Raw genomic sequence first — 115,343 nt, 5'->3', positions numbered from 1 at the left:
ACACGGTCCGCATCGGCTTCCGGCTTATCGATCTTGTTCACTGCTACCACGACAGGGACGTTAGCCGCTTTGGCGTGCTGGATAGCTTCGATAGTCTGAGGCATCACACCATCGTCTGCAGCAACGACCAGGATAACGATGTCAGTCGCCTGCGCACCACGTGCACGCATCGCGGTAAACGCGGCGTGGCCCGGGGTATCCAGGAAGGTGATCATCCCGTTACCGGTCTCAACGTGGTAAGCACCGATATGCTGGGTAATACCACCCGCTTCACCGGAGGCAATTTTCGCAGAACGAATATAATCCAGCAGAGAGGTTTTACCGTGGTCAACGTGACCCATGATGGTCACTACCGGCGCGCGTGATTCCGCTTCGGTGTTCCCGCCCAGATCACGGTCGCTCATTACCGCTTCTTCCAGCTCGTTCTCACGACGCAGGATAACTTTATGACCCATCTCTTCAGCAACCAGCTGCGCAGTTTCCTGATCAATCACCTGGTTAATGGTTGCCATCGCACCCATTTTCATCATCGCTTTGATGACCTGAGAGCCTTTAACGGCCATTTTGTTCGCCAGTTCCGCAACGGTTACCGTTTCACCGATAACCACATCGCGGTTAACGACCTGTGCCGGCTTGTTAAAGCCCTGCTGCAGTGCGCTGCCTTTACGATGCTTACCGCCTTTGCCGCCACGGATGGCTGCACGGGCTTCTTCACGGTCGGTTTTCGCTTCGGAGTGCTTGTTGCCTTTTTTGGCACGCGGGCTCTTCGTCGCGGTACGGGTACGGCCACGGCCACCTTCAACCTGACGGTCGTTCTCGTCTTCTGCCTGCCGGGCATGGGTCGAGGTCGTCACGTGGTAATCAGAAGAATCTTCAGTTTCCACCGGCTTCTGCCACTCTTCGCCTTTCTCTTCGGCCAGACGACGGGCTTCTTCCGCGATACGTTTCGCGTCTTCTTCCAGTTTACGGCGGGCTTCTTCTTCGGTCTTACGCTTGAGTTCAGCGGCTTCCGCTTCGCGGCGAGCTTTGTCTGACAGCGCTGCCTTGGTCATATCGTTGTTTTGTTGATTTGTCACTTTTGTCTTTTCCGCAGCTTCACGTCTGGCTTTTTCGTCTGCCTCACGCTTAGCTTTTTCTTCGGCTTCACGCTTCGCTTTTTCTTCGGCCTCGCGTTTGGCTGCTTCTTCAGCCTCACGGCGTGCCGCCTCTTCCGCTTCACGCTGTGCCTGCGCTTCTGCTTCTGCCTGGCGTTCTGCCTCGGCATCATCTTTCACATAGGTACGCTTTTTGCGGACTTCAATTTGCACCGATTTACTTTTACCGCCGGTGCCCGGAATATTCAAGGTGCTACGCGTTTTGCGTTGCAGAGTCAGTTTACCTGAATCGGCATTACCATGCTCACGATTCAGATGTGACAGGAGCTGTTGCTTTTCCTGCTCAGTCACAGAGTCGTTTTCAGACTTGGAAATCCCTGCATCAGCCAGTTGCTGTACAAGACGATCGACAGGGGTCTGTATTTCTGCAGCTAACGATTTTACAGTTACATCAGTCATGCTGTTCCTTCCTGTTTGTTATGCGTCGCCGCCAAACCAGCAGATATTACGTGCAGCCATAATTAGCTCACCGGCTTTCTCTGAGGAGAGCCCTTCAATATCTGCGAGGTCGTCGATACCCTGTTCAGCTAAATCTTCCAGAGTGCAGACGCCTTTAGCGGCCAGACGATAGGCCAGGTCTTTATCCATATCCTGCAGTGCCAGTAAGTCATCCGCAGGTTTCTGGTTGCCTAAACTCTCTTCTTTCGCTAACGCCAGGGTGGTCAACGCATTTTTAGCTCGTTCACGCAGAGCCTCTACCATCTCTTCATCGAGCCCATCGATTTCCAGCAGCTCATCGACCGGCACATAGGCCAGTTCTTCCAGAGTAGAGAACCCTTCTTCTACCAGTGCAGTGGCAAATTCCTCGTCGATATCGAGGTGTTTTGTGAACATATCGATGGCTGCATGTGCTTCTGCCTGATGCTTCGCCTGCAGGTCATCAACTGTCATCACGTTCAGTTCCCAGCCACTCAGCTGTGAGGCTAAACGTACGTTTTGGCCATTACGACCGATCGCCTGGGCCAGATTACCGGCTTCAACAGCGATATCCATGGTGTGATTATCTTCGTCCACAACAATGGAGGCGACATCAGCAGGGGCCATGGCATTGATAACAAACTGTGCCGGATTATCATCCCACAGCACGATATCGATACGCTCACCGCCCAGTTCACTGGAAACGGCCTGCACACGAGCTCCGCGCATACCTACACAGGCACCCACCGGATCGATACGTTTGTCATTCGTTTTTACTGCGATTTTCGCACGGGACCCCGGATCACGGGCCGCACCTTTAATCTCGATCACTTCTTCGCCGATTTCCGGCACCTCAATGCGGAACAGTTCTTTCAGCATTTCAGGTTTAGAGCGGCTGACGAACAGTTGCGCTCCGCGGGCTTCCGGACGGACGGCATAGAGAATACCGCGGATACGGTCACCCGGACGGAAGTTTTCACGTGGCAGCATATCTTCACGGATGATGACCGCTTCCGCGCTGGTATTAGAACCATCGGTCGGGCGGACTTCCAGTGAGATATTGTCACGGTTAACTTTTTTCACCACACCGGTGATGATTTCACCTTCCTGCTCACGGAACTGGTCGACGACCATCGCACGTTCAGCTTCACGTACTTTCTGGACAATGACCTGTTTCGCTGTCTGGGTGGTGATACGGTCAAAAGTGACTGACTCGATCTGATCTTCAACAAAATCGCCTGGATTGAGGTTTTCGTCTTCGAATTTCGCAGCGTCCAGCGTGATTTCACGGGTAGGCTGCGTCACTTCTTCAACGACAAGCCAACGACGGAAGGTATCAAAGTCACCACTTTTACGATCAATACAAACACGAACATCGATTTCCTGTTCGTATTTTTTCTTTGTGGCCGTTGCAAGCGCACTTTCCAGCGCTTCAAAAATTTTTTCGCGCGGCAGAGATTTCTCGTTAGAAACGGCTTCTACAACAGCTAAGATTTCTTTGTTCATCCTGGTTAGCCTCAATCCGGACGTTTAAAAATGGGGGACCAGATTCGCTTTCTGAATATTGTTCAGCGCGAATACTTCATCATTACCCTCGACGGTCACGGTCACCATCTCACCTTCTACGGCTTTAATGATACCTTGCCATTTACGGCGGTTCTGCACCGCGATGCGCAATACCAGGCTGACTTCATCGCCGATGAAACGCTGGTAGTGTGCGGCAGTGAACAGTGGTCTTTCAAGACCTGGTGAGGAAACTTCAAGGTTATAAGCGACTGTCACCGGATCTTCGACATCCATAACGGCGCTTACCTGGCGGCTGACATCAGCACAATCATCAACATTGATGCCATCCTCACTATCAATGTAGATACGCAGAGTCGAGGTACGACCGCGGACGAACTCAATACCAACCAGTTCGTAGCCGAGCGCTTCTACCGGAGCAGTGATTAATTCTGTTAATTTTTGTTCTAATGTGGACAAGCCCACCCCCAAGACATAAAAAAAGGGCCTGAAGCCCAAAATCACGATTACCTGATAACAAAAAACCCCGAATATTCGGGGCTTTTTATCACTGGACCCTGTGTTTGTCGCCATGCGACAGAAACACATACCAAAAGAGTTTTTTTCAAAATCAGGTGAGAAAGGATACCTGCTGGTCTTTTGAAAAACAACTCTAAGGGAAAGTGGTTGCGGGGGCCGGATTTGAACCGACGACCTTCGGGTTATGAGCCCGACGAGCTACCAGGCTGCTCCACCCCGCGTCCGAAACGTGGCGAATTTTACGCCGAACATGCAATAATTGCAAGTTAAACTGAATTGGTACCGAGGACGGGACTTGAACCCGTAAGCCCAATTGGGCACTACCACCTCAAGGTAGCGTGTCTACCAATTCCACCACCTCGGTACTGCTTAAGACGCCGGAGAAACCAGCCGTCGAAAGTAAGGGTACTGCTGATACTGCTTCGTTTACTGCTTACTGCGGGATATCGCTGCCTGGTGCTGCCGGTTTAGCCGGTTGCTGGGTCTGTTCAGACTTCGCAGGGGCACTCAGGTTTTCCCACTCACTTCCTTTGGCGCTTTTGTTGGTGTTCATGTTGCCAAGGAGCAGACTCATTATAAAGAACAGCGCAGCCAGAATGCCGGTTGTGCGAGTCATGAAGTTACCAGACCCATTCGAACCAAACAGTGTACCTGACGCACCAGCACCAAAAGATGCTCCCATATCAGCGCCTTTACCTTGCTGCAGCATTACCATGCCGATAAGGCCAAGTGCTACCAGAAGGAAAACAACTAAAAGAGCTTCGTACATAATTGACCTGTTTCCTTGTACGCCACCGTACAGTTAAAGCTTCACCTTGCGCCGACAGATAACAGAGTACCTATCAGAAGCGGGTCTGAATACTAACCAATGGCGTGATTCTCTGCAAGAGCAATTTTCTTTGCAGATTCCGACTGCCGATAAAATCACCACTCTGATGTTTTTATCGGCAACCCCCTTTTTCCGGAACGGATTAACCCGCTTTCACCGCATCGGCAATCCGGTTCGCCAGCAAGGTCACCTGCTGTCGATCTTCCCCTTCCACCATGACCCGGATCAGAGGTTCTGTGCCCGATTTGCGCAACAGTACACGGCCCCGGCTACCCAGTTCTTTTTCGACCGCTTCGGTCACCGCTTTTACGGAATCCGAAGTGAGCGGGTCGGAATCCCCGCTAAAGCGTACGTTCACCAGTACCTGCGGTAATAATTTCATACCGCTGCATAAGTCATGCAGACTCATGTGATTACGTACCATCGCCGTTAATACCTGCAGACCGGCCACGATGCCGTCTCCGGTGGTCGTTTTATCCAGTAAAATGACATGGCCCGAGTTTTCTGCCCCCAGTTGCCAGCCCTTTTCCTGCAGTTTTTCCAGCACATAGCGGTCACCCACTTTCGCCCGGGCAAACGGGATCCCTAGCTGTTTCAGTGCCAGCTCCAGGCCGATATTGCTCATCAGCGTCCCGACGACACCGCCACGCAGGTTCCCCTGGCGAAGTTTTTCGCGGGCAATGATATAGAGGATCTGGTCACCGTCGACCTGGTTGCCCTCATGGTCCACCATCATAATGCGATCGCCATCGCCGTCATAAGCGATCCCCACGTGCGCTTTTTCTGCCAGTACCCGTTGCTGAAGTAAACGCAGATCGGTGGCACCACACTCTTTATTGATGTTCATCCCATCCGGCTGTGCCGCAATGGTAATAACTTCCGCCCCCAGCTCCCGGAGGACGTTAGGTGCAATGTGGTAGGTTGCCCCGTTCGCACAGTCGACCACAATTTTCAGACCATTCAGGTTCAGTTCGCTCGGGAACGTCCCCTTACAGAACTCAATATACCGGCCTGCGGCATCCACAATCCGGCTGGCTCTGCCGAGTTCGGCGGAAGGCACACAGGTGATCGTTTTTTCCATTTCCAGTTCGATAGCGGTTTCGACATCATCAGGCAGTTTTGTCCCTTCTGTCGAAAAGAACTTAATACCATTATCATCGAACGGATTATGGGAGGCGGAGATCACAATACCGGCTTCTGCGCGGAAGGTACGGGTCAGGTAAGCAATCGCCGGCGTCGGCATTGGTCCGGTAAAGGCCGCAGAGAGTCCCGCCGCGGCGAGCCCGGCTTCCAGCGCGGATTCCAGCATATAGCCGGAAATCCGCGTGTCTTTACCGATAATAATTGTCTTAGAGCCGTGGCGGGCTAATACCTTTCCGGCCGCCCAGCCTAAGCGGAGTACAAAGTCTGGCGTAATCGGCGCTTCCCCGACCTTGCCGCGAATCCCATCGGTGCCGAAATATTTACGCTCACTCATACTGTTATCCTTTCGCTCTTAATGTGGCTTCCGCAACCCGCAGCGCCTCAACACTTTCTTTAACATCATGGACACGGACGATGTGTGCCCTCTGCATCGCGGCAATCACCGCACATGCCAGGCTCCCGCTCAGACGCTGGTTCGGTCCGACATTCAGCAGCTGTCCAATCATCGATTTACGTGACATTCCCACCAGCAATGGCAGGCCGAAATGGTGGAAATGGTGCAGACTGGCCAGCAACTGATAGTTATGTCCGAGATTTTTACCGAAACCAAAGCCCGGGTCGAGCAGGAGATTCTCTTTTTTTATGCCGCCTTCGAGACAGCGTGCAATATGTTCTGTAAAAAAATGGTCCACTTCCGCAATCACATCGGTATAGCCGGGCGCGTTCTGCATGGTTTCCGGTTGCCCCTGCATATGCATCAGACAGACCGGCAGCCCGGTCTCTGCCGCTGCCGACAGTGCCCCCGGCACCTGTAAGGCACGCACATCATTAATGAGATGCGCTCCCGCCCGGGCCGCTTCGCGGATCACTTCCGGGCGTGACGTATCCACGGAGATCCAGACTTCAAAGCGACGGGCTATTTCGGTGACGACCGGGATCACCCGTTCAAGCTCCTGCTCAACGCTGACTTCGGCTGCGCCTGGCCGGGTAGACTCACCACCGACATCAATGATAGTGGCACCGGCAATAACCATTTCATTGGTATGGGTAATGGCATCAGACAGTGTGGCATGATTTCCCCCGTCTGAAAATGAATCCGGTGTCACATTGAGTATTCCCATCACATGGGGAAATGAGAGGTCGAGTTCGGAATCCCGGGCATACAGCTTCATTGAGCAACTTCTCCCTGCGGCAAAAAAAGGCAATAAAAAACCCCGGACAGGCCGGGGTTTCATTTTAACGCGAAATCATCTTATTTATCGAATGATTCACACATTGTATTACCTGGGTTCTCAGTGCGCGGTTCATCAACCGGACGCGGAGGCTGAGGTGCAGGCGTACCGCTGTTACCGTCGGACGAAGAACCGTTGTTTTTCGGCTCTTCCCAACCGGCTGGCGGACGAACATCACGACGGGCCATCAAATCATCGATCTGAGGGGCATCTATGGTTTCGTACTTCATCAGCGCATCTTTCATGGCATGGAGGATATCCATGTTCTCATTCAGTAGCGTACGTGCACGATCATAGTTGCTGTCGATCAGATGTTTCACTTCCTGGTCGATAATACGTGCTGTCTCATCTGACATGTGTTTCGCTTTGGCGACTGAACGGCCGAGGAAGACTTCACCTTCTTCTTCCGCGTACAGCAGTGGACCCAGTTTTTCTGAGAAGCCCCATTGCGTTACCATGTTACGTGCCAGGTTGGTGGCCACTTTAATATCGTTAGACGCACCGGTCGAAACACGTTCAGCCCCATAGATAATCTCTTCTGCCAGACGACCACCGTACAGCGTGGAAATCTGACTTTCGAGTTTCTGACGGCTGGCACTGATAGCATCGCCTTCCGGCAGGAAGAAGGTCACACCCAGTGCGCGTCCGCGCGGAATAATGGTCACTTTGTGTACCGGATCGTGTTCCGGCACCAGACGACCAATAATCGCATGGCCCGCTTCATGGTAAGCCGTGGACTCTTTCTGAGCTTCGGTCATAACCATTGAGCGACGTTCCGCACCCATCATGATTTTGTCTTTCGCTTTCTCAAACTCAACCATGGAGACGACACGTTTGTTACCACGGGCGGCAAACAGTGCAGCTTCGTTGACCAGGTTCGCCAGGTCTGCCCCGGAGAAGCCCGGAGTTCCGCGGGCGATGATCGCAGCATCGATATCTGTTGCCAGAGGAACGCGACGCATATGGACTTTCAGGATCTGCTCACGGCCACGGACATCCGGTAAACCGACAACCACCTGACGGTCGAATCGTCCCGGACGCAGTAACGCAGGGTCAAGAACATCCGGACGGTTAGTCGCGGCAATAACGATGATACCTTCGTTACCTTCAAAACCATCCATCTCAACCAGCATCTGGTTCAGGGTTTGTTCACGTTCATCGTGTCCGCCACCCAGACCTGCACCGCGCTGACGGCCTACGGCATCGATCTCATCGATAAAGATGATACAAGGTGCGGCTTTCTTCGCCTGTTCGAACATATCACGGACACGGGACGCACCCACACCCACGAACATTTCGACGAAATCTGAACCGGAAATAGTAAAGAAAGGTACTTTGGCTTCACCTGCAATCGCTTTTGCCAGCAGGGTTTTACCGGTCCCCGGAGGGCCTACCATCAGTACGCCTTTAGGGATCTTTCCGCCTAATTTCTGGAAACGGCTGGGTTCACGCAGATACTCAACCAGTTCACTGACTTCTTCTTTTGCCTCATCACACCCGGCAACATCAGCAAACGTCGTTTTGATCTGGTCTTCGGTCAGCATGCGCGCTTTACTTTTACCGAAAGACATTGCGCCTTTACCGCCACCGCCCTGCATCTGGCGCATAAAGAAGATCCACACGCCTATCAGCAACAGCATCGGGAACCAGGAGATAAAGATTGAAGTCAGCAGACTTGGCTCTTCCGGTGGCTCACCGACAACTTTCACATTTTTAGTCAGCAGGTTGTCGAGCAACTTGGGATCGTTGACAGGGATATAAGTCGTATATTTACCACTGTCCTTTTTGATAACGTTAATTTCACGCCCGTTAATACGTGCCTCGCGGACCTGATCCTGGTTCACTTCCGACAGGAAAGTTGAATAATCAACCCGCCGGCCATTCGACTCGCTGGGCCCAAAGCTCTGGAATACCGACATCAGTACGACCGCGATGACTAGCCAGAGAATCAGGTTTTTCGCCATGTCACTCAAGGGATTAACCTCATATTACAACGATGTTAACAGACAGCGTAGGGTACTATAGTTTGCGCCCAGTCGCTACAATGTACACTTCACGTGAACGTGAACGTGAAGCGTCAGGCTTCCGAATTTTCACTTTCGTAAACAGGGAGCGAATTTCCCGCAGGTATTCTTCGAAGCCATCTCCCTGAAACACTTTCACTACAAAACTACCACCCGGCGCCAGAATATCCCGACACATATCTAACGCCAGTTCTACCAGATACATCGAACGTGGAATATCCACCGCCGGGGTACCACTCATATTCGGTGCCATATCAGACATGACGACCTGAACTTTATTATCACCGACCCGTTCAAGCAATGCCGCAAGGACAGCTTCATCACGGAAATCCCCCTGAAGGAAGTCAACGCCTACAATAGGGTCCATCGGTAGCAGGTCGCAAGCAATAATGCGTCCTTTCGATCCGATTTGCTGTACTGCATATTGGGACCAGCCGCCGGGAGCTGCCCCCAGATCGACGATTGTCATGCCGGGTTTAAATAATTTGTCACCCTGCTGAATTTCATCAAGTTTAAACCAGGCGCGCGAGCGCAACCCTTTTTTTTGTGCCTGTTGCACATACTTATCGCTAAAGTGTTCCTGAAGCCAGCGACTTGAACTGGCTGAACGCTTCTTACCGGTCATAATTTTTCCAACTAATTCCACATCCTCGCGATAAAACATCACGTAAATGTCGCGTTGATTTGGCGATAACCCAGAGATGGCGGTAGAATGACCCGTTTTCAATCCCTGAGTAAGTAAATAATACGATGAATCTAAGCACCAAACAAAAACAGCACCTCAAAGGTCTGGCCCATCCCCTGAAACCGGTTGTCATGTTAGGTAACAACGGCCTGACTGAAGGTGTTCTGGCGGAAATCGAAAATGCACTGGAACACCATGAGCTCATCAAGGTGAAAATTGCCGGCGAAGATCGCGAAACCAAAAATTTAATTGTTAGCGCAATCGTCCGTGAGACCAAAGCCTGTGAAGTTCAGGTTATCGGCAAAATACTGGTGCTGTATCGCCGTTCTAAAGAAAACAAAATTTCTCTGCCGCGCTGATTCCGGTGCCAAAGAAATTGCCACGCTCCGGTGTGGGTGAAAAGGCCGCACCGCGGCCTTTTCTGTTCTTTACATTCCTGAAGAACGGCTTATGTTACCACGCCCGGGGTACCGGTGTCGCTTTAACGCTCAGATTTCACGGCAATGACTGCCTGAGATGCCTGAAGGAATCATCGGGAGTTATTTAAGCGTAGCAAGAGATTACAGGTATTCCACCCGCAGGATCTCATATTCCACATCCCCGCCCGGCGTTTTGATAATGGCAACATCATCTGCCTGTTTTGCAATCAAACCACGTGCCATCGGTGAATTTACAGAAATCAGATTTTGCTTAAAATCCGCTTCATCATCACCCACGATACGGTAAGTCGATTCTTCATCGGTCGCGGTGTTATAAACGGTGACTGTGGAACCAAAGATGACCCGTCCTGTGGCCGGCATTTTGGTCACATCGATGATCTGTGCGTTCGATAATTTCGCTTCGATTTCCTGAATGCGTCCTTCACAAAATCCCTGCTCTTCACGGGCGGCATGATATTCGGCATTTTCTTTTAAATCCCCGTGTTCACGGGCTTCCGCGATTGAGGCAATGATCCGCGGACGTTTAACTGTTTTTAGTTCTTCCAGTTCTTTACGCAGTTTCTCAGCCCCACGCAGCGTCATAGGAACCTGACTCATCTTAAACTCCTCATTCTCTTATGTGTAGAAGTGTCATCCTGACTGATGACTGCAGAAAACAACGTTCTGCAACGCGTTAATTTAGGAATAAAACAACCCTGTCCGGGGCAATATCCACCACAGACAAGGATCAGTTTTTCATTTTGATACGTATTTTACCCCGGAGTTCCCTATGGGTCATCGTTTACTTTGCCCTATAAGGGGACGTAGTATTGCGACTTCCTCCGTTACTTAGCCCGAGATTATGCGATTTTTACGACTTATATCAGGATTGACTCTCGCTTTTACTCTGCAGGCCCAGGCGGCTATTCCTGTAGAGCAATATACACAATATTTGCCGACCGGAACCAGTCTGGCATTTCTGGCAGAAAAAGTCGGCTCGCAGGAACCTTTGGTCAACTATCATGGTGAGCAAATGGCTCTGCCAGCCAGTACCATGAAAATTTTTACGGCGCTGAGCGCGTTACTGGAGCTCGGCAAAGATTTCAGATTTCAAACCATGTTTGAAACCTCCGGGAAAATCAGTAACGGAACATTACAAGGGGACCTGGTGGCCCGGTTTGCCGGCGACCCGAGTTTTACCCGCCAGGATCTGCGGGCCATGGTCAGTAGTCTGAAAAAACAGGGCATTACCCATATCGATGGCAACCTGGTGATCGATACTTCGGTGTTTGCCAGCCATGATGCTGCTCCGGGCTGGCCCTGGAATGATCTGACTCAATGCTTCGATGCCCCGCCGGGCGCCGCGATCATCGATAAAAACTGCTTCTCGGTCGCGCTGTACAGCGCCGATACCCCGGGCAAAAATGCGTATATCCGTATCGCGTCTTATTATCCTGCGCATATGTTCAGCGAAGTACGCACGATTGCCCCTGACTCCGGTGAAGGCCAGTATTGCGAGCTGGATGTGGTACCGGGCGAACTGAACCGCTACACCCTGACCGGATGTCTGCGTAAACGGGCTGACCCGCTGCCGTTAGCGTTTGCCGTGCAGAACGGCGCGGCCTGGGCCGGTGAGATCCTGCGTGATGAATTACACCAGGCAGATATCGACTATTCCGGCCATCTGCTGCGCCGCACACAGCCGACACCTCCGGCGACGCTGCTGGCCAGCCATGACTCGGCACCTCTGCACGATCTTCTGCATCATATGCTGAAGGTGTCCGATAACATGTACGCGGATACCATTTTCCGTACCATCGGCCACCACTATTTCAATGTCCCGGGGACGTACCGTGCCGGTTCGGATGCGGTCAGACGCATTCTGAGAGAAAAAGCGGGCATTGATTTAGGTAATACCGTGCAGATGGATGGGTCAGGATTATCACGTCATGACCTGGTGTCTCCGGCGACGATGATGCAGGCGCTGCAATATATCGGCAAGAATGACAGCACTCTGGACTTTATCAGTATGCTTCCCCTGTCCGGCCATGACGGCACACTGCAGTATCGTGGGGGGCTGCATGAAGCCGGTGTCGACGGTAAGCTGTCTGCGAAAACCGGTTCACTGCAGGGGGTTTACAACCTGGCCGGATTCCTGACTACCGCCAGCGGTACCCGGGTCGCCTTTGTGCAGTATCTTTCCGGTTACGCAGTCCCGCCTCAGGACCAGCGAACCCGCCGTGCCCCGCTGGTACGGTTTGAAAGCCGTCTGTATCGCGATTTATATCAGCAATACTGACGGGCAAAGAAAAAGCCGCTTTCAGTGATGAAAGCGGCTTTTTTATGGGTGATGCATTATCAGTACAGGATCAGAAGTGAGTATTCAGACTCATATAGAAGGTTCTGCCTGATTCATTATAGGTATTGGCCCCCGCACCGTAGAGATAACTGCTGACCCCTGCCCCGTTGATCGTTCCGGTAGACTGGGAGTTACCTTCACGGAAGTGACGCTTATCAAACAGGTTATCAATCCCGGCCGTCAGGCTGACATTTTTGGTCGCATCCCAGGTCGCACTGGCCCCGATAATGCTGTACGGACTCACCTCACGGGTATCCGGATAGCTCACGACATTCCCCTGGTAATCCAGACGTTTTGGTTTCTGACGGCCATACCAGGTCAGCGTGGTCTGCAGAGATAAATCATCACGTGCCTGCCAGCTGACGCCGGAGTTCAGCGTAAACTGCGGAATGATCGATAAGCGATCACCGGTCGTTTTGTTCTTACTCTGCAGCATCCAGGTCATGTTGTTATTCCAGCTCACCGTGTCGGTAACCGGGATATTCAACGTGCCTTCCAGTCCTTCGACCACCGCTTTCGGGACATTCTCCCACTGATAAATACGGGTACCCGAACTGTTGGTACTGAGCGGGCTATAGCCGGCTTCGATTTTATTGCGGTAGTCATTACGGAACCAGGTCACACCGGCCTGCAGGCCGGAATCATCTTTATATTCCAGACCAATTTCTTTGTTGATACTGGTCTCAGCTTTCAGGTTATCGTTACCCATCAGGTAACAACCCGACGCAGAGGAGCCATAGCATCCCTGTCCTTTACTGTACAGAATATAGTTTGGATCGGTCTGGTACAGGTTAGGGGCTTTATAGGCCCGTCCGATGCCCATTTTCAGGGTAATATTGTCGGTCAGATTCTGTGACAGGTTGAGCGACGGACTCCAGTTAGTACCGGAAATGGAATGATGATCAAAACGTAATGCCGGCGTCAGGACGGTACTGTCGGTAAGGTCCATGTTGTCTTCGGCAAACAGGGAGAAGATCTGCGCACTGGTATAGGGATTACGTGTGCCGGTATCTGTGCCATCGATGGCGCCCCCGGTATTGGTGCCGGTCAGTGCCTGACTGGTGGACACCCCGTCCTTCATTTTTTGCTGATTCCACTCCGTCCCCAGCGTCAGGTTCTGGTTAACCAGCGCCGTAAACGGGATACTGACTTCGCTGTGTAACAGGACATCGCTTAAATCGATATCCGAGAACCCGGCGTTAGTATTAAAGATACCCTCGGTACCGCCGGCCAGGCCTTCGGTGATCCTGGAGTTACGGGTTCTTTCGTACTGGGCGTAAGTATTGGTGCTGACGCCGTTATCCCAGACCCCGGTCCATGTCAGCGCATAGTTCTGACGGTAAATACGGTTGGTTTCGTCACCGTATTTAGACTTCACGTAGGCCGAGGTATTGGTATTCTGCGTATCACCGGCATACAGGTTCCCCTGCCGGCTGGTGCCTGCTTCAAATTCCAGGTGCTGGTTATGGGCAAACTCCCAGTTCAGCTTACCGTGCAGATCTTTATTGATCACACCTTCCCGGCCGGCCGGGTAGCTGCCGGCATAAGAACCGGTTCGCTCCGCCGCGTGATCTTTATTGATGTCATAAGCATCTGCCTGGGTTTTATCCAGGTTGCCCCAGATACTGAGTGTCAGGCTGTCAGATACCGGCCCCATCAGGCTGAAGTTCGTACGTTTGGTGGAACCTTCCGCTTTATGCTGCGGCGCATTCAGATAGGTGTTCCAGGAACCATGCCACTGACTGGTCGCCTGTTTAGTGATGATATTAACCACCCCGCCCATCGCCCCATTACCGTAACGGACAGCGGCAGGGCCGCGGATCACTTCGATACGCTCGATCATCTCCGGCGGGACCCAGTTAGTATCCCCACGGGTATCACGCTCACCCCGCCAGCCGAAACGGATGGAGTTACGGCTGGACACCGGCTTACCGTCGATCAGGATCAGGGTATTTTCCGGGCCCATCCCGCGGATATCGATCTGCCGGTTATTTCCGCGCTGACCACTGGTGGAATTTCCGGTCAGGTTGACGCCCGGCATAGTACGGATAATTTCGGACACGTCGCGGGCTGGCGGATGTTTACGGATTTCATCCGACGTAATGGTCGACACCCCGGGTGCCTGTAAATTTTGTTGTCTGGCGGTCACAAGAAGTGTGCCGCTCTCTGCCTGCGTCGTACTGTCTTCCGCCTTGCCGCTGGTTTGCTGCTGGCTGGCCGGGGGCGTTGTCACAGAGGGTGTCTCTGCTGCCATCACCTGAAAAGAAATAAAGAAGGCGCTGGCGCCCAGTTCAAGACAAATCGCAGTTGAAAGTCGGGATAATTTTTTCATTATGAGGATCCTGGTCCTCTGCCACAGAGAATGTGATGGCGAGGATCCTGTTATTGAGCCACTGTTTTTACACTGTTTTTTTAGCTGCAGTCTGACGGACAACGGCTTGCGGTCTGTGCGTCTGAAGAAGGTTCAGAGGCAATGAGCAGTTGATCAATACGACAACGGCAGGCGGTGAAACAGACTATTGCAAATGGAAATAATTATCAATAGTATTATCAATACTATTACCCTTTATTGAACTGAACACGGTGTTGATGGTGATCCCTGAATGGTTTGTCTCTCCCGGAACTGATGCCTGGTGGCAACAACAACAGCAACGAGGATTACCCTTTATTGAGCAATTGGAAAATTCGCTCTGCCGGGTCACCTTTCTATGGCGGGACCCGCAGGGCACTGAGGAAACGTCAGCCTTTCAGCATGTCTGGATTAATATCACCGGCATTACCGACCATCATCAGCCGGCACCTCCCCGCTCCTTACAACGGGTCCCCGGCAGTGATGTCTGGTACTGGCAGACCGAACTGCCGGCCGACTGGCGCGGAAGCTATTGCCTGATCCCGGATACGTCTGCCGAATCGCCGGAGAGGTTAACCGACCTTAGTCAGCGCAAGGATTGGTGGCGTGAAAAGTTTGCCATCGCCGGCCATGATCCGCTGAATCCGCTGCGCCCCTGGCAGGGTGGACGGGGAATGTCAGTGTCTCCGCTGCATATGCCGGAAGCTCCGTGCCAGGCCGACTGGGCTCCGCTGGATCAGGGGCACGCCTTACCCCTGAACATCAGCCGCTTACAGTGGCACAGTCAGCGACTGAATAATCAACGCTCTCTCTGGCTCTGCGAGACAGGCCAGACTGAAGCCCCGGACCGCCCGCTGGTCTTACTGCTCGACGGGCAGTTCTGGGCTGAGCAAATGCCGATAGCAGCCCCGCTGCAATCCCTGACCGACAGGCAAAAACTGCCGCCAGCTATCTACGTCATGATAGATACCATCGATCGCCAGCACCGCAGCCATGAACTGCCCTGCAATGAAGATTTCTGGTTAGCGGTGCAGCAGGAGCTTTTACCGCTGATTTCCCGGCAGACCGGCTGGCAGCATGATGCCGCCCGTACCCTGGTTGCCGGAGAGAGTTTCGGTGGTCTTGCCGCGGTCTATGCCACGCTTAACTGGCCGGACGTTTTCGGCAACGCCATCAGCCTGTCCGGGTCATTCTGGTGGCCGCAACGGGGAGGTTCGCGGGGAGTTCTGACTCGCGAGCTGGACGAAGGCCATTTCTCCGCTGACCCGCGAAAAATCTATCTCGAAGCGGGCCGCCGTGAACCGGTGGTTTGTCAGGCGGGTAATGAGCTTTTCCACGCATTACAACGCCGGAATATTGAGGCAACCCTGACAGAGGTTGAGGGCGGACACGATGCGTTGTGCTGGCGCGGAGGGTTGCTGAGCGGATTACAGGCGTTGCTCGGCCCCGGTGTCCTATCCCCCTTTCCTGCGAGCGAATAATAAGGAGCCTGACGTGAATCATCTGCATCCCTTTGATCAACCAGAGGCAACGACCTGCGTTTTAAAAAACCATCAGCAGCAGTACAGCGTGTGGCCCGGCCTGATGGAAATCCCGGCAGGCTGGGAGCTGGTCGCGGGCCCGGACACGCTGGAACAGTGTCTGCTCTGGCTGGACGATAACGGGGACACGCTTCGTCCCGCGCCACTCACTGCCCGGGGAAACTCCCATGACTGATAAACAGAATGCGTTACCGCTGGTGGCGGCTCAGCCAGGGATCTGGCTGGCCGATCAGCTTTCTCCTCACCGCAATGCCTACGCCGTTGCCCACCTGATCGATATTCCCGGCGAAATTTCTCAGCCGGTGCTGAGTGCTGCCATTATCAGCGCTATGGCCGGCGCCGATACGCTCCGGATGCGCTATGAAGAGCAGGACGGTGAAGCCGTACAAATTCCCGGTCCGCTGCCGGTCATCGTCCCGGAATATTATGATTTACGGCAGGAAGCAGACCCCCGGTCAGCCGCTGAAGACTATATACGTCGTGATCTCGACAGCGACTTGCGTATTACCTCCGCAGAGCCCCTGTACCGGCATCTGTTATTGCAGATTGGTGATACTCACTGGCTCTGGTACCAGCGTTATCATCATATTGCCGTGGATGGTTTTAGTTTCGCGGCACTCACCCGACATATCGCCGGAATTTATACCGCAAGGATGCAGCAAACCCCGGCAGCCCCGTCCCCGTTTACACCGTTTTCAGCGGTCGTCGACGAATACCTGCATTACCAGCAGTCCTCCGCGTGGCAGCGTGACAGCCGGTACTGGCAGGAAAAACTGGCCTCACTGCCGTCCCCGGTGACGTTGTCGGAACAGGCGCTCGCCGGGCAGGTCCCGGGGGTCCGGCTGATACGTCAGCAACTGCAACTGCCGGCCGCCGGATTACAGCCCCTGACGGAACAGTTTACCGCCCACGGGTTAACGCTGACCGATGGTGCTATCGCCCTGGTCTCACTGTGGCTGGCCCGGCTGACAGGACAGCAGCCGTTCAGCGCCGGATTTATCTTTATGCGCCGTCTGGGTTCAGCCGCTCTGTGTGCTACCGGCCCGGTCATTAATGTGTTACCGATGACCGTCGATTATGATCCGGATCTGACCCTGCCGGCGCTGGCGTCCCGGCTGGCCGCGGAAATCAAAAAAAATCGCCGGCATCAGCGTTTCAATGCTGAGCAGATTATGCGGGATGCCGGGCTGAATGCCGATCACCATCCCCTGTACGGGCCGGTGCTCAACGTTAAAATGTTTGACTACCGTCTGGATTTCGACGGCGTGATCGCAGAAACAGAGCATCTGGCATCGGGGCCGGTCCGTGATCTTGAAATTGCGCTCTATCCCGGCGAGGACGGGGATCTGACCATCGAACTGCTGGCTAACGCCGAACGTTATACGCCGCAGCAACTGGCAGGCTATCTGCAACGTCTGCCACTGCTGGCGGCCCGTTTCGGGGAAACCCCCGGACTGAAGTGCGGCGATGCCGGGCTGCTGACGGAAGATGAGACCCGGCAGATCAATGAACTCAACCATACACAGGTTCCGTTAGCGCCGGACACGCTATTCAGCCTGCTCAGCCAGCAGGCCCGGCGTACCCCGGAAGCCGTGGCGCTGGCAGATATTCATCACACATTAACCTACCGGGAGATGTACCAGCAGGTACTCGCTCTGGCCCAACAGTTGAAGGATGCCGGAGTCAGGCGCGGGGATATTGTTGCGGTGGCTCTGCCTCGCTCCGTTTTCCTTTCGCTGGCATTGCAGGCGATCGTCTGCGTCGGTGCCGTCTGGCTGCCTCTGGATACCGGGTATCCGGATGAACGTCTGCAATTTATGCTGGAAGATGCCGCTCCGGCCTTACTGATCACCGGCCATGAACTGGCTGAGCGTTTCCGCCAGCTCAGTACCGTCCCGGCCTGTTATTATCAGTCGCTGCTACCGGAACCGGCCCCGGATATCTCGTTTGAGCCGCCCGCCCCGCAGGACGGTGCCTACCTGATCTATACCTCGGGGTCGACCGGTCGCCCGAAAGGGGTGCTGGTCGGGCATCAGGCCATCGTTAACCGCTTACTGTGGATGCAGGACAGTTATCCGCTCACGGCAGAGGATGTGGTGTTACAGAAAACGCCGGCCAGCTTTGATGTTTCTGTCTGGGAGTTTTTCTGGCCACTGATCACCGGGGCCAGCCTGATGATGGCGCCTCCGGAGGCCCACCGTGAACCGGATATTCTGCTGCAGCTGATGCTCAATTACCGCATCACCACCGTGCATTTTGTTCCGTCGATGTTATCGGCCTTTGTCTCAGCCCTCTGCGCTGACAGCGCACGTCGCGTCGGAAAGCAGCTACTACGGGTATTTTGCAGCGGTGAGGCCCTGCCGACGGCACTGGCTCGTCAGTGGGAGTCTGCCTGTGGTGCGCCTCTGCATAATCTCTATGGACCGACAGAAGCGGCCGTGGATGTCAGCAGCTATCCGGCCTTCGGCCCGGCATTAGCCGCCGTCACCGGTAACAGCGTGCCGATCGGTTATCCGGTCTGGAACACCGGGTTACATGTCCTCGATAACCGTTTCCGATCTCTGCCTGCCGGTGTGGCCGGGGAGCTGTGGCTCAGTGGGATACAGCTGGCGAAAGGCTATCTGGGCCGACCGGGGCTGACCGCCTCCCGCTTTGTGGCGTTGCCCGTAGGCGGGGGTGAGCGGATGTACCGGACCGGGGATGTGGTACGTCGTCTGGAAAACGGTGCCATCGAATATCTGGGCCGTAATGATGACCAACTGAAAATCCGCGGTCAGCGTATTGAACTGACAGAAATTGATCATCAGCTGCAACAGTTACCAGGCATCCATCAGGCGGTAACGCTGGCAAGAACCTTAGGCTCGCATAGCGAAGGATGGGAAGACTCTCGTCAGCTGATCGCCTATGTAATCAGCCCGGAGCCGGTAAACAGCGGGCAGCTACTGACAGCCCTGCAAGCCTGCCTGCCGCCGCCGATGGTACCGGTGGCGATTATGCAGGTCGATGCCTTTCCGCTGAGCCCTAACGGCAAGCTGGATCGTAAAGCCCTGCCTCTGCCCTCGGTACATCGGGATACGGTTCAGCGTGCCCCTTCCCCCGGACTGGAAAGCGAGCTGGCGACAGAGTTCGCTGCACTGCTGAATTGCGACAGTGTCTCTGCCGGCGATGATTTCTTTGCGCTGGGCGGCCATTCTCTGCTGGCCATGCGCCTTGCTGCCCGGCTGCGTCAGAGGCTGCAACGTCCGGTCACGGTCGGTCAGATTATGGTGGCCCCGAGTGTGGAGAAACTGGCGGCTCTGCTCAGTGAACCGTCAGAGGATGCAGCCCGCCGTGCCGGTTATGAACCTCTGCTGCCACTGCGTCAGAGCACCGGCCCGACATTGTTCTGCTTCCATCCGGCCTCCGGCTTTGCCTGGCAGTTCAGTGTGCTGCGACGTTATCTGGACCCGCGCTGGTCAGTCACCGGGATCCAGTCACCTTCTGCCGACGGGATCCTCAACCGCAGCCGCGACATTAATGAACTCTGTGATGACCATCTGCAGCGACTGCGTGAGCATCAGCCCCACGGCCCCTACTACCTCACCGGCTACTCCCTCGGGGGAACACTGGCGCAAGGGATCGCGGCACGCCTGGAGACTGCCGGTGAAGAGGTGGCATTCCTCGGGTTACTCGATACCTGGCCACCGGAAACACAACGCTGGGATCAGCGGCAGGGTGAAAATCTGCCGGACCCGGCCGTGCTGGCCGAAGTGGACCGGGAGCGGGAAGCCTTTATGGCCAGCCAGCGGAACCAGGCCGGCGAAGATATGTCGGTGATGTTTGATACCATCAGCGCTAACTATGCCAGTGCGGTCAGGCTGCTGGGGACGGCCACCAGCGCCCGTTTCGGCGGGAAAGCCACGCTGTTTGTCGCGGAAAAAACCCGACAGCCGGGGATGGAAGCCGGCCCATGCTGGGCGCCCTACATCGCCCGGACGGAAATTATCCCCATCCAGTGTGCACACGCAGAAATATTTGCGGAAGAGGTATTTGCACAGATAGGGCCGGAACTCGACAGACTATTGTCAGCGGCCCTGCGCTAGCGGTTCTGTGACGTCGGCGGGGATCTGTAAAGACCGCCGGCGTCACGTTCACTCTCTTCCGAGGGGGATCACCATCGGGGTTCCTGCGACCGGGTCGCTGATAATCATCGCGTTCAGACCATAGACCTGTTCGATCAGTGCCGGGGTCACAATCTCCGACGGTTTACCCTGCGCCACTATCTGCCCGTCACGCATCGCTATCAGATGAGTCGCATAACGGCAGGCATGATTAAGCTCATGCAAGACCACCACCAGCGTTCTGCCATGCTGGCGGTTCAGGTCGCGCATCAGTTCCATCAGCTCGATCTGATGGGTGATATCCAGCCAGGTCGTCGGTTCATCCAGAAGTAACAACGGTGTTTCCTGAGCCAGCACCATCGCAATCCATACCCGCTGACGCTGTCCGCCGGAAAGGGTATCGACCGCCTGGCAGGCCAGATGATCGACACGGGTCGCCTGCATCGCACGCGTTACGGCCTCCTGGTCCTGCGCATCTGGCCGGTTAAACAATGTCTGGTACGGATAACGTCCGCGGAAAACCAGCTCGCGAACCGTGATGCCGGCGGGCGCCGTCGGTGACTGAGGCAGTAATCCTAAGTGGCGGGCCGTCTCTTTGGTCGGATACATTTTGATATCTTTACCGTTCAGCAACACCTTCCCTGCCACCGGTGTGATCAGCCGGCTCAGTGTTTTCAGCAGCGTCGACTTTCCGCAGGCATTCGGCCCGATGATCACCGTAATTTCTCCGGCCGGTATCGCGACCGACAGATCACGGATAATTATTTTTTTGTCATATCCCACCGTCAGGTGTTCGCCTGCCAGCGGGGAAGTGAGTTTATTCATCGATAGCGCGTCTCCCGGATCAGTAAACTCATTAAGTAGATGCCCCCCAGGCAGACAGTGACGACCCCCACCGGTAACTGATAAACACCAAACAGATGAGTCGCCAGATAATCCGCGGTCAGCATCAGGGCGGCACCACACAGCATACTGAGGGCCAGCGAGTCGCGACGTCCGGAGGTAAAGCGGGCCGCAATCTGCGGTGCCACCAGCGCAATAAAGGACACCGGCCCGATTAAGGCAGTACACACCGCCGTCAGGATAACGCCCAGTATCAGTAAAATCATCCGGCTGCGTTCGGCGGGAACGCCCAGCGCGACAGCCATCTCATCGCCCATCTCCAGCAGACGCATCCTGCGTGCCATCAGCCCTGCAATCACGGCAACCGGGATCAGCACCCCCGCTACCGGCAGCAACCCCTGCCAGCTGACGCCATTCAGGGATCCGGCACTCCATAGCCCGGCCGATAACGCCGTATCCAGCGAGGTGGTAGTGACTATCCAGCTATTCAGCGACATCAGTAACGCGCGGATCCCGATACCCACCAGGATAAGCCGGAAGGTATTAATGCCGTTACGCCAGGCAAACAACCAGACCATCAGCGCGGTGAGTAACCCTCCGGCCAGTGCTGCCAGCGCCAGTAATGCGGGCTCCCCCGGCAGGAAAACCATCATCAGTAACACCGCAGAAAACGCGCCGGTATTAAAGCCAAGCACATCCGGACTCCCCAGCGGGTTACGCAGGAGTGACTGAAAGATAGCGCCGCTCAGCGCCAGCGCCGCACCGGTCACCATGGCGGCACACACCCGCGGTAAACGCCAGTCCAGTACCACCATCGTCATAGCCTTCGGCGCTTTCCCCAACAGGACTTGCCCGAATTGCCCGGCACTGAGCGTAAACGCCCCCTGCGTCAGGGCAAGAAAACTGACCGTCACCAGCACTGCGATTAACAACAGCCCGCCCGTGAGTTGCCGGTTCATAATATCGCTCCCTGAGACTGTCTCCGGACCAGAAAAATCAGTACCGGTGCGCCAATAAAGCCGGTAACAATAGAAACCCGCAGTTCACCGGCCGCCAGGAAGCGCCCGGCAATATCGGCCATCAGTAACAGGCAGGGAGTCAGCAGCAGCGTCACCGGGAGCATTCGCCGGTGATCGGCCCCCGCCAGGAAGCGGCTCAGATGAGGGGCCATCAGCCCGATAAAGGCGATAGGCCCGGTGAGTGCCGTGGCTGCCCCGGCCAGTAATGCCACCGAGATCAGCCCGAGGATCCGCGTCCGTACCACCCGGGTCCCGAGTGTTACCGCAACCTCCCCGCCCATGCTGATATTATTCAGAGAGCGGGCCAGCAGAAGAGCCAGCACTCCCCCCGTGATCATCGCCGGGCTGAGAATAAGTAACGAGGTAAACTGGCGAATATCCAGCGAACCACTGAGCCAGAAGCGAAGGTGATCATAGATATCCGGGTTCATCAGCGACAGACCGTTCGTCATGCCTTCCAGTACCGCGGCCAGCGCCACCCCTGCCAGGGTGAGACGTAACGGATTAATGTTTCCCCCGGCGGCGGCACCGGCCAGAGAGATGATCAGCAATGCAATCAATGCGCCCGCAAAGGCAAACCCGAGCCAGGCCAGTGGCGTATCTGCACCGGCAAAAGCCATCCCCAGGACAATCGCAAATGATGCCCCTGAATTTATGCCCAGGATCCCGGTATCGGCCAGAGGATTTCGCGTCAGTGTCTGCAGTAATGCGCCGGCCAGCCCCAGAGAAGCCCCCGCCGCAATACCGGCAAGGGTTCGCGGTAACCGGGCATAACGGATAAGGGTACAGTTCTGCGACAGACAGGACTCAGGAGAAAAAAGGGCCTGCCAGCTCTCGCGGACAGGCACCGGCCGGGCCCCGGCACTCAGGCTGAGCATGACCAGTAACAGCAGGACCCCCACCAGAAGGATCAGTAAGCAGGATTGACGCATAACATTCCGGACCTTACACGGCGGGAACCCCCGCCATTACCCCGGGCACCGGCAGGAAAGCGGTGGCCCGGATAACTCAGTGAGTGAATAACGTCTGCAACGTATCCAGCAGATGGCTGGCACTGTAATAATCCAGACGGAAATTATCATTGCCCAGCGCATAAACCTGTTTGTCCCGTACCGCCGCTGACTGTGACAGGAAACGATCGCTCAGGACATCCGGTACGGTGTTCCCGCCTGCGGCGAAGAGCAACCAGCTTTTCCCGTTCAGCCCGCTGGCGACATTTTCTCCTGACAGCTGAATAATGTCTTTACGGTGGCCCATACTGGTATTGCCTTTCACCTCAGCCGGGGGTGTCGCCAGCGTAAATCCAAGGGTCTGCAACAGCTCCCCCTGCGCGGAAGCCGCTGTCCAGAGATTTACTTCGCGACCACCACCGTTCCAGATCATTGCGGAGACCGGTTGTGGCGGTAACTTCAGCTGCGGTTTCAAACGGGCTACCCGCTGATCGAACTCCGCCACCCGCTTCGCCGCCAGCGCGTCATGTCCGGTAGCCTGCCCGAGCAGTGTCATCACCTGTTGCCAGCTTTTATCGTCATAATTGACCACCAGCACCGGTGCGATCGCCTGCAACTGACTCACCAGACGAAGAGCACTGTCATTGCCTGTCGCACTGACCACAATGAGGTCCGGTGCCATGCCGGCAATACTTTCGGCGTCAGGCTCCCCGATATAGAGGCGTTTCACCTGCCGCTGCCGGGCGATATCTCCCCACTGACGCAAAAAGCCTTCCGCATCCGTAAAGCGCCCTCCCGGGGCTGCGGCACCACTGGCGATCACCGGCGCATCGATCGCCAGCAAGGCGCCGGTCAGGGTCACACTGGTAGAGACTATCCGTTGCGGAGGCTGCTGAAGCGTCACAGTCCCGGTTTCACTGTGGACCTGCCGTGGCCACCCGTCGCCGGCAACGGCATGAAAGCCGGTCAACAGTATGAGTAACGCCCCCCACAACAGGAAACCCGGAGTTATTGATTTTAATGTGATTTTTCTGGTCCTGCCGGAAATTAACTGTCGCATAGCTCGCGAATTTTCCTCTGCAAATGACGATCCCATTGACACAATCCGGGGATCCGGTTAGCTTACACGAATAATACAAATGATAATCATTATTAATTATCTTATCATTCCAGGATTAGATTATGGTAGAAATGGAACAGTTTGAAAATCCCTCTGTGTATGATTTTCCTTCCCTGTCAGACCGTTTCCTGTTTACCTCCCGCTGGAAAAGCCTGTTAACCGATGGCTGTTTCAGACGTCTGACATCCCCTGTTATCGGCAATGACCTGTCGGGCGCACAGTTTTCCGCGCAGGCAGAGACGGCTTTTCGCGAAGCCCGTCTTGCCGGTATCCGGCATCCTGTCATTGCCGGTGCAATCCCTTTTGATCCCGGTCAGCCTTCAGAACTCTTTATTCCTGAAAGCTGCCGTTTCATTGACCGCGATCAGCTGGTGAGGGCAGCGAAGACATTCCCGGCCTTCTCCGGCGGAGAGGTTACGGGCTCCCGTCTGATTCCGGATCAGCCGGCGTTTATGACGATGGTGTCCCGGGCCATTGAGGCGATGAAACGCGGTGAGGCAGATAAAGTGGTGTTATCCCGCCTGCAGGAAATTTGCAGTCGTGATGCTATCGATATGACCGGACTGATGACACAGATTGTGCGTCAGAACCCGGATAGCTACCACTTCCACCTGCCGTTGTCCTGCGGAGCCACCCTGCTCGGTGCCAGCCCGGAGTTACTGCTCAGAAAAGAAGGTGAAAACTTTTATTCCTGTCCGTTAGCCGGGTCTGCCGGACGCTCAACGGATCCGGCAGAAGATTCGTTGCGGGGCCGGGAGCTGATGAACTCGGAAAAGGACCGCCGTGAACATCAGCTGGTCACGGATGATATGCGCAGAACACTGCAACCGGTCAGTCAGACCCTCTCGGTACCGGACATCCCGCATCTGCTGACCACATCCACCCTCTGGCATCTGGCGACCGATATCCGGGGAACCCTGCATCATCCTCACACATCAGTCTTGTCGCTGGCGGCTCTGCTGCACCCGACGCCGGCACTGAGTGGCTATCCTCACCGGCAGGCTCTGGATCTGATAAAAACGCTGGAGCCTTTTAACCGGCAACTGTTCGGCGGCATGGTGGGCTGGTGTGACGATCAGGGTAACGGTGAGTGGGTGGTGACCATCCGCTGTGCCACGGTGAAAGAGAAAACGGTCACCCTGTTCGCCGGCGCAGGGATCATTCCTGCCTCCGATCCCTATTCCGAATGGCGGGAAACCGGCATCAAACTGAATACGATGCTGCGCGCCTTCGGCCTTGAAAGAACAGAAAGGTAATTGTATGACGCTCCCTTATACCCGCTGGCCGGACGACCTGGCAGAACGCTATCGTCGTAAAGGCTATTGGATAGATAAGCCTCTCAGTGATATCTGCGGGCGACAGAAAGATAATCCGTCCATCGCTATTATTGACGGAGAAAGAACGCTGACTTATCAGCAACTGGATAACCTCAGTGATCAGCTGGCCGCGCAACTGCAACAACGTGGTCTGCAACCGGGCGATACCGCTCTGGTACAACTGGGGAACGGTGCTGAATTCTATCTGGTGTTCTTCGCCTTACTGAAGCTGGGGGTCGCTCCGGTCAACGCCTTGTTCAGCCATCAGAAAAGTGAATTGCTTTCCTATGCCAGCCAGACAGAGCCAGCCCTGCTTATTGGTGACCGTCAGCACAGCCTGTTTACCGATGACCAGTTTCTGCAGACATTTGCAGCGCAGATCCCGTCACTCCACACCGTCGTCATGCATAACGCGACCCCGGGTGACCTCAGCCTTTCCGGCTTGTACAACACCCCGGTGGCCGGTTTTACACCTGACCCGTCGGCAGCCGATGAGGTCGCTTTTTTCCAGCTCTCCGGCGGAAGTACCGGGACGCCAAAGCTGATCCCCAGAACACATAACGATTATTACTACAGCATTCGCGGCAGCGTGGATATCTGCGGCTTTACCCGCGATACCCGTTACCTTTGTGCGCTGCCTGTTGCTCATAATTACCCGATGAGTTCCCCCGGTTGCCTGGGGGTATTCTATGCCGGGGGGCGGGTGGTCATGGCACGTGACCCGAGCGCAACCCTCTGTTTCCCGCTGATTGCCCGCCACCGGATCACCGTCACCGCGCTGGTCCCGCCGGCGGTCAGTCTGTGGCTGCAGGCGATAAAAGAGAACGGTCATGCCCGCGAGCTCGCTTCCCTGATCCTGCTGCAGGTCGGCGGGGCACGACTGAGCGAGTCGCTGGCCAGACGGGTGCTCTCAGAGATTGGATGTCAGTTACAGCAGGTGTTCGGCATGGCCGAAGGCCTGGTGAACTACACCCGTCCGGATGACCCGATAGACGTGATCACCACTACCCAGGGGCGCCCCATCTCTGAAGATGATGAAATTCGCGTGGTTGATGAGCATAACCGCCCTGTCCCTGCGGGAACCACCGGTCGCCTGATGACCCGCGGTCCTTACACGTTCCGTGGGTATTATCGTAATCCCGGCCATAACGCGACCTGCTTTGATGAAGAAGGGTTCTACGCCTCCGGAGATCTTATCGCCATCACCGCGGAGGGTAACGTTCGGGTGGAGGGCCGCGAGAAAGATCAGATAAACCGTGGCGGAGAAAAAATTGCCGCCGAAGAGATAGAAAACCTGCTGCAACGTCATCCGGACATTATTCATGCGGCACTGGTTTCGATGGAAGATGAGCTGATGGGCGAAAAAAGCTGTGCGTTTATCGTGGTCAGCCAGCCTGTTAAGCCTGCCCATCTTCGCCGTCACTTACGTGAACAAGGCATCGCCGAATTTAAGTTACCTGACCGGGTCATTCAGCAGGATAGCCTGCCGTTAACCCCGGTGGGTAAAGTGGATAAGAAAGCCTTACGTCAATGGCTGACAGAACAACAAAAGTAGTCCGGGTTCAGACCCGGCAAATGGAGTCCTTATGAGTATCCCTCAACCTGAATCTTATCGCCTGCCGACAGCAGATGAACTTCCTGATAATAAGGTGAAATGGGCCTTTGAACCCGGGCGGGCAGCCCTGCTTATTCATGATATGCAAAATTATTTTCTCCGCTTCTGGGAGGAAGACAGTTCGCTGGTCAGGGAAGTGATCGCGAATATCGCCCGTCTGCGGACACAATGCAAAGCACTGGGGATTCCGGTGTTTTATACCGCACAGCCCACAGAGCAGAGTGATAAAGATCGTGCACTACTGAACGATATGTGGGGTCCCGGGCTGAACCGTCATCCGGAACAGCAGCAGGTGGTTGACGGATTGACGCCAGAGGCGGATGACATTGTGCTGACCAAATGGCGGTACAGTGCGTTTCAGCGTTCACCGCTGGAGCAGCAGTTACAGGAAATGGGCCGTGACCAGCTGATCATTACCGGGGTGTACGCCCATATCGGCTGCCTGACCACCGCCACGGATGCCTTTATGCGCGATATTAAGCCCTTTATGGTGGCCGATGCGCTGGCCGATTTCACCCGTGAAGAACATATGATGGCACTGAAATATACTGCCGGCCGCTGCGGTAAAGTTGTCCGCTGTGAAGATCTGCTGATCCTGCCGGAAAGTAAAGCGGCGCTGCGCGCGTTAGTGTTACCGCTGCTGGAAGATGATGACATTCCGGAGGATGATGAGAACCTGATCGACTACGGGCTGGACTCCGTGCGCATGATGGCGCTGGCGGGCCGCTGGCGTCAGGCCCTCCCGGAGATTGATTTTGTGGCCCTCGCCAAAAATGCCTCTATCGATGGCTGGTGGGCACTTCTGTCACAGGGTGAAACACCATGACCGTTCAGCAGGACTTTCACGCTAAACATGTGTGGGTGACCGGCGCAGGCCAGGGGATCGGTTATCACACCGCGTTAGCTTTTCATCAGGCCGGGGCCATTGTCACCGCATTTGATCTTAAGTTTGGTGAGCAGGCCTACCCGTTTCGCTGCCAGAGACTGGATGTCGCTGATCCCGTTCAGGTCAAAGAGGTCTGCCAGGCGTTGCTTTCCCGCCAGCCACAACTGGATGTGCTGGTCAATGCCGCCGGGATCCTGCGTATCGGTGCCACCGATGAACTAAGCTTTGAAGACTGGCAACAGTGCCTGAACGTGAATGCCGGCGGTGCATTTAATCTGTTCAGCCAAACCCTGCCACACTTCCGCCGGCAGCAGCACGGCGCGATTGTCACCGTGGCCTCTAATGCCGCGCATGCCCCGCGTCTGGGAATGTCGGCTTACGGCGCGTCGAAAGCCGCATTGCGTAGCCTGTGCCTGACGGTCGGTCTGGAAATGGCCCCGTACGGGGTTCGCTGTAATATCGTTTCGCCTGGCTCCACCGATACCGAAATGCAACGCAGCCTCTGGAAAACACCACAGGCAGAACAGCAGACGATTGAGGGCTTCCCGGAGCAGTTTAAGCTGGGTATTCCGCTGAAGAAGATCGCAAAGCCGCAGGAGATTGCCGATACTATCCTGTTCCTGGCCTCTGACCGTGCAAGCCACGTGGTCCTGCAGGATATTGTGGTGGATGGCGGCGCAACCCTGGGGAGCTGAAGGATGGCCGAACTCTGGAAGCGGGTCTGTACGCTGGATGAACTGAATGCGCTGGGCCAGGGAAACCTGGTCAGCCATTTGGGCATCGTCTTTACTCTGATAGGCGAACAGCATCTGGAGGCCAGCATGCCGGTCGATGAGCGCACCCTTCAGCCCTTCGGGTTGCTGCATGGCGGGGCATCGGTCGTTCTGGCCGAGTCCATGGGGTCGGTCGCTGGCTACATGGCGACTCAGGCCGGGCAGAGTGTGGTCGGCATCGAAGTGAACGCCAGCCATCACCGGGCGGTCTCTCAGGGGTGGGTACACGCGAAGTGCTTTCCGCTGCATATCGGCGGACAATTACAGGTCTGGCAGACAGAGATCCGTAACGATCGGGAAAAATTATGCTGTACCGCCCGACTCACCGTCTCCGTTCAGGGCTAAATCGCAGACATAAAAAAGCCGGGATAACCCGGCTTTATGATCCTGAGAGAGGCGACGATCGTTGACGATCAACGCTGATAGATGATCTCTACCCCTTCATCATCATCTTCGTCCCAGTCATCCCAGTCTTCATCATCTTCTTCAACTTCCTGCGCGCCGCTTTCCAGCGCTTCACGGTGATAGTCATCCCACATGAATTCCACTTTCTCGGGTTGCTTCTCTTCAAGCTCAGCCTCTTTCGGGTTGGCTTTAATAAAGCTCATGACATCCCAGCACAGGGCGTTCACACCGTCACGGCTGGCAGCAGAGATCAGATAATATTTATCGTCCCAGCCCAGGGCGTCTGCAATCGCTTTAGCGCGGCTTTCAGCCTCTTCTTTATCCAGCAGGTCAGTTTTATTGAACACCAGCCAGCGCGGCTTGCTGTACAGTTTATCGCTGTATTTTTCCAGCTCGCCGAGGATGATACGGGCATTCTCTACCGGATCGGATTCATCGATAGGCGCGATGTCGATCAGGTGCAGCAGCACACGGCAACGCTCCAGGTGCTTCAGGAAGCGGATCCCTAATCCGGCACCATCGGCAGCCCCTTCGATCAGGCCCGGGATATCTGCCACGACAAAGCTCTGCTCGTGATCCATACGTACCACGCCCAGGCTCGGTACCAGGGTGGTGAACGGGTAATCGGCCACTTTCGGCTTCGCCGCAGAGACCGAACGGATGAAGGTCGATTTACCGGCATTCGGCAGGCCCAGCATCCCGACATCGGCCAGCAGCATCAGCTCCAGCTGCAGGTCACGTTTTTCACCCGGTGTCCCCATCGTTTTCTGACGAGGTGTACGGTTAACGGAGGATTTGAAGCGGGTGTTACCCAGGCCATGCCAGCCACCTTTAGCGACCATCAGACGCTGTTCGTGACGGGTCATATCGCCCATGGTTTCCCCGGTATCCTGGTCGATAATACGGGTACCGACCGGGACTTTGATGATGACATCTTTACCACGCTTACCGGTACAGTCACGGCTCTGGCCATTCTGGCCACGCTCAGCGCGGAAGGCTTTTTCAAAGCGATAATCAATCAGGGTGTTAAGGTTCTCATCGGCCAGCAGCCAGACGTCACCGCCGTCTCCGCCATCGCCGCCATCAGGGCCACCTTTAGGAATGTATTTTTCCCGGCGGAAGCTGACGCAACCATTACCGCCGTCACCGGCAACGACCAGGATTGTCGCTTCATCAACAAACTTCATCTTTCTTCTCCGTCACTCTTGCGCCTGTCAGGTCAACAGCCTGCCAGACGGGCCCGCCAGGGTCGACTCAGCTGACCGGCGGCGGATAATACCGGTATTCAAACCAGTGATATCAGTATTCTGTAGGTTTCTGTCAAGTGTACAGCATTCTGCTGAAAAACGCGGGCTTTCTGCGTTCATGACAGCAGAATGTAAAAAGCCCCGCAAAAGCTGCGGGGCTTTAATTCGTTGTGTCAGACGGTCATCAGACTGTCCGGGTCTTGCCATAATTACTCAGCAACGATGCTTACGTATTTACGGTTGTCAGGACCTTTAACTTCGAATTTAATCTGACCGTTTGCAGTAGCAAACAGGGTGTGGTCACGACCACAACCTACGTTAGCGCCTGCGTGGAACTTAGTTCCGCGCTGACGAACGATGATGCTACCAGCCAGTACAGTTTCACCGCCGAAACGTTTTACGCCCAGACGTTTTGCATTGGAATCGCGACCGTTACGTGTGGAGCCGCCAGCCTTTTTATGAGCCATTTGTCAAATCTCCTATTAAGCGCTGATGCCAGTGATCTTCACATCAGTGAACCACTGACGGTGACCCTGCTGCTTACGGTGGTGTTTACGACGACGAAACTTAACAATCTTAATTTTCTCGCCACGACCGTGAGCAACGACTTCAGCTTTGATAACACCACCAGAAACCAGTGGCGCACCAATGGTAACTTCTTCGCCGTTTGCAATCATCAGAACCTGGTCAAACTCGATAGTTTCACCGGTTGCGATGTCAAGCTTTTCCAGGCGAACGGTCTGACCTTCGCTTACTCGGTGTTGTTTACCACCACTTTGGAAAACCGCGTACATATAAACTCCGCTTCTGCGCTAGCCCTTATGATAAAATCAGGCGGCGCTATAAATATTCACAATAGGGCGCGAATTCTACGCAAATATCCGACAGAAGACAAGCCTACTTTGCGCTGTATTGCAGAAAAAAAACACAGGGCACAGCCGGGTGTTTCCTGTAACCGATTTTCAAGTACAATGGGTGTCATCAGTGGTTCACTGGCGCAGTGTTCATCCTGCCTGAGACTGCCACGACTGCCGACAGAGAAATTTATTCAGATACAGACCGATGACGCTATCTGAGCACTCTTGTTTAAAAAGCCCTGTAAGGGCTAAAACCGGGTCAAAACTGAACAGACGTATGAACTTAGAACAAATTACAGAACTTACTTCCGCAGATATGGCGGCCGTCAATCAGACTATTCTTGACCAGCTTGACTCCGATGTCGCGCTTATCAGTCAGTTAGGTCATTACATTGTCAGCGGTGGTGGTAAACGTATTCGTCCGATGATTGCGGTACTGTCTGCGCGGGCACTTGGCTATCAGAATGATCAACATATTCTTAATGCCGCGCTGATCGAATTTATCCATACTGCGACATTGCTTCACGATGATGTGGTCGATGAATCCGATATGCGCCGTGGCAAAGCCACCGCTAATGCAGCCTTCGGTAATGCCGCCAGTGTACTGGTCGGGGATTTTATCTACACCCGCGCCTTTCAGATGATGACCTCGCTGGGATCCCTGAAGATCCTCGCCTTAATGTCTGAAGCGGTGAATGTCATTTCAGAAGGTGAAGTGCTGCAGCTGATGAACTGTAACGATCCGGATATTACTGAAGAGAGCTATATGCGGGTTATCTACAGTAAAACGGCCCGGTTATTTGAAGCGGCTGCACAGACGTCTGCTATCCTCGCGGAGGCTACGGATGCGCAGGAACAGGCACTGCGCGACTACGGGCGCTATATCGGGACCGCATTTCAGCTGATTGATGATCTGCTGGATTACAGCGCGGATAATGCTGCGCTGGGTAAAAATGTCGGTGATGACCTGAGTGAAGGTAAACCCACCCTGCCCCTGCTACATGCGATGAAGCACGGGAATGCCGAACAGTCCGCGATGATCCGTCAGGCAATTGAACAGGGTAATGGCCGTCACCTGTTAGAAGAGGTTCAGGCAACGATGCAGCAGTGCGGTTCGCTGGAATGGACCCGTCAGCGTGCCGAAGCAGAAGCCGATAAAGCGATTGCTGCTTTACAGGTACTGCCACAGACGCCATGGCGTCAGGCCCTTGAGTCACTGGCGCATATGTCTGTTCAGCGTGACTATTGATCCTGAAAAAGGATCCTGACTGAGCCGGTGATCCCTGACGATCCTGATGACTCATTCAACAAAAAAGCCCTGTACGGGCTTTTTTTTCGTCCCTGGACAGTCAGTTACGGTCTTTCTTTCAGAGAAAGTTCCGGAAAGCTCCAGATATTTATCATTATATTTTCTCGATTTTTGCGACTCACACTCCAAATCAGCAGTTTTTATGACTACTTTTATAAAATTATACGACTGTTTTTGATATACCTATTTCCAAAAGAGGTGTAATTTTATCGCGTAAGCAGATGCGATACATATTTCGATAGCATCACTAACATCTGAAAAGGAGAGAGGATGAATACGCAAAAAACGGACTGGCACACTGCAGACATTATTGCCGCATTGAGAAAAAAAGGGACTTCACTGGCGGAAGTCTCACGTAATGCCGGGTTAAGCTCTTCCACCCTGGCCAATGCCTTATCCCGTCCCTGGCCTAAAGGAGAGTGGCTGATCGCCCGCGCCATTGATATCCACCCGGCCGAGATTTGGCCGAGCCGGTATTATCATCCGGTGACCCATGAGCTACTGGATCGGGAAAAACTGATGCGCCGTCTGCCTCATCATGACCGGAACACCACTCCGCCGGCCACCAACAGCACACCATAACGCTTGCAGCCCCGCCAGTGAGCTAACGCGCCAGCAGGGGTAGCCCCGCGAGGCCGCTTGCCCGAAAAGGCCTGCCGTCCTCGCGGAGACGCCATAAAAAAGGCCTGAACAGGAAAGTCAGGCCTTTTTCAGAGATTATCACCCGTTATTCCGCGTGGGGATACTCTTCATCACCATGCACACGTTCAATATTGGCACCTAACGCACGCAGTTTATCTTCAATGCGCTCGTACCCACGGTCGATATGGTAAATACGATCCACCTGCGTTTCACCTTCTGCAATACATCCTGCCAATACAAGACTGGCGGAAGCCCGCAGATCGGTCGCCATGACCTGCGCACCGGAGAGTTTTTCCACACCATGACAAATGGCGGTGTTACTCTCGATCTCGGCATGGGCTCCCATCCTGATCAGCTCCGGAATGTGCATAAAACGGTTTTCGAAGATGGTTTCGGTAATAACACCGGTCCCTTCTGCCACCAGATTAAGCAGTGTGAACTGTGCCTGCATGTCGGTCGGGAACCCGGGATGCGGCGCGGTACGGATATTGACCGCTTTCGGACGACGCCCGTGCATATCCAGGCTTATCCAGTCTGCACCGGTTTCGATATCCGCGCCTGCTTCACGCAGCTTGGCCAGGACGGCATCCAGCGTTTCGGGACGGGTTTTATGGCAGAGCACTTTTCCTCCGGAAATCGCCGCAGCAATCAGGAAGGTTCCGGTCTCGATACGGTCTGGTACCACTTCATAGCTACCGCCGCCCAGACGCTCAACACCTTCGATGACAATCCGGTCCGTTCCGGCACCGGAGATTTTGGCACCGATGGTGTTCAGGAAGCTGGCAGTATCGGCAATTTCCGGCTCACGCGCGGCGTTTTCAATCACCGTCGTCCCTTCAGCCAGGGTCGCGGCACTCATGATGGTAACGGTCGCACCTACACTGACCTTATCCATCACAATATGCGCACCCTTCAGACGCCCATCCACAGATGCTTTGACATAGCCTTCTTCCAGTTTGATCTCCGCACCCAGCTGCTCCAGGCCGCTGATATGCAGGTCTACCGGCCGAGCCCCGATAGCACATCCGCCGGGTAAGGAGACCTGTCCCTGACCAAAACGAGCCACCAGCGGTCCCAGAGCCCAGATAGACGCACGCATGGTTTTTACGAGGTCATAAGGGGCGCAAAAAATGTTAACCCCGCTGGCATCCAGATGGACAGCACCATTGCGTTCTGCTTTTACCCCAAGCTGACTTAGCAACTTCATGGTGGTATCAATGTCACGCAGTTTAGGGACATTTTTTATTTCTACCGGTTCTTCTGCCAGCAATGCGGCAAAAAGAATAGGTAGTGCGGCATTTTTCGCACCGGAAATGGTAACTTCACCACTTAAGCGGGTGGGACCCTGTACTCGAAACTTATCCATTAACACGGCTCTCAATTAACAATCATAATAGGCAAGACCTGCCAGCCTGTAATTACGCAGCCTGAATCAGAAACCATTCAGCTTACGATCACGGGCCCATTCAGCAGGGGTATATGCTTTTATGGATAACGCATGAATACGGTTATCCGCAATATATTCCATCAACGGGGCATACACAGCCTGCTGCTTTTTTACCCGGCTCATCGGTTCAAAAAGTTCACCGACGGCGATCACCTGGAAATGGCTACCGTCACCGCTGACATGGACTTCATCCAGCGACAAGGCCTGCATTAATACTGCCTGAATTTCATTATTTTCCATTGCATTCAGCTTCCGTTAATCATAATCAGCCCATATCTTAGTAGAAAGCAGCTTTATCTTAAATACACAAAAGCCCCTGCCTGAGGCAGGGGCTTTTCATCAGTGCCGCATTCTTTATCGGCTTTCTTCAGCAGAAACAATAATCTGTTGAAGATTATACAGTGTGATCAGTGACTGTAATTTATCAGAGATACCCTGAAATACTACCGGCTGACCGGAACGGGAGGCAATATTTTGCAGGTGAACCAGCAGCGCCAGTCCCGCCGAATCGACCCGTTTTAATCCGGACACATTAATCTCTGACACCCCCTGCACCACCTTCTCTTTCTGCTCCCACAGCGGGAGCAGTGTTTCGTGGTCCAGTTTGCCACTGAGCAGCAACGCGCGGTCCTGTTGCTGCCAATGCAACGTATCACTCATCAGTTTTGCTGATTCAGTGAAATGGGCTGGGCTGCGTACTGTTTCAGTTGTGCAGTCAGCGCATCGATACCCTGGGTGCGCAGTAAGTCTCCCCACTGATTCTGTTTCGTGGTGATCATGCTGATCCCTTCTGCCACCATGTCATAGGCCTGCCATGCCCCGGTGCGGGAATTTTTACGCCACTGGAAATCCAGCCGGACCGGCGGACGGCCATTCGGGTCGATAATGGTGACACGAATAGCGACCAGATTAGCATTGCCCAGCGGTTGCGGAGACTCAATCTGATAAGTCTGTCCGTGATACAGCGCCAGGGCCTGGCCGTAGGCCTGATCCAGGTAATCACCGAAAGCTTTGTAATAAGCGTCGCGTTGTGCCGGGGTCGCCTGGTTGTAGAAACGGCCCAGTACCAGCGCACCGGCATATTTTACCTGGACATAAGGCATCAGTTCCTGCTGGACAATTTCACGCAGGTAATCCGGGTTCTGCTTAATCTTCGCCTGTTCATTCTTCAGACGGGTAAACGTTTTTGCGGCCGCCTGATCCATCAGTGTGTAAGGGTTACTCTGATCAACCTGGGTGCTCGCCGGAGTGGTCTCAGCGGCATTCACCGCTGCTACCGGCAGTGTTACCAGCATCGCTGCCATTAACAGACGTTTGACTAACATATAAACTTTCCTCTTAGTGAGTTGGCGCCGGCGCTGATGGGCCATTGCTGTCAGGCGAAGCACTTTGATCTTTATCACTGCTACCGTTACCGTTTTTGTACAGGAACTGTCCAATCAGATCTTCAAGCACCATTGCCGATTTTGTATCACGCAGCGTGTCGCCATTCTTAAGGATAGCAGAACCCAAATCCGGATCATTGAAGCCGAGGTTAAGCGCCAGGAATTGCTCGCCTAACAGACCCTGTGTACGTACCGCCAGCGAGCTGGTATCCGGAATTTTTCCGGCATACGCATCATCAATCGCCATCGTAACTTTCGGTGACAGCGTGCTGTCATCCAGAGAGATGTTGGTGACTCTGCCGATGACCACACCGCCGATTTTCACCGGAGAGTTGACTTTAAGGCCCCCGATATTGTCAAAGGTCGCATATAATTTCCACGTCGGTTCTGTGCCAAAGGATTTCAGATTAGCGACGCGCAGGCAGAGAAACAGCGCAGCGACCAGTGCCAGCAACAGGAAAATACCTACCCAGATTTCACTTTTTTTACTTTGCATTGCGTTAATTCCCAAACATCAGTGCTGTCAGCACAAAATCTAACCCAAGTATGGCCAGGGATGAGTGTACTACCGTACGGGTGGTGGCACGACTGATCCCCTCAGACGTCGGAACAGCGTCATAGCCGTTAAATAACGCTATCCATGAAACTGCGATGGCGAAGATGATGCTTTTCACCACACAATTAATAATATCCACGCGGAAATCGACGGCACCCTGCATGGCTGACCAGAAGAAACCGGGATCGATCCCTTTCCAGTCCACACCTACCAGAGCCCCCCCGGCGATACCGACCGCGGTGAACATGATGGCCAGTAATGGCATACTGATGACCCCGGCCCAGAAACGGGGAGCCACCACACGCCGGAGAGGATCCACGGCCATCATTTCCATGCTGGATAACTGCTCTGTCGCTTTCATCAGTCCGACTTCAGCGGTTAATGCTGACCCGGCCCGTCCGGCAAACAGTAATGCGGTAACGACCGGTCCCAGTTCACGCAATAACGAGAGCGCAACGACCATACCCAGGCTGGTTTCTGCGCCGTAGGTTTTTAAGACCAGATACCCCTGCAGCCCCAGCACCATGCCGATAAACAGGCCGGAAACCAGAATAATCAGCAAAGAAAGCACACCCACGCTGTAAATCTGCCGGATAACCAGCCGGCCGTGTTTAACAAACGCCGGTTTGCCCACCAGCGCGTGAAATAGCATCAGGCCTGCCCTGCCAAACGATGTGCAGCTCTTAATTCCCCAACGTCCTAATGACGCTACTGCCTTTAACAACATGTCGTTAATGCCTCCCGGAGCTTAGCAAATCGGTGAGATAGTCACCGGCCGGATACCGGAAAGGTACCGGACCATCCGCATGGCCATCGATAAACTGACGGACACGGGGATCAGGCGTTTCCCGTAATGCTTCGGGGCTACCCTGCGCAATTATATGCTGTCCTGCCACAATATAAGCATAGTCAGCAATACTCAGTACTTCAGGCACATCGTGAGAAACCACGATGCAGGTCAGGCCAAGTGCATGATTAAGCTCATCAATCAGTTTCACCAGCACCCCCATCGTGATGGGATCCTGCCCGACGAAAGGTTCATCAAACATAATGAGTTCAGGATCCAGCGCGATCGCGCGCGCCAGGGCAACACGCCGGGCCATACCACCCGATAACTCTGCCGGGGTCAGCTCCTCAGCTCCCCGCAATCCGACGGCCTCCAGCTTCATCATCACCGTGGTATGCAATAATTCCGGGGGTAACCGGGTATGCTCACGCAAAGGCCAGGCCACGTTTTCGTAGACAGTGAGATCGGTAAACAGTGCCCCTGACTGGAATAACATGCTCATCTTTTTACGGACGTCGTATAACTTCCTGCGGGACAATGTCGGAATATTGTCATCACGGAAGAAAATATCTCCGTTATCCGGCGATAATTGCCCGCCGATCAGGCGCAATAATGTCGTTTTACCGATACCCGACGGCCCCATAATGGCGGTAATTTTCCCTTCAGGAACCGTCAGGGTAATGTCATCAAAGATTTTGCGGTTCCCCCGGGAGAAACTCATCCCGCGGATTTCCACTAATCCTTTGTGTTGCTGAACCATAGTGACCCCTTACAGGTGTTCGGGCTTTTTAATTGATTATGATGCCAGCCATGAGGATAGCACCACGCTATTTTTACAGAAAATTACAGGCCAGGTTTGTGTAATTCAGTCATAAAATTTACTTTTCGCCTTCCGGCAGTCAAAATCAGCCCCTGATAATGTTGAACCCTGTTTTTGCCCTGACACCGCGCTCCGGTATCACGGCCACTTTGGCAAAGGAATACCCATGCTTGTCGCGATTGTCCTGCTGGTTCTTGGTTTACTGCTGCTGGCTTATGGCGCCGACCGGCTGGTATTCAGTGCCTCCATTTTATGCCGGTCTCTCGGGATCCCTCCGCTGATTATTGGTATGACAGTCGTCGGTATCGGGACCTCACTGCCAGAGATCATTCTTTCGTTATCTGCGGCACAGCATGGATTACGCGACTTTTCTGTCGGCATCGCCCTGGGTTCCAATATTACCAACATTTTATTAATTCTGGGGGGGGCTGCATTGCTCCATCCTCTGAAAATCAACTCGGCCCTTTTGCGCCGGGAACTGCCCCTGATGCTACTGGTGACGCTGCTTTGCGGGCTATTACTGGCCGATAATTTTCTGACCCGGAGCGAAGGTTTTTGTCTGTTAGCCATGGCTGTCATTTATCTGTGGGGTATTATCCGGCTGGCCAACAAAACCCAGGCAGCCACCGGCGACTCACTGACGCGTGAGCAGTTAGCCGAACTGCCGGGCGAAGATGCCGGTAATACGGTGGCTTGCCTGTGGCTCGGGGTCGCTTTGGTCCTGTTGCCGGTGGCCACGCGGATGATACTGGATAACGCGACAGTGGTGGCAGATTATCTGGGGATCAGTGAACTGCTGATGTCGCTGTTTTTTATCTCCATCGGTACCAGCCTGCCGGAACTGGCCACCGTCATTGCCGGAACTCTGAAAGGAGAAGGTGATATCGCCGTCGGCAACCTGTTGGGTGCTAATATTTACAATACGGCCATTGTTCTGGGGCTTCCGGCACTGGTCAGTCCGGGCAGTATCGACAGTAATGCTTTTTCGCGGGATTATTGGGTCATGCTCGGGGTCAGTACACTTTTTGCGGTCATTTGCCTGAGAAAAGACCGGCGTATCGGTCGTCTCACCGGAGCTTTTCTGTTGTGCGGATTTATTGTCTGGGCCGCCATGCTCTGGGTTTATCCGATGATGAATAATCAATAAAAGGACTCTGGAATGTCTGAACAACCGACAAGCTCTGGTTTTGATTTCAGAAAAGCCGGAAAAAACGTTCTGCGTATCGAACGCGAAGGTCTTGAACAACTGGACCAGTATATTAACGAGGATTTTTCCAGCGCCTGTGACATCCTTTACCATTGTCGAGGTAAAGTCGTGGTGATGGGGATGGGGAAATCCGGCCACATTGCCCGAAAAATGGCCGCGACCTTTGCCAGCACCGGTACACCGGCGTTTTTTGTCCATCCTGCGGAGGCCAGCCACGGCGACCTGGGCATGGTCGGCCCGGAGGATGTGGTACTCGCCATCTCCAACAGCGGGGAGTCTCACGAGATCCTGGCGCTGGTCCCGGTGATCAAACGACTGAAAATTACGTTAATCTGCCTGAGCAGCCGGCCGGAAAGTGCCATGGCGAAAGCCGCCGATTTGCACTTAACCGTCAGGGTTCCTCAGGAAGCCTGCCCGCTGGGCCTGGCCCCCACCAGCAGCACCACGGCGACGCTGGTAATGGGAGATGCGCTGGCCGTTGCCTTACTGGAAGCCCGCGGTTTTACGGCCAATGATTTTGCCCTCTCGCATCCCGGCGGGGCATTAGGCAGAAAGCTTTTGCTGCACGTCAGCGATGTGATGCATGCCGGTACGGAAATGCCCTGCGTTCCGCGCCATGCATCACTGCGTGATGCCCTGCTGGAGATCACCCGTAAGAAAATGGGTATGACGGTGATCGTTGAGGAGGATATGACGATAGCGGGTATCTTTACCGACGGTGATTTACGTCGGGTCATCGATATGGGGATCAACTTCCAGTCAACGCTGATAGATAATGTCATGACCCCGGGGGGGATCCGCGTAACATCTAATATGCTGGCTGTTGATGCGCTAAATGTTATGCAAAGTAAAAATATCACCTCGTTACTGGTTGCGGATAACAATCGTTTGGTGGGTGTGGTACATATGCATGATATGTTGCGTGCCGGTGTCGTCTGAGCAGGATAAGAGAATGAATACTGAATTACCCGTTGAAACCTGTTACGGGCCTGTCCGTCGGGCCGTGATGACCGCTGCCGCCGGAATAAAATTATTGATCTGTGATGTTGACGGTGTGATGTCTGACGGATTGATCTATATGGGGAACAGCGGAGAAGAACTGAAAGCCTTCAATGTCCGTGACGGCTATGGGATCCGCTGTCTGTTAACCAATGAGGTGGAAGTGGCGATCATTACCGGACGTAAGGCCGGATTACTGGAAGATCGCTGCCGTACACTAGGCATCGGCCACCTCTACCAGGGACAATCAGATAAGATTTTGGCCTTTCGCGATCTTCTGGATAAACTGTCGCTCCGTCCGGACCAGGTCGCCTATATTGGCGATGATTTGATCGACTGGCCGGTCATGGCAGAGGTCGGTCTCAGTGTTGCGGTGGCGGATGCCCATCCCTTATTACTCCAGCGTGCAGATTATGTCACACGTATCAACGGTGGCCGTGGCGCGGTAAGGGAAATTTGTGATCTTATTTTGATGGCACAAGACAAATTCGAGGATGCCAAAGGGTTATCGATATGAGTAAAACCAGACGCTGGATCACCCTGCTGCTGGCCATTATTGCAGTGGTCTTGATTGGCTGGAACCTGACAAATCAGGAATCATCTTCACCCGCAGTGGTCGCAGATGATCAAAGCCCGACCTATACCACCGCCAGCACCCATACGGTGGTCTATAACCCGGAGGGCGGGCTCGCCTATACGCTGGATTCAGCAAAAGTGGCTTATTTTGATACGGCCCGCGTCAGCTGGTTTGATAACCCTGTCATGACGACGTTTGACCCGCAAAAAGCGCCGGCATGGTCAGTCAAAGCAGATAAAGCAAAATTAACCCAAAACCGGATGCTGTATCTGTACGGGCACGTGGAAGTGCGGGCCTTAAGCCCGAATGCAAAAATTGAACGGATAACGACGGATAATGCGCAGATTAACCTCGTCACTCAGGATGTGACCTCCGATGACCAGGTCACTCTTTACGGCCAGGATTTCCACTCTACAGGGATGAAGATGCGGGGTAATTTACGCGCAAAAACAGCCGAATTAATTGAAAAGGTCAAAACCTACTATGAAATTCAAAACCAACACTAATAGCATCAGGTTGTTGCTGATCAGTACACTGCTGGCCTGTAGTCTGCCTGCACTGGCCGTGACAGGGGATTCCGATAAACCGGTGAATGTCACCTCGGAAAACCAGTCAATGGATATGCAGGGCAATGTGGCGACCTTTACCGGCAATGTGATCATTACTCAGGGAACGATCAGGATCACTGCGGATAAGGTGGTGGTCACCCGTCCGGGCGGAGATAGTAAAAAAACCCTGGTGGATGCCTACGGTAATCCGGCGACTTTTTATCAGATGCAGGACAACGGTAAACCGGTCAAAGGTCATGCCGCCAAATTACATTATGATCTGGCGAAAGATATGGTTGAACTGACCGGCAATGCGTATATCCAGCAGCTGAACAGCAATATTCAGGGTGACCGCATTACTTATCTGGTGAAACTGCAAAAAATGCAGGCTGACAGCCAGGGGCCACAAAAACGTGTCACCACCACACTGGTGCCCTCTGAATTACAGAACCCTAAAACCACGAAATCCCCTAAACAGAGTCAATAATACTTATGGCGACTTTAATTGCAGAGAACCTGGCAAAAGCATACAAAGGCCGACGTGTGGTTGAGGATGTGAGCCTGCAAGTCAACTCCGGTGAAATTGTCGGTTTGCTGGGCCCTAACGGGGCCGGGAAAACCACCACCTTCTATATGGTTGTCGGTATTGTTCCCCGCGATGCAGGCCGGATTGTTATCGATAGTGATGATATCAGTTTACTGCCACTGCACGCCCGGGCCCGCCGGGGTATCGGATATCTTCCCCAGGAGGCCTCTATTTTTCGTCGCCTGAGTGTTTACGATAACCTGATGGCGGTGCTGCAGATCCGTAAGGATCTGAGCGCAGAGCAGCGGGCAGATCGTGCTAACGAGCTGATGGAAGAGTTCCATATTGAACATCTGCGCGACAGTCTGGGACAGGCCCTTTCCGGCGGGGAACGTCGCCGTGTTGAAATTGCCCGAGCTCTGGCCGCTAACCCCAAATTTATCCTGCTCGATGAGCCTTTTGCCGGCGTTGATCCTATCTCGGTCATTGATATCAAAAAAATTATTGAGCATCTGCGTGACAGCGGTCTGGGCGTACTCATCACTGACCACAATGTCCGTGAAACACTCGCGGTGTGTGAACGCGCTTATATCGTGAGTCAGGGTAAATTAATCGCTCACGGCACTCCGGAAGATATTCTGGCCGACGAGCAGGTTAAACGCGTTTATCTCGGTGAAGAGTTCCGACTCTGATTCTGGTAATGTGTTCTTATTGATATTTTTTCAGGAAATGCACGCCTCACTATGAAGCAAAGTTTGCAATTCAGACTCAGCCAACAACTGGCAATGACCCCCCAGTTGCAGCAGGCGATACGGCTGTTGCAACTGTCGACGCTCGAGTTACAACAAGAATTACAATTAGCTCTGGAAAGTAATCCGTTACTGGAACAAACAGAGATACTCAACGAGGTCGATGCTGAGGAGTCAGGTGAAAGCGCATCCCTGGATACACGGGAAGCCCTGGAACAAAAAGATATGCCGGAAGAGCTTCCTCTGGATGCGACCTGGGATGAAATCTATACTGCAGGGACGCCCTCCGGAACAGGCACAGACTATCAGGATGATGAATTGCCTCTCTATCAGGGCGAAACGACACAATCCCTGCAGGATTACCTGATATGGCAAATGGAACTGACGCCGTTCAGTGATACTGACCGCGCGATAGCGACCTCTATTGTTGATGCGATTGATACCACGGGATATCTGACCGTTCCGCTGGATGACATTCTGGAAAGTATGGGTGATGACGAACTGACCCCTGAAGAGGTCGAAGCAGTCTTAAAGCGTATCCAGCATTTCGACCCTATCGGTGTCGGCGCCAGAGATTTAAAAGAGTGTCTGTTGATTCAGCTTTCTCAGTTTGCTCCTGAAACCCCGATGCTGGAAGAGGCGCGCCTGATTGTCCGCGGGCATCTGGATCTTCTGGCGAACCATGATTTCCGTAGTCTGATGCGCGTGACCCGGCTCAAAGAAGATGTGCTGAAAGAGGCGATGCTGCTGATCCAGTCTCTGGACCCGCGACCGGGCCAGTCTATTAATACCGGTGAGTCAGAGTATGTGATCCCCGATGTCCTGGTGCGTAAGTCAGGCAGCCAGTGGACCGTCGAACTCAATACCGACAGCCTGCCAGGATTACGCATTAATCAGCAGTATGCCGCCATGAGCGGCGGTGCCCGTAACGATAGCGATAATCAATTTATCCGTAATAACTTACAGGAAGCCCGCTGGCTGATTAAGAGCCTCGAAAGCCGTAACGATACACTGCTGAAAGTTTCCCGCTGTATTGTCGAGCAGCAACAGGCTTTTTTCGAGCAGGGTGAAGAATATATGCGGCCAATGGTCCTGGCAGACATTGCCCAGGCCGTAGAAATGCATGAATCCACTATCTCACGCGTGACGACCCAGAAATACCTGCACAGTCCACGGGGCATCTTTGAGCTGAAGTACTTTTTCTCAAGCCATGTGAATACTGAAGGTGGCGGTGAAGCATCCTCCACGGCGATCAGGGCCCTGGTGAAAAAATTAATTTCAACGGAAAACCCCGTAAAGCCCTTGAGTGACAGTAAACTCACCACTATGTTATCTGAACAGGGCATTATGGTGGCAAGGCGAACCGTCGCTAAGTATCGCGAATCATTATCTATCCCACCGTCAAACCAGCGTAAACAGCTGCTTTAACGTGACAGTCTCGCGGGCCGGTGTCACCACCGGTAGCGATCACCGGGAAGAAATAACGGAACCTCCGCATCAGTTTAGCGAAAAAAGGTTTGCTACGCTGTGGCAGGGTTTACCGAAGAATCGCCCGGGGTTAACGCGATCCGCGGTGGTCAGTGTTCACTCAGTCACAGAGAACATCGTGCCTGGGGTGTACAGTACTCCCCGGCGGATGCCCCCCGGATGAGCGGTGGCCGGCATCCGCCGGGAAGCCCCTACGGCAGGTAAGCCGGAATCAAGACATGCTGCAGCCGTACAGGCAGTCCGGCGCAGTGCAGTAAAGGGCAACAGTCCAGACAACTCCGCGGCTGTTTTTGTCCTGACGTTTACAGACAGACCCCGGTCTGTCACTGTGGCGGCATACAGGGCAACCGATAACCACAATAGTGGCCAGATGAATCTGCAAGTGAAATTATATGAATAGTGAACTGACACTTGAACTTAGCCAGGTGCTTACCCCGGAATGTACACGCAACAATGTGCACTGCCAGAGTAAAAAACGGGCACTGGAGATTATCAGCGAGCTGGCTGCAGCACAGCTGAATCTGCCACACCAGACCATTTTTGAAACGATCCTGAATCGTGAAAGGATGGGAAGCACGGGTATCGGCAATGGCATTGCTATCCCCCATGGCAAACTGGAAGAAGACACATTAAGAACCATTGGTGTGTTCATCCACCTTGAGCATCCTATTTCATTCGATGCCGTTGATAATCAGCCGGTTGATTTGTTATTTGCCCTGCTGGTTCCGGCGGACCAATGCAAAACGCACTTGCATACATTATCCCAGGTAGCCAAACGCCTGGCAGAAAAGAATATCTGCAGACGCTTGCGGGCGGCACAAAGCGATCAGGAACTCTATGACATTATTATGGATGAGCAGCAGCGCACGGAAGAATAATTCCGGCCACGTATTACTGTTATCCGGGATCATTACGGGAGAAAGGTCATGGTTCTGATGATCGTCAGTGGGCGTTCCGGGTCGGGAAAATCTGTCGCACTCCGCGCCCTTGAAGATATGGGCTTTTATTGTGTCGATAACCTGCCCGTCGATTTACTGCCTGAGCTGGCCAATTCACTGGCGAAGCAGAATATCTCTGCGGCTGTCAGTATTGATGTCCGCAATATGCCGGAATCTCCGGAAATTTTCGAACACGCATTTAGTCATCTGTCTGACAAATTTACTCCGCAATTACTGTTTCTGGACGCTGACCGCAATACGCTGATCCGCCGTTACAGCGATACCCGGCGGCTGCACCCGCTTTCCAGCAGAAACCTGTCGCTGGAAAATGCCATCGACGAGGAGAGCAATCTGCTTGAGCCTCTGCGCGCCAGAGCCGACCTGATCATCGATACCTCTGAAATGTCGGTCCACGAACTGGCCGAAATGCTGCGGGCGCGCTTGCTGGGTAAACGTGAGCGTGAGCTGACCATAGTGTTCGAATCCTTTGGTTTCAAATACGGTATTCCGATCGATGCCGATTATGTCTTCGACGTCCGCTTTCTGCCGAATCCTCACTGGGATCCGGCGCTGAGACCCCTCACCGGCCTGGACCGTCCGGTGATCGATTTTCTTGACCGCCATACTGAAGTCCATAATTTCATTTATCAGACCCGCAGTTATCTTGAGCTCTGGCTTCCGATGCTGGAAACCAACAACCGAAGTTATCTGACAGTGGCTATCGGTTGTACTGGCGGAAAACACCGTTCCGTCTATATTGCAGAGCAACTGGCGGCCTATTTCCGTTCACGTGGCAAGAATGTTCAGTCACGGCATCGCACCTTGGAAAAGAAAAAAATATGACAGTGAAAGAATCAGTAAAAATCAGAAATAAGCTGGGGATGCATGCCCGGCCGGCAATGAAATTATTCGAACTGGTCCAGAGTTTTGATTGCGAAGTGATCCTGCGTAACGAAGCGGGTACCGAGGCCGATGCCAGCAGTGTTATCGCCCTGCTGATGCTGGATTCGGCACAAGGCGGACAGATTGAAGTTGAAGCCAGCGGACCGGATGAAGCGCGGGCACTGCAGGCGGTGGTCGAACTGTTCAACGCCGGGTTTGATGAAGATTAACCCGGCATCAGGTCAGTACAGATGATATTTTTCCAGAAAACCGGTACCGCCTAACTGTTCCATTTGTCGGGAGATCCACTGCTGCCGTCCACGGACATAGACCGAGGGAGCATCGGCATGGTAGAGAATAGGATTCGGTAAGATAGCAGCCAGTAATGCAGCTTCCTGACGGGTCAGCTGGCTGGCATGTTTATGGAAATAGGTTTCCGAGGCCATTTCCACCCCAAAAATCCCCGGTCCGAACTCAGCAATATTCAGATAGACCGTCAGTATCCTTTTCTTACCCCAGAGGGTTTCCAGCCCGACAGTCAGCCCGGCCTCCAGCCCTTTACGTAACCAACTGCGTCCGTCCCAGAGAAACATATTTTTAGCCGTTTGCTGAGACAGTGTCGAAGCGCCCCGTATTTCTCCCCGCTGACGACTATCCAGCACCGACTGTACTGCCGCAAAATCGAATCCCCAATGCTCCGGAAATTTCTGATCTTCCCCGGCAATCACAGCCAGCGGCATCCAGGGAGAGATCTCCGACATGCTGACCCAACGGGAACGGGCACGGTAATCCGTATCCCCTGAGACGAGTGCACTGACCTGACGCTCCGCCATCACTGCCGAAAAGGGCACCGGGACTACCGAAAAAACCAGGATTGCCACAATCACCGTGGCAATAATCCCGGTGACTGTCAGCAATAAACGTCGTTTAAGTCTGTACCGGAATCCCTTTTTACTTGTCATGAATCGGCTCCTGCAGCAGGTCTGTTCTGATATAACCGCAGTTCATTGATGATCATCCTGCGGGTGGTTTGTATAAACTTTCCAATCCTATTTTCTGAAAAATCTCATTATTCAGTGTGAATAATATCCTGAATATGGCAAAAATTACTAAGGGATAGAATAATTATATCAATAACATCAATCACTTCACGCCACTAAGGAATCGGTTCCAGTCTGTTTAGGCTTCGTTTAAATGTTAAGATAAATTAATGTTTAATCCGGTTTACCGCTGATCACTTACTTAACAATAAATTAAATATAAATTATCATTCAGTGGGAAAAAACAGAGGCTGGCCTGCCCCGGGATGCCTCTGTCCGGGGCCGGGTCACCCTGACATCGATCTACCGGGTTCCGGGTAATCTCCGTGATCACCGTGCGGAAGTGCCTTTCATCGGGTAGCGGACGACCTGCCCGGGGGGAAATGCCGGCCAGTATCAGGTATCTTACTTATTGTTTTTATAAATAAATAACCGTGAAATCCCGTTTCAGATCAATCGCAGATAAAAACACCATCAATTGAAAGGTTTTTTCGGGAGATAAACAGGGTGTTAATCACTTTTCTCCTTTAACAGACAGGCGGCTTCCGCCCGGAGGTTAACTGCCCTTAAAAGGTGCAGCGAAGATAAACCTCCGCAGATAGCCGGTCCGTCTGCCGGATTTCAACATCATAAATCTTAATGAATTGTGGCAAAGTGACCTCAGTTTTTGTTAAGGTAAGTGCAGCAGTCATCCAATACCCGCTGTAGCCCCGGTTCTTACCGGAGAACGACTTTACGTATCCGGCTACAACGTGACCATTTCCCTGGTGTTGGCGCAATCTTCGCGCACCCCGGTTTACCCGGGGTCATTTTTTTCTGCCGGCCACTTACTTTTCTGCTTCTCTGCTTTCTACCCACTTCCTGAGCGTATCCACTTCATGACGCCATTCATGTCGTAGTTCATCGATCCATTCCTGGACGTTGTCCCACCATGCCGGAAGTTCCGGCGTCTGAATTTGCCGCGCAATCTCCTGCAGATATTTTAAGCCGACAGAACCTGCCGCCCCTTTAATTTTGTGGCCCTCTTCTGCAATGCCTTTCTGATCTTTTGCCATCATGTTGGAATCAAGAACATCAAGATAGCCCGGCATCATTTTTTCGAACATGCTCAGACTGTCGTAGATAAGTTTTGGTCCCACCAGCTCGAGATATTGTTCCAGCATGACGATATCGAGGTGCTTCTGCTCAGCAGAAGAGGCCGGTTCAGGGATCGATTCCTCCTCCTCCTGATGCGGATTCCAGTATTTACTGATCACCGAGGTCAGGGCCGGCACCGCCAGGGGTTTGCTTAACACATCATCCATGCCGGCCTCCAGATACTCTTTCTTATCTTTGAGCACATTGGCGGTCAGTGCCACCAGCGGAGGCAGGTCCTGTCCGGCAAAACGCTGATGCAATGTGCGTGCGACATCAAGCCCGGTCATATCCGGAAGCTGAATATCCAGCAGTACCATATCGAATTCCCGGGGATCGAATATCTCCAGCGCCTCTGCACCGGTCATCGCCACATCGGTGGAACATCCCAGTTTATCCAGTACAGAACGGGCAACGACCACATTCAGTTCAATATCTTCAACCAGCAGGATATGCAGTGCCGGCAGAGGCATCGTGTCCGGTTCCTCGGTATCTTCTTCCACAGTGGTCAGGGCTGGCGCATCAATCACCACACTGAAACAAGCGCCTTCTCCCGGATGGCTGCTGACCGTGATATCCCCTCCCATCGCCTGTGCCAGGCGGTAAGAAATCGCCAGGCCGATACCGGTGCCGGTCGCCGGTTTCCCCCCATGCTGGTCCTTCACCTGGTAGTACATGGCAAAAATTTTGTCCTGCTCACTTTTCGGAATGCCGATACCGGAATCTTTGACATCGAAGCGCAGTTTCTGCGTGGCATCATCATAGGTGACGGTGACGATAATCTCGCCTTCACGGGTGAATTTCACGGCATTACCAATCAGGTTCCACAGGATCTGACGTAACCGTGTTCCGTCGGCCACGATCGTTTCGGGTAAGGGTTGCTGCGCGGACATCACGAACTTCAGGCCTTTTGGCTGAACCAGAAGGCCGGAGAGATTTTCGAGATCCGCCAGGAAGCCGGTGAAGTCGATAGGCTGATTATCGAGCCTGACCCGGCGGCGTTCAATTTTATCCATTTCGATCACATCATTAAAAATATTCCCCAGAGTGATCGCCGATACATGGATGGTATTAAGATAATTCAGCTGCTCCTGACTCAGTTCGGTATCCAGCAGGATACGGCTCAGACCGACAATGCCGTTCAGTGGCGTGCGAAGCTCATGACTGATGGTCGAGATAAAGGTGGTTTTTTCGCGGCTGGCATTTTCCAGCGCTTCCTGGTAACGCTTACGTTCGGTGATATCACGACCGAAGCCCATCAGGCCGGCACGCTTGCCGACCCGGTCGTAATAGGGAACTTTACGGATTTCGAAACAGGCTTTTTTACCATCCGGATACTGCAGCCATTGTTCATAGGTCAGCGCAACATTATGACGAAAGACCTTCTCATCCGTTTCCAGTATTTTGGCTGCGGTATCGGCATCATAGATATCCAGCGGAGACAGCCCGACCAGCTGTTTCTCATTTTTCCCCGCCAGTAACTCCACGGCACGGTTACAACCGGAAAACTTGCGATCAATATTGCGATAAAATACCAGATCAGGAGAAGCATCAAGAAACGAACGTAAGAAACTGGACTGCTGTTCCAGTTCTATCTGCGTCTTTTCGCGGCTGGCCATTTCATCCTTGAGCTTATCCATGGCATGTTCACGGGCCTGCTCTGCATTTTTACGATCGTTAATTTCCTGATTGAGTTGCTGAATGTTTTCTTTTAGCTGCTGATTGAGTTGCAGGTCCCGGTGACGCATCTCTTCCAGCTTATCCACCAGCCGGGCTAATCGCTGACGGGAATCCTCCAGCTGATCAACCACCACAGAGAGAAAGTACACGGCCCAGGGCGTGATCAGTAATCCAAAAAATACCGAACGGACGACGTCGATACTCTCCACTCTGCCCTGCAACACCAGTGTGACGGCCATCTGGACAATCATGGCCAGTACCACTAAGGCTGAGGCCAGTAATAAAGAAAACCTGACCAGGCCAAGTTTGACCATCAAATCTACATAGTATTGCGCCAGTAATCTGATCTGTTTCATATACACTCCCTGACTGTGAACTCCCATCATATCCTACCTTTTTAACGCAGAAACAGGCTGACAGGAACCACGGACGTGTTTTACCGAACGACACCGTCATCCTCATCCGCGACTGCGTAACGGTCAGCGATCATCACATAAAGCACAAAATGAATATAAATTCATAAGAAGTGAATCTTAAGGCATCAGGCAAGCCTATTAATATTTTTAATGATCCCTGAGACCGCGCAGAAAATAAGGATTTTGGATAAAACAGAGATATCATGCAGCAATTTTCGCATACGCGGAATTTTGTGCTAAAAATCACTCCGGCACCAGCATGGTGCAGGCATTGAGAAGCCGCACTATAGTGAGACAGTTCACAATTGCCTATGCATCCTGAGTGTGAACAACCGGATAAAAAAACCAGTAAACACTTGATATTCAATAATATATAAAAAAACACCCTCCCCCGTCACAGAAAGAGTCGCTATTTGACCTGACCTCGCTTTCCCGATAAGTTGGAAATCCACTGGAAGCTTTCTGTGCGGATTCATTGTCCGCCATATTTATGCAGTAGCAGAGGTTCCCTGTAACAAGTTCCCGACACTTGTCACATCGATGAAGCCCGCCATGGCAGAAGCAGCGATTAAGACATGTTTGTGCATCTGCGGATGCCTCATTCTTACGCGGCTGCTGCGCATGTCTGACTGCCGGAATAACAAGAGTCTCTAGAGCCCGGGGAGGTTCACTCAATGTTGTATGATAAATCCCTTGAAAAGGATAACTGTGGTTTTGGACTGATCGCCCATATAGAAGGTGAACCGAGCCACAAAGTAGTACGTACGGCCATTCATGGACTCGCCAGAATGCAACATCGCGGTGCAATTCTGGCTGACGGTAAAACCGGTGACGGCTGTGGTCTTCTGTTACAGAAGCCTGACCGCTTCTTCCGTATTGTAGCGGAAGAAAAAGGCTGGCGTCTGGCGAAGAACTACGCTGTCGGTATGCTCTTTCTGAGCACCGACGAAGCAAAGGCCAGTGCTGCCCGGGCTATTGTCGAAGAAGAAATTCTCCGTGAGACACTTTCTGTTGCCGGATGGCGTGAAGTCCCGACCAATCAGGACGTTCTGGGGGAGATTGCCCTGTCGTCAATGCCGGGGATCCAGCAGGTGTTTATTAACGCCCCGGCCGGATGGCGTCCGCGTGATATGGAACGCCGCCTGTACATGGCTCGCCGCCGGATAGAAAAACGCGTCGAAGCCCTGAATGACAGTGATTTCTATATTTGTAGTTTCTCCAATCAGGTGAATATCTACAAAGGGCTCTGCATGCCCACTGACCTGCCCCGGTTTTATCTCGACCTGGCGGATTTACGTTTAGAATCATCTATTTGCTTATTCCACCAGCGCTTTTCAACCAATACTGTGCCTCGCTGGCCACTGGCCCAACCTTTCCGCTACATGGCGCATAATGGTGAAATTAATACCATTGCCGGTAACCGGCAGTGGGCACGTGCCCGTGCATATAAATTCAATACTCCGTTGATCCCTGATCTGCAGACCGTCGCTCCGTTTGTCAACGAGACCGGGTCGGATTCCAGTTCAATGGATAACATGCTGGAGCTGTTCCTTAACGGGGGGATGGACCTGGTCCGTGCGATGCGTTTACTGGTGCCACCGGCATGGCAGAACAATCCGGATATGGATCCTGAGTTACGTGCCTTCTTTGACTTCAACTCCATGCATATGGAGCCGTGGGATGGCCCGGCCGGGATAGTCATGTCTGACGGACGTTACGCGGCCTGTAACCTGGACCGTAATGGTCTGCGACCGGCCCGGTATGTAATTACCAGTGATAAATTAATTACCTGCGCCTCTGAAGTCGGTATCTGGGATTATCAGCCCGATGAAGTGGTGGAGAAAGGTCGTGTCGGTCCCGGTGAGCTGATGGTGATCGATACCCGTGAAGGCCGTATCCTCCACTCCTCAGAAACCGATAACGACCTGAAAAGCCGCCATCCTTATAAAGAGTGGATGGAAAAGAATGTTAAACGCTTAGTGCCTTTTGAAAGGCTGACCGATGACCAGGTAGGTAAACGTCACCTCAGCGATGCTATGCTGGCAACCTACCACAAGCAGTTTGGTTACAGCAGTGAAGAACTGGACAGCATTCTGCGGGTACTGGGCGAAAATGGTCAGGAAGCTGTGGGCTCAATGGGGGATGACACGCCTTTTGCCGTCCTCTCCAGCCGCCCGCGCATTATCTATGACTATTTCCGTCAGCAGTTTGCGCAGGTCACCAACCCGCCGATTGACCCGTTACGTGAAAACCACGTGATGTCACTGGCAACCAGTATCGGTCAGGAGATGAACGTCTTCTGTGAAGCGGAAGGCCAGGCTCACCGTGTGAGTTTTAAATCCCCTATCCTGCTTTACTCTGACTTTACTCAGCTGACGACGCTGGAAGGTAAGTACTATCGTGCCGATACCCTGGACTGTACTTTCGAGCCGGAAAACGAAACGCTGGAACAGGCTATTCATCGTCTGAATGATCAGGCGGAAGAGCTGGTGCGTGAGGGGACCGTTCTGCTGGTTCTGTCTGATCGGGCCATCAGCGCCGGCCGTCTGCCGGTCCCGGCGCCGATGATTGTCGGGGCAGTACAGGCACGGCTGGTTGAAAAAAGTCTGCGCTGCGATGCCAACATCATTGTTGAAACGGCGTCGGCCCGTGATCCGCATCATTTTGCAGTGTTGTTCGGCTTTGGTGCAACAGCGGTCTACCCGTGGCTGGCCTATGAGTCTCTGGCACAGATGTCAGACAGCGGGATTATCGGCAAAGATTACCGCAGCGTGATGCTGAATTACCGTAATGGCATCAATAAAGGCCTGTACAAAATCATGTCCAAAATGGGCATTTCGACCATCGCTTCGTACCGTTGTTCGAAGCTGTTCGAAGCCGTCGGTTTACATCAGGATGTGACCCGTCTCTGTTTCCAGAATGTCACCAGCCGGATCGGCGGTGCCAGCTTCAGTGATTTCCAGCAGGATTTAACGAATCTGGCAAAACGCGCCTGGTTGCAGCGTAAGACACTGGAACAGGGGGGACTCCTGAAATACGTCCATGGTGGTGAATACCACGCCTATAACCCGGATGTGGTTGGTACGTTGCAGCAGGCGGTACAGAGCGGCGATTACGATGACTATAAGAAGTACGCAGAACTGGTCAATAACCGTCCGGTAGCCACGCTGCGTGACCTGTTACAGTTACAGCCCGGCACTGACAGCATCGTGATCGACGATGTTGAACCTGCCAGTGAGCTGTTTAAACGTTTTGACAGTGCGGCAATGTCTATCGGTGCATTGAGCCCGGAAGCTCATGAATCACTGGCGGAAGCCATGAACAGCATCGGCGGCTTCTCTAACTCCGGCGAAGGTGGTGAAGACCCTGCACGTTACGGCACCAATAAAGTCTCGCGGATCAAACAGGTCGCTTCCGGGCGTTTCGGTGTCACACCGGCCTACCTGGTGAATGCGGATGTTATTCAGATCAAGGTCGCCCAGGGGGCGAAACCGGGTGAAGGCGGACAGTTACCCGGCGACAAAGTGACGCCGTATATTGCAAGGCTCCGCTACTCTGTACCGGGTGTCACACTGATATCACCTCCGCCACACCATGATATCTATTCCATTGAAGACCTGGCGCAGCTGATTTTCGATCTCAAGCAGGTTAACCCGCAGGCGATGATTTCGGTCAAACTGGTTTCCGAACCGGGTGTCGGGACCATTGCGACCGGGGTAGCAAAAGCCTATGCCGATCTGATCACTATTGCCGGCTATGATGGCGGCACCGGTGCCAGTCCGTTGTCCTCGGTTAAATATGCCGGATGTCCCTGGGAACTGGGGCTGGTCGAAACTCAGCAGGCACTGGTGGCCAATGGCCTGCGTCATAAAATCCGCTTACAGATCGACGGCGGCCTGAAAACCGGCCTCGATATTGTTAAAGCCGCGATCCTGGGGGCCGAAAGCTTCGGTTTCGGGACCGGCCCGATGGTCGCACTGGGCTGTAAATACCTGCGTATTTGCCACCTGAATAACTGTGCTACCGGGGTAGCGACTCAGGACGATAAGCTGCGTACCAACCATTACCATGGCTTACCGTTCAAGGTGACGAATTACTTTGAATTTATTGCCCGTGAAACCCGTGAAATTATGGCTTCACTGGGGGTAACCCGTCTGACTGACCTGATCGGCCGTACCGATCTGCTGAAGGAACTGGACGGATTTACGGCAAAACAGCAAAAGCTGGATCTGTCTTCACTGCTGAAGACGGCACAGCCAATGCCAGGTAAAGCCATGTACTGCACCGAAAGCAATCCGCCGTTTGATAAAGGCGTGCTTAACAAAGCGTTACTGGATCAGGCGGTCCCGTTCATTGAACAGCGTCAGAGTAAAACGTTCTATTTCGATATCCGGAATACCGATCGTTCCGTCGGCGCCACACTTTCCGGTGCCATCGCCCTGACTCACGGAGACCAGGGGCTGGCGGCAGATCCTATCCGCGTTTACTTTACCGGCACCGCCGGTCAGAGTTTCGGGGTATGGAATGCCGGTGGACTGGAAATGATCCTGACCGGAGATGCTAACGACTATGTCGGTAAAGGCATGGCTGGCGGGTTACTGGCCATCCGTCCGCCGGTAGGTTCTGCCTTCCGCAGCGTGGAAGCGACCATTGCCGGTAATACCTGTCTGTATGGCGCCACCGGCGGTAAACTTTTTGCCGCGGGCCGTGCAGGCGAACGTTTTGCCGTCCGTAACTCCGGTGCCATTACCGTGGTTGAAGGTATTGGTGACAATGGCTGTGAATATATGACCGGCGGCATTGTCTGCGTACTGGGTCGCACCGGCGTTAACTTTGGCGCAGGCATGACCGGCGGATTCGCTTACGTGCTGGATGAAGACGGTGAATTCCGTAAACGTGTGAATGCTGAACTGGTAGAAGTGCTGGATGTTGAGCAATTGCCTATTCACGAAGAGCACTTGCGTGGGCTGATTACTGAACACGTTCAGTACACCCAGTCCGGCCGTGGCGAAGAGATCCTGGCGAACTGGCCGAAATGGTCTGCTAAATTCACCCTGGTTAAACCTAAGTCCAGTGATGTCAAAGCATTACTGGGCCACCGTAGTCGCTCCGCAGCAGAACTGCGGGTTCAGGCGCAGTAAGAGGTCACGATGAGTCAGAATGTTTATCAGTTTATCGACTTGCAGCGTGTTGATCCGCCGAAAAAACCGCTGAAACTTCGGAAAATTGAATTTGTCGAAATTTATGAGCCCTTCTCTGAAGGGCAGGTCAAAGCTCAGGCCGATCGTTGCCTGGACTGCGGTAACCCGTATTGCGAATGGAAATGTCCGGTCCATAACTATATTCCTAACTGGCTGAAGCTGGCCAATGAAGGCAGGATTATGGAAGCGGCAGAGCTGTCGCACCAGACCAACAGTTTGCCGGAAGTCTGTGGCCGCGTTTGTCCTCAGGACCGCCTGTGCGAAGGGTCATGTACGCTGAATGCGGAGTTTGGCGCTGTCACCATCGGTAACATTGAGCGCTATATCAATGATAAAGCGATGGAGATGGGCTGGAAGCCGGATATGTCGCATGTCACCCCGACCGGTAAACGTGTCGCCGTGATTGGTGCCGGCCCGGCCGGGCTGGCCTGTGCCGATGTCCTGACCCGTAATGGTGTGCAGGCAGTGGTCTTTGACCGTCACCCGGAAATCGGTGGCTTGCTGACCTTTGGTATTCCTTCTTTCAAGTTAGAAAAAGAAGTGATGATCAAACGTCGCGAACTGTTCACCGAAATGGGCATTGAATTCCGTCTGAATACGGAAGTGGGACGTGATGTACAGCTCAGCGACCTGATGGATGAATTCGATTCTGTCTTCCTGGGCGTCGGGACTTACCAGTCGATGCGCGGTGGCCTGGAAAACGAAGATGCGCCGGGTGTCTTTGATGCCCTGCCATTCCTGATTGCGAATACGCGTCACACCATGGGCTTTGAGCCACTGGAAGAACAGCCTTACATCACCATGCAGGGGAAACGTGTTGTCGTGCTCGGCGGAGGGGATACGGCGATGGACTGCGTGCGGACTTCCATCCGTCAGGGGGCCAGTCATGTGACTTGCGCTTACCGTCGTGATGAAGAGAATATGCCAGGGTCGCGCCGCGAAGTGAAAAATGCCCGTGAAGAAGGGGTCGAATTCCGGTTTAACCTGCAACCTCTGGGTATTGAGATCGACAGTCAGGGCCGGGTCTGTGGCGTTAAGATGGCTCGTACCGAAATGGGCCCTGAAGATGCTGCCGGCCGCCGCCGTGCAGAGATCGTCGCAGGTTCTGAGCATATTATCCCGGCGGATGCCGTGGTGATGGCATTCGGCTTCCGTCCGCATGGTATGGAGTGGCTGGCGAGCTTTGGTGTCGAACTTGACACTCAGGGACGTATTATTGCGCCTGAGAACAGCGATAATGCTTTCCAGACCAGTAATCCTAAGATATTTGCCGGTGGCGATATTGTCCGTGGTTCTGACCTGGTCGTTACCGCTATCGCTGAGGGTCGTAAAGCGGCAGAAGGTATTATGGATTACCTGGAGGTCTGACCGGCCGTCAGCTTTCCCCGAAAAAAGGCACAATACTGTGCCTTTTTTTTCGCCCGAGCCCGGTGATTTCTGGCGGCCGATGCCCGGGAACGGGCTTTTATGCACAGAATTCAACCAACCCCTTCGGCTATCCTGTCTCTTGCTTACGGAATATCCCGTAGCCAGGAAAAGGAACTGATATGGATTTCTCAGGAAAGGTCGTCATTGTTACCGGCGGAGCCAGCGGTATTGGTCTCGAAACGGTTAAAGCGTTTGCTTCTGCCGGGGCGTCTGTGGTTATTGCCGATATTGCACCCGGCAGCGAAGAGATCACCCGCGAACTTCAGCAACAGGGAATGCCGGTGATCTTCTGCCGGACAAATGTATGTAGTGAGGCGGACCAGCAACAGTTGATCGAAACGACGCTCCGGCACTTTTCGAGGCTGGACATTGTGTTTGCTAATGCCGGTATCGCCCGTGATGGTGCGGCAGAAGATCTCTTATTCACCGACTGGCAGAAAACGATTGATATCAATTTATCCGGGGTCTTTCTCAGTAATAAATATGCTATCCGGCATTGGACCGGACATCATCTCCCCGGGGTTATCGTTAACTGTGGATCTATTCATAGCTTTGTCGGTAAACGTCATGTCACGGCGTATGCCGCCGCTAAAGGCGGAGTGAAACTGTTAACCGAAACACTGGCGGCAGATTATGCCGGTAAAAACATCCGTGTGAATGCTGTTTGTCCGGGGTATATCGACACCCCGCTACTCACCCAGCTATCCACCCCCCAAAAAGAAGAGTTAATTAAACTTCATCCACAGGGCCGCCTGGGTCGTCCGGAGGAAGTGGCCGCTGCCGTGCTTTTTCTTGCCAGTGATCAGGCCGGTTTTATCAATGGTGCATCGTTGCTGGTCGATGGCGGATATACCGCCCAATAGTGTTTCAGGCATAAAAAAACCGGCCTGCGGGCCGGTTTTTCATGAGATGCTGATGGCTTACTTAACGATACGTAGCGCCGGACGTCCGCCGCCGCGCGGAGGATGAGGGGGTTCATCATCGCCATCGGTCTCTGAGTCGGTCGTGCCCTCAGGCAAATCACCCTCAATGACTGACATGATAGTTTCTGACGGCGCAGCCTGCGGCTCAGCATCATCTTCTGATAGCTGGTCATAGGCAGGCTCAGGTTCAAACATGGTTCCGGCACCATTCTCGCGGGCATAGATAGCCATCACCGCATTCATCGGCACCATCACCTGACGAGGAACACCCCCAAAACGGGCATTGAAATGCACGGCGTCATTGGTCATCTCAAGATTACCGACAGCACGCGGAGCAATGTTCAGTACGATCTGTCCATCGCGCGCATATTCCAGCGGAACCATCACGCCCGGCAGATTAATGTCAGCCACCAGATGTGGCGTCAGATCGTTATCCAGCAGCCATTCATAGAATGCCCGCAACAGATAAGGACGACGTGCACTCAGTTCAGTCATTTCCATAATCAGCCCCGAAATTGTAAACGCATTTCGCGTTCAGTTTCGGTCAGAGAGGCCAGGAAAGAATCACGTTCAAAGACGCGGGTCATATAGCCTTTCAGCTCTTTAGAGCCAGTGCCGCTCAGGTCTACGCCCATTGACGGTAAACGCCACAGTAACGGAGCCAGATAGCAATCGACCAGACTGAATTCTTCGCTCATGAAGAAAGGAGTACGGGAAAATAAAGGTGCAATGGCCAGTAACTGTTCACGCAGTTGTTTACGGGCATCATCAGCTTCCTGAGCGGTTCCTTTCTCGATACGGAACAACAGGCTGTACCAGTCCTGCTCAATGCGATGCATCATCAGGCGGCTTTCACCACGGGCAACAGGATACACAGGCATTAATGGCGGATGAGGGAAACGCTCATCCAGGTATTCCATGATAATACGTGATTCATACAACGTCAGTTCACGGTCAACCAGAGTCGGCACGGTACAATACGGATTCAGGTCAATCAGATCCTGCGGAAGGTTATCCATATCGACCTGTTCGATCTCCACACTAACGCCCTTTTCGGCCAGTACAATACGTACCTGATGGCTGAAAATATCACTGAGTCCGGAAAACAGTGTCATTACCGAACGTTTGTTGGCAGCGACAGCCATGAAAACCTCCACTTAGCTCAAAAAGATACTACGAATAGCCAACAACAGCCGACTAGCCAGTATGCATAAAACCTGTCAGTCTGCTCAGATACCCTGCTATGGACCCTCAGGCCCCCGGGGCATCGCTCTTGCTGACAGGTATAAATCAGGCCCACAGTTTACCAGATCTTCACCTGTTTGTGGGGGGTGATTAAAGATTTACCAATAAATAGTCCGGAACTGCAGCCTTCTGAGCGCCGGAAAACAAAAAACCCGCCGAAGCGGGTTTTTGAGGCCAATTGCAATGCTGCATAAGCAGCAAAGAATTAACGTTTGGAGAACTGTGGACGACGACGTGCTTTACGCAGACCGACTTTCTTACGTTCAACTTTACGTGCATCACGGGTAACAAAGCCCGCTTTGCGCAGTTCTGAACGCAGAGATTCGTCATACTCCATCAGAGCGCGTGTGATACCGTGACGGATCGCACCGGCCTGACCAGAGATACCACCACCTTTAACGGTGATGTACAGATCAAACTTACCTACCATATCAAGCAGTTCCAGCGGCTGACGCACGACCATACGTGCAGTCTCGCGACCGAAATACTGTTCTAAAGAACGCTGATTGATAACGATGTTTCCGCTGCCCGGCTTGATAAAGACGCGAGCGGATGAGCTTTTGCGGCGACCTGTGCCGTAGTTTTGAGTTTCAGCCATTGCCTGTAATCCCGATTAAATGTCAAGAACTTGCGGTTGCTGTGCCGCATGGTTGTGCTCGTTACCTGCGTAAACTTTCAGTTTACGGTACATAGCACGACCCAGTGGGCCTTTTGGCAGCATGCCTTTAACCGCGATTTCAATCACACGCTCAGGACGGCGATCAATCATCTCTTCGAAGGTCGCTTGCTTGATACCACCGATGTGGCCAGTGTGATGGTAATAGATCTTATCGCTACGCTTGTTACCAGTAACAGCAACTTTCTCGGCGTTAAGAACGATAATGTAATCACCGGTATCAACGTGCGGAGTGTATTCCGCTTTATGTTTGCCACGCAGACGACGAGCCAGTTCAGTCGCTAAACGACCTAAAGTTTTGCCTGTCGCGTCAACAACATACCAGTCACGCTGTACGGTTTCTGGTTTAGCTGTAAAAGTTTTCATTGAAAAGCTTACCCAAATATAAGTTACACGTTGGTGAAATCCCAAACGCTTAAGTAAACGATTGAGGCTCACACGACTATTTTGCCAGTAAGCCTACCCCTTCGGATAGAGTTACCGGATCACAAAGGTTTTTGGGAAAAAAAACCATTTGCCGTAACGTGGGGTCGCAAGATTATAGAGAAGTCCCCCGCAAAGGTCGACCCTTTTTAAGATAAAATTGCGAACCCTCTTCCCGGCATCTGCACTCAGGGCAAATGCGGGCGGCACAGATACTCTTCACTCTGCATTTCCTGCAGACGTGAAAGGCAGCGTTGATACTCAAAATTCAGTTGATTACCCCGATAAATATCACTCAACGCCGCTTCTGCGCAGACGACCAGTTTAACATGTCGTTCATAAAACTCATCGACTAATGCCAGAAAACGTCTGGCCTGGTCTTCCATCGCCGGAGTCAGTACCGGCACATTAAACAGCAACACGGTGTGATAGCGCCTTGAGAGCTCGATATAATCCAGCTGACTGCGTGCCTCACCACACAGGGTAACAAAGTCCAGGGCGACCACTCCTGCGCAGGATTTTCGCGTGGCCAGCGGACGATGGTTGATTTCCAGTACCGGTGATCCTGCCGCCTGATAGTCACATCCCGCCAGAGCACCAAAGATCCCTGCCATTTCCTGCTCACTGGCATCCCCTGGCGGCGTTTTCCATAAGTGTGCTGACGTCAGAGTCCGCAGCCGGTAGTCGATGCCGGCATCCACGTTCAGAATGTCGCAATGACGTTTTATTTGTTCGATGGCCGGCAGAAAGCGTCCACGTTGCAGCCCGTTACGGTAGAGTTCATCCGGAGGAATATTGGAGGTAGCCACCAGAGTGATCCCGCGTTCAAACAGGGCTTGCATCAGGGTCCCCAATAACATGGCATCGGTAATATCCGACACAAAGAACTCGTCAAAACACAATAAATCCGCTTCCGCTTTGAAGCGATCGGCGATGATCAGTAAGGGGTCACTGTGCCCCTGTAATTCCGCCAGTTCCTGATGCACGCGAAGCATAAACCGGTGAAAATGTAACCGGAGTTTGCGCTGACCCGGAATAGACTGAAAAAACAGATCCATGATCCAGGTTTTCCCCCGCCCGACACCTCCCCACATATACAACCCACGAACAGGACGGACATCCGCGGAAGGGGCCTTACCGAATAAACCAGATAAGCGGGACAGTAACCCCTGTCGGACAGCAGGAGGTTGCTGAACTCGTTCAGTAAGCGACTGATAAATCACATCAAGGCAGGTAATCGCTGATTTTTGTACGTCATCAGGCTGGTAGTCGCCACGGTCAAGCGCTTGCTGGTAAAGGGCCAGAGGTGATGTCATTTGCATTTGTCTCAGCTTTTCAGAAAAGCCCCGTCGGGGATGTTTGACGAAAAAAAACCGTTATACAGTACGCCAGCCAGACTCAGGATTCCACATCCATAAGATTAACGGGTATAGTGACTATCATTGAAGTAGGTTATCTTTTTGTTGTGAACTGATTATCATAAAGAAGAAACCGTTGTACCCTGAATAACAACGGAAATTAGGGGAGTTATTATGACCTGGGAATACGGACTCATTGGATTAGTGGTTGGACTTGTCATCGGCGCGGTCGTGATGCGCTTCGGTAATAAAAAACTGCGTGAGCAGCATACGGTTCAGTATGAACTGGAAAAATCCAAAGCTGAACTGGAAGAATACCGTAAAGAACTGACAAGTCATTTTGCACGCAGTGCAGAGTTACTGGACAATATGGCGCACGATTACCGTCAGCTGTATCAGCACATGGCGAAAGGTTCCAATAACCTGCTGCCGGATTTACCGGGTGACCAGAACCCGTTCACCTGGCAGGCGACAGAAGCAGAAGCCGATAACGATCAGGCCCCGGTACAGATCCCACGGGACTACTCAGAAGGCGCTTCAGGATTACTGAGAAACGGACCGGCGAGTCGTAAGTAACCTTCCCGGGTGCGGTCGCACCCGGATATCTTCATTTACCGGCATCTCCGGGCCAACTCCATCGTTTAATCGCGGGAACACCTTCAGAATGAAAAAACTATCGCCACTTTTGTTAGCTCTCTCACTGAGTGCCGGACTGAATTTATCAGTGTCACCGCTTGCCCATGCCACCCTGCCTGTTAAGGTGGATGGTCAGCCGTTACCTTCTCTGGCCCCGATGCTTTCCCGCGTTTTGCCTGCTGTCGTCAGTGTTCAGGTCAGTGGCGTACAATCTCCGGCCAGTGCTCAGGATACTCCTCAACCTCTGAAGAAGTTCCAGGGCCAGCCTCCGGCACAGTCTGCACAGCCACAGCCCTTTGAAGGCCTGGGATCCGGCGTCATTATTAATGCCGGAAAGGGATATATTCTTACCAATCACCATGTCATCAATGACGCGACAAAAATCACCGTACAGTTGAGTGACGGACGTCAGTTTGAGGCGAAAGTGGTGGGCAGTGATACCCCGACAGATATCGCACTCCTGCAGGTGAAAAACCCGAAAGACCTGACGCAGATTAACGTGGCAGACTCGGATCAGTTGCAGGTCGGGGATTTTGCCGTCGCTATCGGTAATCCGTTCGGTTTAGGGCAAACCGCGACTTCAGGCATTATTTCCGCACTGGGGCGCAGTGGCCTGAATATTGAAGGACTGGAAAACTTTATCCAGACCGATGCTGCCATCAACCGCGGTAATTCCGGCGGGGCTCTGGTCAATCTGCGTGGTGAGCTGATCGGTATCAACACGGCTATCCTGGCATCGAATGGCGGTAACATCGGCATCGGATTTGCCATCCCGGGTAACATGGCAATGAATATTGCCGACCAGCTGATCAAATACGGCCAGGTAAAACACGGGCAACTCGGTATCAAAGGCACGGAACTGACCCCTGAGATGGCGAAAGCCTTCAATGTGAACCTCAGCCGCGGTGCATTCGTGGCCGAAGTACTTCCCGGGTCTGCCGCGGCAAAAGCCGGTCTGAAAGCCGGGGATATCATCACCACTCTCGATGATAAAGCCCTGTCCGGATTTGCAGAACTAAGAGTAAAAGTCAGCACTCACTCACCAGGAGACAAATTACGACTGGGTGTACTGCGTGCGGGCAAACCTCTGAACGTTGTGGTCACGCTTGAACAGAGCGGCACTGCCGTGTCTTCCACTACCCGTCTTGATGAGCCTGCGTTCCAGGGCGCATCTTTAACTGATGGTGAGACGGTCAGTAAAGTGAAAGGGATCCGGGTCGTGGATGTGACCAAACAGAGCCCGGCCGCGCAGGTGGGTATGCATCCCGGGGATGTTATTATTAGTATTAACCGCCAACGGGTGCAGAATCTGGCTGAGCTTAAAAAAGTGCTGGAAACCAGGCCTGAGGTGATTGCACTGAATGTCATTCGCGGTCAGGAAAGTATCTACCTGTTAATGCGATAAAAATCAGATAACGACCGGCACAAGCTGATACCCGTCCCGGTCGTTATCATGTTATCCTTACTGCCCCTTTCCCTGCAAAACGATCGGCATGTTAATCAAATTATTACGTTCGGTGATTATCGGCCTTATTGTGGCTGGAGTGCTGTTACTGGTTATGCCCGGATTCCATACCGGAAGCTGGCTGTCAGGATTATTTAGCCATTCTTCTGACGCCTCTGAGGAACCTATTGTCAGTTTCAGCCAGGGAGTGAGACGTGCTGCGCCCGCAGTGGTTAACGTCTATAACCGTAATACCCAGGCCAATAATAATCAGGGGATCACCACCCTGGGGTCCGGGGTCATTATGAATGCCCGCGGATATATCCTGACCAATAAACATGTCATCAATAACGCCGGACAAATCATCGTTGCCTTACAGGATGGCCGGTTTTATGAGGCGACTCTGGTCGGTTCCGACGCGATGACCGACCTCGCCGTGCTTAAAATTTCTGCCGCCAACCTGCCAGTGATCCCGATTAATACCAAACGCATTGCACATATCGGCGACGTCGTGATGGCCATCGGTAATCCTTATAATCTGGGACAGACCGTGACCCAGGGAATTATCAGTGCCACCGGTCGGGTCGGACTGAGTTCGTCGGGCCGCCAGAATTTCCTGCAGACCGATGCCTCCATCAACCAGGGGAATTCCGGCGGCGCGTTAATTAACTCGCAGGGCGAACTGGTGGGTATCAATACTCTGACCTTTGATAAAAGCAGTGACGGTGAGACGCCTGAAGGCATAGGTTTTGCTATTCCTACCGCGCTGGCGACCAAGATTATGGATAAACTGATCCGTTATGGACGGGTGATCCGTGGCTTTATCGGGATCACTGCGCGCGAAATTCCTGCTTTCCATAGCCAGGGAACCAGCCTGGATAAAATCCAGGGACTGGTGGTGAGTGAAGTCGCCCCTGGCGGGCCGGCCGAGAAGGCAGGTATCCAGCCTAACGACCTGTTGCTTAGTGTGAACGGAAAACCTGCCCTGTCCGCTCAGGAAACGATGGACCAGGTGGCTGAGATCAGGCCAGGGGCTGTCATACAGGTGCAGGTGTTGCGTAATGATAAAAAGCTGACCCTGCCGGTGACGATTCAGGAATTTCCGCACGACAACTAAGCCGCCATCATCAACCGGCGCGGGGAGCGAAGCAGGCCCCCGCAGTCGGGGCTTATTATCCATCCTGAGACACTCTTACTGTTATCTGTTGCCGCGGTGCAACCTTGCCCCCGGCACCGCTCCTCTGCTGATGAATACTCCCTGACTGACGGTCATGCTCTGCCGGCCCCCTATCGGTAAGCCTCTCAGCCCTGCTCATCAGCCCCTGTGCTGAATATCAGGAAAGACGTAAACACCGCGAAAAAGAGATGAATAACATAAATAACCATGTGTACAGAGTTATATAGCGGTTTGGACTAGTTCAGGATTATTTGTTAAAATCCGCGCCCTGCTCACACCAGGGGCCAGGTCACAGGTTATATATTGCATAAAAATTCACCAGCATGCATAATAATGTAACTACTCTACGGAATCACCCTAATATAAAAAATGGTAGCCTATGCGAATCGCTTCTAAACAGGAAGATTTAGTCAGGGCATTCAAAGCCCTGTTGAAAGAAGAAAAGTTTAGTTCTCAGGGCGAGATTGTTGCTGCGCTTCAGGACGAAGGCTTTAACAATATTAACCAGTCTAAAGTGTCGCGAATGCTGACCAAGTTTGGCGCCGTTCGTACCCGCAATGCAAAAATGGAGATGGTCTACTGTCTGCCTGCCGAGCTCGGCGTACCAACGACGACCAGCCCGTTAAAGAATCTGGTTCTGGATATCGATTATAATGACGCACTGGTGGTCATTCATACCAGCCCCGGAGCGGCACAGTTGATCGCCCGCTTGCTGGACTCGTTGGGGAAAGCCGAAGGGATCCTTGGCACTATCGCGGGTGATGACACCATCTTTATTACCCCTTCCCGGGGGTTCACCGTGAAAAAACTCTACGATGCTATCCTGACATTATTCGAACAGGAACTTTAGTCGCGCACCTCTGCCTGCCGTCGTTACCCTGGCGGCAGGGGTTCCGTACCTTTAGCCGCATTCCCGCATTCCCGCATTCCCGCATTCCCGCATTCCCGCATTCCCGCATTCCCGCATTCCCGCATTCCCGCAGCATAAAACATCACACTTATGAAACAAAAAAGACAGTACCCGGGCGATAGCACAAAATGTTAAATTGATGCATCTTATTGTTTATATTGATAAAAAACAAACAAAGGTTAAATATCAGTCAACTGTTAGTTGAATTTGTTATAAAAAATATCAAGTAACCGGTTACACTTGACCGAATTATTATTAGCTACATATTAATTTCTTCCGTTATCAGTACTATAATCCCTTCCGTGATCGACATCACAAAAAATGAATATTAACTGAGGAATGAATCGTGAGTATAAAAGCCGCACTGGCTATGATGGGTGTATTATCTGTTGTTTCATTTACCGCTTCTGCTGCACAATCAATTAATAGCGAGCAGGCACAGGGTATGCATTCCATCGGGGTTATTACCGTCAGTGGCATTAATTCGGCACCATCAGATATTAATGAACAATTAAATAGTAAAGCAGATGCCATGGGTGCCCGGGCGTATGAAATCACTGAAGATTATATGAATGGTAATTATCATGCGACGGCAGTCGTTTATAAATAACGGCACCCTCTTTTTATAAGACAATACCTGCATAATGCGCCTGATAACAGGATAAGCATAACGGAAACAGTAAGGTGAACCTCTGCGGCATCGTAATTTATCCGCAGAGTAAATAAGATAGCCGTCGACCGACTCTGCAACCGTGAAATAAGATTATTATAATGACCGGGCCTGCCCGGAAAGAAGTTCCATCCCCTGAAAAATGTCATTTCAGCCCCCTTCCGGGGGCTTTTCTTATCGCCGGCTGGCGTGACACCCGCGACCGCAGGTTTTAGCTAATAATAACGTCTTCAGTTACAGGTTAATCAGGGTGCTCCGGTAACGGATCAGAATATCTTCCAGACGCCTTACCGGCTCGATCACGGTAACAGGCACCGAGTGTTCATGGAGCTTTTGCTGGTAAATTTCCAGTTCCTGTAATAGCTGATTGTAATAATAGCTCCGCCGCTCATCATTATGGGATGAAATCACCCGATCTCCGGTATGACGCAATCTGCGGTGGAATTCAGACAGATCATCGGTATGCGGGATATCAGCCTTCCGCAAGCGCTGATGACTGATAATCAATGTTAATGCCAATCGGTATTTATTAATATCATCCGGGAACAAATTCAGCAGCAGAAATAGTTGCTGATACAGTGCCGGCAGATGATTTTCCCGTCGTCTTTCAGGGTTCGTCGTCAGTGCAGACACCGCGGCATAAATAAAACGATTAAGAATTTTTCTTCCGGTGCGGGCTTTTGATTTATCCCTGATCAGTAATATCACCATCAGTGCCAGGAAACAGCCAATCACCTGGCCGAGCGCACTATCCAGGAAGGTATTAATACCGAAGTCCATCGGATTACTCAGGACCAGAATATTTAGCGTCCCCACGAAGGCCCCCAGGGTTCCGAGCTGGCGGCGTTGAATAAAAATGCCCGCAACGAAAGCCATCGTTCCCATAATAAGACACAACAGGAAAATACTTTGCTGTGTACCTGGCAGCAGGTACATGTAATACAACGCCCCGAGAGGAACGGCGACGGACATACCGTACAGAAAATCTTTCGCCAGCATCAGCGGATTAGGCAATCGCATGGCTAATGCGGTCACAACCGCCAGCATCACCATACAGGCACTGCCCGCATTCCAGCCGGAATAGAGCCAGAAGAGTGACCCCAGCGCGGTGGCAACAAAGGTACGGATCCCGTTAATCATCGCCGGATGCGTTTCGGCAGAACGCACATGCACAACAATTTCACGTTGCAGAATAGCTTCTTCAATATGGCTGATCCTGGCATTCGTTTTCAGCCCTTTCAGTAACACCAGATATTCACTGGCGGCACCTATCCATGTGCTGATAGTTTCCGGGACCTGGCGGTTCCCCGTTAACGTCACCAGACGCCGTAACGCTTTTAACTGCTGATAGAGTTCAGCAAAGTTACTGACATCACGGTTTATCAGCTCATAGAACGCCGTTGGTATGTACTCTTGCCGGGTCGTCCTGATAAGAAAGGTTTCGGCCGCCTGGGTTATCATGGTCAGAGACAGTATATTGAGCATCTTTACCCGGCGCCCGGAACGATGCCAGTGGGTCGACTCCATTCTTAACTGCTGGCGCATTCCCCCCAGTGCACTGGTACGACGGACTAATGCCCCCCAGGCTTTATCCAGCTCTTCTTTATCTGTCTGTCTGATACAGGTTTGCAGCAGCTGGTACTGAGCGATCAGTAATGATTCCGTTTCGTGATCGATCACTTTTTTAATCGAACGAGGGGAGAAAATAATATCGGCCAGGATCACACAAAAAATCCCGATGCTGATCTCACTGCAACGCTCAACGGCGAAACGGGGGACCAGGGCCAGTGAACCACTGGCCGCTACCGTCACGACGATAATTAAGGCGGTATAACCGGCCAGGCCTAATGCATAAGAATTCTCAGCCCGCATCAGCGAAGAGAGCCAGACACATAGGCCGGCCCACAGACAACACAACATCAGCATGACGACGGGCGCACGGGCGGTGAAGATCATGATAGTCAGTGCGGCGATACACCCAAGGAAGGTACCGATGATCCTTAAGACTCCCCGGTGGCGTAGCGCCCCTGAGTAAGGGTCTCCGCCGGTGGCGAACGCTTGTCCGCCGGCCACAATCGCTGCCGTCATCACCGCCCAGCGCGGAGTTTCTAAATTACAGAAGAACCCCAGCATCAGTGCCAGTAAGACGGCAAACGTCAGTTTGACCGGGAAACGTAAAAACTGAATCACCGACCCCACAATCAACCAAACTCACGTAGTCGTTTCAGTAAATCTGTCGCCGGAGACGGTTTTTCGTCAGGCCGGTCTTTATCCCCGGTGACCACAACGGTGGCCGTCGTCCCCGCCGGGAAACGGTTGCCAGGTTGTACGTCCAGATGGATGCGCACAGGAACACGCTGTGCCAGACGGACCCACTCCAGGTTCGAATCTACCGTCGCCATACCCTTGGAATCCACACTGCTGCTGCTGTTTGTCACCCCGGCGGCAATACTGTCAACCGATCCGCGCAGGACAGTATTACTCCCCAGCGGGGTAATTTCTGCCCGGAAGCCCGGTTTAACACCACTGAGTTTGGTCTCTTCCATGTAAGCGATCACATAGAATGTGCGGGCTTTTACCAGCGCAACGGCCACAGAACCGCGACTGATAAATTCTCCGCCATACACTGTCAGGTTCGTCACCCAGCCATCTGCCGGCGCCCTGACATCCGTACGGGTTAAATCGATCTGTGCTAAATCACGGGCGGCTTTCGCCTGGGCCAGTTGCTGCTCGCTGGTCTGCAGGGTGTTATTCGCCTGCTCTACCGCTTCTTTCGATAAGGCAACGGCACCGAGCTGGTTGCGGCGGGCGGCTTCACGGCGTTTTTCGTCCACAACCGACTGGTAGTAATCGACATTTGCCTGCGCTTCATCCAGTGCTTCCTGGAAACGTGGACGGTCAATTTCGAACAGCGTGTCGCCTTGTTTCACGAACTGGTTATCATGCACTTTGACATCAGTGATAAGTCCGGTCACGTCAGGAGAAATCGCCACGACATCGGCGGCAAATTTAGCATCCCTTGTCCACGGAGATTCGGTGTAGTACACCCAGGCGCGAAAAACGATCACGATGGCAACGACCACCAGGATCAGGGTTATCGCGTAACGTGCGACTTTTTTTATAAGCGTTTTCACTGAAACCTCAGACCATTAAACTGGAAACAAGATAAAAGACACAGCAATAAAGAGCCGTATTAAAGAGTGAAGGATGCCAGACCAGGTCATAAATCCCGGTGGGCGTCAGAATTCTTTTCACCACCCAGAACAGCAGCAGTGACAGAATGAGTTCAACGAAAACGGGCGGAAACGATAGCCCGAAAACGACTAGTACCGGGTGAACACTCATTAAAAATCCTTTAGAATCAAAACCATAAATCAAAAGGCATCCGAAATACCTGATGATCACGGCCTTCAACATCAGGATGAACGCGACCTGATGGCGGGTGAACCACAAGCATATGTCAACAAAAGCGATTTTGTATAATTTTCACTGGTAACTGCAGCACATAAATTATCGATGCGATCGGTCTATAGTAACGTGTCTGATAGTTAGTTTTCTACAAAATGTGACGTAAATCACTTTTAAGCGAGAGTTAATAATGGAAAGGTTAAAAGGAATGTCTGTGTTTGTGAAAGTGGTCGATCTTGGGTCTTTCACTGCAGCAGCACGGCAATTACACCTGAGTGTGTCTTCTGTCAGCCAGACTATCGCAAAGCTGGAAGATGAACTGCAGGTTAAACTTCTTAACCGCAGTACACGCAGCATAGGCCTGACAGAGGCCGGCAGGATCTATTATCAGGGCTGCCGGCGCATGCTGCATGAGGCGAATCAGGTCCATGAACAACTCTATGCATTTAATAATACCCCCATCGGTATGCTGCGCATCGGCAGTACCACCACCATGGCGCAGAATGTTCTGTCGCCGATGACCGCTCAGCTACTGCACGATTATCCCGGCCTGAGCGTCAACCTCATTACCGGTAACCCCGCGCCTGATTTGATAGCCCATGGGCTGGATTTGGTGATCCGCTCGGGTACCCTGGAAAACTCCGCACTCATTTCCCGTCGTCTGGGCAGTATGCCGATGGTGTTATGTGCCTCAAGGCATTTCCCGGGCCTCCATGAGTTACCCGGACGTCCGGAGGAGTTAGAAAGTTTTGCGTGGCTGGAATACAGTGTGTACCCCTACAATGAATTTGAGCTGGTTTCACCGGACGGCCAGACGCTAACGCTGGCACCGAAGGGACGTTTTGCCACCAATGACCCGCTGACCTTGATTGGCTGGCTGAAAGCGGGATCCGGCATCGCTTATGTGCCGTTAATGTGGATACTGGATGAAATTAACCGCGGTGAAATTGAGATCCTTTACCCGCAGTATCATGCGAAACCACGCCCGGTGTACGCACTCTATACCGAGAGGAATAAACTGCCGCTTAAAGTTCAGGTCTGCATCGATTACCTGACGGAATACTTCAGTGAAATGGCAAAAAAATATCAGGAGAACCGGGCAAGGAATTAGTACGCACCCCGGGAGGCTGGCGGTGCGTACTCAGATGTTGAGGAAGATCAGGCAGTACCACCGACCGTCAGTTTATCCAGTTTCAATGTCGGCTGACCGACACCCACAGGCACACTCTGTCCGTCTTTACCACAGACTCCCACACCTTTATCCAGCGCCAGATCATTACCGACCATAGAAATCTGCTGCATGGCTTCAATACCGGAACCGATCAGGGTTGCCCCTTTCACCGGCGACGTGATTTTCCCTTTTTCGATCAGATAAGCTTCGGAGGTTGAGAAGACAAACTTACCGGAGGTGATATCGACCTGGCCTCCCCCGAAATTCGGGGCATATAACCCATATTCAACGCTTTCGATAATTTCCTGTGGCGTTGACTGTCCACCCAGCATATAAGTGTTGGTCATCCGGGGCATGGGCAGATGAGCGTATGATTCACGGCGACCATTTCCGGTCGGCGGAACACCCATCAGACGGGCATTCAGCTTATCCTGCATATAACCTTTCAGCACACCGTTTTCGATCAACACGTTGTACTGGCCCGGCACACCTTCATCATCAATCGCCAGAGAGCCGCGCAGTCCGGAAAGCGTACCATCATCCACCACCGTACAGAGATCAGACGCAACCTTCTGCCCCATCTGTCCACTAAAGACCGAGGTTCCACGACGGTTAAAGTCCCCTTCCAGCCCGTGACCGACGGCTTCATGGAGCAGCACTCCCGGCCAGCCGGCCCCCAGTACAACCGGTAAGGTTCCCGCCGGCGCCGCAACCGCAGACAAATTAACCAGCGCCATACGCACGGCTTCTTTTGCCCAGGCATCTGCACGGACATCACCCTGTTCATCCGCCAGGAAGAACTCATAACCGGTACGCGCACCACCACCGCTGGCACCACGTTCACGTTTGCCGTGGTCCTCCACCAGCACACTGACCGATAAACGAACCAGAGGGCGAATATCCGCGGCGAATGTTCCGTCGGTTGCCGCTACCAGTACCTGCTCATAGATCCCCGTCAGACTGACGCTGACTTCCTGTACCCGGGAGTCCTGTGCGCGTGCCACTTTATCCACACGGTGCAGGAGGGTGATTTTATCTTCACGGCTCAGGCTATCCAGCGGATTAACCGCAGGATACAGGGACTTGTAGTTCACTGCAGACAGCGCTTTCACCTGCCCGTTGCCTTTTTCGCGCACAATGCTGCGGGCCGCGTCAGCACTTTGCTGAAGGGCATTCAGTGTTAACTGGTCAGCATACGCAAACCCTGTTTTCTCGCCACTGATCGCCCTGATACCGACACCCTGGTCGATATTCCAGGAGCCTTCTTTAATAATGCTGTCTTCCAGACCCCATGATTCATGGTAGCTCGACTGGAAATAGAGATCGGCATAATCCAGGCGGCGTTCTGAAAGCTGGCCTAACAGGGAAGAAATATCCTGCCGTGTAATATTATTGGCAGTCAGTAACTGCTCACTTACCAGATCCAGTGTCATGGTTTCTCACTTGTATTATCGCGTTTGACTATAGCCTGCTGGAATTCCGTGATGCCGTCAATTCAGACATCATTTCTCAGCCCGGGGCTTGCGGAGTATCTCGTTAATTTGCGGATCATCCAGGGTTCCGCCGATATGATAGCGCAGCAGGGAAATTTTATTCCACAGCGGTGCCAGGGCCTTACTTGCGGCAAACACCGCCGCCCCGACCACGGGATTAATAACAAATGCCGTCGCGACGCCGACAGATGCTGACAACTCCGGCGCAACACTGGCATTAAAATCGAGCCGGCGGCGGACAAAATCAGCATCGCCCTGCATCGTGATATCAGCTTCAAGCCCGTCGATAAATAAATTATCGGTGCGTAATACGCCATTTTCAATCCAGGCCGTCCCTTTAATCGCGTCAAAATAGAAACCTTTATTGCTGAAGGTATCTCTGAAGTCGAAACGCATCTTGCGCAGTAAGGCATCCACACTGACCAGGCGTAGCAGTTGTCCGGCAGCCCCGGTATTCACACTGGTAATTTCCCCTTTACCGGTTTCCACCTTCAGCAGTCCGCTCAGCGTCGGGAGATCCGGCTGCCAGGGCACTTTCTGCCAGTGAAGGTCATAATCCAGTTTCACCGGCGCACTCTGCAGAGGAGAATTCACCCCGAACCACTGTAATGTCCGGGTAATATTATGACTGGTCACTTCCCCTTTCAGAGAGGTGCGGGAGCGGGATCCTGACTGGTCCCATTCACCGCTGACGTTCAGACGGGTATGTCCGGCATCCAGCAGCCCATTAGTAAGTACTAACTTTCCATCGGACGGGGTTAACCGTGCGGAGAGTTTTCCAAGGTTCTGACCGGTCAACCAGCACTGAGCACAGTCCAGTTGCAGTGCCGGCCACTGGCCGAAGTTGTATTTCTGTGCCGTCGTATCCGTCAGGGAAGGGTTGCTCCCTGACGACCACTGTGGATTGTAGTACAGGTAGTCAAAATTCACCTGCCACGGACGGTGCGGGTTTATTTGTAACTGACCGCGTATCTCTTTACCGTTCGCCGCTATCCGTGTCGCGCCATCCACACTCCGTGACAGTAATACCGTCAGGTCGTTCCAGTTCTGGCCGCCCAGCGACAGTGACGGCGTATGCAGCGTGATGTTCCCCGGCAAATTAAACGGCTCACCGGTGGTTTTCAAGGCATTGTTATCAGACTGATTTCCCCCGAATAACGCCAGCCATTCCTCCCCCTGCAGCGCCGGCAGGTTCAGTATCATGGAGGGTGACTCCGGGAGTGCCGGCAGTTTCGAGGTATGGTCCTGCCACTGCCCGCGATCCAGCCGGAACTGCGGCTCAAGCAACCAGCGACTGATAAATTTCTGATCCTTTCCGGCACTGCCACTGAGCAGGAAACTGTTTAAATCCCCTTTGACATTAATTTCGAACGGGAATGCGCTACCTGAATCTTTTGACAGCGGCGAGGGTAAGTGACTGCTTACCTCTTTGGCATCTCCCTTGATCGCGACCTGATAGTCAGCTCCCCCGTGATACGGCAACCGGATACTGACGTTCCCCTGCCACGGTAATTGCCCGCTCAGTCGTGAACGCAGCGAAGCCGGAAGTAATTTCAGGGCCGCCGGGTGCCATTGGGACTGCAGAGCAATATCCACCGCAAAGTCTTTTTCCTGCTCATGGGTGCTGAACGAGAAGGCGACCGGTTGTCCGTACCATTGGGCATGCAGGGTATCGCTTTCCAGTGCACCATTCTGATACCTGAACTGACCGGTCATCTGCGTCAGACGGGTTTTTAATGGTTTGATATACAGGCTGTTATTATTCAGTCTGACATCCCCGGTCGCTGTCACCTGTTTTCCATCCAGCGGAATGTCCAGGTTGAGATGTCCGGCGACTTTTCCCTGAATCTGTAATTGTGCGAGCGTTGCCGCCAGAGATTTAGCCAGCGGCGTCTGACGGAAATAGTCATGAATATCCTGACCGCTCCCGCTGACATCGCCGTTGATAATTAACTTTTCCTGACGATAGTCGGTGATATCTGCGGTCAGGTTTTCTGCCACCGCGTTGCCCAGCCGGGCATGGGCCGCTTTCATCCATAAGCCGTCATTGACGAAATTCAGGTCAATATCCTGGTGCTGAAGGGCCGGCCAGTCCGGCTGAAAAGCATAGGTGGCATCACGCAGCGGAACATAGACCTGAAACACTCCGTCATGGCGGCGGAACGGGAAGTTATGCGGATCCCCGGCAAAAATCAGCGTCGCATTTTGGGTCTGCCCCCCTTTGATCGCGCCGCTCAGATAATCTGTCAGACCTTTGCCCATCAGGTGGTGAGGAAAATAGCGCCAGGCATCCCCGGCATCGGTCACATTCATGCCGGCCAGGATATCCAGACGCGGCTGGCCTCCTTTTCGCTGCTGATAGCGGAAGTTCCCTGCCGCCTTCAGCGAACGCGCGCTGGCAACCACATTTTCTCCGGACAGTAACAGGTTACCGTCCCGGGTATCCCAGCGGAAGGTTCCGGTGACCCCCTGTATTTCCAGGGGGGCTTTGAAGGTATCCCCGACCGTCAGATTTTGCGGGCCGGCCGACAGGCTGATTTCTCCCTGGTCAAAACGACCCCTGCCTTTGCCGGAAAGGTAACTGACGGCAGGCAGCTGTTTTTCGGCCTGCCAGCTAAGGTTATGCCAGCTGGCGAGAAAACGGCTCTGCTCAGGATGCTGTAAGGAAAAATCAATCGCCAGGCTATCCACATCCCCTGTAGGCTGCAGAGTTCGCCATTGCCCGGTCAGTTCAGGAGCCAGCGGCGCCAGCAGCGGCACCAGCGGTGCGATCCGTTGTAAATCCAGCCGGGTTGCCCGCAGGCGAATTTCTGAGGTCTCTGCGGCCCGCAGCAGATGATCCTCTTCTGGCTGCCAGTATAAAGAGAGTGAACCTTGCGGCCAGGCAACACCATCTGTCGCAAGCCCGGTCCGCGGAACAGATAACGCCCAGCCTTTCCCTGTACGGAACAGGTGGGCGGTAAGATTATCGACAGTGAGCTGATGCGGTTCCTGACCGGCCTGCCAGCGGGCACTGCCTTTGGTCAGTAACAGGTCTCCGGAGTCCGGCACCCCGCCTTTCAGATTGACCCAGGCTTGCAGGCTGAAATCGGCAGTCCGGAGGGTGGTGTTATCTTTCATCCAGCGCCCCAGCCAGGGTTTCGCATCGACACTCTCTGCCTGTAACCAGACCCTGCCGCTATCAATCATCCCGTTAATATCATTCAGGTCCAGCCTGACCTGAACAACACCATGCTGGCCAGTGATACTGCTCAGGCTGACTTCACCTTCCGCACGATGACGCTGGCCTTCATTAAACCAGGTCAGTTGCGGGATAGCTAAGTGTACCTGCTGTCCTGACAGGGACGGGAAACTTATCTGACTGTCGCGCAAGATAAAGTGGTCAAACCGGCGGAGAAAGAGATTTTCGACCTGAGCCAGGCCCAGCGACTGACGGGATGCGGAAGAAGACCGGGGTAAGGTACGGGCCGACAGTTGTAATTGCCAGAAGGTCAGATCACGGAACTGTAACCGGGCGTGCAGCAATGACTGCCAGACATCCAGCGCCAGCCGGACATGTGAAACCCCAAGGGTGGTACCGTCGTTAAGGGTACTGTGCAGGCCACGGACCTCAACCACCGGACCAAAATTTTCCCAGCGACCGGTGAGTTTATCGGCGCTAAGCCGGGTTCCGCTCAGAGAAGAGACTGCCGACAGGATTTCGGTACGGTACTCATTCATATGCGGCATCAGGAGCCGTAATCCACTGATCAGCAGAGCAACGATAACGATAAGCGTAGCGGCTATCAGCGACAAGATCCCGGGCAAACGCCTCACACACTTCTCCTTGATTAATTCAGTAAACCACCCCCCACAGGGTAAGCCGTTGCTAGCGATGAAACTTCTGATGTCTATTATAGCTGAACCCGGAATCATCATCCTGATAATCCCCGGGGACAACGACAGGGATAAGTCCCTTACATCATGACGACATCAAATTGTTCCTGGATATATAGCGGTTCGGCATGGATTTTGACCTGTTTACCGATGAATATTTCCAGTTCGGCCAGGGCGTGGGATTCTTCTCCTTTGAGGGCATCTCCCACGGCCTGCGAGGTGTACACCAGAAAGCTGTCAGTATCATAGGCGTGATGCACACGTACAATCTCACGCATAATCTCATAGCAAACGGTTTCAACCGTTTTTACTGTCCCGCGCCCGCTACAGGTAGGACACCCTCCGCACAGCACATGTTCCAGACTTTCACGGGTCCGCTTACGGGTCATTTCCACCAGCCCTAACGCCGAAAAGCCATGAATGCCGGTTTTTACCCGATCTTTACTCAATACATTTTCCAGAGAGTGTAAGACGCGGCGGCGATGATCCTCATTGGCCATATCAATAAAGTCGATGATGATGATCCCCCCGAGGTTACGTAATCTCAGCTGGCGGGCAATCGCCTGGGTCGCTTCAATATTGGTATTGAAAATCGTCTCATCCAGGTTCCGGTGGCCAACAAAAGCCCCGGTATTGATATCAATGGTGGTCATGGCTTCGGTCTGATCAATGATCAGGTAGCCGCCGGACTTGAGTTCGACCTTACGGTCAAGTGCCCGCTGAATTTCGTTTTCAACATCGAATAAATCAAAAATCGGCTGTTTGCCGCTATAAAGCTCGAGTTTATGCGTCATTTCCGGCATGTATTCCGCCGTAAACCCGAGCAGCAAATCATAGGTCTGACGGGAATCTATCCGGACACGATCGAGTTCTGCTTCCACAAAATCACGCAATACCCGCTGGGCCAGTGCCAGCTCACCATATAACAGTGAACGGGTCTGATGACGCTTTTTACGCTCAGAGACCTTGCCCCAAAGCCGTTTCAGAAAGGCGGCATCCTGTGCCAGTTCGGTTTCACCGACTCCTTCGGCAGCGGTACGGATAATAAAACCGCCGTTTTCATCACAATAATCTGCAACGACTTTTTTCAGCCGGTTCCGCTCTTTCTCACTTTCAATACGCTGGGAGACCCCCACATGCGAGGCTCCGGGCATAAAAACCAGATAGCGGGAAGGCAGTGTAATATCGGTGGTCAGCCTGGCTCCTTTAGTGCCCAAAGGATCTTTCACCACCTGAACCATCAGGTCCTGACCCTGGCGGACCAGTTCGGCGATATCACGGACCTGGAATTTTTTTTGCTCGTCACCGGCCACACATTCGGTGTGGGGGACAATATCTGAGGCGTGAAGGAATGCCGCCTTATCCAGACCAATATCGACAAAAGCAGCCTGCATACCGGGCAGAACCCGGCTGACGCGACCTTTATAAATGTTACCGGCAATACCCCGTCTGGACTCTCTTTCAATATGGATCTCTTGCAGGACCCCGCCATCAATATAGGCGACACGGGTTTCAGAGGGGGTGACATTTACAAGTAATTCAGCTGTCATACTGCTCCTTTTCCGCCGTTAAAACCTGTAACCGGGCGAGCAGCTCTTCTGTTTCCACCAGCGGCAGCCCGACAACGGCATAGAAGCTTCCATTAATATGGCGAACAAAACGGCCGCCTTTCCCCTGGATCCCGTAAGCCCCGGCTTTATCCATGGGTTCACCGCTGGCGATATAATTTTCAATATCAGCAGAACTCAGTTCACGGAAGGTAACCTGTGTAATGATATTTTCGGTCACTGCGCCCTGACGGCTGGCCACCGTCACGGCCGTCATGACCTGATGTGTTTTTCCGGACAGCATTGTCAGCATCTGCCGTGCATGGGCTTCATCGGCAGGTTTTTCGAGGACTTCGCCATCGGCGACCACAATCGTATCGGCCCCAATCACGGGTAAATCCACTGGCGCGAGACGCACACCTGCCAGCGCTTTATCGGATGACAGGCGGCACACATACGCTTCCGGAGACTCTCCGGGATGACGGGATTCTTCAACCGCCGTGATCAGGCGTTCAAAACGGAAACCTGCCTGAGCGAGTAATTCCTGACGGCGGGGTGACCCGGAAGCCAGATATAAATCGAGCATAATTATCCTTACTGGATGGCAAACTGATAACGAATTTTCCGCATCAGCAAATACAGCCATGGCCAGAGAATGCCGTTAACGATCCCCCCCCAGAAAATCTCCGGGCGGAAAGAGACATCGCTGACCATAAATTCTGCCCAGAAGACCACCACATCAACAAACAGTGACAGGACGGTCACCATGCAGGCTTGTTGCCACAGGGCAAGGTTCCGGAACAGCTGAAACTTGTAGGCCACCAGGTAAGCCACCAGACTGAGGGCCAGTGCCCGCACACCCAGTGTAGACCCGACAATCAGATCCATCACCGCCCCAAGGAAAAAGCCGGTGCCGACATTGACCCGATGGGGTAAAGCCAGTACCCAGTAGAGCAGGATCAGTAAGAGCCAGGAAGGCCGGAACATATAAAACTGATCCGGCCAGGGCATGACTTCAAGGATAAGAGCAATCAGAAAGGATAACCAGATAACCCACCGCCCCTGACTCCTGTAATGACTGGTCAAGGACGTTCTCCACGGGCAGAAGGCGCGGAGGCTGCCGCAGGGTCGTTATTCACCACTCCGCGTCCGGCCTCACCCGCTGGCGGTAATACCTGCGGCATCACCTGCATCAGTCGCTCATCGGCGGCCTGATGCACGGCTTCCGGAGCAATATGGCTGCCATCCGTGGTGTTACTGTTCCAGAGTAACAGCAAATAACGCAGTCGTTGTAAGCCCGCAGCAGGCTTCGCCTGAATAATTGTCGCGGCACTGCGGGTGTCCACCGACACTGAAGAGACCACCCCCACCGGATAACCTTCCGGGAAACGTCCCCCCAGTCCGGAACTGACCAGAACATCCCCGACACGAATATCCGGGTTACCGGACATATTCTCCAGCTGCAGATTTTCAGAACATCCGGCACCGGTAGCGATCGCACGGACATCGTCACGCAATACCTGCACCGGCAAGGCATGGGAAGCATCACAAATCAGCATGACCCGACTGGTAAATTTACCGACAGAGACCACCTGACCCACTACGCCTTTTTCGCTGATCACCGGTTGCCCTTCATAGACACCATTGTCACTACCGCGATCGATGATGACCTGATCGCTGTAAGGATCTGCCCCCGCAGAAATTACCTGAGTAATCATTTTACGCTCACCGGGACGTAACGGTGACCCCAGCAATTCACGCAGACGAATATTTTCCTGCTTATACTGACCCAGCAGTAATAACTGACTATCTTTCAGCATCAGTTCACGGCGCAATGCCACATTCTGCTGTTCCAGCATCTGCCGCGAAGCCAATGTTTCAGCAGCACCATCCAGAAAACGTCTGGGGCCATCTGCCAGAAAATAAAACGGGCTTACAGAAGTGTCGAGATAGCTACGGATCTCCCGGAAAGATCCCAGACGGCTATCAGCAATGATAATTGCTATCGCGGCAACGACTGCTAAAACTAAGCGTAACTGCAGAGACGGGCCTCTGCTAAAAATCGGCTTCATAAATCCTGCGTGTTCCTCAACAAATATTAAGGGAGTGCGTTTAGCCTGCACTCCCTTAGGCTGGACACGTCATCATTGGGTGTTCAGACAGCAATCTCTGGCTATTAAGTGTAGCCAGTAAAACGCCCAGGGTCCGGCCGGATGATCACTCTTCGCTAAAGAGATCACCACCGTGCATATCGATCATCTCTAACGCTTTACCGCCACCACGGGCGACGCAGGTTAAAGGATCTTCAGCGACTACCACAGGAATTCCGGTTTCTTCCATCAATAAACGTTCGAGGTTACGCAATAAGGCTCCCCCGCCGGTTAATACCATACCGCGTTCTGAAATATCAGATGCCAGTTCCGGCGGGCACTGTTCCAGGGCCACCATCACGGCACTGACGATACCGGTGAGAGGCTCCTGCAGCGCTTCCAGAATTTCATTGGAGTTCAGCGTAAATCCGCGAGGAACACCTTCGGCCAGGTTTCTGCCACGAACTTCAATTTCCAGCACTTCATCACCCGGATAGGCAGATCCTATCTCGTGTTTGATACGTTCAGCCGTGGCTTCACCAATTAATGAACCGTAGTTACGGCGCACATAATTAATAATAGCTTCATCAAAGCGATCACCGCCAATACGTACCGAAGAGGAGTAGACCACACCGTTCAGAGAGATCACTGCCACTTCGGTCGTACCGCCACCGATATCGACAACCATTGAGCCGGTGGCTTCAGAAACCGGCAGCCCGGCACCGATAGCTGCCGCCATCGGTTCTTCGATAAGGAAAACTTCACGAGCACCCGCACCCAGTGCAGATTCGCGAATGGCGCGACGCTCAACCTGAGTTGCGCCCACCGGGACACAGACCAGTACGCGCGGACTCGGGCGCATAAAGCTGTTACTGTGTACCTGTTTAATAAAGTGCTGTAACATTTTTTCGGTGACGAAGAAGTCAGCGATCACACCGTCTTTCATCGGGCGGATGGCGGCAATGTTACCGGGGGTACGACCCAGCATTTGCTTAGCTTCCTGACCGACGGCAGCAACACTCTTCGGAGAGCCGGCACGATCCTGACGGATAGCGACCACAGAAGGCTCGTTCAGCACGATGCCTTGCCCTTTTACATAAATCAGGGTATTGGCGGTACCCAGGTCAATGGACAAGTCATTGGAAAACATGCCACGAAATTTTTTAAACATATCTAAGGGGTAATCCTGCAAGCTGGGGGCGGAAAATAAAATCCGCTTACTTTACCAACCACACGAAGCCGCCACAAGGCGCAACAACATTCTGCTCCGGTGAAAAAATAAACAATTGTACATTTATGCCAGCATGATTTGTAGCAAGCATCATCACAGTACTGTAAACCCGACATTTTTCCGCCAGCCATTTTTAACGTCAATCGCTAACGGAAACAAAATTTAACATTTAGAGTCTGTTTTTCAAACAGCCAGACTCTGAAAAGACAACAGAATTATCTCTCAGAAAACCCGGTTCGCCCGTGTTTCACTGCATTTCCCGGGGTCTTTTCTTCACAGCGTCATTCCGCATAAATTTAACCGGTAAGGGTGGCGCAATAAAATCGCCTTGTCCACCGCTAACACCTAAATTTATCAGCATCATCCACTCTTCACGGGTTCTGACACCGGTAGCGAACACTAACGTTGATACCGCATGACAACTTTCGACCAGGCTACTCACCAGTAACTGGTTCTCCGGCCGCCGCTCAATATTACGCACCAGTCCGGCATCCAGTTTGATAGCCCCGGCTTTTATCCGGGGTAAATACGCACTGCTGACCAGGGTCTGACCTGCCTGACTGATAACAATCCGGCACCCGAATGCCCGCAGATTATGCAACACGGTAAATAACCGGTCGATGTGTTGACACACATCTGCCTCAGCAAGTTCAAATAAAAATCTTTTTCTTTTAGATCGGGGGATCTGTAATAGCATTTTGTAAAGCCACTTCGCAAAAGGGCGTTGTAACAAGGCGTCTATCGTTAGCGGAAACGACCAGGTCCCCGCTCCGCTTTCTGCCGCCAGCAAAAAGCCGCGGGTCAGAAACTGGCGATCCCAGAGAGCAGCCATACCCATGTCACACACCAGGGGCATATATTCTGCAGGCAGAATAGCGTGATCATTATCGTTAATGCGCCCTTGTAATACCCGATGATGTATCTGGCCCTGCCAGTCAGTGACCGCTTTTTGCAATAGCAACGGCCCGCCCCGCTGATAGGTATTTTCCAGCAAGGTTCGCCAGCGAACACTGCCGCGCCCCTGCTTCAGATGCTGACTCTCTTCAACCGCCCAGTTATTACTGCCCAGCAAGGTCGCCCTGCGCATTGCCAGATCCAGTCGCTCCATGACTTGTGTCATGCTTTGCCCGCGCTGCCAGTCACTGATCGCGATATGCACAAAATCGTCTTTATTATAGTTCCCGAACGGTGCAGAGGCTTCCGCGGCGGTGATCAGCTTTGCCGCGATCCCCTCGGCTTCTTTTAGCGACCGGTGAGGCAATAATACGGTGAAGTCATTCTGAAAATACCGGGCCAGTAAAGCCCCCGGATAGCAACTGACCAGCGCGGACACACTATGAACAAATTCAAACAAACGGTGATTTTGCCGCTCTGCTTCGCTCGTGTCCGGCACCCCGTCTGACGCGGTAAAACGAAGCATGATAATACAGCCATGCTCTGCGGCCTCTTCCTGCGAATCGAGTAAGGTGGCAAAACGACTGTTAAAGAAAAGACGGTTATTAAGCCCGCTTTCACTATCCAGAGACGCAAATTCGCGGATGAGATTATCTATCCGTACGCGCTGAACCCCCGCCTGTTCTATCTCCTCCAGCAGCGTATCAATCGCCTGACTGACTTTCGGAGGCCATTCGGTTGTTTCCCGGGTGACTGTCTGGCTGCGATCGCCTTGCAAAATTCGCTGGCTTCGGGCTTCCAGTCGGCCCATCCCTGAAGACTCCCGGTCTAACCAGAAATGCAGCAGCAGTAGCAGGACCGACATCACCAGCACGACGATCCCCATCACGATAAAGGTGGAGATACCCGCAAATGACGCAAGCCAGGTCTGGACCGGATTCAGGATAGTAATACGTAGCGTCAGAGAGGGATGGTGCATTAATGTGGCGGAAAAATGGTAAAAACGGTTGGGTGTGTCTTCAACCAGAGGGAACTCATGACGGGCAAGTCTGATGACCGCATGTTTCCCGTCATACAATTCAAGTCGTTCAATATTGACGACCGGCATCACCCCTCGCAACCAGCGCGTCATTTCCTGCGGGGTTCGGGTAAAGAGCGCCTGATCGACAGAGGTGGCCAGCGTATTAAACTGATGTTCGATGCGCTGCTTGTTGAGCCAGAGAAAACTGGCTATACAGCCGAATAACATCAATAACATCGCCAGCATACTGACAAAAGTGATGAGTGCGGTAAGCCGTGTCGTTGAACGCATCCCTGTGCTCCCGGTGACTGAATCCGATCCAGAATAAGATAATATCAGCATCCCGCTGACCGTTGAGCGAAAATAGCATAAGCCTTTACTCTCTGCAGTGATAACGGCCGGCAAACACATTTCTTTACGTTCCGGCCTTGCCCGTGCAGAAAAATGGCTGGCTATACTTGGTACTCAGCCGGCAGAACGCTGGCTGCCTTATCACTCGTCGAAACATCCCCCGGAGGAACCTGGCATGAATAAACCTTTGAAAGAATCAGACGTCACTCCGGAGCAGGTGTTCTTCTGTTCACGCCGGAAACTGCTGAAGCTGCTCGGGATCAGCAGTGCTGCCCTGTCACTGCCGATGACCGCGAAGGCCGGTCTGGCAGACTGGTTTAGCGGGGCATCCTCCGAGCCTCCGCTGGCCTCCCCTCCGCATCCCATCGACTTTACCTCTCCGGCCCGGTGGCAGGCAAAGCTGACCCTGACCCCGGAACAAAAAGTCACCGGCTATAACAATTTTTATGAGTTCGGGATGGATAAAGCCGACCCCGCGGCGAATGCCCGTCAGTTTAAAACCTCCCCCTGGAATATCACGATTGATGGTGAAGTTGCTCACCCGATGACGCTGGATATGGACGATATTTTCAAAAAATTCCCGATGGAACAGCGTATCTATCGCATGCGCTGTGTTGAGGCATGGTCAATGGTGGTGCCATGGATAGGATTTAGTCTGGCATCCTTGCTGAAAATGGTGGCTCCCACCAGCAATGCCCGCTATGTCGCTTTTCAGACCCTGTATGATCCGCAACAGATGCCAGGACAGCAGGAGGGGCTGAACAGTGCCGGATTACAGTACCCTTATGTCGAGGGGTTACGCCTTGATGAAGCGATGAACCCTTTGACCCTGCTGACGACCGGTGTCTATGGCAAAACATTACCGCCGCAGAATGGCGCCCCCTTACGCCTGATCGTGCCCTGGAAATATGGGTTTAAAGGCATTAAATCCATCGTGAAAATCAGCCTGACCCGGGAACAGCCCCCCTCAACCTGGAACCTGATGGCGCCGGACGAATATGGCTTTTATGCCAATGTGAACCCGCATGTGGATCATCCTCGCTGGTCACAGGCGACAGAGCGGTTTATCGGCCCCGGCGGGTTATTGGATGTCAGCCGGCAACCCACACTGATGTTTAACGGTTATGGCGGGGAGGTCGCTTCGATGTATAAGGATATGGATTTACGGAGATATTTTTAATGGCGAGCCGCGGAACCCCGGGTACGGTAACAATTATCCTGCTAAAGTGCCTGATGCATCTGGCCGCCTTTGCCCCGTTTATCTATCTGGTTTTTTCTGTTCGTTCGGGCGGGTTCAGTGCCGATCCGGCCAAAGATATACAACATTTTACCGGGCTTATCGGGCTGAAGTTACTGATGGCCACCTTGCTGGTGAGCCCGCTGGCAAAAGGGTTACGCTTTCCTCAGCTTCTGCGCTGCCGCCGGCTGCTGGGGATATGGTGTTTCGCCTGGGCCACCCTGCACCTGCTGAGTTACTATTTTCTGGAGCTGGGGGTGGGTAATCTGTCTTTGCTGGGGCAGGAGATCGTCCGACGGCCCTACCTGACGTTAGGTATGATCAGCTGGGTGCTGCTTTTTCTGCTGGCGATAACCTCTTTCAGGCGCGTGCAGATACGTGCAGGCCAGCGCTGGCAAAAACTGCATAACAGCATCTACCTGCTGGCGATAATGATCCCCGTCCACTATTTATGGTCAGTAAAAGCCTACTCCCTGCAGCCTTTTCTCTGGCTGGCTTTCGCCGTGTTACTGTGCGCACTTCGCCTTAAAAAACTGTGGCGTAAAACCGATTTATAAGTTTATCAGGTTGGCTTATTGCCGTAATTTCTGTTAAAAAGTGCCGCGGACCAAGAATTGATAAACTTCGCGGATAAAACGACTAATATGCGGCGAATTGCCTCGAAAGCGATATAATCGAAAAATTCTTACCCCCTGAGAGCCTCTTTTTTGCCAGAATGGGTGACAAATGCAAACGGGGAGAGTATTTTACGCAATGCCTTTATTTTTGCAGGAGATAGCCACACGATGGCAGATAACTTTCATATTTTGCTTCTCAATGGCCCGAACCTTAACTTGCTGGGAACCCGGGAGCCGGAGACCTATGGTCATACGACCTTGCCGGATATCGTCAGTGAGGTAACGCGTCAGGCCGGGAAACTCAATGTGAAACTGAGTCACCTGCAATCGAATGCGGAACATCAGCTGATTGACCGCATTCATGAGGCAAAAGGCAATGTGGATTACATCATTATTAATCCTGCCGCATTTACGCACACCAGCGTCGCCCTGCGGGATGCCTTGCTGGCGGTCAGCATTCCTTTTATCGAGGTGCACCTGTCTAATGTGCATGCTCGTGAACCTTTCCGCCATCATTCCTATCTCTCCGATATTGCTGCCGGTGTCATCTGCGGATTAGGTACCGACGGCTATCACTGGGCTTTACAAACGGCAGTTAAACGCCTGTCAAATTCAAATTAAACAGAGTACGGAACCACACTCATGGATATTCGTAAAATTAAAAAACTGATCGAACTTGTTGAAGAATCCGGCATCGCTGAACTTGAAATTTCAGAAGGTGAAGAATCCGTTCGCATCAGTCGTTCACCTGCTAACATGGGTTATCCGGTAATGCAGCAGGCGTATGCTGCCCCTGTTGCACCTGCACCGGTCGCTGCCAGCGCACCTGCGCCGGTCGCCGAACCTGCCGCTGCTGCCAGCAAAGAAGTCAGCGGACATATCGTTCGTTCACCGATGGTAGGAACCTTCTACCGCACACCAAGCCCGGATGCCAAACCTTTCGTTGAGGTCGGTCAGAAGGTCACTGCCGGTGAAACTCTGTGCATCGTTGAAGCAATGAAAATGATGAACCAGATTGAAGCTGACAAGTCAGGTGTTGTGAAAGCTATCCTGGTAGAAAACGGCCAACCTGTTGAATTTGACGAGCCATTGGTCGTCATCGAATAACGAGGCAACCATGCTGGAAAAAATTGTTATTGCTAACCGTGGGGAAATTGCGCTGCGTATTTTGCGTGCCTGTAAAGAACTGGGCATCAAAACCGTTGCGGTACATTCCACTGCAGATCGTGACTTAAAACATGTCCTGCTGGCAGACGAAACCGTATGCATCGGACCAGCACCTTCAGTCAAAAGCTATCTGAATATTCCTGCGCTGATTTCAGCGGCAGAGATCACCGGCGCGGATGCTATCCACCCGGGCTATGGCTTTTTGTCTGAGAATGCTGACTTCGCAGAACAGGTTGAACGTTCCGGCTTCATCTTTATCGGTCCGAAAGCCGAAACGATTCGTCTGATGGGCGACAAAGTTTCCGCGATCAACGCGATGAAGAAAGCCGGTGTTCCTTGCGTCCCGGGGTCCGATGGATCGCTCGGTGATGACATGAACAAAAACCGTGAGATCGCTAAACGTATCGGTTATCCGATTATCGTTAAAGCCTCTGGCGGCGGCGGCGGACGCGGTATGCGTGTCGTTCGCGGTGAAAAAGACCTGGAACAGTCCATTAATATGACCCGTGCGGAAGCGAAAGCGGCTTTCAACAACGATATGGTCTATATGGAAAAATATCTGGAAAATCCTCGTCATATCGAGATTCAGGTCTTAGCCGATGGACAGGGTCAGGCCATCTATCTGGCAGAACGTGACTGCTCAATGCAGCGTCGTCACCAGAAAGTGGTCGAAGAAGCCCCGGCGCCGGGAATTACTCCGGAACTGCGTAGCTTTATCGGTACACGTTGTACTCAGGCCTGTATTGATATCGGTTATCGTGGTGCCGGTACGTTTGAGTTCCTGTTCGAAAACGGTGAGTTCTACTTTATTGAGATGAACACCCGTATTCAGGTAGAACATCCGGTCACTGAAATGATCACCGGTGTCGACCTGATCAAAGAACAGTTACGTATCGCGGCCGGTCTGCCATTGTCTATCCGTCAGGAAGACGTGGTTATTCGTGGTCATGCTGTGGAATGCCGTATTAACGCAGAAGATCCGAATACCTTCCTGCCAAGCCCGGGTAAAATTACCCGTTTCCACGCGCCGGGTGGTTTTGGCGTACGTTGGGAATCGCATATCTATTCCGGTTATACCGTACCGCCATACTATGACTCCATGATTGGTAAACTGATCACTTACGGTGAAACCCGCGACGTCGCGATTTCACGTATGACCAATGCCTTAGCTGAGTTGATCGTCGATGGTATTAAAACCAACGTCGAACTGCAGCTGAAGATCATGGCTGACGAGCATTTCCGTGAAGGTGGAACCAATATCCACTATCTGGAGAAAAAACTGGGACTTCAGGAAAAGTAATTTCTTTTTGAGTCACTGCCAAGGCCGGATTTTCCGGCCTTTATTATTTTTGTCTTTCCGTTGAGGTTAACGATGGACTCTCGTTTCAAACAAGCGCATAAGGAAGCCCGCTGGTCATTGCTTCTTGCGGTGAGCTGGCTGATTGTCTGGTCAGTGAGTGCCTGGACGGGCGGAACAACCCCGGGCATTTTTGGCTTCCCCCGCTGGTTCGAATTATCCTGCCTTTTTGCACCGTTATTTTTCCTGTTTCTGTGCGCCTTAATGATCCGTTTTATTTTCCGTGATATCCCGCTGGAGGATCAGGGTGAACAGTAAAATTATATTTCCCCTGCTGGGGTATCTGCTGCTTGTGGCGGCGATCTCTCTGTTTGCGATGTATCAGCAAAAAAGAGCCAGGGGCGCGTTTCTGAATGAATATTTCCTCGGCGGAAGAACGCTGGGAGGATTTCTGTTAGCCATGACCCTGACGACCGCCTATGTCAGTGCCAGTTCTTTTGTCGGAGGCCCCGGAGCTGCCTATAAATATGGCCTGGGGTGGGTATTTCTTGCGATGGTACAGGTCCCTACCGTCTGGCTATCATTAGGGGTGCTCGGGAAAAAATTTGCCATTCTGGCACGCCGGTATAATGCCGTTACCCTGAATGACATTCTCTACGCCCGCTTCAAAAGCTCTCTGGTGGTGTGGATTGCCAGCCTGGCACTGTTACTGGCATTTATAGCCGTGATGGCGGTACAGTTCATCGGCGGTGCCCGGCTGCTCGAAAGCGTTGCAGGGATCCCCTATACCCGTGGCTTGCTGATTTTTGGCGGTATCATTGCGCTCTATACCGCGCTCGGAGGCTTTCGTGCCAGCGTACTGAATGATGCCATGCAGGGACTGGTGATGCTGGCAGGGACTTTCCTGTTACTGTTTGCGGTGCTTCATGCCGCAGGCGGGCCGGCCCATGCCGTGGCCACCCTGAAAGCCATTAACCCGCAACTGATCGCGCCCGAAGGTGCGGGTAATATTATTACCGTGCATCTGTTGATTTCATTCACCGTGCTGGTCTGTTTCGGCGTGTTGGGGCTGCCCAATACGGCGGTGCGCTGTATTTCATACCGCGACAGTAAGGCGGTTCATCGGGGGATACTGCTCGGTACGCTGGTCATGACCCTGCTGATGCTGGGAATGCATCTGGCCGGTGCGCTGGGGCGCGCTATCCTCCCGCAGTTATCGGTCCCTGATCTGGTGATCCCGACGCTGATGATGAAAGTACTGCCACCCTTCGCGGCCGGCATTTTTCTTGCCGCGCCGATGTCAGCAATCATGTCGAATGTGAATGCTCACTTACTTCAGGCGTCCGCCACCCTGATTAAGGACTTATATCTGCGGATGTTCCCGCAACGTGCGGAAAATGAGGCGCATCTTCGCCGCCTCTCTACCTGGCTGACACTGGCTTTAGGGATCCTGCTGATTATTACCGCATGGCACCCGCCGGCGATGATTATCTGGATGAATCTGCTGGCCTTTGGCGCACTGGAAACCGTTTTCCTCTGGCCTCTGGTTCTGGGGTTATACTGGAAATCGGCCAATGCGACCGGCGCAGTATGCAGTATGCTCTGCGGCGCGATCAGTTATACCTTACTGGTGAGTCTGAAAATTTCATGCTGGAACTTCCACCCGATAGTTCCTGCCCTGTTACTGAGTCTGGCCGCGTTTCTGATTGGCAACCGGCTGGGTAAACCAACACCCCGGGAGATATCCCCGGCGGTGAAGCAATAAAGAGATACGCTATGCCTTGGATACAAATCAAAATTAATACCTCAGGTGCCAATGCTGAAGCCATCAGTGATGCGCTGATTGAAAACGGGGCTGTTTCAGTCACGTTTCAGGATACCCATGATAACCCGGTGTATGAGCCCCTGCCTGGCGAAACCCGCTTATGGGGTGATACCGACGTCATTGGCTTGTTCGATGCTGAAACAGAGATGCAGCAGGTTATCCGCGTGCTGGAACAGCATCCTTTGCTGGGGACCGGCTTTCACCACAAAGTTGAACAAATCGAAGACAAAGACTGGGAACGTGAGTGGATGGATAACTTCCATCCGATGTGTTTCGGAAAGCGGTTGTGGATCTGCCCGAGCTGGCGTGACGTGCCGGACCCGGAGGCCGTCAATGTGATGCTGGACCCGGGTCTGGCGTTTGGTACCGGCACGCATCCGACCACCTCCTTATGCCTGAGCTGGCTGGACGGACAGGATCTTAACGGGAAAACAGTGATCGATTTTGGTTGCGGTTCCGGGATCCTGGCGATCGCTGCCCTGAAACTGGGGGCGGCACATGCTATCGGTATCGATATCGATCCTCAGGCCATTCAGGCCAGCCGGGATAACGCAGAACGTAACGGGGTTTCAGATCGTCTTGACCTCTATCTTCCGGAGCAACAGCCTGAAAACCTGAGCGCGGACGTGGTGGTTGCCAATATTCTGGCCGGCCCGTTGCGTGAACTCGCACCGCTTATCAGTGTATTACCCGCCAGCGGCGGTAAACTGGCGCTGTCCGGTATTCTGGCCAGTCAGGCCGATGATGTGTGTGAAGCCTATGCGCAGAAATTCGCGCTGGACCCGGTGGCGGAAAAAGAAGAGTGGTGTCGTATTACGGGTCAGCGTAACTAAGGCGATCCCCCCGCAGGTCAGCGGCCAGACGACTGACAGAATGGCTCACAGAAAGACTTTTACAGCACATTTTATATGGCAGATATGCTGTAAATTCCTCTGTGAGCTGTTTTTTATCCGGTATAAGCGGGGAAAAGAAAGAAAATTTTTCAAAATCCTGACAACAGTTAAAGCATAACTCATTGATATTAATAAATAAGTAAATAATTTCATGGGGTGAATATCTGTTTCCGTGATCAATGGCGGTATATTGTTCAAAGTTTGGCCTTTCATCTTCACAAAAAAATGCGTAATATACGCCGCCTTGCGAACATATAAGGTCATCTCTTTCCCATGCGCATTGGACCATACCAGCTCCGAAACCGATTGATTGCTGCGCCAATGGCAGGTATTACCGACAGACCATTTCGTACGCTTTGTTTCGAAAACGGCGCAGGAATGACAGTTTCTGAGATGATGTCATCAAACCCGGAAGTCTGGGCCAGTGACAAATCCAGATTGCGTATGGTGCACTGTGATGAGCCAGGTATCCGCTCAGTACAGATAGCCGGTGGGGACCCCGATGAAATGGCAGCGGCAGCGCGAATTAATGCGGACTCCGGTGCTCAGGTCATTGATATTAATATGGGTTGTCCCGCAAAGAAAGTGAACCGAAAGATGGCTGGTTCTGCATTGCTTCAGTATCCGTCGCTGGTAGAGTCCATCCTGCGGGCGGTAGTGAATGAAGTGGATGTTCCGGTCACCTTAAAGATCCGTACCGGATGGGATACCGAAAATCGCAATTGTATAGAAATTGCCCAATTGGCTGAGCGTTGTGGTATTCAGGCGTTAACTATTCACGGACGTACTCGTGCATGTCTGTTTAACGGGAACGCAGAATACGACAGCATTCGGACAGTTAAGCAGAACGTGTCCATTCCGGTTATCGCGAATGGAGACATTACTGACCCGCATAAAGCCAGGGCCGTACTGGACTACACCGGAGCTGATGCTCTGATGATTGGCCGGGCGGCTCAGGGAAGACCGTGGATCTTCCGGGAAATCCAGCATTATCTGGACACAGGGGAGCTGCTTGCACCAAAGCCACTCGCAGAGGTGAAGCAAATGCTGATTGGACATATACGGGAGCTGCACGACTTTTATGGTCACGGCAAGGGATACCGTATTGCCCGAAAACACGTTTCCTGGTATTTGCAGGAAAATGCCCCTGATGACCAGTTTCGGCGCACATTCAACGCCATAGAGGATGCCAGTGAACAGCTGGAGGCGTTGGAGGCATACTTCGAAAATCTTGCGTAAACGAAAAAAAGAGCTGAAAGAACTATGTTCGAACAACGCGTAAATTCTGACGTACTGACCGTTTCTACCGTGAATTCACAGGATCAGGTAACTCAAAAACCACTTCGTGACTCGGTTAAACAGGCACTGAAGAACTATTTTGCTCAGTTAAATGGTCAGGATGTTAATGACCTGTATGAGCTGGTACTGGCTGAAGTTGAACAGCCTCTGTTGGACATGGTGATGCAGTACACCCGTGGTAACCAGACCCGCGCAGCACTGATGATGGGTATTAACCGCGGCACCCTGCGTAAGAAACTGAAAAAATACGGTATGAACTAATCCTTCATCCCTGACGGTTTAAAAAGAAAGGCACTTTCCTGACGAGGATAGTGCCTTTTTTATGTCCGTCTGTTGGCGGACAACGCAGCCCCGCCAGTGCGGCGGGGCTGTTCCCTTGCGGGGTTATTTTTTCAGATACAGATCTTTCGTCTGGTAGAAGGCCAGGGCTGACGGAGCAAACCCTCCCACTTTAGTACTGACCATATAATCCTGGGTGAGATAGTAGATAGGGATAGCCGGAGCCTCATTCGCCGCAATATCCATCGCTTTCTGGTAATGTGCTGCGGTTTCTGCCGGGGTCTGTGCCGACTGTGCCGCTGCGATTTCATTATCAAAAGCCTTGTTGCTGAAGTTACCGGTATTATTGGTATCTCCGCTACGGAAGGTATTCAGGAAGGTCGAATACTCATTATAATCCGCACTCCAGGTATAGCGGACCAGCTGATACTGGCCCTGATGCATGGTATCCAGCATCGATTTCCATTCCTGATTCTGCAGCGACGCTTTCACCCCCAGCGCACTTTTCCACATGGAAGCGGCCGCGATGGCGATTCGCTGGTTATCTGCCTCATTGTTGTAGAGCAGCGTAAAACTCAGCGGATGAGACTCAGAATAGCCAGCTTCTTTCAGCAGTGCGCGGGCCTTCGCGATACGCTCAGCCTGTGTCCAGTGCGCCCAGACCGGCGGAGTGATAGTCACGCCACCCATCGACAATGGTGCCACGGTCCAGGCTGGCGTCTCTCCCATCCCTAACACTTTCTGACTGATAATATCTTTATTCAGGGCCAGATTGAGGGCCTGACGGACACGGGCGTCATTGAACGGCGCACGGGTACTGTTGATATCGAAATAGAAGATAGCCAGTTCCGGTGCCACATAGACTTCCTTCGGCCGCTCTTTCTTCATCCGTGCAAATTCGATCGCCGGGATTGTCGAGGTAATATTAATCTCACCGGCCAGGTAACGGTTCAGCTCTGCACTGCCGTCACTGACAGGTAAGAAAGTTACCTGATTAATTACCGTATGGGCATTATCCCAGTAGCGAGGATTACGCTTCAGCGTGATTTTCTCGTTAACAACCCAGTCACTTAACTGATAAGCACTGCTGCTGACCATATGGCCTGGCTGTGTCCAGGAGTCACCGTAGGTGGTGACATCTTTTTGGCTGACCGGGAACAACGAAGGATGCGCAACAAATTGCAGGAAGTAAGATACCGGTTGGTCCAGCACCACTTTCACCGTTGAGCTATCCGCCGCATACACCCCCAGCTTATCGGTCGGCATTTTTCCGTCAATGACCGCCTGGGCATTTAAGATATGTGCATTCGCGGTGAAAGAGGCATAAGGTGAGGCGGTTTTCGGATCCGATAACCGGCGCCAGCTATACACAACGTCCTGAGCCGTGATCGGAGAACCGTCTGACCAGGTGGCTCCGGAACGGATATGGAACGTCCAGGTTTTATGATCCGACGTTTGCCAGGAATCGGCCAGCGCCGGGATAACCTGCCCGTTATTTTCTACCCGAACCAGCCCTTCAAACAGGTCGTTGATAATGGCCATCGAGCTGTTGTCTTCAGCTTTATCCGGATCAAGAGTTGCCGGTTCGGCACCATTTCCGCGGACCAGATTCTGCGTAGCCGCCAGTTGCGTACCGGCAGGGACTACTGCCGAAAAGGCAACGGAAGAAAAACAAAGCCCGGCGAATAAAAGAGAGAGACGGGTACGGCGGGTGTGTAGTGTTTTTCCTTGCATCAATAAATACCTCTGTGTGTTTTTATTTTATCAGTCATCAATACCACAGATTAACCAATCACTTAAAGAGCAGATCAGGATGCTTATCCGTCAGAGGCCGTCATCCGAAGTTTTACTTAGCGCATATAAAACCGATCGCAGAGCCCCGCCGCGCCTGAAAACCGGAAATAACGAAAGTGCCATTGATCCCGAAACACCCTCACTCTGGCTTAGATACTTTTTTCTTATTTTTAAAAAATTATCCGTGCCAGCCCTTTCCGGGAAGACCGGACAGCAGCGCGGTACCGAAGCCCGATGACCGTTCCTGCTCCTGCTGTTCTTCGATTCACGCAGAATGCAACGATAACGGATAATTCAGGGCTTTCTGCCGGACCCTGGCGCAGAATGCCGGGACTTCCTGCTGCGGGTCTCAGGAATAATGACCGATGATATCATTCGCAGATTTCCCCTGTTGATCCGAAGCCCCTGCAGTTATCCATCTTTTACAGGATATTTCCTGCCTGACAGGGACAATGAAAAATATCTCCTTCCGGATATTCGCCTGATAAAAAAATAAATTACTGACAGATATCCCCGAATGAAAAGTAATATTCCTGAATATTCACTGAAAAAAGGCGTATTAACCAGCCGGTCATTCTGAGAAACAGATAATTTCGTCCTACAGAATATTCCACCGGATTATTCGATGTATTTCAGCCTGCCACTTATTCAATCTTCTGTTTTTCATACAGATTTATCCTCAATACTGACTTCAGTGTGGTGGCAGGTTATGTTGATACGGAATGATAATCATAATTAAAGCGGGATATCTCTATGTTAAGGAAAGTTACGCTCTCAACGTTCGTACTCTGCTGCTCGATGGGTTCACACTTTGCCATGGCGGCGTCAGCGCCGGCGGTCGAAGCAAAGCATGGGATGGTCGTCACTTCACAGGACCTGGCAACACAGATCGGGGTGAATATCCTCAGACAGGGCGGAAATGCTATTGATGCCGCCGTTGCTGTCGGTTATGCCGAAGCGGTCGTTAATCCCTGCTGCGGTAATATTGGCGGAGGGGGTTTTATGACTATCCATCTGGCCAACGGCAAGGATACATTCATTAATTTTCGTGAAATGGCACCGGCCGGTGCCAGCGCAAACATGTACCTTGCTGCCGACGGTAACCTGATCTCTGGCGCAAGCCTTTACGGCTGGAAAGCCTCCGGGGTTCCCGGCACAGTGATGGGAATGGAAACCGCACGTAAAGAGTACGGTAAACTCAGCCGGGCGCAGGATATGGCTCCGGCCATCAAACTGGCGCGGGAAGGCTATATTCTGACACGTGCCGATACCGATATTCTGGACACGACCGTTGCCCGCTTCAGACAGGACCCGGCTGTTGCAAAAATCTTCCTGCGCCCGGACGGAACGCCTTTACAGCCAGGCGACAGACTGCGGCAGACGGATCTTGCGAAAACACTGGAAAGGATCTCCCGTGAAGGTCCGTCAGCGTTTTACAAAGGTACCTTCCCTGCCGCCGTGGCAAAGGCTTCGGCGAAAGGAGGTGGTGTGATTGATGCCGCGGACTTCTCTGCCTATCACATCACTGAAATGGCTCCGCTGACCTGTACCTATCGTGGCTATACCTTCGTCTCGGCGCCACCACCGAGTTCCGGCGGGGTCACTCTCTGTGAAACACTCAATATTCTTGAAGGGTTTGACCTGAAATCAATGGGCTTTGGTTCTGCGGCGATGGTCCATACACTGGCAGAAGCTATGCGCTTAAGCTATGCCGATCGTAATACCTATCTGGGTGATCCGGCATTTGTGCATAATCCGGTCGATAAATTACTGGATAAGAAATATGCGGCCACTCTGCGCAGCAAAATTCAGGCAGATAAAGCGACCCCTTCCGATCAGGTGAAACCGGGCATTGTCAGCGGTGAAAAACCGGAAACCACCCACTACTCTATTGTCGACAGTGAAGGGAATGCCGTTTCCACGACCTATACCATTAACGGCCGGTTTGGTGCCGTTGTCATGGCTCCGGGTACTGGCGTACTGATGAATGATGAGATGGATGATTTCACCACCAAAGTCGGGGCTAAGAATCTTTATGGTCTGGTGCAGGGAACCGCAAACAGTATTGCGCCAGGTAAACGTCCATTATCTTCAATGAGCCCGACACTGGTCACCAAAGATGGCAAGATCTTCCTGGTACTGGGATCACCGGGTGGCTCAAGGATCATTACGATCACTCTGGAAACCGCGCTGAATATTATTGACTTCGGTATGGAGCCGCAGGAAGCCGTGAATGCACCCCGTATCCACCAGCAATGGATGCCGGATGTGGTTTATTATGAAAAAGGTGGCTTGTCTCCGGATACCTTAACTATCCTGAAAAATATGGGCTATAAGATGGTTGAGCAGACCCCGTGGGGTGCGGCAGAACTGATTATGGTCGGCCTGCCGGGTGCGGCCGGCGTTACATCGGCTTCCAGTTCCGGTAATGACGGCGCCGTCTCAGGTAAAGTCAGGGAAGGGTATCTGTATGGTGCTAACGACGTACGCCGTCCTGCAGGCTCGGCACGCGGTTACTAATACGGTTATTATCGTTCGTTAAGTTGCCTTTCGGATATCCGTTCCGAAGGCATACTGAAAGGGAAACCCGGAATGCCGGGTTTCCCTTTTTAATGGATATCAGCCTCTGCCCTTTCGGGTCTGCCGCACAGGCCTGCGATAATCACTCAGGGGGTTGGTATTACGTTACCCTGCCAGTGAATAAATAAAAGCGATAAGCGATACTGGCAGTCAGGCAGTCAGGCAGTCAGGCAGTCAGGCAGTCAGGCAGTCAGGCAGTCAGGCAGTCAGGCAGTCAGGCAGTCAGGCAGTCAGGCAGTCAGGCAGCTTAATACCTTCCGGGAACAGGAATAGTGTTTATTTTCTTAATCCCTGTGCGCAATGACGATCAGAAAATGCATTATGACGAAAATACCCGCACGGGATCGGATCTGTATGATCTTCCGGTTATCGTGATATCAGATCTTTCACCTGCTCTGAGATACTTTGACGATCGCTTCAGGTATCACACTTATTAACCGAACGCCCGCTAACACCGGTAACAGAAATAAACACTATCTCCGGCTTTCTGAACCTGTGCCCTGCCGCATCCGCCAGATAACGCAGGATGCTACCGCAGCACACCGGACCGGGAAATCACGGTGCTGATATCTTCCCGTTGTAATGGTATGACCCCACGGATCTATCCCGGTAAGTGGGTATCATAACCCTTTAAATTTATATTCCAGGATAACTTCAGAAGCGAAGCTCTTTGCCCGTATAGGGTGCCCGGCCACCAGTTTCGGTGTTTTTCCGTTCAGGGCCTGATATGACCACCCTGGCCCCACCATAGCTAACAACGACAGTACCTTTGACGATGGCTGGTGCATAACCCAGCGGGTAAAGGCATTAATTTCTCCGGTCACCACCGGTACTGATTGATAGCTGAAGCGGCCAATACTCCCGGTAATTCCTGCGGTTAGTGCCGGCGTTAACTGGTACCCCACCAGACCGGAGAGGACCGCTTCTCTGTCCCTGTTATAATCATTACCTGCTTTCGCCATTCCGTTGAACGTACCCCGTGAATTCTTACTCATATGGAACGGATAGGTCCCTACCCCTGACTTTTTAGCCGCCCGGGTATAACTGGCTGCCCAGCGGGTCTGCCAGAGAGGCGAAGTGGAACGGGCTTCGATCGTAAAATGCTGAGCTCTGCGATCAAAGTCTTTCCGTGTCTCCGGCATTTCACGGTAATGGCTTAATGCCCTGGTGAGGTAGACCTGGCTTTTCAGGGTCAGCATGGGGGTGGGCTTAATACTGGCCTGAAAAATATGCCGGGAGAGATAATCACTACTTTCTCCCAGCGCGTATCTGATCTCTCCCGCTGCTCCGTTCCACCGGAGATCAAGACTGCTTAATGCGCGTATCGTTTTTTTGTCATTAGTTAAAAAGTGCTCACTGTCAGGCGAACTCCGGCTCATTGATTTGGTGACTCTGGCACCCTGAAGTGAAAACTTGCCGAATGCCAGCCGACTGTACCAGCCGAAATAGGTCGTCACTGATAATCTGGAAGAGTCAGAGATTACCCCGATATCCTTCAGGGGCAGCCATCCCCATCGGACTTTCGCACTGCTATCACCTTCGATGTACTGCATCCTGAGGTTGCGCTGACCAAATTTATTAAACCCTGCAGCATTACTTTTCTTACTTTCCGGGCCACTACTATAAAGCACGCCACGGGAATTAAAGTAATCTGTGGCACCCAGTTTAATCACATAATTCCAGGTCGCATCAACACCAAATATCCCCGCAATATCTCCTGAGTGAAAGGCAACCGTGGCCCCCTGTCCCCAGGCGTTGTGGATCCTTTTCTCCCCGCTTTCCTCTTCATTAAGCGCTTTCCAGTAGTTCTTTAATGAAATATCAATCTCTGATTGTTTAAAAAAAGAGCCTATGGGGGATAAATTTCCTCCACCCCCACCTTCAGTCTGTAAAGCAATGTCCGTTGCCTGTGCAACCAGTGGAAAAATAACCACCAGCAGTCCGTATCTGATATCCATATCTCCTCCCCCCTCATTAGGGGCATCCTTTTTTCACCGACGAAATTCCATTTCGCTGGTAACAATCATCGATGATCAGTCTGATAATAGTTTTTTTCCGGCCTCAATATACTTCGATGTTCCTGTATCAAGGACCCGGTATTGCCCGTTCTGATAACTTATTTTTACCACAGCAGCATTGGCGAGAGGCTTTATTGCTAATGGTTTATCAGTCAGTTCATAAACTAAATTCATGATCGTCATACCCGAGGTAACAATAAGAATATTTTTCTCATGCTTCTGCAGAGCTGCCGATACAATGCGCTTGACAGCGTCGTGGGTACGGGCCTTCACCTGCTGATAATTTTCGGCCAGCGCTTCAGGGTCTGCGGCCGCGATGGCATTCTGTAACTGTTTAATCGACAGATTTCCCTTTACCATTTCCTGCATCAATGCCTGACTATCGCGCAGGCCCAGAACCCGTGCGCTTGCATCCCTCATCTCTTCGTTACGTAATCCTTCATAGCTTCCGAAAAACGACTCACGTAATCCTGGTAATTCCGCAGGCGTCAGCCGGGGTTTCCCGGACGCCTGCAGGATAATGTCAAGCGTACTACGCTGACGTCCGCTATCCCCGGAATAGACGCTATCAAAAGGGATCGCTTTAAGACCTGCGCCCAGATAGCGCGCGATAAGCTGCCCTTCCTCCGTCAGAGGCGAGTCCGCCCACCCCTGAACATGGTCTAAGGTATTCAGTAAGGTTTCACCGTGACGGGCAAAATAGAGCGTGATCACGCCGGATGAACTTCCCGAAGAAGCAATGCCGGGCAGCACATTGAACATCAGAACAATCAATAACAGATATCGGCTCATTATAATTCCTTTTAATCAGTTTCTTATCCATGCGAAAATTTTAATCATAAAATCAAAAAACCAATCGTCTTCCATCTGAAAATATAAACAAAAAAAGCCACAGAATAACGATTTATTTATCACTCTGTGAGTAAACTCAAAAAAAATATCGCATCCTTCACAAAGCACAACACGAAAAACACAATAACCGATATATTAAACCGGGTAAGTTACCCGATAATATTAACAACAGACTTTATATAGGTAATAAATATTATTTACAGTCAGCCTATCCTGTAAGTAATGTCAATAATAGAACAATGACTTCCTAAGGCTGCACTTTTGGGTTATTCCGAAGATATTATTCTGCCCCGGATAATAATAATTATTTTAACGGGTAAAAAGTGACAGAAATAACGTCTTTGCGCGTGAACGGAAGACTCCCTTCACAGAAAACGTAAGTTTGGGAATGAAGAGGCTTCATGTGTTGACCTTCTGTATCAGGCCGATAGCCGTTTTACATCCGGAAGAACTCCGGACAGGAATACCTCTTTCCTGCTACCGGGTAAAGGCTCCCGACCAGTGGCCCGGGGTTTTTCCCAACGCTCGCTTAAACATATTGATAAACGCACTGGCTGAATCATATCCCAGCAGGAGGGCAGTTTGCTGGACACTGGCTCCGCCGGACAGAGCTTCTATCGCAAGAATGAATTGCAGTTGTTGTTTCCAACGCCGGAAATTCATTCCGGTTTCACGCAGGATGAGGCGTGAAAGATTTCGTTCACTCATCGCCAATGTTTTCGCCCAGTCATACTGAAGTAGCATATCGGCAGGGTTTTCCCGCATGTAATCAATCATCCGTCGTAATCGTTTATCTTCCGGATAAGGCAGGTAATACTGACTATCGGGCTTCCTGGGCAGCTGATCGAAAAGTACCTGAATTAATCGCTGTCGCACAGGGCTATCATTACCCTGTGGCAGGGTGGCTAAATGGAGTATCAATTCCCGAACCAGTGCAGGCAATGCCAGAGTGCAGCAAAAGTCCGGCATTTCCGCCGCTCCCGGTTCAATAAACAGGAAACACAGACGTGCATTCGGCGTGACATGGTTTGAATGATCCCTGCCGCCGGGAACCCACAAAGCACAGTTTTTCGGTACGATCCATAACGCATCCATCACCTTACAGGTTACACCGCCGTGAATAGCCAGAATTAATTGTCCTTTACGATGGCGATGCCGGGGAGACTCACACTGATTATCCGAACCTGCTATCAGGAAAGCGCTGGCAAGGGCCGTGTCGCTATCCGGGTGATAGCCTTCGAGCAGCAGTTGATGGTCGCTCATGAAAAATGTCCGAATACAGTGATTAAATGTCAATTTAGCCTGATTCTTCCCGGTGCAGCAATCGCTATTATTCCGGTTCATCTTCTCTGAATGAAAGGCTATTTTTTTGAAACTCACGCGTTCGTCCTGCCTGCTGGCGGGTATCTTCCTGATTGCAGGCTGTCTGCGGGTCACTTTTACCGGTGTCTCACCGCTATTACACGATATTGCACAGAACTTTTCTCTCAGTGATGTCAGTATTGGCAGTCTGACGACATTACCCTTGCTGGCCTTTGCCGCAATATCGCCTCTCAGTGCCGGGCTGGCAAAACGTTACGGGGCCGAACGGGTGCTGTTTATGGCCTTGCTGATCCTCTGCGTCGGAATTATCTATCGCTCAGCAGGCAATACTTCAGCACTCTATCAGGGAACCGTGATTATCGGTTGCGGTATTGCACTGGGAAATGTGCTATTGCCCGCGTTGGTCAAACGGCATTTTCCTGAACACGTTGGTGATACCATCGGTAAATACTCTCTGGTCATGGGACTCTGTGCAGCCGCTGGCTCAGCATTGATGGTGCCATTAGCGCAGACCCTGCATAGCTGGCGATGGGCATTACTGGCACTCGGCCTTTTTCCGCTGGTTGCGTTACTGGCCTGGATACCACAGATCCACCAGAGTCCGGATCGATACCTGCCCCCGGGGGAGGCGCAGAGTCATCGCTACCTCTGGCGAAGCCCGCTTGCATGGCATGTCACCCTGTTTCTTGGTACGAACTCGCTGATTTATTATGTCATTGTCAGCTGGTTACCCGCTATCCTGACGTCACAAGGCTATAGCAACGAACAGGCCGGTTCTCTGCATGGACTTATGCAGCTGGCATCTGCACTGCCCGGGCTGCTGGCGGGGTACGTTCTCCGGACCCTGAAAGGGCAGCAAGGACTCACTTTATTCATGGTTCTGCTTTGCACTCTGAGTCTGGTGGGTTTACTGTGCTGGCCTGTATTTTCGGCGCTTTGGGTCTCTCTGTTTGGCTTCAGTTGCGGGGCCATTATTATTCTGGGACTCACATTTATCAGCCTGCGATCGGGGTCAGTGTTACAGGCTTCAGCGCTCTCCGGAATGGCACAATGTGTGGGCTACCTGCTGGCAGCTTGCGGGCCGCCATTACTGGGGCAGTTTCATGATCTTTCCGGCCACTGGAATGGCCCGTTACTGGTGCTTTTGGCGTGCTCTCTGCTGATGGCGGTCTTCGGCTATCATGCCTCACAAACGGCTCAACTGCCAGCCAGTGAGTCATAAATCCGGCAATCTGCAGCCCACAATATCAGGCTGCAGATTGTAAGAACTGTTGCTGATACTCTACGGCAATCTCACGTAATTTTCCGCGAATGATCTGCTTGAAAGCCAGCGTTGCACGAGACTGGGGTATTCCCCTCTGACTGACAAACATTACTTCAAAAGGCAGAGGTTCAGCGACCGGCAATATTTTTACCTGATCGGAGTAGCGCCAGGCAGTGAATAGGTCAACAATGCCGACACCACCACCCGCCAGAACCAGATCAGCAATAACAGAATATGTTTTAATAAATAATGCATTGCGGGGGCAGAGCGCATGACGTAATAAAGCCCGATGCAGAACCTTTCCTAACGGGTCCTCCTTTTGCATCATCAGTAAATTATTCTGTGATAACCACTCCAGACTGATAGTACCCGACCGATGATGATTTTTTGGTAACACAGCCACTAAAGAAGACTGGAAAAGTGGCTCAGCCAATAGCCGGTGATCAACCTGCTGACCAAAAGTTAGTGCAAAATCAATTTTACCTGCCAGTAAATCCTGGCACAGGCCATCGAAATGCCCGGTAGCCAATTCAACTTCTCCCGAGGGATGCTGACTACGATATTCTACTAATGCCGGTGCCATGATGATTTGCCCGAAAGCATGCGCCGCTCCGACACGAACCGTATCACCGGACGTTTTAAGTTGAGCGGCCTTACGAGATAGCAGGGACAATTTATCGTATATCCCGGTAATATCAGGTAGTAATTGCTGGCCTTCCGATGTCAGAAACATTCCCTGATTCCGACGCTCAAATAACGGAAAACCCAGCTGCTGCTCAGCATAATTCAATACCCTGCTGATATTCGGTTGAGAGGCATTCAGCAGCCTGGCCGCTCCGCTAATGGAACCGGCCTGAACAATGGCATGAACTATCTCAATATGGCGTAATTTCATAACGATATTGCTCCCTACGACGTCCTGTTCCGGAAAATCCGGTATCGCTATAAAATGAAGCAATTTATGCGCCATTATTCAATATTCATCCACTGTTCCTATAATATTTCGGGTTGTGCCTGAAAAACGGCAGTATCATGATGTTACAAACACACTAAATGAAAACTCACTGACCCATTATCGACAATGTGATCTATCCTTCCAACGGTATTGCACCATAAAAGGGAACCTTGGGATGATATACAGAATTGACGCTCTTTACGGAGCGTCTGTTATTCAGTGGCACTGCAGAAAATGAGACTTAGCTCTGTGTGGCAGCCAGATAAGAAAACGTACTCAGCAGGCTGATAAGCTGCTTCATCGAAGTCGCCTGGTAGCTGACAGTGACACCATCTTCACGAATGACCCCGGGGATCAGGCTGTAAACATCTGCCAGTACAGGACGGGTAACGTTCAGCTCCAGCCGGTAAGGTGAAGTGATACGCGGTGCTGCAGCCTGCGGACAATGCCTGACGGCTTGCATGGCCGCTGCGGAGATACATTCTCTGGCAGCTGCCGGGCTGAGTGATTCAGCCGCGGTATTCGCTATTGCTCGCTTTACACGCGCATAGACTGCTTGCGGATAATATTCAGAAATCCAGCGTTGCAGGTGGTCATCTCCGCTGACCAGCAGCAACGGTGTATTCATTTTAGCGGCAGCAGCTGCATAAATATCGACCTCTCCCATCACCTGTCCATTAATGATCACTCGCCAGAAGGCTCTGCTATTAATAGTATGAGCAAGTACGCCTTTTTCACCGGCGGCGGTATGAAACCCAATACACATTATTCCATCAAAATGTTGCTGCTCCAGACCTTCAATCATAGAAAATGCCCGGGGCTTTCCCTGGACCAGACGAGCGCGGGGATCCATATTTTCGGCCCGAAGATTCGTCATCTGTGCGTGGCTGTCAGCAACAACAACTTCCGTCGCGCCTCCACTGAAGGCTCCATCAATAGCAGCATTCACTTCCTGCTCCATTAATCCTCTGGCCATTTGATATTCAGCATGCCCCGGAGAACACTGTTCCGGTCTCATTACCCCGGCAACGCCTTCAATATCGGCTGAAATAAAGATTTTCATTGCCTGTATCCTGTCTGTGATTAATTAAACAGAATCTGCTGATGCCAGCAAATCCAGAACATCTGTCAATGCCGCCCGATGATGACCACGAAACCCCGTCACTGCTTGTGCCGATAATAACGCATCGAGTACAGCGTGCTCAGTGGCATCAGCGGCTGCAGCCAGTAAAGGTTCCAGCTGAGCATCCTCCACAGGCAGAGATAATCGCTGAGTGGAAAAAGCCACAGCAATGTCCCCGGAGCCATGTCCCCAGTAACTCCCGGTACGACCTAATCCGGCACCGGCGCGACGGGCAATACGCTTCAACTGGCGGGCATCGACAGGTGCGTCTGTCGCCATAATAATAATGATTGAACCTGCATCCTGCTGAGGTATTAGCCCGGGAAGCAGAGGTGAAATTAGCTCCCCCATCCGGACACCTTGCAAAGTTAATGCCTCAAGTGTTCCATAATTAGCCAATACCAATACGCCCAGAGTTGCATTAAAAGCAGGTATTTCCCGCGAAGCACTACCGATCCCCCCTTTCAGTGAAAAACAACTCATACCGCGACCCGCCCCGATACTTCCACGGCTGAAATTCTCACTGGCAGATGAAAGCGCTTCACAAGCCATATCACCGGTGACCGCTAATGCCTGGATATCATTCAGCCAGCCATCGTTACATTCCAGTACCAGAGGATTTACTGTCGGGAGTTCACGCCCCAATTGTGGGTTACGCCTAATCGTCTCACTAACCAGGCTGGTAAAGAGGGTCCCTACGGCAAAAGTATTACTGAGCAGTATGGGCGTCTGCAGCTCTCCCAGTTCTTCGATCTGAATGAGTCCTGCCGGTTTCGCAAAACCGTTAAGCACGGCCACACCACAAGGCAGAGGTTGCAGGAATAAATTATCTCCGGGCGGTAGGATCGCTGTAACCCCTGTCTGGCGTGCTCCGTCAGCCAGGGTACTGTGGCCAACCCGCACACCGGGCACATCACTCAGTAAATTATGCCGACCGCAGGGAAAACGTGGAGACATAAGGCTACGGGTTTCGCGCCAGTGCTGTAAGAGTAATCGTTGTTGTTGTTGATGGATATCTGCAACCATAATTTACTGTTTCATTTTGGGGTCAAGGGTATCGCGTAATGCATCCCCTAACAGATTAAATGCTAGTACCGTCAGGAAGATAGCAAGACCAGGAAATACGCTGACATGCCAGTAACCCGCCATCATCATATTACGACTCATCGCCAAAATATTGCCCCATTCAGGGACATCCGGCTCCGGGCCTAGACCAATAAAACTAAGCCCGGCCGCTGTCAGAATGCTGGTTCCAATACGCATGGTAAAATAAACAATGACCCCCGGCAGAGTGCCCGGCAAAATATGACGCAACAAAATCACTCTGTCACCGGCCCCGGCACAGCGCACGGCTTCAACATAAGCCGATTGTTTTAATGACAGGACCGAGGCTCGCACGATCCGGGCAAACACCGGAATACTAAACACTGCTACGGCAATAATAACATTGTTCAGCCCGGGCCCCAGGATAGCAACGACAGCGATCGCCAGTAACATTCCGGGAAAGGCAAATAGCACATCCGAGCCCCGCATGATCAACATATCTATCCAGCGACCGTAATATCCGGCCAGAAGTCCCAGGAAAATACCGACGATCATTCCCATAGTGACTGAAACGATACCGATATAGAGGGATATACGCGCTCCGTAGATAATCCGGCTCATCACATCACGTCCAAGATCATCAGTCCCCATCCAGTGCGCTGCCGAAGGGGGAGAAGAGAGTGCCATCCAGTCCGGTGTCATTGGATTATAGGGTGCAATCCAGGGTGCAAATACGGCGATGAGGATTAATAACAGAACCACGCTCCCGGAAACTATTGCCAGGGGATTGCGAATAAAAGTTTGCCAGAAATCCAGTAAAGGAGAACGTAATGTTGTTTCGGCCACAACATTCCGGGCCAGAGATTCACTTGACTGACTCATCACAGACTCCTATCTCAGGCGAATAGCCGGGTTAACGACTGCGTATAACAGGTCTACCAGCAAATTAATGAAAATAAACTCGAAGACAAACAACATAACCAATGCCTGGATAACAGGCTGATCCTGTGTCTTGATAGATTCAATCAGTAACCATCCCAGCCCCGGCCAGTTGAAAACACTTTCAACCACAATTGAGCCACCCAACAGAAATCCAAACTGCAGACCCAGCATGGTAATCACCGGAATTAAGGCATTGCGCATCACATGTTTCCAGACAATCAGAGATTGCCGAAGTCCCTTAGCGCGTGCGGTACGGACATAATCTTCCTGAGCAACTTCTAAAAAAGAGGAACGGGTAAACCTCGCCATAACAGCAGCGACAGAAGAGCCAAGAGTGATCGCCGGTAATACAATGTCAGACAAATGAGTGAATCCGCCTACCGAAAAAATTCCAAAGGGCATCGCGACGAACTGAATCAGTAATAACCCCAGCCAGAAAGGTGGCATAGAAATACCTCCCACCGCGCCGCTCATCAAACACCAGTCCAGCCATTTGCCCCGTTTTAAGGCTGACAGAACACCCACAAATAATCCCAGTAATACAGACCAGGTAAAGCCGGCCAGGGCCAGCCAGAACGTTGGCATGAATCCCTTTTTGATAACATCAAGGACGGGCTGCTGCGTTCGATAAGTGACACCTAAATCACCGTGCAATACGCCGTTAAGCCAGTGAAAATATTGCTGGGGTAGCGGATTATTTAACCCAAGATGAATCCTTGCTGCCTCAATGGCTGTCTGTGTTGCATCCGGTCCGGCATAAATTCTGGCTGGGTCGCCAGGTAAAAGTTTAATGAAACCGAAGACCAGTAATGACACCACCAGCAGAACAGGAATCATTTCCAGAAGGCGTCGGATAATGTAAGTCACCATGGTGCTATCCTGTTGTTCAGGCCTCCGGTATGAATTACCGGAGGCTTAAATGGCTTAATGGAATTGCGCGTGAGTAAACAGCAGATTTCCATCCGGGAGCATAGAAACACCACTGAGATTTTTACGTTTCCCGACCAGATTATCCGGGGTACCGAGGAAAGTTACCGGAGCATCTTTCCATAATATTTTCTGTGCATCGGCATACGCGGCCGCTCGTTTAGCTGGATCTGCTGTTGCCAGCCCTTCATTGATTGCTTTATCCACGGCCGGATTGCTGTAATAGGAAACGTTATAAGATACAGGCACCCAGGATTGGGTCGCATAAAGTGGACGCAGAGCCCAGTCGGCATCTCCCGTCGAGGTAGACCAGCCACCGTAATACAAGTCAAATCCTGCTTTTGCTGGCTGAGTAACACCCCATAATTTTGCATCCCGCATACCGGAGTCCATCGGGGTGATGGTCAGTCTGATACCTGAAGCTGCCAACTGAGCTTTCAGAAACTGAGCAGCCCTGACCGCAGAGGTGGTATTAGTGCACCAGAGTTTAAGATCAAGTCCCCGGGGATAGCCTGCTGCTGCCAGTAAGGCTTTAGCTTTTGCAGGATCATAAGAATATTTCGGATCTGTCTGTTTCTGATAAAACTGAACTCCCACAGGCATCGCAGATGTTGCCGGAGTTCCCATGCCAGCAAAAGCAACCTTTAACCAAATTTCACGGTCTATCGCATAGTTCAACGCCTGACGAACACGGACATCTCCCAGTGGTTTATGCTGGTTATTCACTGCCATGTAATACATGTAAATACTGGGATCACGCTGGATATCGAGCTTACTATCATCTTTTAAGCTGACGGCCAAATCAGAAGGTAATGGATAAATTGCATCAACTTGCCCTGATTTTAATTCAGCAACACGGGTAGCATCTTCCGGACTGGGGGAAAAGTACACATTGTCTACCTTCGGCCACCCTTTATCCCAGTAACCCGCATATTTCTCCAGGTGAACCTCTTTACCTGGTTGCCAGTCAACAAACGTAAAAGGTCCCGTACCCACCGGATGTAAACGCAGTTCGGTTTCTGAAGGATACTTGTTCAGGACAGCCGGGCTCCACATGACAGCTGAAGGATGTGCAAGGGTATTAATAAATGCCCCAAAGGGCCGGTTAAGATCAATCTTCACCTGATCCGGAGCGATCACAGTAACTGAGCTGATCATGTTATAAAGACTGTTACGCTTCAGTCCTTTCTTTTGATCTGCCAGCCGATCGAGGTTAACTTTGACTGCCTGCGCATCAAAGGGAGTACCATCCTGAAAAGTAACGCCTTTGCGTAATGTCAGGACAAATTCTGTTGCATCAGCATTACTGGTATAACCGGTCGCCAGCCAGGGGATGAGCTTCATGGCAGGATCAAACTGAAATAACCGTTCGAATACCCCGCTCTGCACCGAGTAACTTATATTATCTGAAGTGTCCTGCGGATCCATTCCTGTAATATCGGCGTACATCGATATATGTAAATCCTGGGCATAGACAGCCCCGGCCATAAACAGTGATAATCCTAGTGCGAGTGAGCTGCGGCGAAACAGTGTCATAATATCTCCTGCCATTATTGTGTTAGAGGAAAAAGGCTATCTGCTACCCAATGATCCGGACCTGCCTGACGATATTTTGTTTTCGGTATGCTGATACCGGCTTTACGAAGAGGGGAAGGAATTTCACTGTCATCAAAACTGCGCAACGGCCGGTTTGCCGGGTCTGCAACCGGAACCGACGTCAGAAGACGTCGGGTATACGGATGAGATGGCTGATTAAAAACGGCCTGCCGTGGTCCTATTTCAACGATCTGCCCGAGATACATCACCGCAACCCGGTTAGCAATACGCTCAACTACAGCCATATCATGAGAAATAAAAATCCATGACACCCCGGTTTTTTGTTGCAAGTCCATCATCAGATTAATCACTTGTGCCTGGACTGACACATCCAGAGCTGATACCGCTTCATCCGCAATAATCACTTCCGGTTTGAGTGCCATCGCACGGGCTATGGCAATCCGTTGACGCTGACCTCCGGAAAACTCGTGCGGATAACGGCTGGCATACTCAGGCTTCAAACCGACACTTTCCAGTAAGGCATGAACCTGCGGTGTCGCATCTGCCAGTGATTTCGCCAGCCCATGTAAAAGTAAAGGTTCTGCGATAGTGAACCCCACAGTCAGACGGGGATTGAGTGAGGCATAAGGATCCTGGAAGACCATTTGTATTTCGCGACGCATAGGCTGAAAAGCGGAATCCGTTAAGTCAGAGATCTCTTTCCCGCGAAAAAAAATACTTTCCGCCTCACTTTTCAACAGGCGCATCAAGGCCCGTCCCGTCGTTGACTTACCACACCCACTTTCGCCAACGATCGCCAGTGTTTCCCCTGGCCAGAGAGAGAAGTCAATCTGTTCGACAGCATGAACATTATGTGTGATGGCAGAGAGGATACCGCTTCTTACGGGGTAGTAGACTTTCAGTCCCCGGACATCCAGTAATGGCGGAGAATCATAACGTGCAGTGCGCTGCTCAGAAATAGTTGTGGTCATTTCTCCGACTTGCGGAAAGCGTTCCGGCCAGACCTTATCATGCATATCGCCAAGTCGGGGAACAGCCGCCAGGAGTGCACGGGTATAGGGATGTCCGGGCTGGCTGAAAATCTGTTCCACAGTCCCCTGCTCGACAACTTCACCCCGTAGCATGACAATGACACGATCGGCAATTTCTGCCACGACTCCCATATCGTGAGTAATAAACAGCACCGACATATTATTCTCAGACTGAAGCTGCTTAATTATCTGCAATATATGGGCCTGGACCGTGACATCCAGAGCCGTGGTGGGCTCATCAGCGATTAATAACCTGGGGGAGCACATCAGAGCCTGAGCTATCATTACCCGCTGGCGCATTCCGCCAGATAAGGAATGAGGATAACTGTTCATAACGCGATCTACATCTGCAATTCTGACCCGGGTTAGCAGGTCCCGTGCTTTTCCTAGCGCTTCTTTACGACCACACAAATGATGATCCTGAAGAGCCTCTGTCAGCTGATCGCCTATTTTCAGTACGGGATTCAGGGAGGTCATGGGTTCCTGAAAAATCATCGCCATATCCTGGCCACGTAACTGACGCCGTTGCTCAGCAGTCATCTCTGACAGATGGCATTCAGCAGATTGCTGGTTAAGATATATCATATCTCCGCCAGCTATAACGGCAGATTCCGGGAGCAACCCCATTACCGCCAATGAAGTTACCGATTTTCCTGATCCACTTTCACCCACTACCGCAACAATTTCCCCGGCATAAATATCAAATGAGATCCCTTTCAGAGCATGACTGGTGCCACTTCTGCTATTAAACCGGACATCCAGGCCCTTTACGGATAAGACGGGGTCTGCATCGGATTTATTCTTCTCATTATTATCAGAAAGAATATTGGTATCAGTCATGAGAGCTCCTTGTAATATCACAGCCAGATGTGGCCCCGGGAATAAGAGAGAAAAGGCGAACTATCACCTGCCAGCCAGATAGGCCCGTCAAGATCGACAAACTCTGCCGCAGTCGCGACAGGTAAAGCGGCCTCCATCGCCAGAGACGATCCCAGCATGCATCCCACCATAATGCGCATCTGCAGCTCACGTGCCGTACTGACCATATTAAATGCTTCGGTCAGGCCCCCGCATTTATCGAGTTTGATATTAATCATCTGATAACGGTCAGCCAGCCTGGCAATATCTTCTGCCGTATGGCAGCTTTCATCAGCACAAACGGGAAAAGGGGCATGTAAGGTACGCAGAATCTCATCCCGACCTGCAGGTAATGGCTGTTCAACCATGGCGATACGATAACCTGCTAGTGCCGTAAAAAGAGACGATAACTCCTGGTTTTCCCAGCTTTCGTTAGCATCAATCACCAGTGTGCTCTCCGGGGCCGCTGAACGTATACCTGCCACTTTCTGTAAAATATTTTCCTGATCCAGCTTTATCTTCAGCAACACTGCTCCCCGCGAAACAGCATCTTCCGCGGCAGCAACCATATTGGTGGTACTGTCCAGACTCAGCGTCTCTGCCGTCACTATCTTACGGGGGGGAACTTGTTGAAGGGATTGCCACAAGTCCAGCCCTTGCAGTCCAGCCTGTAAACGCCACAGAGCGCAATCCAGAGCATTTCTGGCAGACCCGGCGGGTAAAATATGTTGCAGTTCTTCCCTTTGAAGCCCGTGGCAGACCGCTTCTTTAAGTAATGCCAACTGAGCACATACGCTTTCCACGGTCTCTCCGTAACGTAATGTCGGAGTACATTCACTCAGCCCGATAATACCGGCTTCCTCCAGGGTGACGCGTACAACACTGACGGATGTCCTTGTTCCCCTGGCAATGGCAAAAGGACGGGCGAGGGGTAAATCAACAACCTCAATCTGCATCCGGCGCATCTCAGCCTCGTTCCTTCAGGAGTGCCGCTATCTCAGTGATCCCGAAACGTACCGGATCAGTGGCCGGAACCCCGAAACGCTGACTCAGATCTTGTAAATAAGCTTTAGCTTCCTGTTCACTAAAATTTGAGGTATTCACTGAGAATCCCGCCAGCCTGACATTATCACTTGTGACCTTACCGGCCTGCAGATTAGCCGCCAGACACTCTTCCGGATCGACCATAGGAATGTGAGGCAAATGACGCATATGTGTACGTCCCATTTCATGGCACATCACCAGCCAATGAGGCTGTGCCCCCTGCAGTAATCCCAGGCTGACACCGGCATAAGCGGGGTGAAATAGTGAGCCCTGACCTTCGATAATATCCCAGTGATCATCGGTATTCGCCGGTGACAGTAATTCTGCTGCACCGGCAATAAAATCGGCGATCACCGCATCAATGGCGATCCCGTCTCCGGCAATAAATATCCCCGTTTGACCGGTCGCGCGAAAATCTGCATTCATGCCCTGTGCACGCATAGCCGATTCCAATGCAAGAGAGGTATACATCTTTCCGACAGAGCAATCCGTACCGACAGTGAGAACGCGCTTCCCGGTACGCTTTTTACCCGTTCCGACGGTAAGTTCTGTCTGTGTATGACGGACATCAAATAAACTAACCTGATGTTGGTTTGCCAGTTCAGTCAGGCCAGGAACATCACCTAATCGCTGATGTAACCCGCTGGCGACATTCATTCCGGCTTCAATCGCAGCTCTGATGACCGGAAGCCAGTGCTCAGGCAAAAATCCGCCAGCGTTAGCTGTCCCCAGAACCAGGGTTTTTGCTCCCTGCGAGGCTGCCTGCTCTACTGACATCTCTGCAAGCCCCAGGCTCACGCTGCAACCTGGCAAACGGATTTCAGCAATACATTGCTCAGGCCGCCAGCATTGGATGCCTCTTGCTGTCTTTGCTGCCAGAGGGTCGGTAACATCACCAAGGAAGAGCAGGTAGGGTTGTGGAATTTTCATGGCCTTTTCATCTCACTTAGCGCAATAGAAGTGAGTTAAAAATTCCATGTTACGGTGAACCGGGCAAATGCTTATCTGTAGGAGGGGTATAACCTGAGGTTATGGGGTGATATAACCTATTATAAAATATAGAGTTGCAGGCAACGATTTAGGATACCGGCCGGTCAGCTCATGAAAAATTTCTTTTTGTTCAGCAAGATATCGTATTATTCAGAACGGAAAGGGAATAGCTTCTTTCGCTATCACGGCTATGGTGCGTGCATAAAGACAACTGAGCACTGACGATGACAATTTTCATAACTACATCCCCGGCGAAGGAATAAAGTGGGCCTATGAAAAAATACACCTTTGTTTTAGCGCCGGACTCTTTCAAAGAAAGTCTGACGGCCAAAGAAGTCTGTATCGCGATGGAACGCGGGCTAAAGGTTGTTTTCCCTGATGCCACCTTTATTCATGTTCCGATGGCGGACGGGGGCGAAGGGACCACGCAATCCCTGATTGATGCGACCGGCGGGACACTCCATCCATTGTTCGTCACCGGCCCACAGGGAACACCGGTAGAAGCCTGTTTCGGCATCACCGGCAATGGCCGCACCGCAATCATTGAAATGGCCTCAGCGAGCGGTATTCAGCATACCCGGCGTGAAAACCGGTCTCCGCTGTCGGCCACGACCTACGGCACCGGTGAACTGATTCGTGCCTGCCTGGACAAAGGCGTCAGCGAAATCATACTCGGTATCGGCGGCAGCGCGACAAATGATGGCGGTGCCGGTATGGCAAGAGCATTGGGTGTCTGCTTCTATGATGCTCAGGATACCCTCCTGCCTGAAGGGGGCGGTGCACTCTCCCGCTTAAAGAGGATCGATATTTCAGGCCTGGATCCCCGGCTGGCAGCCGTCAATATTCAGATAGCCTGTGATGTGACTCATCCGCTTTGCGGGGAATCCGGGGCATCTGCCGTTTTTGGTCCGCAGAAAGGGGCTACCCCGGAAATGATCACCCGGCTTGATAAAAGTCTGAAACATTACGCCGATGTTATCTCTCAGCAACTCGGAAAAAATGTTGCTGACATTCCGGGATCCGGAGCGGCTGGCGGCCTGGGAGCAGGACTACTGGCATTTACCGGGTGCACGCTTCGGCCTGGTATCGACATTGTTCGGCAATATTCACGCTTAGATCAGAAACTGATCGGTGCCGATTATTGCTTCACTGGTGAAGGACGAATTGATCATCAGACTGCGTTCGGGAAAACGCCCTTTGGTGTCGCCAAAGCAGCAAAAGCGGCGGGGATCCCGGTGATCGCGATTACCGGGAGTATCGGCGAGGGTACGGAGACGCTTTATCAGCAAGGTATTAGCGCAATATTCAGTATTGTTCCGCAAGCTGACAGTCTGCCCCGTTTGCTCCGCGAGGGTGCGGAAAATATCACTCAAACCTGTAAAAATATTGGCCGGCTAATCAAGCTTGCGGCGCAATAATACGACTCAGCAGAATACCCCGGAGAGTCTCCGGGGTCTTGACCAACAGCCTGTCTGAGCCGGCTGAATTCTCGGCTCTTCCACCGACACGCTATTCTGCAGTCCATCAGAATCGTTATTTCAGACGTGCTGTAATCTCAGCAACACGGACGCCATACTGACGGGCGGTCGCTAAATCACCGGCGGGGATCAGATCGGCTCCGGCATCTGACGGTGATTGTACCAGCGGGCCGGCAGATCCCCCCAGGTTATTCAGATCTTCACGGGTAGCGGCGGTAGTATTCGATGGCAGGATCCCAAGACTCACCCAGATCCCGCCATGCTGTGCGGCCAGTGTCTGGAAAAAGATCAGCGTGTTTTGTTTGTCGCCATTCAGGCTTGCACTGTTGGTAAATCCACCGAAGACTTTATTGTGCCACAGACGAGAGAACCAGACTTTTGAACTGGCATCGGCAAACTTTTTAAACTGCCAGGGAACATTCCCCATGTACGTAGGCGCGCCAAAAATAATGCCTTCGGCACTATTGAGTCGCTCCCAGTCCTGTTCGGTGATTTCACCGTTGTTATCGATAGCGATCAGGCTCGCCTGCGCACCCTCAGCGACATATTCAGCTACCCGCTGAGTATGGCCATATCCTGAAAAATACACTACATAGATACCAGACATATCGACCTCTCTTTCGATGAGCTGCCAGCATTTGCAGGCAGATAATTAATTCCCGGAAGTGCTGCCCGTGTTTTGTTCCATAACTGACACACTGGCAGGAACCAGAAATTCTGTCTGATAATAATAACAGCTAAATTCGGAGAGGTCGGTCGGATAAAGGGGAAATCGTGCTGAGCCGAAGATGGCTTTGCAGGGTAACTTTCGGATAGCCTGTTCATCCACGGAAGAACGCCCTGTCTGCCGGGAAAATTTTACCGTGGCAGGGAGAAACCGCTGCCTGTAGAACCTGAGCCTCGAAAATCATGAGTCGTCATAATCCCTGAGACAAACAGGACATAAAATCGTAAGTGGTTTACTATATTAAGAGATAAATAGGGAGAGGTTATAAAGTGCGTTTATTCGGCCTGCTATTGCTCAGTGTCATGTTACTGACAGCCTGTGCAGCTAAAAAAGAAAAACCTCCGGAAACCAAAGTGGTACATACCGGGGATTGTTCCGCCAGTGGAAAAATCGTGAACTGTCAGTGGCAAAGCGTTCCGGCCGCCAATATGCATTAATCACGGCCCCCTGAAATTCCTGAAGCTTTGTGGAGCCCGGTGTTATCTGCACGGGCGATAAGCCGTAAATAAGTGCCACCGGAACGTAAAAGGCCGCCCGTCAGGGCGGCCTCTGCCTTTTCTCACCGCCGGCACCGGAGGTTTCCCTTCCTGCA

Annotated in this window: 101 protein-coding genes and 2 tRNA genes (1 of these 103 running past the window's edge); 45 read left to right on the top strand and 58 right to left on the bottom strand. The window is 52.3% G+C overall.

Features of this window, described 5'->3' with window-relative positions:
* The 10 genes from infB to rlmE all read right to left on the bottom strand — a co-directional run.
* A protein-coding gene (infB, locus tag ABD035_RS05740) for a translation initiation factor IF-2 (RefSeq protein WP_343868437.1) crosses the window boundary here: on the bottom strand, positions 1-1,553 show its 5' portion. The gene continues 1,144 nt to the left of window position 1, outside the view; the window shows 1,553 of its 2,697 coding nt (coding positions 1-1,553); it begins with the start codon at positions 1,551-1,553; its stop codon lies beyond the left edge, outside the window.
* An 18-nt stretch (positions 1,554-1,571) separates the two neighbouring features.
* Positions 1,572-3,077, bottom strand: coding sequence for a transcription termination factor NusA (nusA, locus tag ABD035_RS05735; protein ID WP_212714662.1), 1,506 nt, complete (start codon positions 3,075-3,077; stop codon positions 1,572-1,574).
* A 24-nt stretch (positions 3,078-3,101) separates the two neighbouring features.
* On the bottom strand, positions 3,102-3,554 hold the full coding sequence (rimP, locus tag ABD035_RS05730; protein ID WP_212714661.1) for a ribosome maturation factor RimP: 453 nt from the start codon (positions 3,552-3,554) through the stop codon (positions 3,102-3,104).
* Between the two features lie 204 nt (positions 3,555-3,758).
* Positions 3,759-3,835, bottom strand: a tRNA-Met gene (locus ABD035_RS05725).
* A gap of 56 nt (positions 3,836-3,891) precedes the next feature.
* Positions 3,892-3,978, bottom strand: a tRNA-Leu gene (locus ABD035_RS05720).
* Between the two features lie 69 nt (positions 3,979-4,047).
* Positions 4,048-4,383, bottom strand: coding sequence for a preprotein translocase subunit SecG (gene secG, locus ABD035_RS05715; protein WP_212714660.1), 336 nt, complete (start codon positions 4,381-4,383; stop codon positions 4,048-4,050).
* 202 nt (positions 4,384-4,585) lie between these two features.
* Positions 4,586-5,920, bottom strand: a complete 1,335-nt coding sequence (gene glmM / locus ABD035_RS05710) for a phosphoglucosamine mutase (RefSeq protein WP_343868434.1) — start codon at positions 5,918-5,920, stop codon at positions 4,586-4,588.
* Positions 5,921-5,924: 4 nt separating this feature from the next.
* The gene (gene folP / locus ABD035_RS05705) at positions 5,925-6,758 is read right to left on the bottom strand and encodes a dihydropteroate synthase (RefSeq protein WP_343868432.1); all 834 of its coding nucleotides are present in this window, start codon (positions 6,756-6,758) and stop codon (positions 5,925-5,927) included.
* An 80-nt stretch (positions 6,759-6,838) separates the two neighbouring features.
* Complete coding sequence (ftsH, locus tag ABD035_RS05700; protein ID WP_212714657.1) at positions 6,839-8,782, bottom strand: ATP-dependent zinc metalloprotease FtsH; 1,944 nt, start codon at positions 8,780-8,782, stop codon at positions 6,839-6,841.
* Between the two features lie 55 nt (positions 8,783-8,837).
* Positions 8,838-9,467 carry a 23S rRNA (uridine(2552)-2'-O)-methyltransferase RlmE gene (rlmE, locus tag ABD035_RS05695; RefSeq protein WP_025903859.1) on the bottom strand — a complete coding sequence of 210 codons (630 nt, stop codon included), beginning with the start codon at positions 9,465-9,467 and terminating at the stop codon, positions 8,838-8,840.
* A gap of 125 nt (positions 9,468-9,592) precedes the next feature.
* On the opposite strand from rlmE, the gene yhbY reads away from it, so the two are divergent.
* Positions 9,593-9,886 carry a ribosome assembly RNA-binding protein YhbY gene (gene yhbY, locus ABD035_RS05690; RefSeq protein WP_212714656.1) on the top strand — a complete coding sequence of 98 codons (294 nt, stop codon included), beginning with the start codon at positions 9,593-9,595 and terminating at the stop codon, positions 9,884-9,886.
* A gap of 201 nt (positions 9,887-10,087) precedes the next feature.
* Here yhbY and greA read toward each other — a convergent pair whose 3' ends face one another.
* Positions 10,088-10,564: a transcription elongation factor GreA gene (gene greA, locus ABD035_RS05685; RefSeq protein WP_212714655.1), complete on the bottom strand. Its 477-nt coding sequence runs from the start codon at positions 10,562-10,564 to the stop codon at positions 10,088-10,090.
* A gap of 244 nt (positions 10,565-10,808) precedes the next feature.
* On the opposite strand from greA, the gene dacB reads away from it, so the two are divergent.
* Positions 10,809-12,245: a serine-type D-Ala-D-Ala carboxypeptidase gene (dacB, locus tag ABD035_RS05680; RefSeq protein ID WP_343868428.1), complete on the top strand. Its 1,437-nt coding sequence runs from the start codon at positions 10,809-10,811 to the stop codon at positions 12,243-12,245.
* Positions 12,246-12,315: 70 nt separating this feature from the next.
* On the opposite strand, the gene ABD035_RS05675 is transcribed toward dacB, so the two are convergent.
* Entirely contained in the window at positions 12,316-14,637 is a 2,322-nt protein-coding gene (locus ABD035_RS05675; protein WP_343868426.1) for a TonB-dependent siderophore receptor, read from the bottom strand.
* 257 nt (positions 14,638-14,894) lie between these two features.
* On the opposite strand from ABD035_RS05675, the gene fes reads away from it, so the two are divergent.
* Genes fes through ABD035_RS05660 form a run of 3 tightly spaced genes read left to right on the top strand, consistent with a single transcriptional unit; the run spans position 14,895 to position 20,278 of the window.
* Positions 14,895-16,136: an enterochelin esterase gene (fes, locus tag ABD035_RS05670; protein ID WP_343868424.1), complete on the top strand. Its 1,242-nt coding sequence runs from the start codon at positions 14,895-14,897 to the stop codon at positions 16,134-16,136.
* A 13-nt stretch (positions 16,137-16,149) separates the two neighbouring features.
* Positions 16,150-16,371: an MbtH family protein gene (locus tag ABD035_RS05665; RefSeq protein WP_343868422.1), complete on the top strand. Its 222-nt coding sequence runs from the start codon at positions 16,150-16,152 to the stop codon at positions 16,369-16,371.
* A complete protein-coding gene (locus tag ABD035_RS05660; RefSeq protein WP_343868420.1) occupies positions 16,364-20,278 on the top strand; it encodes an enterobactin synthase subunit F in 3,915 nt (1,304 codons plus the stop codon). The genes ABD035_RS05665 and ABD035_RS05660 overlap by 8 nt, the downstream gene beginning before the upstream one ends.
* A gap of 48 nt (positions 20,279-20,326) precedes the next feature.
* Here the strand turns inward: ABD035_RS05660 and ABD035_RS05655 are convergent, their stop codons facing one another.
* The 4 genes from ABD035_RS05655 to fepB all read right to left on the bottom strand — a co-directional run bounded on the left by ABD035_RS05655 (position 20,327) and on the right by fepB (position 24,168).
* Entirely contained in the window at positions 20,327-21,121 is a 795-nt protein-coding gene (locus tag ABD035_RS05655; RefSeq protein WP_343868418.1) for an ABC transporter ATP-binding protein, read from the bottom strand.
* The gene (fepG, locus tag ABD035_RS05650; RefSeq protein WP_343868415.1) at positions 21,118-22,098 is read right to left on the bottom strand and encodes an iron-enterobactin ABC transporter permease; all 981 of its coding nucleotides are present in this window, start codon (positions 22,096-22,098) and stop codon (positions 21,118-21,120) included. Before fepG ends, ABD035_RS05655 begins: the two co-directional genes overlap by 4 nt.
* Positions 22,095-23,090 carry an iron chelate uptake ABC transporter family permease subunit gene (locus tag ABD035_RS05645; RefSeq protein ID WP_343868413.1) on the bottom strand — a complete coding sequence of 332 codons (996 nt, stop codon included), beginning with the start codon at positions 23,088-23,090 and terminating at the stop codon, positions 22,095-22,097. The genes fepG and ABD035_RS05645 overlap by 4 nt, the downstream gene beginning before the upstream one ends.
* A 76-nt stretch (positions 23,091-23,166) precedes the next feature.
* Positions 23,167-24,168, bottom strand: a complete 1,002-nt coding sequence (fepB, locus tag ABD035_RS05640) for a Fe2+-enterobactin ABC transporter substrate-binding protein (protein ID WP_343868411.1) — start codon at positions 24,166-24,168, stop codon at positions 23,167-23,169.
* A gap of 122 nt (positions 24,169-24,290) precedes the next feature.
* On the opposite strand from fepB, the gene ABD035_RS05635 reads away from it, so the two are divergent.
* The 5 genes from ABD035_RS05635 to ABD035_RS05615 are packed head-to-tail and all read left to right on the top strand — an operon-like array spanning position 24,291 to position 29,163.
* A complete protein-coding gene (locus ABD035_RS05635; protein WP_343868409.1) occupies positions 24,291-25,484 on the top strand; it encodes an isochorismate synthase in 1,194 nt (397 codons plus the stop codon).
* A 4-nt stretch (positions 25,485-25,488) separates the two neighbouring features.
* Positions 25,489-27,099, top strand: coding sequence for a (2,3-dihydroxybenzoyl)adenylate synthase (locus ABD035_RS05630; RefSeq protein WP_343868407.1), 1,611 nt, complete (start codon positions 25,489-25,491; stop codon positions 27,097-27,099).
* A 31-nt stretch (positions 27,100-27,130) separates the two neighbouring features.
* Positions 27,131-27,985, top strand: a complete 855-nt coding sequence (locus ABD035_RS05625; protein WP_212714643.1) for an isochorismatase family protein — start codon at positions 27,131-27,133, stop codon at positions 27,983-27,985.
* Positions 27,982-28,740: a 2,3-dihydro-2,3-dihydroxybenzoate dehydrogenase gene (dhbA, locus tag ABD035_RS05620; protein ID WP_212714642.1), complete on the top strand. Its 759-nt coding sequence runs from the start codon at positions 27,982-27,984 to the stop codon at positions 28,738-28,740. The genes ABD035_RS05625 and dhbA overlap by 4 nt, the downstream gene beginning before the upstream one ends.
* A gap of 3 nt (positions 28,741-28,743) precedes the next feature.
* Positions 28,744-29,163 (top strand): hotdog fold thioesterase, encoded by a 420-nt coding sequence (locus ABD035_RS05615; protein WP_343868402.1) that lies wholly within the window; start codon positions 28,744-28,746, stop codon positions 29,161-29,163.
* A gap of 68 nt (positions 29,164-29,231) precedes the next feature.
* Here the strand turns inward: ABD035_RS05615 and cgtA are convergent, their stop codons facing one another.
* The 3 genes from cgtA to rplU all read right to left on the bottom strand — a co-directional run bounded on the left by cgtA (position 29,232) and on the right by rplU (position 31,264).
* Positions 29,232-30,410 (bottom strand): Obg family GTPase CgtA, encoded by a 1,179-nt coding sequence (gene cgtA / locus ABD035_RS05610; RefSeq protein WP_025903842.1) that lies wholly within the window; start codon positions 30,408-30,410, stop codon positions 29,232-29,234.
* Between the two features lie 269 nt (positions 30,411-30,679).
* Positions 30,680-30,937: a 50S ribosomal protein L27 gene (gene rpmA, locus ABD035_RS05605; RefSeq protein ID WP_025903840.1), complete on the bottom strand. Its 258-nt coding sequence runs from the start codon at positions 30,935-30,937 to the stop codon at positions 30,680-30,682.
* Positions 30,938-30,952: 15 nt separating this feature from the next.
* The gene (gene rplU / locus ABD035_RS05600) at positions 30,953-31,264 is read right to left on the bottom strand and encodes a 50S ribosomal protein L21 (protein ID WP_025903839.1); all 312 of its coding nucleotides are present in this window, start codon (positions 31,262-31,264) and stop codon (positions 30,953-30,955) included.
* Positions 31,265-31,604: 340 nt separating this feature from the next.
* Here rplU and ispB point away from each other — a divergent pair, with 340 nt between their 5' ends.
* The gene (gene ispB / locus ABD035_RS05595) at positions 31,605-32,576 is read left to right on the top strand and encodes an octaprenyl diphosphate synthase (RefSeq protein ID WP_212714641.1); all 972 of its coding nucleotides are present in this window, start codon (positions 31,605-31,607) and stop codon (positions 32,574-32,576) included.
* Between the two features lie 330 nt (positions 32,577-32,906).
* Complete coding sequence (locus ABD035_RS05590) at positions 32,907-33,218, top strand: helix-turn-helix domain-containing protein (RefSeq protein ID WP_212715187.1); 312 nt, start codon at positions 32,907-32,909, stop codon at positions 33,216-33,218.
* Positions 33,219-33,363: 145 nt separating this feature from the next.
* On the opposite strand, the gene murA is transcribed toward ABD035_RS05590, so the two are convergent.
* The 7 genes from murA to mlaF all read right to left on the bottom strand — a co-directional run bounded on the left by murA (position 33,364) and on the right by mlaF (position 38,213).
* Positions 33,364-34,644, bottom strand: coding sequence for a UDP-N-acetylglucosamine 1-carboxyvinyltransferase (gene murA, locus ABD035_RS05585; protein ID WP_343868394.1), 1,281 nt, complete (start codon positions 34,642-34,644; stop codon positions 33,364-33,366).
* 66 nt (positions 34,645-34,710) lie between these two features.
* A complete protein-coding gene (ibaG, locus tag ABD035_RS05580; protein ID WP_025903835.1) occupies positions 34,711-34,965 on the bottom strand; it encodes a BolA family iron metabolism protein IbaG in 255 nt (84 codons plus the stop codon).
* Between the two features lie 114 nt (positions 34,966-35,079).
* Positions 35,080-35,385, bottom strand: a complete 306-nt coding sequence (gene mlaB / locus ABD035_RS05575; protein WP_212715185.1) for a lipid asymmetry maintenance protein MlaB — start codon at positions 35,383-35,385, stop codon at positions 35,080-35,082.
* Positions 35,385-36,050, bottom strand: a complete 666-nt coding sequence (gene mlaC / locus ABD035_RS05570) for a phospholipid-binding protein MlaC (protein ID WP_343868391.1) — start codon at positions 36,048-36,050, stop codon at positions 35,385-35,387. Before mlaC ends, mlaB begins: the two co-directional genes overlap by 1 nt.
* Positions 36,051-36,063: 13 nt before the next feature.
* Entirely contained in the window at positions 36,064-36,606 is a 543-nt protein-coding gene (mlaD, locus tag ABD035_RS05565; protein ID WP_212715183.1) for an outer membrane lipid asymmetry maintenance protein MlaD, read from the bottom strand.
* Positions 36,607-36,610: 4 nt separating this feature from the next.
* The gene (mlaE, locus tag ABD035_RS05560; protein ID WP_343868389.1) at positions 36,611-37,393 is read right to left on the bottom strand and encodes a lipid asymmetry maintenance ABC transporter permease subunit MlaE; all 783 of its coding nucleotides are present in this window, start codon (positions 37,391-37,393) and stop codon (positions 36,611-36,613) included.
* Positions 37,394-37,397: 4 nt separating this feature from the next.
* Entirely contained in the window at positions 37,398-38,213 is an 816-nt protein-coding gene (gene mlaF / locus ABD035_RS05555; protein ID WP_212715181.1) for a phospholipid ABC transporter ATP-binding protein MlaF, read from the bottom strand.
* A 226-nt stretch (positions 38,214-38,439) separates the two neighbouring features.
* Here mlaF and ABD035_RS05550 point away from each other — a divergent pair, with 226 nt between their 5' ends.
* From ABD035_RS05550 to npr, 10 genes are all read left to right on the top strand, one after another.
* On the top strand, positions 38,440-39,420 hold the full coding sequence (locus ABD035_RS05550; protein ID WP_343868386.1) for a calcium/sodium antiporter: 981 nt from the start codon (positions 38,440-38,442) through the stop codon (positions 39,418-39,420).
* A 12-nt stretch (positions 39,421-39,432) separates the two neighbouring features.
* Positions 39,433-40,419 carry an arabinose-5-phosphate isomerase KdsD gene (gene kdsD / locus ABD035_RS05545; protein WP_343868384.1) on the top strand — a complete coding sequence of 329 codons (987 nt, stop codon included), beginning with the start codon at positions 39,433-39,435 and terminating at the stop codon, positions 40,417-40,419.
* Positions 40,420-40,432: 13 nt separating this feature from the next.
* On the top strand, positions 40,433-40,996 hold the full coding sequence (gene kdsC / locus ABD035_RS05540; protein ID WP_212715178.1) for a 3-deoxy-manno-octulosonate-8-phosphatase KdsC: 564 nt from the start codon (positions 40,433-40,435) through the stop codon (positions 40,994-40,996).
* A complete protein-coding gene (lptC, locus tag ABD035_RS05535; protein WP_343868381.1) occupies positions 40,993-41,562 on the top strand; it encodes an LPS export ABC transporter periplasmic protein LptC in 570 nt (189 codons plus the stop codon). Before kdsC ends, lptC begins: the two co-directional genes overlap by 4 nt.
* Positions 41,540-42,091: a lipopolysaccharide ABC transporter substrate-binding protein LptA gene (lptA, locus tag ABD035_RS05530; RefSeq protein ID WP_212715176.1), complete on the top strand. Its 552-nt coding sequence runs from the start codon at positions 41,540-41,542 to the stop codon at positions 42,089-42,091. Before lptC ends, lptA begins: the two co-directional genes overlap by 23 nt.
* 5 nt (positions 42,092-42,096) lie before the next feature.
* Positions 42,097-42,822 (top strand): LPS export ABC transporter ATP-binding protein, encoded by a 726-nt coding sequence (lptB, locus tag ABD035_RS05525; RefSeq protein ID WP_212715175.1) that lies wholly within the window; start codon positions 42,097-42,099, stop codon positions 42,820-42,822.
* 51 nt (positions 42,823-42,873) lie between these two features.
* Complete coding sequence (gene rpoN / locus ABD035_RS05520; RefSeq protein WP_212715174.1) at positions 42,874-44,307, top strand: RNA polymerase factor sigma-54; 1,434 nt, start codon at positions 42,874-42,876, stop codon at positions 44,305-44,307.
* Positions 44,308-44,759: 452 nt separating this feature from the next.
* Positions 44,760-45,245, top strand: a complete 486-nt coding sequence (gene ptsN, locus ABD035_RS05515) for a PTS IIA-like nitrogen regulatory protein PtsN (protein ID WP_025903822.1) — start codon at positions 44,760-44,762, stop codon at positions 45,243-45,245.
* Positions 45,246-45,293: 48 nt separating this feature from the next.
* Positions 45,294-46,148: an RNase adapter RapZ gene (rapZ, locus tag ABD035_RS05510; RefSeq protein WP_343868378.1), complete on the top strand. Its 855-nt coding sequence runs from the start codon at positions 45,294-45,296 to the stop codon at positions 46,146-46,148.
* On the top strand, positions 46,145-46,417 hold the full coding sequence (npr, locus tag ABD035_RS05505; RefSeq protein WP_212715172.1) for a PTS phosphocarrier protein NPr: 273 nt from the start codon (positions 46,145-46,147) through the stop codon (positions 46,415-46,417). The genes rapZ and npr overlap by 4 nt, the downstream gene beginning before the upstream one ends.
* A 12-nt stretch (positions 46,418-46,429) precedes the next feature.
* On the opposite strand, the gene mtgA is transcribed toward npr, so the two are convergent.
* On the bottom strand, positions 46,430-47,149 hold the full coding sequence (gene mtgA / locus ABD035_RS05500) for a monofunctional biosynthetic peptidoglycan transglycosylase (protein WP_343868375.1): 720 nt from the start codon (positions 47,147-47,149) through the stop codon (positions 46,430-46,432).
* A 905-nt stretch (positions 47,150-48,054) separates the two neighbouring features.
* Positions 48,055-50,397, bottom strand: a complete 2,343-nt coding sequence (gene arcB, locus ABD035_RS05495; RefSeq protein WP_343868373.1) for an aerobic respiration two-component sensor histidine kinase ArcB — start codon at positions 50,395-50,397, stop codon at positions 48,055-48,057.
* A 734-nt stretch (positions 50,398-51,131) separates the two neighbouring features.
* Here arcB and gltB point away from each other — a divergent pair.
* The 3 genes from gltB (at position 51,132) to ABD035_RS05480 (ending at position 57,949) form a co-directional block, all read left to right on the top strand.
* Positions 51,132-55,598 (top strand): glutamate synthase large subunit, encoded by a 4,467-nt coding sequence (gene gltB / locus ABD035_RS05490; RefSeq protein WP_343868371.1) that lies wholly within the window; start codon positions 51,132-51,134, stop codon positions 55,596-55,598.
* Positions 55,599-55,607: 9 nt separating this feature from the next.
* Positions 55,608-57,026 carry a glutamate synthase small subunit gene (locus ABD035_RS05485; RefSeq protein ID WP_343868369.1) on the top strand — a complete coding sequence of 473 codons (1,419 nt, stop codon included), beginning with the start codon at positions 55,608-55,610 and terminating at the stop codon, positions 57,024-57,026.
* A 179-nt stretch (positions 57,027-57,205) separates the two neighbouring features.
* Positions 57,206-57,949: an SDR family NAD(P)-dependent oxidoreductase gene (locus tag ABD035_RS05480; protein WP_343868367.1), complete on the top strand. Its 744-nt coding sequence runs from the start codon at positions 57,206-57,208 to the stop codon at positions 57,947-57,949.
* Positions 57,950-58,006: 57 nt separating this feature from the next.
* Here ABD035_RS05480 and sspB read toward each other — a convergent pair whose 3' ends face one another.
* From sspB to zapE, 5 genes are all read right to left on the bottom strand, one after another.
* Positions 58,007-58,510 carry a ClpXP protease specificity-enhancing factor gene (gene sspB / locus ABD035_RS05475; RefSeq protein WP_212715166.1) on the bottom strand — a complete coding sequence of 168 codons (504 nt, stop codon included), beginning with the start codon at positions 58,508-58,510 and terminating at the stop codon, positions 58,007-58,009.
* Between the two features lie 2 nt (positions 58,511-58,512).
* Entirely contained in the window at positions 58,513-59,154 is a 642-nt protein-coding gene (sspA, locus tag ABD035_RS05470; RefSeq protein ID WP_343868365.1) for a stringent starvation protein SspA, read from the bottom strand.
* A 305-nt stretch (positions 59,155-59,459) separates the two neighbouring features.
* Complete coding sequence (rpsI, locus tag ABD035_RS05465; RefSeq protein WP_025903812.1) at positions 59,460-59,852, bottom strand: 30S ribosomal protein S9; 393 nt, start codon at positions 59,850-59,852, stop codon at positions 59,460-59,462.
* Between the two features lie 15 nt (positions 59,853-59,867).
* Positions 59,868-60,296: a 50S ribosomal protein L13 gene (gene rplM, locus ABD035_RS05460; protein ID WP_025903811.1), complete on the bottom strand. Its 429-nt coding sequence runs from the start codon at positions 60,294-60,296 to the stop codon at positions 59,868-59,870.
* Between the two features lie 245 nt (positions 60,297-60,541).
* Positions 60,542-61,675 carry a cell division protein ZapE gene (zapE, locus tag ABD035_RS05455; RefSeq protein ID WP_212714964.1) on the bottom strand — a complete coding sequence of 378 codons (1,134 nt, stop codon included), beginning with the start codon at positions 61,673-61,675 and terminating at the stop codon, positions 60,542-60,544.
* A gap of 210 nt (positions 61,676-61,885) precedes the next feature.
* Here zapE and zapG point away from each other — a divergent pair, with 210 nt between their 5' ends.
* From zapG to ABD035_RS05430, 5 genes are all read left to right on the top strand, one after another.
* Complete coding sequence (zapG, locus tag ABD035_RS05450) at positions 61,886-62,287, top strand: Z-ring associated protein ZapG (RefSeq protein ID WP_212714965.1); 402 nt, start codon at positions 61,886-61,888, stop codon at positions 62,285-62,287.
* Between the two features lie 88 nt (positions 62,288-62,375).
* Positions 62,376-63,752 carry a Do family serine endopeptidase gene (locus tag ABD035_RS05445; protein ID WP_212714966.1) on the top strand — a complete coding sequence of 459 codons (1,377 nt, stop codon included), beginning with the start codon at positions 62,376-62,378 and terminating at the stop codon, positions 63,750-63,752.
* Between the two features lie 88 nt (positions 63,753-63,840).
* Positions 63,841-64,908: an outer membrane-stress sensor serine endopeptidase DegS gene (gene degS, locus ABD035_RS05440; RefSeq protein WP_343868360.1), complete on the top strand. Its 1,068-nt coding sequence runs from the start codon at positions 63,841-63,843 to the stop codon at positions 64,906-64,908.
* Between the two features lie 439 nt (positions 64,909-65,347).
* Positions 65,348-65,818 (top strand): transcriptional regulator ArgR, encoded by a 471-nt coding sequence (gene argR, locus ABD035_RS05435; protein ID WP_212714968.1) that lies wholly within the window; start codon positions 65,348-65,350, stop codon positions 65,816-65,818.
* Between the two features lie 406 nt (positions 65,819-66,224).
* Complete coding sequence (locus ABD035_RS05430; RefSeq protein ID WP_343868358.1) at positions 66,225-66,488, top strand: YdgH/BhsA/McbA family protein; 264 nt, start codon at positions 66,225-66,227, stop codon at positions 66,486-66,488.
* Positions 66,489-66,782: 294 nt separating this feature from the next.
* Here the strand turns inward: ABD035_RS05430 and aaeB are convergent, their stop codons facing one another.
* From aaeB to aaeX, 3 genes are read right to left on the bottom strand one after another with little or no spacing between them, the layout of a single operon-like run.
* A complete protein-coding gene (gene aaeB / locus ABD035_RS05425; protein ID WP_343868356.1) occupies positions 66,783-68,738 on the bottom strand; it encodes a p-hydroxybenzoic acid efflux pump subunit AaeB in 1,956 nt (651 codons plus the stop codon).
* Positions 68,739-68,749: 11 nt separating this feature from the next.
* Complete coding sequence (gene aaeA, locus ABD035_RS05420; protein ID WP_212714971.1) at positions 68,750-69,682, bottom strand: p-hydroxybenzoic acid efflux pump subunit AaeA; 933 nt, start codon at positions 69,680-69,682, stop codon at positions 68,750-68,752.
* A 7-nt stretch (positions 69,683-69,689) separates the two neighbouring features.
* The gene (gene aaeX, locus ABD035_RS05415; protein WP_025903802.1) at positions 69,690-69,893 is read right to left on the bottom strand and encodes a p-hydroxybenzoic acid efflux pump operon protein AaeX; all 204 of its coding nucleotides are present in this window, start codon (positions 69,891-69,893) and stop codon (positions 69,690-69,692) included.
* 253 nt (positions 69,894-70,146) lie between these two features.
* Here aaeX and aaeR point away from each other — a divergent pair, with 253 nt between their 5' ends.
* Positions 70,147-71,067: an HTH-type transcriptional activator AaeR gene (gene aaeR / locus ABD035_RS05410; protein ID WP_343868351.1), complete on the top strand. Its 921-nt coding sequence runs from the start codon at positions 70,147-70,149 to the stop codon at positions 71,065-71,067.
* 47 nt (positions 71,068-71,114) lie between these two features.
* On the opposite strand, the gene tldD is transcribed toward aaeR, so the two are convergent.
* From tldD to csrD, 8 genes are all read right to left on the bottom strand, one after another.
* The gene (gene tldD, locus ABD035_RS05405; RefSeq protein ID WP_212714973.1) at positions 71,115-72,560 is read right to left on the bottom strand and encodes a metalloprotease TldD; all 1,446 of its coding nucleotides are present in this window, start codon (positions 72,558-72,560) and stop codon (positions 71,115-71,117) included.
* 69 nt (positions 72,561-72,629) lie between these two features.
* Positions 72,630-76,436 (bottom strand): AsmA2 domain-containing protein YhdP, encoded by a 3,807-nt coding sequence (gene yhdP, locus ABD035_RS05400; protein WP_343868348.1) that lies wholly within the window; start codon positions 76,434-76,436, stop codon positions 72,630-72,632.
* A 140-nt stretch (positions 76,437-76,576) separates the two neighbouring features.
* Complete coding sequence (gene rng / locus ABD035_RS05395; protein ID WP_343868346.1) at positions 76,577-78,046, bottom strand: ribonuclease G; 1,470 nt, start codon at positions 78,044-78,046, stop codon at positions 76,577-76,579.
* Positions 78,036-78,629 carry a Maf family protein gene (locus tag ABD035_RS05390; protein ID WP_343868344.1) on the bottom strand — a complete coding sequence of 198 codons (594 nt, stop codon included), beginning with the start codon at positions 78,627-78,629 and terminating at the stop codon, positions 78,036-78,038. The genes rng and ABD035_RS05390 overlap by 11 nt, the downstream gene beginning before the upstream one ends.
* 8 nt (positions 78,630-78,637) lie before the next feature.
* The gene (gene mreD / locus ABD035_RS05385; protein ID WP_212714977.1) at positions 78,638-79,129 is read right to left on the bottom strand and encodes a rod shape-determining protein MreD; all 492 of its coding nucleotides are present in this window, start codon (positions 79,127-79,129) and stop codon (positions 78,638-78,640) included.
* Positions 79,126-80,115 (bottom strand): rod shape-determining protein MreC, encoded by a 990-nt coding sequence (gene mreC, locus ABD035_RS05380; RefSeq protein ID WP_212714978.1) that lies wholly within the window; start codon positions 80,113-80,115, stop codon positions 79,126-79,128. Before mreC ends, mreD begins: the two co-directional genes overlap by 4 nt.
* Positions 80,116-80,260: 145 nt before the next feature.
* On the bottom strand, positions 80,261-81,304 hold the full coding sequence (mreB, locus tag ABD035_RS05375; RefSeq protein ID WP_029686262.1) for a rod shape-determining protein MreB: 1,044 nt from the start codon (positions 81,302-81,304) through the stop codon (positions 80,261-80,263).
* Between the two features lie 307 nt (positions 81,305-81,611).
* Entirely contained in the window at positions 81,612-83,570 is a 1,959-nt protein-coding gene (gene csrD / locus ABD035_RS05370; protein ID WP_343868340.1) for an RNase E specificity factor CsrD, read from the bottom strand.
* 235 nt (positions 83,571-83,805) lie between these two features.
* Between csrD and msrP the strand changes: the two genes are divergently transcribed.
* From msrP to fis, 10 genes are all read left to right on the top strand, one after another.
* Entirely contained in the window at positions 83,806-84,810 is a 1,005-nt protein-coding gene (gene msrP, locus ABD035_RS05365) for a protein-methionine-sulfoxide reductase catalytic subunit MsrP (protein WP_343868338.1), read from the top strand.
* Entirely contained in the window at positions 84,810-85,424 is a 615-nt protein-coding gene (gene msrQ, locus ABD035_RS05360) for a protein-methionine-sulfoxide reductase heme-binding subunit MsrQ (RefSeq protein WP_343868336.1), read from the top strand. Before msrP ends, msrQ begins: the two co-directional genes overlap by 1 nt.
* A gap of 228 nt (positions 85,425-85,652) precedes the next feature.
* Positions 85,653-86,105, top strand: a complete 453-nt coding sequence (gene aroQ / locus ABD035_RS05355; RefSeq protein ID WP_212714982.1) for a type II 3-dehydroquinate dehydratase — start codon at positions 85,653-85,655, stop codon at positions 86,103-86,105.
* 21 nt (positions 86,106-86,126) lie between these two features.
* Positions 86,127-86,591, top strand: coding sequence for an acetyl-CoA carboxylase biotin carboxyl carrier protein (gene accB / locus ABD035_RS05350; protein ID WP_212714983.1), 465 nt, complete (start codon positions 86,127-86,129; stop codon positions 86,589-86,591).
* A gap of 10 nt (positions 86,592-86,601) precedes the next feature.
* Entirely contained in the window at positions 86,602-87,951 is a 1,350-nt protein-coding gene (gene accC / locus ABD035_RS05345) for an acetyl-CoA carboxylase biotin carboxylase subunit (RefSeq protein WP_212714984.1), read from the top strand.
* Positions 87,952-88,023: 72 nt separating this feature from the next.
* Positions 88,024-88,266 (top strand): YhdT family protein, encoded by a 243-nt coding sequence (locus ABD035_RS05340; protein ID WP_212714985.1) that lies wholly within the window; start codon positions 88,024-88,026, stop codon positions 88,264-88,266.
* Complete coding sequence (gene panF, locus ABD035_RS05335; protein WP_343868332.1) at positions 88,256-89,713, top strand: sodium/pantothenate symporter; 1,458 nt, start codon at positions 88,256-88,258, stop codon at positions 89,711-89,713. Before ABD035_RS05340 ends, panF begins: the two co-directional genes overlap by 11 nt.
* An 11-nt stretch (positions 89,714-89,724) precedes the next feature.
* Entirely contained in the window at positions 89,725-90,606 is an 882-nt protein-coding gene (gene prmA, locus ABD035_RS05330) for a 50S ribosomal protein L11 methyltransferase (RefSeq protein WP_212714987.1), read from the top strand.
* 333 nt (positions 90,607-90,939) lie between these two features.
* A complete protein-coding gene (gene dusB / locus ABD035_RS05325; protein WP_038010645.1) occupies positions 90,940-91,905 on the top strand; it encodes a tRNA dihydrouridine synthase DusB in 966 nt (321 codons plus the stop codon).
* A 24-nt stretch (positions 91,906-91,929) separates the two neighbouring features.
* Positions 91,930-92,226, top strand: a complete 297-nt coding sequence (gene fis / locus ABD035_RS05320; protein WP_000462905.1) for a DNA-binding transcriptional regulator Fis — start codon at positions 91,930-91,932, stop codon at positions 92,224-92,226.
* Between the two features lie 123 nt (positions 92,227-92,349).
* Here the strand turns inward: fis and ABD035_RS05315 are convergent, their stop codons facing one another.
* Complete coding sequence (locus tag ABD035_RS05315; RefSeq protein WP_343868311.1) at positions 92,350-93,978, bottom strand: peptide ABC transporter substrate-binding protein; 1,629 nt, start codon at positions 93,976-93,978, stop codon at positions 92,350-92,352.
* 858 nt (positions 93,979-94,836) lie between these two features.
* On the opposite strand from ABD035_RS05315, the gene ggt reads away from it, so the two are divergent.
* Positions 94,837-96,558 (top strand): gamma-glutamyltransferase, encoded by a 1,722-nt coding sequence (gene ggt, locus ABD035_RS05310; RefSeq protein WP_343868750.1) that lies wholly within the window; start codon positions 94,837-94,839, stop codon positions 96,556-96,558.
* Positions 96,559-97,238: 680 nt separating this feature from the next.
* On the opposite strand, the gene ABD035_RS05305 is transcribed toward ggt, so the two are convergent.
* From ABD035_RS05305 to ABD035_RS05295, 3 genes are all read right to left on the bottom strand, one after another.
* Entirely contained in the window at positions 97,239-98,576 is a 1,338-nt protein-coding gene (locus ABD035_RS05305) for an OprD family outer membrane porin (protein WP_343868309.1), read from the bottom strand.
* 75 nt (positions 98,577-98,651) lie between these two features.
* Positions 98,652-99,428, bottom strand: coding sequence for a histidine phosphatase family protein (locus ABD035_RS05300; protein ID WP_343868307.1), 777 nt, complete (start codon positions 99,426-99,428; stop codon positions 98,652-98,654).
* Positions 99,429-99,965: 537 nt separating this feature from the next.
* Positions 99,966-100,751 carry an AraC family transcriptional regulator gene (locus ABD035_RS05295; protein ID WP_343868304.1) on the bottom strand — a complete coding sequence of 262 codons (786 nt, stop codon included), beginning with the start codon at positions 100,749-100,751 and terminating at the stop codon, positions 99,966-99,968.
* 106 nt (positions 100,752-100,857) lie between these two features.
* On the opposite strand from ABD035_RS05295, the gene ABD035_RS05290 reads away from it, so the two are divergent.
* Complete coding sequence (locus tag ABD035_RS05290) at positions 100,858-102,033, top strand: MFS transporter (RefSeq protein WP_343868302.1); 1,176 nt, start codon at positions 100,858-100,860, stop codon at positions 102,031-102,033.
* Between the two features lie 25 nt (positions 102,034-102,058).
* Here the strand turns inward: ABD035_RS05290 and ABD035_RS05285 are convergent, their stop codons facing one another.
* The 9 genes from ABD035_RS05285 to dgcN all read right to left on the bottom strand — a co-directional run bounded on the left by ABD035_RS05285 (position 102,059) and on the right by dgcN (position 112,486).
* Positions 102,059-102,970, bottom strand: a complete 912-nt coding sequence (locus ABD035_RS05285; protein WP_343868300.1) for a LysR family transcriptional regulator — start codon at positions 102,968-102,970, stop codon at positions 102,059-102,061.
* A gap of 301 nt (positions 102,971-103,271) precedes the next feature.
* A complete protein-coding gene (locus ABD035_RS05280; RefSeq protein ID WP_343868298.1) occupies positions 103,272-104,093 on the bottom strand; it encodes a M55 family metallopeptidase in 822 nt (273 codons plus the stop codon).
* Between the two features lie 24 nt (positions 104,094-104,117).
* Positions 104,118-105,179 (bottom strand): DmpA family aminopeptidase, encoded by a 1,062-nt coding sequence (locus ABD035_RS05275; protein WP_343868296.1) that lies wholly within the window; start codon positions 105,177-105,179, stop codon positions 104,118-104,120.
* 3 nt (positions 105,180-105,182) lie between these two features.
* Positions 105,183-106,079, bottom strand: coding sequence for an ABC transporter permease subunit (locus ABD035_RS05270; RefSeq protein WP_343868294.1), 897 nt, complete (start codon positions 106,077-106,079; stop codon positions 105,183-105,185).
* Positions 106,080-106,088: 9 nt separating this feature from the next.
* Complete coding sequence (locus ABD035_RS05265; RefSeq protein ID WP_343868292.1) at positions 106,089-107,009, bottom strand: ABC transporter permease; 921 nt, start codon at positions 107,007-107,009, stop codon at positions 106,089-106,091.
* A gap of 54 nt (positions 107,010-107,063) precedes the next feature.
* Entirely contained in the window at positions 107,064-108,605 is a 1,542-nt protein-coding gene (locus tag ABD035_RS05260) for a glutathione ABC transporter substrate-binding protein (protein WP_343868748.1), read from the bottom strand.
* 11 nt (positions 108,606-108,616) lie between these two features.
* Positions 108,617-110,494 (bottom strand): ABC transporter ATP-binding protein, encoded by a 1,878-nt coding sequence (locus tag ABD035_RS05255; protein WP_343868290.1) that lies wholly within the window; start codon positions 110,492-110,494, stop codon positions 108,617-108,619.
* A 17-nt stretch (positions 110,495-110,511) separates the two neighbouring features.
* The gene (gene dgcA / locus ABD035_RS05250) at positions 110,512-111,477 is read right to left on the bottom strand and encodes an N-acetyl-D-Glu racemase DgcA (protein WP_343868288.1); all 966 of its coding nucleotides are present in this window, start codon (positions 111,475-111,477) and stop codon (positions 110,512-110,514) included.
* A 1-nt stretch (position 111,478) separates the two neighbouring features.
* Positions 111,479-112,486 (bottom strand): N-acetyltransferase DgcN, encoded by a 1,008-nt coding sequence (gene dgcN / locus ABD035_RS05245; RefSeq protein ID WP_343868286.1) that lies wholly within the window; start codon positions 112,484-112,486, stop codon positions 111,479-111,481.
* Positions 112,487-112,818: 332 nt separating this feature from the next.
* Between dgcN and ABD035_RS05240 the strand changes: the two genes are divergently transcribed.
* Positions 112,819-113,964 carry a glycerate kinase gene (locus tag ABD035_RS05240; RefSeq protein ID WP_343868284.1) on the top strand — a complete coding sequence of 382 codons (1,146 nt, stop codon included), beginning with the start codon at positions 112,819-112,821 and terminating at the stop codon, positions 113,962-113,964.
* A 115-nt stretch (positions 113,965-114,079) separates the two neighbouring features.
* Here ABD035_RS05240 and ABD035_RS05235 read toward each other — a convergent pair whose 3' ends face one another.
* On the bottom strand, positions 114,080-114,631 hold the full coding sequence (locus ABD035_RS05235; protein WP_212714994.1) for a flavodoxin family protein: 552 nt from the start codon (positions 114,629-114,631) through the stop codon (positions 114,080-114,082).
* A 389-nt stretch (positions 114,632-115,020) separates the two neighbouring features.
* On the opposite strand from ABD035_RS05235, the gene ABD035_RS05230 reads away from it, so the two are divergent.
* Entirely contained in the window at positions 115,021-115,188 is a 168-nt protein-coding gene (locus ABD035_RS05230; protein ID WP_212714995.1) for a hypothetical protein, read from the top strand.
* Positions 115,189-115,343: the final 155 nt, after the last annotated feature.

This window comes from Tatumella terrea (genome assembly GCF_039523755.1).
GTDB lineage: Bacteria > Pseudomonadota > Gammaproteobacteria > Enterobacterales > Enterobacteriaceae > Tatumella > Tatumella terrea.
This window is presented reverse-complemented; position numbering and strand designations above follow the sequence as displayed.

Coding starts and splice junctions, on each gene's coding strand:
- nusA (WP_212714662.1), bottom strand. CDS start 3,077: ATGAACAAAGAAATCTTAGCTGTTGTAGAAGCCGTTTCTAACGAGAAA.
- secG (WP_212714660.1), bottom strand. CDS start 4,383: ATGTACGAAGCTCTTTTAGTTGTTTTCCTTCTGGTAGCACTTGGCCTT.
- glmM (WP_343868434.1), bottom strand. CDS start 5,920: ATGAGTGAGCGTAAATATTTCGGCACCGATGGGATTCGCGGCAAGGTC.
- folP (WP_343868432.1), bottom strand. CDS start 6,758: ATGAAGCTGTATGCCCGGGATTCCGAACTCGACCTCTCATTTCCCCAT.
- ftsH (WP_212714657.1), bottom strand. CDS start 8,782: ATGGCGAAAAACCTGATTCTCTGGCTAGTCATCGCGGTCGTACTGATG.
- rlmE (WP_025903859.1), bottom strand. CDS start 9,467: ATGACCGGTAAGAAGCGTTCAGCCAGTTCAAGTCGCTGGCTTCAGGAA.
- yhbY (WP_212714656.1), top strand. CDS start 9,593: ATGAATCTAAGCACCAAACAAAAACAGCACCTCAAAGGTCTGGCCCAT.
- greA (WP_212714655.1), bottom strand. CDS start 10,564: ATGAGTCAGGTTCCTATGACGCTGCGTGGGGCTGAGAAACTGCGTAAA.
- dacB (WP_343868428.1), top strand. CDS start 10,809: ATGCGATTTTTACGACTTATATCAGGATTGACTCTCGCTTTTACTCTG.
- ABD035_RS05675 (WP_343868426.1), bottom strand. CDS start 14,637: ATGAAAAAATTATCCCGACTTTCAACTGCGATTTGTCTTGAACTGGGC.
- fes (WP_343868424.1), top strand. CDS start 14,895: ATGGTGATCCCTGAATGGTTTGTCTCTCCCGGAACTGATGCCTGGTGG.
- ABD035_RS05660 (WP_343868420.1), top strand. CDS start 16,364: ATGACTGATAAACAGAATGCGTTACCGCTGGTGGCGGCTCAGCCAGGG.
- ABD035_RS05655 (WP_343868418.1), bottom strand. CDS start 21,121: ATGAATAAACTCACTTCCCCGCTGGCAGGCGAACACCTGACGGTGGGA.
- fepG (WP_343868415.1), bottom strand. CDS start 22,098: ATGAACCGGCAACTCACGGGCGGGCTGTTGTTAATCGCAGTGCTGGTG.
- ABD035_RS05645 (WP_343868413.1), bottom strand. CDS start 23,090: ATGCGTCAATCCTGCTTACTGATCCTTCTGGTGGGGGTCCTGCTGTTA.
- fepB (WP_343868411.1), bottom strand. CDS start 24,168: ATGCGACAGTTAATTTCCGGCAGGACCAGAAAAATCACATTAAAATCA.
- ABD035_RS05635 (WP_343868409.1), top strand. CDS start 24,291: ATGGTAGAAATGGAACAGTTTGAAAATCCCTCTGTGTATGATTTTCCT.
- ABD035_RS05630 (WP_343868407.1), top strand. CDS start 25,489: ATGACGCTCCCTTATACCCGCTGGCCGGACGACCTGGCAGAACGCTAT.
- ABD035_RS05625 (WP_212714643.1), top strand. CDS start 27,131: ATGAGTATCCCTCAACCTGAATCTTATCGCCTGCCGACAGCAGATGAA.
- dhbA (WP_212714642.1), top strand. CDS start 27,982: ATGACCGTTCAGCAGGACTTTCACGCTAAACATGTGTGGGTGACCGGC.
- ABD035_RS05615 (WP_343868402.1), top strand. CDS start 28,744: ATGGCCGAACTCTGGAAGCGGGTCTGTACGCTGGATGAACTGAATGCG.
- cgtA (WP_025903842.1), bottom strand. CDS start 30,410: ATGAAGTTTGTTGATGAAGCGACAATCCTGGTCGTTGCCGGTGACGGC.
- rpmA (WP_025903840.1), bottom strand. CDS start 30,937: ATGGCTCATAAAAAGGCTGGCGGCTCCACACGTAACGGTCGCGATTCC.
- rplU (WP_025903839.1), bottom strand. CDS start 31,264: ATGTACGCGGTTTTCCAAAGTGGTGGTAAACAACACCGAGTAAGCGAA.
- ispB (WP_212714641.1), top strand. CDS start 31,605: ATGAACTTAGAACAAATTACAGAACTTACTTCCGCAGATATGGCGGCC.
- ABD035_RS05590 (WP_212715187.1), top strand. CDS start 32,907: ATGAATACGCAAAAAACGGACTGGCACACTGCAGACATTATTGCCGCA.
- murA (WP_343868394.1), bottom strand. CDS start 34,644: ATGGATAAGTTTCGAGTACAGGGTCCCACCCGCTTAAGTGGTGAAGTT.
- ibaG (WP_025903835.1), bottom strand. CDS start 34,965: ATGGAAAATAATGAAATTCAGGCAGTATTAATGCAGGCCTTGTCGCTG.
- mlaB (WP_212715185.1), bottom strand. CDS start 35,385: ATGAGTGATACGTTGCATTGGCAGCAACAGGACCGCGCGTTGCTGCTC.
- mlaC (WP_343868391.1), bottom strand. CDS start 36,050: ATGTTAGTCAAACGTCTGTTAATGGCAGCGATGCTGGTAACACTGCCG.
- mlaD (WP_212715183.1), bottom strand. CDS start 36,606: ATGCAAAGTAAAAAAAGTGAAATCTGGGTAGGTATTTTCCTGTTGCTG.
- mlaE (WP_343868389.1), bottom strand. CDS start 37,393: ATGTTGTTAAAGGCAGTAGCGTCATTAGGACGTTGGGGAATTAAGAGC.
- mlaF (WP_212715181.1), bottom strand. CDS start 38,213: ATGGTTCAGCAACACAAAGGATTAGTGGAAATCCGCGGGATGAGTTTC.
- ABD035_RS05550 (WP_343868386.1), top strand. CDS start 38,440: ATGCTTGTCGCGATTGTCCTGCTGGTTCTTGGTTTACTGCTGCTGGCT.
- kdsD (WP_343868384.1), top strand. CDS start 39,433: ATGTCTGAACAACCGACAAGCTCTGGTTTTGATTTCAGAAAAGCCGGA.
- kdsC (WP_212715178.1), top strand. CDS start 40,433: ATGAATACTGAATTACCCGTTGAAACCTGTTACGGGCCTGTCCGTCGG.
- lptC (WP_343868381.1), top strand. CDS start 40,993: ATGAGTAAAACCAGACGCTGGATCACCCTGCTGCTGGCCATTATTGCA.
- lptA (WP_212715176.1), top strand. CDS start 41,540: ATGAAATTCAAAACCAACACTAATAGCATCAGGTTGTTGCTGATCAGT.
- lptB (WP_212715175.1), top strand. CDS start 42,097: ATGGCGACTTTAATTGCAGAGAACCTGGCAAAAGCATACAAAGGCCGA.
- rpoN (WP_212715174.1), top strand. CDS start 42,874: ATGAAGCAAAGTTTGCAATTCAGACTCAGCCAACAACTGGCAATGACC.
- ptsN (WP_025903822.1), top strand. CDS start 44,760: ATGAATAGTGAACTGACACTTGAACTTAGCCAGGTGCTTACCCCGGAA.
- rapZ (WP_343868378.1), top strand. CDS start 45,294: ATGGTTCTGATGATCGTCAGTGGGCGTTCCGGGTCGGGAAAATCTGTC.
- npr (WP_212715172.1), top strand. CDS start 46,145: ATGACAGTGAAAGAATCAGTAAAAATCAGAAATAAGCTGGGGATGCAT.
- mtgA (WP_343868375.1), bottom strand. CDS start 47,149: ATGACAAGTAAAAAGGGATTCCGGTACAGACTTAAACGACGTTTATTG.
- arcB (WP_343868373.1), bottom strand. CDS start 50,397: ATGAAACAGATCAGATTACTGGCGCAATACTATGTAGATTTGATGGTC.
- gltB (WP_343868371.1), top strand. CDS start 51,132: ATGTTGTATGATAAATCCCTTGAAAAGGATAACTGTGGTTTTGGACTG.
- ABD035_RS05485 (WP_343868369.1), top strand. CDS start 55,608: ATGAGTCAGAATGTTTATCAGTTTATCGACTTGCAGCGTGTTGATCCG.
- ABD035_RS05480 (WP_343868367.1), top strand. CDS start 57,206: ATGGATTTCTCAGGAAAGGTCGTCATTGTTACCGGCGGAGCCAGCGGT.
- sspB (WP_212715166.1), bottom strand. CDS start 58,510: ATGGAAATGACTGAACTGAGTGCACGTCGTCCTTATCTGTTGCGGGCA.
- sspA (WP_343868365.1), bottom strand. CDS start 59,154: ATGGCTGTCGCTGCCAACAAACGTTCGGTAATGACACTGTTTTCCGGA.
- rpsI (WP_025903812.1), bottom strand. CDS start 59,852: ATGGCTGAAACTCAAAACTACGGCACAGGTCGCCGCAAAAGCTCATCC.
- rplM (WP_025903811.1), bottom strand. CDS start 60,296: ATGAAAACTTTTACAGCTAAACCAGAAACCGTACAGCGTGACTGGTAT.
- zapE (WP_212714964.1), bottom strand. CDS start 61,675: ATGCAAATGACATCACCTCTGGCCCTTTACCAGCAAGCGCTTGACCGT.
- zapG (WP_212714965.1), top strand. CDS start 61,886: ATGACCTGGGAATACGGACTCATTGGATTAGTGGTTGGACTTGTCATC.
- ABD035_RS05445 (WP_212714966.1), top strand. CDS start 62,376: ATGAAAAAACTATCGCCACTTTTGTTAGCTCTCTCACTGAGTGCCGGA.
- degS (WP_343868360.1), top strand. CDS start 63,841: ATGTTAATCAAATTATTACGTTCGGTGATTATCGGCCTTATTGTGGCT.
- argR (WP_212714968.1), top strand. CDS start 65,348: ATGCGAATCGCTTCTAAACAGGAAGATTTAGTCAGGGCATTCAAAGCC.
- aaeX (WP_025903802.1), bottom strand. CDS start 69,893: ATGAGTGTTCACCCGGTACTAGTCGTTTTCGGGCTATCGTTTCCGCCC.
- aaeR (WP_343868351.1), top strand. CDS start 70,147: ATGGAAAGGTTAAAAGGAATGTCTGTGTTTGTGAAAGTGGTCGATCTT.
- tldD (WP_212714973.1), bottom strand. CDS start 72,560: ATGACACTGGATCTGGTAAGTGAGCAGTTACTGACTGCCAATAATATT.
- rng (WP_343868346.1), bottom strand. CDS start 78,046: ATGACAGCTGAATTACTTGTAAATGTCACCCCCTCTGAAACCCGTGTC.
- ABD035_RS05390 (WP_343868344.1), bottom strand. CDS start 78,629: ATGCTCGATTTATATCTGGCTTCCGGGTCACCCCGCCGTCAGGAATTA.
- mreC (WP_212714978.1), bottom strand. CDS start 80,115: ATGAAGCCGATTTTTAGCAGAGGCCCGTCTCTGCAGTTACGCTTAGTT.
- mreB (WP_029686262.1), bottom strand. CDS start 81,304: ATGTTTAAAAAATTTCGTGGCATGTTTTCCAATGACTTGTCCATTGAC.
- csrD (WP_343868340.1), bottom strand. CDS start 83,570: ATGCGTTCAACGACACGGCTTACCGCACTCATCACTTTTGTCAGTATG.
- msrP (WP_343868338.1), top strand. CDS start 83,806: ATGAATAAACCTTTGAAAGAATCAGACGTCACTCCGGAGCAGGTGTTC.
- msrQ (WP_343868336.1), top strand. CDS start 84,810: ATGGCGAGCCGCGGAACCCCGGGTACGGTAACAATTATCCTGCTAAAG.
- aroQ (WP_212714982.1), top strand. CDS start 85,653: ATGGCAGATAACTTTCATATTTTGCTTCTCAATGGCCCGAACCTTAAC.
- accB (WP_212714983.1), top strand. CDS start 86,127: ATGGATATTCGTAAAATTAAAAAACTGATCGAACTTGTTGAAGAATCC.
- accC (WP_212714984.1), top strand. CDS start 86,602: ATGCTGGAAAAAATTGTTATTGCTAACCGTGGGGAAATTGCGCTGCGT.
- ABD035_RS05340 (WP_212714985.1), top strand. CDS start 88,024: ATGGACTCTCGTTTCAAACAAGCGCATAAGGAAGCCCGCTGGTCATTG.
- prmA (WP_212714987.1), top strand. CDS start 89,725: ATGCCTTGGATACAAATCAAAATTAATACCTCAGGTGCCAATGCTGAA.
- dusB (WP_038010645.1), top strand. CDS start 90,940: ATGCGCATTGGACCATACCAGCTCCGAAACCGATTGATTGCTGCGCCA.
- fis (WP_000462905.1), top strand. CDS start 91,930: ATGTTCGAACAACGCGTAAATTCTGACGTACTGACCGTTTCTACCGTG.
- ABD035_RS05315 (WP_343868311.1), bottom strand. CDS start 93,978: ATGCAAGGAAAAACACTACACACCCGCCGTACCCGTCTCTCTCTTTTA.
- ggt (WP_343868750.1), top strand. CDS start 94,837: ATGGGTTCACACTTTGCCATGGCGGCGTCAGCGCCGGCGGTCGAAGCA.
- ABD035_RS05305 (WP_343868309.1), bottom strand. CDS start 98,576: ATGGATATCAGATACGGACTGCTGGTGGTTATTTTTCCACTGGTTGCA.
- ABD035_RS05300 (WP_343868307.1), bottom strand. CDS start 99,428: ATGAGCCGATATCTGTTATTGATTGTTCTGATGTTCAATGTGCTGCCC.
- ABD035_RS05295 (WP_343868304.1), bottom strand. CDS start 100,751: ATGAGCGACCATCAACTGCTGCTCGAAGGCTATCACCCGGATAGCGAC.
- ABD035_RS05285 (WP_343868300.1), bottom strand. CDS start 102,970: ATGAAATTACGCCATATTGAGATAGTTCATGCCATTGTTCAGGCCGGT.
- ABD035_RS05280 (WP_343868298.1), bottom strand. CDS start 104,093: ATGAAAATCTTTATTTCAGCCGATATTGAAGGCGTTGCCGGGGTAATG.
- ABD035_RS05275 (WP_343868296.1), bottom strand. CDS start 105,179: ATGGTTGCAGATATCCATCAACAACAACAACGATTACTCTTACAGCAC.
- ABD035_RS05270 (WP_343868294.1), bottom strand. CDS start 106,079: ATGAGTCAGTCAAGTGAATCTCTGGCCCGGAATGTTGTGGCCGAAACA.
- ABD035_RS05265 (WP_343868292.1), bottom strand. CDS start 107,009: ATGGTGACTTACATTATCCGACGCCTTCTGGAAATGATTCCTGTTCTG.
- ABD035_RS05255 (WP_343868290.1), bottom strand. CDS start 110,494: ATGACTGATACCAATATTCTTTCTGATAATAATGAGAAGAATAAATCC.
- dgcA (WP_343868288.1), bottom strand. CDS start 111,477: ATGCGCCGGATGCAGATTGAGGTTGTTGATTTACCCCTCGCCCGTCCT.
- dgcN (WP_343868286.1), bottom strand. CDS start 112,486: ATGAAAATTCCACAACCCTACCTGCTCTTCCTTGGTGATGTTACCGAC.
- ABD035_RS05240 (WP_343868284.1), top strand. CDS start 112,819: ATGAAAAAATACACCTTTGTTTTAGCGCCGGACTCTTTCAAAGAAAGT.
- ABD035_RS05235 (WP_212714994.1), bottom strand. CDS start 114,631: ATGTCTGGTATCTATGTAGTGTATTTTTCAGGATATGGCCATACTCAG.